Origin of the sequence: Brachybacterium sp. p3-SID1565 (assembly GCF_025143785.1) — a bacterium.
Taxonomy (GTDB): Bacteria; Actinomycetota; Actinomycetes; order Actinomycetales; family Dermabacteraceae; genus Brachybacterium; species Brachybacterium epidermidis.
In genome coordinates, this window is record NZ_JAMBDS010000001.1 from 55,034 (window position 1) to 138,420 (window position 83,387).

At 69.3% G+C, this 83,387-nt stretch carries 69 protein-coding genes, 1 tRNA gene and 2 pseudogenes (1 of these 72 cut by a window edge); 26 read left to right on the forward strand and 46 right to left on the reverse strand.

Translation table 11 applies throughout. From position 1 onward, the window contains the following. From M4D54_RS00280 to M4D54_RS00290, 3 genes are all read left to right on the forward strand, one after another. Positions 1-537 carry the 3' portion of an HAD family hydrolase gene (locus tag M4D54_RS00280; RefSeq protein WP_259889366.1) on the forward strand. The gene continues 117 nt to the left of window position 1, outside the view, so only the last 537 of its 654 coding nucleotides appear in the window; the start codon falls outside the window, past its left edge; it ends in the stop codon at positions 535-537. A 277-nt stretch (positions 538-814) separates the two neighbouring features. Then, positions 815-2,641 carry a methionine--tRNA ligase gene (gene metG / locus M4D54_RS00285; protein ID WP_193865944.1) on the forward strand — a complete coding sequence of 609 codons (1,827 nt, stop codon included), beginning with the start codon at positions 815-817 and terminating at the stop codon, positions 2,639-2,641. 136 nt (positions 2,642-2,777) lie between these two features. After that, positions 2,778-4,022: a Fic family protein gene (locus M4D54_RS00290; RefSeq protein ID WP_193865945.1), complete on the forward strand. Its 1,245-nt coding sequence runs from the start codon at positions 2,778-2,780 to the stop codon at positions 4,020-4,022. 12 nt (positions 4,023-4,034) lie between these two features. Here the strand turns inward: M4D54_RS00290 and M4D54_RS00295 are convergent, their stop codons facing one another. The 4 genes from M4D54_RS00295 to M4D54_RS00310 all read right to left on the reverse strand — a co-directional run bounded on the left by M4D54_RS00295 (position 4,035) and on the right by M4D54_RS00310 (position 8,297). Then, a complete protein-coding gene (locus M4D54_RS00295) occupies positions 4,035-4,796 on the reverse strand; it encodes a PIG-L deacetylase family protein (RefSeq protein ID WP_193865946.1) in 762 nt (253 codons plus the stop codon). Positions 4,797-4,824: 28 nt separating this feature from the next. After that, positions 4,825-6,042 (reverse strand): FAD-dependent oxidoreductase, encoded by a 1,218-nt coding sequence (locus M4D54_RS00300; protein ID WP_396121457.1) that lies wholly within the window; start codon positions 6,040-6,042, stop codon positions 4,825-4,827. A 73-nt stretch (positions 6,043-6,115) separates the two neighbouring features. Continuing rightward, positions 6,116-7,501, reverse strand: coding sequence for an O-acetylhomoserine aminocarboxypropyltransferase/cysteine synthase family protein (locus tag M4D54_RS00305; protein ID WP_193865948.1), 1,386 nt, complete (start codon positions 7,499-7,501; stop codon positions 6,116-6,118). A gap of 142 nt (positions 7,502-7,643) precedes the next feature. Then, on the reverse strand, positions 7,644-8,297 hold the full coding sequence (locus tag M4D54_RS00310) for a DNA-3-methyladenine glycosylase I (protein ID WP_228019351.1): 654 nt from the start codon (positions 8,295-8,297) through the stop codon (positions 7,644-7,646). A 130-nt stretch (positions 8,298-8,427) separates the two neighbouring features. On the opposite strand from M4D54_RS00310, the gene M4D54_RS00315 reads away from it, so the two are divergent. After that, a complete protein-coding gene (locus M4D54_RS00315) occupies positions 8,428-9,726 on the forward strand; it encodes a cytochrome P450 (protein ID WP_193865950.1) in 1,299 nt (432 codons plus the stop codon). A gap of 73 nt (positions 9,727-9,799) precedes the next feature. On the opposite strand, the gene M4D54_RS00320 is transcribed toward M4D54_RS00315, so the two are convergent. Further along, positions 9,800-10,837, reverse strand: coding sequence for an alpha/beta hydrolase (locus M4D54_RS00320; RefSeq protein WP_193865951.1), 1,038 nt, complete (start codon positions 10,835-10,837; stop codon positions 9,800-9,802). 45 nt (positions 10,838-10,882) lie between these two features. Next, the gene (locus M4D54_RS00325) at positions 10,883-11,767 is read right to left on the reverse strand and encodes a siderophore-interacting protein (RefSeq protein WP_259889375.1); all 885 of its coding nucleotides are present in this window, start codon (positions 11,765-11,767) and stop codon (positions 10,883-10,885) included. A gap of 92 nt (positions 11,768-11,859) precedes the next feature. Between M4D54_RS00325 and M4D54_RS00330 the strand changes: the two genes are divergently transcribed. Both M4D54_RS00330 and M4D54_RS00335 read left to right on the forward strand, forming a co-directional pair. Continuing rightward, the gene (locus tag M4D54_RS00330; RefSeq protein WP_259889377.1) at positions 11,860-13,371 is read left to right on the forward strand and encodes an NAD(P)/FAD-dependent oxidoreductase; all 1,512 of its coding nucleotides are present in this window, start codon (positions 11,860-11,862) and stop codon (positions 13,369-13,371) included. 120 nt (positions 13,372-13,491) lie between these two features. Further along, entirely contained in the window at positions 13,492-13,992 is a 501-nt protein-coding gene (locus M4D54_RS00335; RefSeq protein WP_237738624.1) for a DUF3592 domain-containing protein, read from the forward strand. Between the two features lie 26 nt (positions 13,993-14,018). On the opposite strand, the gene M4D54_RS00340 is transcribed toward M4D54_RS00335, so the two are convergent. Further along, positions 14,019-15,230, reverse strand: a complete 1,212-nt coding sequence (locus M4D54_RS00340) for an alpha-amylase family glycosyl hydrolase (RefSeq protein WP_259889379.1) — start codon at positions 15,228-15,230, stop codon at positions 14,019-14,021. Between the two features lie 92 nt (positions 15,231-15,322). On the opposite strand from M4D54_RS00340, the gene M4D54_RS00345 reads away from it, so the two are divergent. Further along, entirely contained in the window at positions 15,323-15,931 is a 609-nt protein-coding gene (locus M4D54_RS00345) for a TetR/AcrR family transcriptional regulator (protein ID WP_259889381.1), read from the forward strand. Positions 15,932-15,936: 5 nt separating this feature from the next. Next, complete coding sequence (locus M4D54_RS00350) at positions 15,937-16,317, forward strand: MmcQ/YjbR family DNA-binding protein (protein WP_259889382.1); 381 nt, start codon at positions 15,937-15,939, stop codon at positions 16,315-16,317. Between the two features lie 37 nt (positions 16,318-16,354). On the opposite strand, the gene M4D54_RS00355 is transcribed toward M4D54_RS00350, so the two are convergent. From M4D54_RS00355 to M4D54_RS00380, 6 genes are all read right to left on the reverse strand, one after another. Next, positions 16,355-16,630, reverse strand: coding sequence for a hypothetical protein (locus tag M4D54_RS00355; protein ID WP_259889384.1), 276 nt, complete (start codon positions 16,628-16,630; stop codon positions 16,355-16,357). A 6-nt stretch (positions 16,631-16,636) separates the two neighbouring features. Beyond that, on the reverse strand, positions 16,637-16,882 hold the full coding sequence (locus M4D54_RS00360; protein WP_259889385.1) for a hypothetical protein: 246 nt from the start codon (positions 16,880-16,882) through the stop codon (positions 16,637-16,639). Between the two features lie 237 nt (positions 16,883-17,119). Then, positions 17,120-17,638, reverse strand: a complete 519-nt coding sequence (locus M4D54_RS00365) for a hypothetical protein (protein WP_259889386.1) — start codon at positions 17,636-17,638, stop codon at positions 17,120-17,122. A 122-nt stretch (positions 17,639-17,760) separates the two neighbouring features. After that, the gene (locus tag M4D54_RS00370; RefSeq protein ID WP_259889387.1) at positions 17,761-19,881 is read right to left on the reverse strand and encodes a prolyl oligopeptidase family serine peptidase; all 2,121 of its coding nucleotides are present in this window, start codon (positions 19,879-19,881) and stop codon (positions 17,761-17,763) included. Between the two features lie 54 nt (positions 19,882-19,935). Further along, entirely contained in the window at positions 19,936-20,826 is an 891-nt protein-coding gene (locus tag M4D54_RS00375; RefSeq protein ID WP_259889389.1) for a hypothetical protein, read from the reverse strand. Positions 20,827-20,982: 156 nt separating this feature from the next. Next, positions 20,983-22,122 carry a glycosyltransferase gene (locus M4D54_RS00380; protein ID WP_259889391.1) on the reverse strand — a complete coding sequence of 380 codons (1,140 nt, stop codon included), beginning with the start codon at positions 22,120-22,122 and terminating at the stop codon, positions 20,983-20,985. Positions 22,123-22,342: 220 nt separating this feature from the next. On the opposite strand from M4D54_RS00380, the pseudogene M4D54_RS00385 reads away from it, so the two are divergent. After that, a pseudogene (locus tag M4D54_RS00385) lies at positions 22,343-23,573 on the forward strand (IS3 family transposase). A 64-nt stretch (positions 23,574-23,637) separates the two neighbouring features. On the opposite strand, the gene M4D54_RS00390 reads toward M4D54_RS00385, so the two are convergent. From M4D54_RS00390 to M4D54_RS00455, 14 genes are all read right to left on the reverse strand, one after another. Next, positions 23,638-25,410 carry an ATP-dependent endonuclease gene (locus M4D54_RS00390; RefSeq protein WP_259889393.1) on the reverse strand — a complete coding sequence of 591 codons (1,773 nt, stop codon included), beginning with the start codon at positions 25,408-25,410 and terminating at the stop codon, positions 23,638-23,640. Between the two features lie 10 nt (positions 25,411-25,420). Then, positions 25,421-28,819 (reverse strand): DUF499 domain-containing protein, encoded by a 3,399-nt coding sequence (locus M4D54_RS00395; RefSeq protein ID WP_259889396.1) that lies wholly within the window; start codon positions 28,817-28,819, stop codon positions 25,421-25,423. A gap of 64 nt (positions 28,820-28,883) precedes the next feature. Continuing rightward, positions 28,884-29,999, reverse strand: a complete 1,116-nt coding sequence (locus M4D54_RS00400; protein ID WP_259889398.1) for a YhcG family protein — start codon at positions 29,997-29,999, stop codon at positions 28,884-28,886. Between the two features lie 3 nt (positions 30,000-30,002). Beyond that, entirely contained in the window at positions 30,003-32,837 is a 2,835-nt protein-coding gene (locus M4D54_RS00405) for a DUF1156 domain-containing protein (RefSeq protein WP_259889400.1), read from the reverse strand. Next, complete coding sequence (locus tag M4D54_RS00410; protein WP_259889401.1) at positions 32,834-36,403, reverse strand: helicase-related protein; 3,570 nt, start codon at positions 36,401-36,403, stop codon at positions 32,834-32,836. The genes M4D54_RS00405 and M4D54_RS00410 overlap by 4 nt, the downstream gene beginning before the upstream one ends. Before the next feature lie 89 nt (positions 36,404-36,492). Beyond that, positions 36,493-36,693, reverse strand: a complete 201-nt coding sequence (locus M4D54_RS00415; protein ID WP_259889404.1) for a helix-turn-helix domain-containing protein — start codon at positions 36,691-36,693, stop codon at positions 36,493-36,495. Positions 36,694-36,828: 135 nt separating this feature from the next. Beyond that, positions 36,829-37,026, reverse strand: coding sequence for a hypothetical protein (locus tag M4D54_RS00420; protein WP_259889406.1), 198 nt, complete (start codon positions 37,024-37,026; stop codon positions 36,829-36,831). A 130-nt stretch (positions 37,027-37,156) separates the two neighbouring features. Further along, positions 37,157-37,229 (reverse strand) — tRNA-Ala (locus M4D54_RS00425). Between the two features lie 83 nt (positions 37,230-37,312). Beyond that, positions 37,313-37,969, reverse strand: coding sequence for a histidine phosphatase family protein (locus M4D54_RS00430; RefSeq protein WP_259792800.1), 657 nt, complete (start codon positions 37,967-37,969; stop codon positions 37,313-37,315). After that, positions 37,966-38,364, reverse strand: a complete 399-nt coding sequence (rsfS, locus tag M4D54_RS00435; RefSeq protein WP_204409518.1) for a ribosome silencing factor — start codon at positions 38,362-38,364, stop codon at positions 37,966-37,968. Before rsfS ends, M4D54_RS00430 begins: the two co-directional genes overlap by 4 nt. Next, a complete protein-coding gene (locus M4D54_RS00440; RefSeq protein WP_259889413.1) occupies positions 38,361-39,101 on the reverse strand; it encodes a hypothetical protein in 741 nt (246 codons plus the stop codon). The genes rsfS and M4D54_RS00440 overlap by 4 nt, the downstream gene beginning before the upstream one ends. Further along, a complete protein-coding gene (nadD, locus tag M4D54_RS00445; RefSeq protein ID WP_193866829.1) occupies positions 39,094-39,702 on the reverse strand; it encodes a nicotinate-nucleotide adenylyltransferase in 609 nt (202 codons plus the stop codon). The genes M4D54_RS00440 and nadD overlap by 8 nt, the downstream gene beginning before the upstream one ends. 5 nt (positions 39,703-39,707) lie before the next feature. Further along, positions 39,708-39,917 (reverse strand): hypothetical protein, encoded by a 210-nt coding sequence (locus tag M4D54_RS00450; protein ID WP_193866830.1) that lies wholly within the window; start codon positions 39,915-39,917, stop codon positions 39,708-39,710. An 82-nt stretch (positions 39,918-39,999) separates the two neighbouring features. Next, a complete protein-coding gene (locus M4D54_RS00455) occupies positions 40,000-41,382 on the reverse strand; it encodes a glutamate-5-semialdehyde dehydrogenase (protein WP_259889421.1) in 1,383 nt (460 codons plus the stop codon). 190 nt (positions 41,383-41,572) lie between these two features. On the opposite strand from M4D54_RS00455, the gene M4D54_RS00460 reads away from it, so the two are divergent. From M4D54_RS00460 to rbsD, 6 genes are all read left to right on the forward strand, one after another. Further along, on the forward strand, positions 41,573-42,589 hold the full coding sequence (locus M4D54_RS00460; protein ID WP_259889424.1) for a LacI family DNA-binding transcriptional regulator: 1,017 nt from the start codon (positions 41,573-41,575) through the stop codon (positions 42,587-42,589). Beyond that, positions 42,586-44,112, forward strand: a complete 1,527-nt coding sequence (locus M4D54_RS00465) for a sugar ABC transporter ATP-binding protein (RefSeq protein WP_259889426.1) — start codon at positions 42,586-42,588, stop codon at positions 44,110-44,112. The genes M4D54_RS00460 and M4D54_RS00465 overlap by 4 nt, the downstream gene beginning before the upstream one ends. Beyond that, positions 44,109-45,089: an ABC transporter permease gene (locus tag M4D54_RS00470; protein ID WP_259889430.1), complete on the forward strand. Its 981-nt coding sequence runs from the start codon at positions 44,109-44,111 to the stop codon at positions 45,087-45,089. Before M4D54_RS00465 ends, M4D54_RS00470 begins: the two co-directional genes overlap by 4 nt. 69 nt (positions 45,090-45,158) lie before the next feature. After that, positions 45,159-46,118 carry a substrate-binding domain-containing protein gene (locus tag M4D54_RS00475; RefSeq protein WP_259889431.1) on the forward strand — a complete coding sequence of 320 codons (960 nt, stop codon included), beginning with the start codon at positions 45,159-45,161 and terminating at the stop codon, positions 46,116-46,118. Continuing rightward, a complete protein-coding gene (locus M4D54_RS00480) occupies positions 46,115-47,044 on the forward strand; it encodes a ribokinase (RefSeq protein WP_259889432.1) in 930 nt (309 codons plus the stop codon). The genes M4D54_RS00475 and M4D54_RS00480 overlap by 4 nt, the downstream gene beginning before the upstream one ends. Then, positions 47,041-47,424, forward strand: a complete 384-nt coding sequence (rbsD, locus tag M4D54_RS00485) for a D-ribose pyranase (RefSeq protein WP_259889433.1) — start codon at positions 47,041-47,043, stop codon at positions 47,422-47,424. Before M4D54_RS00480 ends, rbsD begins: the two co-directional genes overlap by 4 nt. A gap of 207 nt (positions 47,425-47,631) precedes the next feature. On the opposite strand, the gene proB is transcribed toward rbsD, so the two are convergent. The 5 genes from proB to M4D54_RS00510 all read right to left on the reverse strand — a co-directional run bounded on the left by proB (position 47,632) and on the right by M4D54_RS00510 (position 54,578). Beyond that, positions 47,632-48,786, reverse strand: coding sequence for a glutamate 5-kinase (proB, locus tag M4D54_RS00490; protein WP_259889434.1), 1,155 nt, complete (start codon positions 48,784-48,786; stop codon positions 47,632-47,634). A 13-nt stretch (positions 48,787-48,799) separates the two neighbouring features. Beyond that, positions 48,800-50,338 (reverse strand): GTPase ObgE, encoded by a 1,539-nt coding sequence (gene obgE / locus M4D54_RS00495; protein ID WP_259889452.1) that lies wholly within the window; start codon positions 50,336-50,338, stop codon positions 48,800-48,802. A 152-nt stretch (positions 50,339-50,490) separates the two neighbouring features. Beyond that, entirely contained in the window at positions 50,491-50,745 is a 255-nt protein-coding gene (rpmA, locus tag M4D54_RS00500; RefSeq protein WP_193866839.1) for a 50S ribosomal protein L27, read from the reverse strand. 36 nt (positions 50,746-50,781) lie between these two features. Next, the gene (gene rplU, locus M4D54_RS00505) at positions 50,782-51,090 is read right to left on the reverse strand and encodes a 50S ribosomal protein L21 (RefSeq protein WP_017824107.1); all 309 of its coding nucleotides are present in this window, start codon (positions 51,088-51,090) and stop codon (positions 50,782-50,784) included. A 278-nt stretch (positions 51,091-51,368) separates the two neighbouring features. Further along, positions 51,369-54,578: an Rne/Rng family ribonuclease gene (locus tag M4D54_RS00510; protein WP_193866840.1), complete on the reverse strand. Its 3,210-nt coding sequence runs from the start codon at positions 54,576-54,578 to the stop codon at positions 51,369-51,371. A 451-nt stretch (positions 54,579-55,029) separates the two neighbouring features. Between M4D54_RS00510 and M4D54_RS00515 the strand changes: the two genes are divergently transcribed. From M4D54_RS00515 to M4D54_RS00535, 5 genes are all read left to right on the forward strand, one after another. Next, entirely contained in the window at positions 55,030-56,586 is a 1,557-nt protein-coding gene (locus tag M4D54_RS00515; protein WP_193866841.1) for a cytochrome ubiquinol oxidase subunit I, read from the forward strand. Positions 56,587-56,604: 18 nt separating this feature from the next. Then, on the forward strand, positions 56,605-57,705 hold the full coding sequence (cydB, locus tag M4D54_RS00520) for a cytochrome d ubiquinol oxidase subunit II (protein ID WP_193866842.1): 1,101 nt from the start codon (positions 56,605-56,607) through the stop codon (positions 57,703-57,705). 68 nt (positions 57,706-57,773) lie between these two features. Further along, complete coding sequence (gene cydD / locus M4D54_RS00525; protein ID WP_193866843.1) at positions 57,774-59,555, forward strand: thiol reductant ABC exporter subunit CydD; 1,782 nt, start codon at positions 57,774-57,776, stop codon at positions 59,553-59,555. Then, the gene (gene cydC / locus M4D54_RS00530; RefSeq protein WP_259889457.1) at positions 59,552-61,363 is read left to right on the forward strand and encodes a thiol reductant ABC exporter subunit CydC; all 1,812 of its coding nucleotides are present in this window, start codon (positions 59,552-59,554) and stop codon (positions 61,361-61,363) included. Before cydD ends, cydC begins: the two co-directional genes overlap by 4 nt. Continuing rightward, complete coding sequence (locus M4D54_RS00535) at positions 61,360-62,508, forward strand: sensor histidine kinase (protein WP_259889459.1); 1,149 nt, start codon at positions 61,360-61,362, stop codon at positions 62,506-62,508. Before cydC ends, M4D54_RS00535 begins: the two co-directional genes overlap by 4 nt. Positions 62,509-62,565: 57 nt before the next feature. Here the strand turns inward: M4D54_RS00535 and M4D54_RS00540 are convergent, their stop codons facing one another. Genes M4D54_RS00540 through M4D54_RS00570 form a run of 7 tightly spaced genes read right to left on the reverse strand, consistent with a single transcriptional unit; the run spans position 62,566 to position 67,448 of the window. Beyond that, complete coding sequence (locus M4D54_RS00540; RefSeq protein ID WP_396121458.1) at positions 62,566-63,153, reverse strand: response regulator; 588 nt, start codon at positions 63,151-63,153, stop codon at positions 62,566-62,568. 32 nt (positions 63,154-63,185) lie between these two features. Further along, positions 63,186-64,208, reverse strand: a complete 1,023-nt coding sequence (gene mutM, locus M4D54_RS00545) for a bifunctional DNA-formamidopyrimidine glycosylase/DNA-(apurinic or apyrimidinic site) lyase (RefSeq protein ID WP_193866916.1) — start codon at positions 64,206-64,208, stop codon at positions 63,186-63,188. 3 nt (positions 64,209-64,211) lie between these two features. Continuing rightward, positions 64,212-64,964 (reverse strand): ribonuclease III, encoded by a 753-nt coding sequence (rnc, locus tag M4D54_RS00550; protein ID WP_193866917.1) that lies wholly within the window; start codon positions 64,962-64,964, stop codon positions 64,212-64,214. Next, complete coding sequence (locus M4D54_RS00555; RefSeq protein ID WP_259889465.1) at positions 64,964-65,590, reverse strand: DUF177 domain-containing protein; 627 nt, start codon at positions 65,588-65,590, stop codon at positions 64,964-64,966. The genes rnc and M4D54_RS00555 overlap by 1 nt, the downstream gene beginning before the upstream one ends. Before the next feature lie 41 nt (positions 65,591-65,631). After that, on the reverse strand, positions 65,632-66,123 hold the full coding sequence (coaD, locus tag M4D54_RS00560; RefSeq protein WP_259889468.1) for a pantetheine-phosphate adenylyltransferase: 492 nt from the start codon (positions 66,121-66,123) through the stop codon (positions 65,632-65,634). A gap of 19 nt (positions 66,124-66,142) precedes the next feature. Continuing rightward, entirely contained in the window at positions 66,143-66,739 is a 597-nt protein-coding gene (locus M4D54_RS00565; RefSeq protein WP_259889470.1) for a GNAT family N-acetyltransferase, read from the reverse strand. Further along, on the reverse strand, positions 66,729-67,448 hold the full coding sequence (locus M4D54_RS00570; RefSeq protein WP_259889472.1) for a hypothetical protein: 720 nt from the start codon (positions 67,446-67,448) through the stop codon (positions 66,729-66,731). The genes M4D54_RS00565 and M4D54_RS00570 overlap by 11 nt, the downstream gene beginning before the upstream one ends. Positions 67,449-67,563: 115 nt before the next feature. Here M4D54_RS00570 and M4D54_RS00575 point away from each other — a divergent pair, with 115 nt between their 5' ends. The 3 genes from M4D54_RS00575 (at position 67,564) to M4D54_RS00585 (ending at position 72,758) form a co-directional block, all read left to right on the forward strand. Then, positions 67,564-68,103 carry a GNAT family N-acetyltransferase gene (locus M4D54_RS00575; protein WP_259889473.1) on the forward strand — a complete coding sequence of 180 codons (540 nt, stop codon included), beginning with the start codon at positions 67,564-67,566 and terminating at the stop codon, positions 68,101-68,103. Between the two features lie 136 nt (positions 68,104-68,239). After that, positions 68,240-69,259, forward strand: coding sequence for a LacI family DNA-binding transcriptional regulator (locus M4D54_RS00580; protein ID WP_259889475.1), 1,020 nt, complete (start codon positions 68,240-68,242; stop codon positions 69,257-69,259). Positions 69,260-69,329: 70 nt separating this feature from the next. Beyond that, the gene (locus M4D54_RS00585; RefSeq protein ID WP_259889477.1) at positions 69,330-72,758 is read left to right on the forward strand and encodes a DEAD/DEAH box helicase; all 3,429 of its coding nucleotides are present in this window, start codon (positions 69,330-69,332) and stop codon (positions 72,756-72,758) included. 41 nt (positions 72,759-72,799) lie between these two features. On the opposite strand, the gene M4D54_RS00590 is transcribed toward M4D54_RS00585, so the two are convergent. Beyond that, the gene (locus M4D54_RS00590) at positions 72,800-73,408 is read right to left on the reverse strand and encodes an RsmD family RNA methyltransferase (protein ID WP_259889478.1); all 609 of its coding nucleotides are present in this window, start codon (positions 73,406-73,408) and stop codon (positions 72,800-72,802) included. 1 nt (position 73,409) lies between these two features. Beyond that, on the reverse strand, positions 73,410-75,677 hold the full coding sequence (locus M4D54_RS00595) for an ATP-dependent DNA helicase RecG (protein WP_259889479.1): 2,268 nt from the start codon (positions 75,675-75,677) through the stop codon (positions 73,410-73,412). Between the two features lie 289 nt (positions 75,678-75,966). Here M4D54_RS00595 and rpmB point away from each other — a divergent pair, with 289 nt between their 5' ends. Further along, complete coding sequence (gene rpmB, locus M4D54_RS00600) at positions 75,967-76,161, forward strand: 50S ribosomal protein L28 (protein WP_017824130.1); 195 nt, start codon at positions 75,967-75,969, stop codon at positions 76,159-76,161. Between the two features lie 162 nt (positions 76,162-76,323). On the opposite strand, the gene M4D54_RS00605 is transcribed toward rpmB, so the two are convergent. Genes M4D54_RS00605 through M4D54_RS00615 form a run of 3 tightly spaced genes read right to left on the reverse strand, consistent with a single transcriptional unit; the run spans position 76,324 to position 78,502 of the window. Beyond that, positions 76,324-77,106 (reverse strand): phosphotransferase family protein, encoded by a 783-nt coding sequence (locus M4D54_RS00605; protein WP_259889481.1) that lies wholly within the window; start codon positions 77,104-77,106, stop codon positions 76,324-76,326. Further along, positions 77,079-77,408, reverse strand: coding sequence for a hypothetical protein (locus M4D54_RS00610; RefSeq protein ID WP_259889483.1), 330 nt, complete (start codon positions 77,406-77,408; stop codon positions 77,079-77,081). Before M4D54_RS00610 ends, M4D54_RS00605 begins: the two co-directional genes overlap by 28 nt. After that, entirely contained in the window at positions 77,405-78,502 is a 1,098-nt protein-coding gene (locus M4D54_RS00615; protein WP_259889485.1) for an NAD(P)-dependent alcohol dehydrogenase, read from the reverse strand. The genes M4D54_RS00610 and M4D54_RS00615 overlap by 4 nt, the downstream gene beginning before the upstream one ends. 120 nt (positions 78,503-78,622) lie before the next feature. Here M4D54_RS00615 and M4D54_RS00620 point away from each other — a divergent pair, with 120 nt between their 5' ends. Next, complete coding sequence (locus M4D54_RS00620) at positions 78,623-80,812, forward strand: potassium transporter Kup (RefSeq protein ID WP_259889488.1); 2,190 nt, start codon at positions 78,623-78,625, stop codon at positions 80,810-80,812. 355 nt (positions 80,813-81,167) lie between these two features. On the opposite strand, the gene M4D54_RS00625 is transcribed toward M4D54_RS00620, so the two are convergent. After that, entirely contained in the window at positions 81,168-82,097 is a 930-nt protein-coding gene (locus M4D54_RS00625) for an IS3 family transposase (RefSeq protein ID WP_259889491.1), read from the reverse strand. A gap of 17 nt (positions 82,098-82,114) precedes the next feature. Further along, entirely contained in the window at positions 82,115-82,432 is a 318-nt protein-coding gene (locus tag M4D54_RS00630; RefSeq protein ID WP_010080477.1) for a helix-turn-helix domain-containing protein, read from the reverse strand. Positions 82,433-82,517: 85 nt separating this feature from the next. On the opposite strand from M4D54_RS00630, the pseudogene M4D54_RS00635 reads away from it, so the two are divergent. Next, positions 82,518-83,387, forward strand: a pseudogene (locus M4D54_RS00635) (HNH endonuclease); the annotation flags it as partial.

Below are 83,387 nucleotides of genomic sequence, written 5' to 3' on the forward strand. Positions count from 1 at the left end.
CCCTACCTTGATCAGGTCACCCGGGGCCGCGGCACCCATGCCCGGTGGCGGGAGCTGGCGGTGGAGCATCTGGTCGCCGCGGGTGCTGCTCCCGGCGCGGCCCGCCACAGCGTCGATCGGTGGGCCGATACCCCGGCGACGGTCGACGAGGACGTCCTCGCGTTGCTGGAAGACACCCGTGCAGCTGGAACGCCGGTGTTCGTGTTCACCAATGGCACCGATCGGGTCCCTGCCGAACTGGCGCAACTGGGTCTGGAGGCCGTGGTGGGAGCGCATGGTGAGCATCTGATCAACAGCGCCGATCTCGGTCACGCCAAACCTGACCTGGAGGCCTTCGGGCGGGCCCACAAGAAGATCGAGCATCACGTGGGGCAGGAGCGAGGAGAGCACGGGCGAGCAGATCGGGAGCGCGGAGAGCCTTTGCATCTGCGAACCGACGAGGTGCTGTTCCTGGACGATTCCCCCCGCCATGTAGCAGGTGCCCGCGCGTTCGGGTGGCAGGCCGTGTTGCACCCGAGCGGCACGACCGGCGACTGATGGAACCCCCGACAGAAAGCACATGCTCACCTCCGGTGAGGAGGCCGGCCCCGACGGAACGGCACCTCATCACCCGAGCCGCGACTCAGTTCGAGCTGCGGGAGCCCTTGGCGCGCATGAGGCCCAGGTCGGTGATCCTGCCGATCACGGCCGATCTCTCGCGGGGCGGCATGTCCGATTCAGCACGGCGGCGCAGCGGCTGCGCCCCAGCAGCCCCCGGCCGATGCCAAGGCCCGCCGGACGCATGCCTGCATCCGCCCCCGTAGAATCCACTCCCATGAGCACAGTCCTGTCCGCGGTCGCCTGGCCGTACGCCAACGGTCCCCGTCACATCGGTCACGTCGCCGGATTCGGCGTCCCCTCGGACGTCTTCTCCCGGTACATGCGGATGGCCGGGCACGACGTGCTGATGGTCTCCGGCACCGACGAGCACGGCACCCCGATCCTGGTGGAGGCCGACCAGCAGGGTGTCACCGCCCGTGAGCTGGCCGACCGCAACAACCGGATCATCGTCGAGGACCTGGTGGCGCTGGGGCTGAGCTACGACCTGTTCACCCGCACCACCACCCGCAACCACTACCGGGTGGTGCAGGAGATGTTCCTGGCCGTGCGGGACAACGGGTACATGATCGAGCAGGCCGCCTCCGGGGCGATCTCCCCGTCGACCGGCCGCACCCTGCCCGACCGCTACATCGAGGGCACCTGTCCCATCTGCAAGACCCCGGGTGCGCGCGGCGACCAGTGCGACGCGTGCGGCAACCAGCTGGACCCCACGGATCTGATCGATCCCGTCTCCCGCATCAACGGGGAGACCCCGCAGTTCGTGGAGACCACGCACTGGTTCCTGGACCTGCCGTCACTGGCGGCCGAGCTGGGCAGATGGCTGGACGAGCGCGAGAGCACCGGGCTGTGGCGGCCCAACGTGATCCGCTTCAGCCAGAACATCCTCCAGGACATCCGCCCCCGCGCGATGACCCGCGACATCGACTGGGGCATCCCGGTGCCGGGCTGGGAGGACCAGCCCAACAAGCGCCTGTACGTGTGGTTCGACGCCGTGATCGGCTATCTCTCGGCCTCCATCGAGTGGGCGCGCCGCAGCGGCGATCCCGAGGCGTGGCGCCAGTGGTGGAACGATCCCGAGGCCCTGGCCTACTACTTCATGGGCAAGGACAACATCGTCTTCCACTCGCAGATCTGGCCGGCGGAGATGCTGGCCCAGAACGGCAAGGGCGACAAGGGCGGCGAGCCCGGGAAGTTCGGCGAGCTGAACCTGCCCACGGAGGTGGTCTCCAGCGAGTTCCTCACCATGGAGGGCAAGAAGTTCTCCTCCTCCAAGCGCGTGGTGATCTACGTGCGCGACATGCTGGACCGCTATCAGCCCGATGCGCTGCGCTACTTCATCTCGGCCGCGGGCCCGGAGAACCAGGACGCGGACTTCACCTGGGTGGACTTCGTCTCCCGCACCAACAACGAGCTGGTGGCCGGCTGGGGCAACCTGGTCAACCGCACCGCGGCGATGATCGCCAAGAACGTCGGGGAGATCCCGGCCGCCGGTGAGCTGGAGCCGATCGACGAGAGGCTGCTGGGCGCCATCAGGGACGGCTTCGGCACCGTCGGGAAGCTGATCGAGACCCACCGTCAGCGCGCCGCCATCGCCGAGGTGATGCGCCTGGTGGGCGAGGCCAACCGGTACGTCTCCGAGACCCAGCCGTTCAAGCTGAAGGCCCCCGAGCAGCGCGATCGTCTGCTGACCATCCTGCACGTGCTGGCCCAGGCCGTCACCGATCTGAACACGATGATGGCGCCGTTCCTGCCGCACTCCGCCAACGAGGTGGAGAAGGCGCTGGGCGGCGACCGGGTGATCGCCCCGATGCCGCGGATCGAGGAGGTCGAGGACCTGGACGGCGGGCCCGGCTACCCGATCATCACCGGGGATTACGCGGGCGTGCCCGTCTGGGAGCACCGCCCCGTCACGGTGGGCGCCACGGTCTCCAAGCCCACGCCGATCTTCATCAAGCTTGATCCGACCACCGCTGAGGTGGAGCTGGAGCGTCTTGAGGAGCAGACGGCGACGAGCAGGACGACGGGCGAGGACGAGAGCTGAGGCTCACGCGGTCTCAGGCCGGCGAGGGTTGAGGGCGGCGAAAGCTGAGGCTCACGAGGGCTGAGCTTCGGGCCCGCGCGCAGCGAGGAGCCTCCCTTGCTAACAGTTTCTCCAAAAGTGTTAGTACAGTTGATCCATGATCACAGTTCCAGGGCCGGTCACCGTCCCTTCTGCGGGGGTACGGCCCGGGACCTGGTATGTGCCGGATGACGGTCTGTCCTCCCGTTCGGCGCGTGCCCGAGGGTCCGGTCCGTACGAGGCATCGCTTCCTGCACGTCTGGCCGGGCTGGAACTGGCGCTTCCAGGAGATCTTGCGGCCGACGTGGGCGATGCCGAGGCGGCATTGGCCGCTTTCGATGCGCATTCGACCTCTGCCCTCGGCACCGACAACCCTGCCTTGGGGCCCATGAGTGCTGTGCTGCTGCGTACCGAATCGGCCTCCTCCTCGCAGATCGAGGACCTGACGGTGGGCGCGAAGCAGCTGGCCCTGGCAGAGCTCCACCAGTCACGCAGTGCGAACGCGCGGGCCGTGGTGGCGAACGTGCGCACCATGGAAGCGGCCCTGCGCCTGGCCTCCGACCTGGACCTGGACGCGCTGCTGAGCATGCATCGCGAACTGATGACCGATGCCGCAGTCGGCTCCGGTCGCTCCGGGCCCACCGGGGATGCAGGTTCACTGCGCACCCGCCTGGTGTGGGTGGGGCGCAGCGGCTCCAGCCCACGAGGCGCTGTCCACGTAGCGCCCGAGGCCGAGGACGTTCCCCCGGCGATGGCGGACCTGATCCACTTCATCGCACGGGATGGCCTGCCTGTGCTGCTCCATGCGGCGCTGGCCCATGCCCAGTTCGAGACCATCCATCCCTTCACCGATGGCAACGGCCGTACCGGCCGCGCACTGGTCCACGCCATGCTGCGGGGAAAGGGTCTGCTGCGCAGCACCACCGCCCCGGTCTCAGCCGGCCTGCTCACCGACCTCGACGGGTACGTCTCCGCGCTCACCGCGTTCCGCACCGGCGATGCCCGCCCGATCATCGAGCAGTTCGCGCACGCCGCCCGCTACGCCGCCACCACCGGCAGCCGCCTCGTGGATGATCTCGCCGCAGTCCTGGCACACTCCCGTAACCTCATGTCCGGCATGAGACGGCAGGCCACAGGGTGGAAGGTGCTCCCCCTGCTGATCGCTCAGCCGATCGTGGACAGCGCCTTCGTGCGAGATCGGCTCGGGGTCAGCGCCATGACGGCCCAGAGGGCGCTCGATCAGCTCACCGATGCCGGCGTGCTGCGGGAGACCACGGGGTTCTCCCGCAACAGGGTGTGGCAGCAGGGCGAGATCCTCGCCGTGCTCGATGGGTATGCCGCAACCGTGCGGCGGGACGGCTGACCGGCGGGACGGTCAGCCTTGCTCCGCCTCCAGCCCACCCAGGTCGAACACTCTGAACGGCACCGCGTACTCGACGCCGAGGCCCTCTCCCCTGCCTCGCAGGATCTCGGGGATGAACTGGGCGGGCTCGGGGTGGTCGCCGATGTGCTCGAGGTAGGCGTCGTGAGCGCTGAGCGAATCGACCGCTGCCTGGACCTGCGCCTCGTCCACCTGCTTGACGTGGGTGGCATCCGGGTGACCGGCCACCAGGATCGCCCGGGCCTGCCAGGGCTCCAGTCCCTCGCTCTCGCCCAGGTCGCGGAACACCCAGGGGTTGGCGGCGTCGCGCACGGCGTCGATGACCGCCAGGCCCGCCACGCGGTGATCAGCCTGGTTCAGGCCGCCGTAGGCCTCGAAGTCGAAGTTCGCGGTGAGCACGAGGTCCGGGCGCACCTGGCGCACCACGCGGGCGATGTCGCGGCGCAGCGGGAGCCCGTACTCGAGCATCCCGTCAGGGTGATCGAGCATGCGCAGCTCGGAGACTCCCACGATCTCGCAGGCGCGCCGCTGCTCCTTCTCGCGCAGCGGCGCGACCTTCTCCGGGGCCTCGGCCATGCCGGCCTCGCCGCGGGTGAGCAGCAGGTAGGTGACCTCCACGCCGGCACCGGTCCAGGCGGCCACGGCCGCGGAGGTGCCGTACTCCATGTCGTCGGGATGGGCGACGACGCACAGAACGAGCCGCACTCCCGTCTCGGGCAGAGGCTGCAGGGCGGGCTCGGTGTCGTGGTCGGTCATCGGGGTCTCCTTCGACGGGTCGACGTCATCACGCCACTGTACGGGCGGAGATGCTCCGATCCTCATCTGCGGCCTCCAGCTCGTCGTCGGCCTCCAGCAGCCGTACCAGTTCGGCCACGGCCGCACGTCCGGCGCGGTTCGCTCCGATAGTGGAGGCGCTGGGGCCGTAGCCCAGCAGGTGGATGCGGGGGTCCTCGGCGACGGCGGTTCCGTCCATGGTGATGCCGCCGCGGTGGTTGTGCAGGCGCAGCGGGCGCAGGTGCGTGAGCTCGTGCCGGAACCCGGTGGCCCACAGCAGGACGTCCAGTTCAGTGGTGGTGCCGTCGGCCTCGATCACTCCGCCGGGCACGATGCGACCGAACATGGGGTGGCGCTCCAGGATCCCGCGTCGGTCGGCCTCGCGCAGGGTGGGGGTCCAGAACAGTCCGGTGGCGGAGACGACGCTCTGGACGGGAAGCCCTTGGGCAACGCGCTCGGCCACCCCGGCCACGGCGCGGCTCCCCCGTTCTGCCGTGAACGCCTCCTCGGTGAACACCGGTTCGCGGCGGGTGTACCAGTGGGTGGTGGCGCCGGCGTCGGCCAGCTCCATCAGATGCCCCAGGGCGCTGATGCCGCCGCCGATCACCGCGACGCGCTTGCCGGTGAAGTCGCCTGCGCGGGTGTAATCGGCTGTGTGCAGCTGCCGGCCGGTGAAGTCGGCGGCCCCGGGATAGGCGGGGAGGAAGGGGCGGGTCCAGGTGCCGGTGGCGTTGAGGATCGCGCGGGTGCGTATGAGCGGCAGCGAGGTGCCGTCGGGGCCGACGGAGTGGATCAACAGGCGGCGGCGCGGGAGCGGACCCTCGGGGTCGTCAGGAGCGTCGGGATCGTTCTCGACCCGGACCACGCGCACGGACCGTTCGATCGGCACCTGGTAGCGGGCTTCGAAGTCCGCGAAGTAGGCGGGGACGGCCTGGTTGGAGGGCTCGCTGGGGTCGGATACCACCTCGGGCATGCCGGGCAGTTCGCGGATACCGTTGACGGTGGCCATGGTGAGGCTGTCCCAGCGGTGCCGCCAGGCTCCACCCGGGCCCTGTTCGGCGTCCAGCAGGATCACGGTGCGGTCGGATGATTCAGAGATGTAGGTGGAGTCGGCGCGGTCGGAGGATTCTGAGGATTCGGTGGAGCGGAAGCCGCGTCGCCACAGGTGGTAGGCGGCCGAGAGTCCTGCCTGGCCTGCGCCGATCACCACCACGTCCGCTTCGCGCATATCCGTCCTCATGACCGGCTGAACACCGGCGCAGGAAGGAGTGTTCCCACCCGAGGTCGGGCTGACACCGAGGTCACACGATGTGGAGGCTGCGCTCCGAGTGCTCGGTTCCGGCGGGCGCTTGCCTCTTCCCCTGCACATCAGCCAGGGCGCGATCCGCAGTGGGCACGACGCGGGGAGGCTCAAGAGCAGCGACAGCGGCAAGCGCGCGATCCAGGTCCGCCTGCAGGTCCGTCAGGTCCTCCAGGCCGATGCTGATGCGCACGGTCCCGTCGGTCACCCCGCAGGCGGCGCGCTGCTCAGGCGTGAGGTGGGAATGAGTGGTCGTGGCGGGATGGCACACCAGGGAGCGGGCATCGCCGATGTTGACGGCGATGGTGAACAGCTCCAGTGCGTCGCAGAATGCCGCAGCGGCGTCCTCTCCCCCGGCCAGATCCACCGAGAACACGCCGGAAGTGCCGCGGGGGAAGTCCCGGGCGGCGATCGCGGCATCACGTCGGCCGGGGATCGCGGGATGGTTCACTCGCGCGACCCCGGGCCGCTCGTGCAGGCGGGAGGCGAGCTCCTTCGCAGTCGCGCTGATGCGGTCCATGCGCAGATCCAGCGTCTCGATGCCCACCAGGATCTGCTGGGCACTTGCCGCGGGGAGGGTGGCGCCGAAGTCGGTGACGTACTTGGCGCGGGCGTAGGAGAGCAACCCCGAGCAGCCGCGCTCGTAGTCATCGGCGAAGGTGACGCCGAACCGCCGGTTCGGGGTGGTCAGGCGCTGCCAGCGTTCGGGCCGACGGTGGGGGTCGAAGCGGCCGGTGTCCACGATGAGTCCCGCGATGGTGGTGCCGTGACCGCCCAGGTACTTGGTGGCGGAGTGGACGATGACGTCGGCCCCGTGGTCCCCGGGGCGGTACAGGGCAGGGCTTGCCAAAGTGGAGTCCACCACCACGGGCACGTCGTACCGGTGGGCGATCTCGGCGATCGCGGGCAGGTCCACCAGTTCCGCCCCGGGGTTGGCGATGGATTCGAGCAGCACCGCTCGGGTCTCGGGCCGGATCGCGGCCTCCCAGCCGTCCAGGTCCCAGGGATCCACGGTAGTGGAGGTGACGGCGAGGTCGGCCAGGGTGTCGTCCAGGAACTCGGTGGTCCCGCCGTACAGGCGGTTCGAGGCGACCACATGGCTACCCGGTTCCAGCAGTGCGCACAGGGCGATGGTGGTGGCCGCCTGCCCGCTGGCCACGGCGATCACCCCGATGCCGCCCTCGAGCAGGGCGATGCGCTCCTCGAGCACCGCGGTGGTGGGATTGCCGGAACGGGAGTACGCGAAGCCCTCGCAGCGACGCGCGAACAGCGCCTTCAGCGACTCGTGGCTGGGGTGGGCGTACGCACTGGTGGCATAGATGGGCGGCACCACGGCCCCGTGGGGGTCCCGTGCTCGCCATCCCCCGTGGATCGCTGCGGTGGACATGCTGCGCCTCCTTGAATCGCTGACGCCCTCAGCTTCGGGCAGGAGGCACGATGGGGCGCAGGAATGTGACGGTGTGTGGCGTGGGTGCGGAACCGGCGGCGGCGCGGGGCCAGTGCAGTCGCCCGTCGTACGACCTGACTCGTCAGTCGAGAGGCGTGCCGTCCTCGGCCCACAGCCCGGAGCAGCCGCGGCGGTGCGACCCCACCAGGTGGGTGTCCACGATGCCGATCGCCTCCATCAGCGCGAACATCGTCGTCGGCCCCACGAAGCGGAAGCCGCGCTTCTTCAGCTCCTTGGCCAGAGCCGTCGATTCGGCAGAGACGGTGGGGACCTCTGCTGCGGTGCGGGGCATCGGGGTGCGCTCGGGGCGGTAGGACCACACCAGGTCCGCCAGTGTGGCGCCGGGGCCCAGCTCCCCCCGTGCGCCGAGACCGTCGGCACCGCGCAGCGCGAGGGTGGCGCGGGCGTTGCTGATGGTGGCCTCGATCTTGCCGCGATGGCGGATGATGCCGGTGTCCTCCAGGAGCCGCTCCACGTCGGCCTCATCGAAGACCGCGACCGCATCGGGATCGAAACCGGCGAAAGCGTCCCGGAAGCCTTCGCGCCGGCGCAGGATCGTGGCCCAGCTCAGCCCCGACTGGAAGCCCTCCAGGGCGAGCCGTTCGAACACCCCGCGCTCATCGCGCACCGGCATGCCCCACTCGGTGTCGTAGTACTCCCGCAGGTCCTCGTGCCGCGAGGCCCACAGCGGACGGTGCAGTCCGTCCTCCCCCGCCAGCAGGTCCTCGTTCGTCATCGCCGCCATTTCCCCTGTCCGTGAACACCGCAGGAGTTCGCCTCCTGCTCGACCTGCCCGATGGGCCGGGCCAACCGGTCGGCTCCATCGTTCCCAAGCAATGCCACGGTAGTGCGCATAGGTTGGCCCGATGACAGCACCGCAGAAGACAGATGATCGCACCTGCCCCTTCCACGGCCTCACCGACAGTGTGGACCTGCTGAAGCAGGGCTACCTCTTCGCCGGGAAGCAGCGAGAGCAGCACAGCAACGCCGGCAGCGATAAACCACTGTGGGTGCGCCTGCTGGGCAAGCCCAGCCTCCTGGTGCGGGGCGATGAGGGCGTGCGCCTCTTCTACGACGACACCCGGATCAAGCGCGAGGGCGCGATGCCACTGGCGATCCGCGGTTCTCTGTTCGGCAAGGGCTCCGTGCACGGCATGGACGACGAGGCCCACCGGCATCGCAAGGCCACCTTCGTGAAGGTCTGCTACGACGACGCGCAGGTGGAGCGGATCGCCCCGATGGTGGAGGCGGAGCTGCGCGAGGCCGCCCAGCGCTGGCGGAAGCACCCCGACAGCGTGTACGACTCCGCCGTGATCGCCTACGGCCGCGCCGCCATGCGCTGGGCCGGCATCGAGGGCCGGGACGCCGAGCTGGACGTGCAGGCACGCCGCCTGGGAAGGATCGTGGAGGGCTTCGCCCACGTGGACCTGGACCACCTGCGCTCCTGGCGGGACCGCCGTCTGACCGACCGCTGGTGCGCCCAGGTGATCCGCGAGCAGCGCTCCGGCAAGCGCAACGCCGCGCCGGGCACCTCGCTGTACGAGTGGGCCAACCACCGGGAGCTGGACGGGCAGCTGCTGGATGCGAAGACCGCCGGCATCGAGATGCAGAACACCATCCGACCGCACATCGCGGTGGCCCGTTTCGCCGCCTTCGCCACCAAGGCGCTGTTCGAGCACCCCCAGTGGCGCGAACGGATCCAGGCCGAGACCGCCGAGCGCGGCACCCTGGTGGGCGGTCCGCTGGCCACGGCCTTCGCGCAGGAGGTGCGACGCTGCTACCCCTTCGTGCCGATGCTGCCGGCCTTCGCCCGCACGGACTTCGAGTTCGAGGGCGAGCACGTCAGCGAGGGCGACCGCATCCTCATCGACATCCTGAACACCAACGTGGACCCCAACTCCTGGGAGCGGGCCGACGAGTTCGACCCCGAGCGGTTCCTGGACGTGGACTTCGAGCAGATCACCTCATTCATCCCCCAGGGCGGCATGGATGTGGCGACGGGCCACCGCTGCCCGGGCGAGAAGATCGCGGTGGGCTCCCTCGCCTCCACGATCGCAGCGCTGTGCGAGCCGGAGGTGGAGATCCTGCCGGATGGTCTGGACTTCTCCTGGACGCAGATGCCGACCCGGCCCTCCAGCGGTGGCCTGGTGAGGGCCCACGGCTGAGGCGAGCCACTGCGGTCCGGCCCGGTTCTGACGGAGCCGCATCGCACCGCAGCATCAGTCCCGTTACTCACTGTTACTGAGGGTGCGAGCCGGCGAGGATGTCGAGGGTGGCCCCGACGATCTGATCCTGTGCATCCGTGCGGCTGATCCCCGGCGTACCGTCCCCGGACTGTTCCCCGTAGTCCCCGAAGAAGGCGTGAACGGCTCCGTCGATCACCACGTACGTGGTGTCGGCGGGAAGGTCGTCGCGGGAGGCCTCCACGTCCTGCGCGGTGGTGAGCCCGTCAGCCGTGCCGCTGATCGAGGTGACCGGCATGCCACCGGTGACCTCGATCGGGCCGGCGGGATAGGCGGCCCACAGCACCAGTGCGTCGATGTCCGGGTCCTCGGCGGCGAGCGACGCGACCACCCCGCCCAGGCTGTGGCCGGCGAGCACCCACTGGTCGATCTCTGGGTGCTGATCGATGATCGCGCGGTGGGCCCCGGTGGCCAGGAACCCTATCTGCAGTGGCTGCTTCACGATCACCACGGTGTACCCGGCCTCAGCTACGCGGCTCAGCATCGGGACGTAGGCGCGGGGGTCCACTCGCGCACCGGGCTGGAAGAGGAGGCCGGTCCGGGCCACCTTCTCGGTCTCGGAGGCGCCCGATGGGGCCGCCGTGGAACCGGCGGCGGGGTGCAGGGTGATCGTGGTGGCGGTGCTGGTCAGCTCTACCTTAGCCCGATCGAGAGTGCTCAGCGCCTCGGCGTCGGCCGGGAACGGTCGCAGCCATGTCGTTGCCGCCAGCAGGACGATCGAGAGCAGCACCATCGCAACGCGCCCTGTAACGGCGAGCACGCCACGACGCTTCCGTGAGGCTGCGTGGGAATCGTCGGCGTCGGTCGCAGCTCGACGCCGGGCAACGCCGGCGCCGCGCAGAGCGAGCGCGCCGTGCAGCAGCCCCAGGGCGATCACCACCAGAACCAGCACCAGCAGTGCGGGGTGCGCCGAGCGCAGCACCTCCCATCGGGTCAAGAGAATCCAACCGCCGATGGACAGGTGGGCCAGGGCCAAGGCGAGGCCCAGCAGTGGCAGGACGCGGCGGGCCGACGACGATGCGGGGTCAGCCACCGGTCATCACGGGGCGGCCGTACTCGCGCAGGACGACGGCGCGCATCAGTCGTCGATCTTCCCGATGTCCTCGCGCTTCTCGGCCTGGAACTGGTCCTCCACCCGCCCCAGCGCCCAGTAGGCGGAGATCAAGATCGCCTCGCGGGGGATCTGACGCTCCGCTACCAGCAGTCGGCGCAGCTGCTTGGTCAGGCCCCGCTCTGCGTGGCAGAACACCTGCAGCCCGGTCGGGTCGACGAGGTCCAGGGCAGCGACTTCCTCCAGCAACTGCTCGCGCTCGCCGATCACCCAGCGCACTTCCAGCCCGGCAGGATGCTCGAGCTGCAGGGCGTCCTCCGCGTGGTCCAGGTGGATCAGGGCGGTGCCCTGGGCGGCGGGGTCCATGGACTCCAGGGCTGCGGCGATCGCGGGCAGGGCCGCGTGGTCACCGATCAGCAGGTGGCGACTCGATGCCGGGTCGGGGCTGTACCCGCCGCCGGCGCCTGACAGGGCGATCTGGTCGCCGGGCTGGACTTCATCGGCCCAGCGCGCGGCGATGCCGTCGTCGTCGGCACCGTCGCCGTGGCCGTGCAGCACGAAGTCCAGGTCGATGGTGCCTGCCTCGTGGTCCCAGCGGCGCACCGTGTAGGTGCGACGGGAGGGGAGCTGCGCGGGATCCTGCTCGCGGATGGCGTCGAGGTCGTACGGGGGCCGCAGTCCGGATCCGGGGACGGCGATCAGCAGCTTCACGTATGCGTCGGTGTGGTCGTTGCGGCGCAGCACGGAGAACTGCTCCCCGCCCAGTCGTACCCGGAGCAGGCGAGGGGAGATGCGGGTCTTGGAGATGACCTCGAGCACGGCCTGCGCCCGTGGCTTGCGGGGACCGCGCCCCTCGGTGGTGCCGGCGTCCCTGGTGGGCGCGGGCTCGGATTGCGGGGTGTCGAAAGGCATGCCTGACAGATTACGCGACACGATCGTTTCCTAAATCAAGCTCGGGGATTGCTCACACGATCTGTCCCGCGTGAGGGCTCTACGCTGGGTCCATGAGCGCCATCCCGCCCTCCCCCGCCGGCGCGGGCACCGTCGACGCCGTCGTCGTCGGCTCCGGGCCCAACGGTCTCGCGGCAGCGGTGACCCTGGCGCGCGCCGGCCTGCGGGTGCAGGTGCTGGAAGCGCAGGATTCCGTCGGTGGCGGCTCCCGCACCCTGGACCTCGGTCTCGCCCCGGGCATCACCCATGACCTGTGCTCCGCCGTGCACCCGATGGCACTGGCCAGCCCCTTCTTCCGGGCCTTCGACCTGCCCGGGCGCGGCGTGGAACTGGCGGTGCCCGAGGCCTCCTACGCCCAGCCCCTGGACGACGAACCGGCCGCGATCGCGTGGCACGACCTGGACCGCACGGCGGACGGCCTCGGGGTGGACGGCCCCATGTGGCGGCGCACCCTCGGCACCCTTGCCGAGCACAGCGAACTGGTGGTGGACCTCGCCCTCGGTGACAAGCGCTCCGTGCCGCCCGCGCTGCTGCGCTCCCTCGATGGCCTGCCGGTGGCCGCCCTGTTCGGCGCGATGGTCGGCACCCAGGGCTCCCCCGCCTGGGACCTGCCCCTGCGCACCGAACGAGCCCGGGCGCTGCTGACGGGGGTGGCCGCCCACGCGATCGGCCCATTGCCGTCACTGGCGCCGGCCGCGACCGGGGTACTGCTGGGATCGCTCGCCCACGCGGGCGGCTGGCCGATCCCCGTGGGCGGTTCGCAGGCGCTCGTGGACGCAATGGTGACAGACCTCGAAGCCCATGGCGGGCAAGTGATCACCGGTCACCGGGTGCGCACCTGGCGGGATGTTCCCCCGGCGCGGGCCGTTCTGCTGGACACCACGGCCGGTGCGGCAGCGGACATCCTCGCGAACCGCCTTCCCGCCGGGCTGGAACGCCGGCTGCGGCGGTTCCGGCACGGCAACGCGGCGGCGAAGGTGGACTTCGTGCTCTCCGACCCGGTGCCGTGGCGCGATGCAGACGTGGGCCGTGCAGGCACCCAGCACCTGGGCGGGACCCGGGAGCAGATGGCCCGCGCCGAGGCGGACGTCACCGCAGGCCGCATGCCCGCACGCCCCCTCACCCTGGTGAGCGACCCGTCGGTGGCCGACCCTTCCCGCATACACGACGAGCTGCGGCCCCTGTGGGCCTACGCACATGTGCCGGCCGGGGACCCGACGGACCCCACGGAGGCGGTGACCGCGCAGATCGAGCGCTTCGCCCCCGGGTTCCAGGACCTGATCGTGGCCTCCCGCGGCGTCAGTGCGGCCGACATGTCGAAGCACAACCCGTCCCTCGTGGGCGGGGACATCGCGATGGGCCGGGTGACGATGTGGGACATGGTGGCCCGCCCCACCGCGCGATGGGACCCGTACCAGCTGGGTGGGACCGGCTGGTACCTGTGCTCGGCAGCCACCCCGCCCGGCCCCGGGGTGCACAGCATGAGCGGCTGGCATGCCGCCCGACGCGTACTGAGCCGAGAGTTCGGGATCCAGCAGGCCCCGCACCTCGGCATTGCCGGATGAACGGACCTGACGGGCCATCCCGCAGGTAAGGTGGCCGCGTCGGCGACGGGGGTCGTCGTCGATCAGGTCGGCGCGGAGCGTTCCAGCGCCGATGGCGACAGCCGCACCGAAGGAGGCCCGATGAGCACACCAGGCATGAGTGCCATGCCGATCCTGTTCGTGATCGTCCCGGCGCTGCTGGGCCTTGCTGGCCTGTGGCTCCTGATCGGCTCGGTGAGGGAGCTGCTGCGCAACAGCGCCCTGGCCCGCAACGGGCTGACCGTCGACGGCCGCGTGGTCTCCTCGAACCTCAAGATCACCAGCAGCGGCGGCCGCGACTCCAATGCCCGTTCACGGTTGGTCGAGACGATCGAGTTCACCACTGCCAACGGGCAGCGCGTGCGCGGCGTGCCCGTCCACAGCGATGTGGGCATGCTGGATCGGACCGGGGAGCAGGTGACGGTGCTGCACCACCGCGACCGCCCGGATCAGTTCATCGCCCCCAGGAACGGCCGGTCCATCTCCCCGGCCGGCCCCCTGCTGAAGATCGTGTTCAGCTTCGTGTTCCTGGGGTTCCTGGCGTTCTTCATCACGATGTCGCTGAGCATGTTCGGCCAAATGGGCCAGATCTTCGGCGGGTGACTGCTTGCCGATCGATCACAGCCAGATCAGCCTGCCCACTCCAGCACGGTCTCGCCGTTCAGCGTGACCACGGCACGAGGCTGCGGGGAAAGGGCGACCTCCACCTCCAGCCGGTCGTGCTCGGCGGTCACGGCGTAGCGCAGCAGCTCGTTCTCGGTGTGCTCCACCTCGACCACTGCCCGGGTGATCCAGGAGCAGCGCCGGCGCAGGGCGATCAACTCGCGGTACAGGTCGTGCAACCACCAGCCGTTCGGTGCCAGCTCCTCGGGTCCAGCGGGCAGCGCCGGGCGCAGGGGGTCGTCGGCGGCGTAGCCCTCGGCCTTCTCGCCGCGGAAGGCCTGCTCGTCGCCGTAGTAGACGCTGGGGATGCCGGGCAGGGTGAGCAGGATGGCCGCGGCGAGGGCGGCCCCGCCGTCGCCGACGGTGCTGGCGATGCGCGGCACGTCGTGGTTGCCGACGAAGGTCTGCATGGGTGCGGCCTGCGAGAACTCGACGTGGCGCCCCAGTGCGTGCTGGAGCTCCCACAGGTTCCGGTCCTTCAGCGAGCTCCAGACGGCCTTCCACAGCTCGTACTGGGTGATGGTGTCCAGGGTTCCCTCGCGTGCGATCGCGGCGTAGTCACCGTGGATCACCTCCCCCAGAAACATGGCGCCCGGGTGCTGCTGGCGCACCGCGGGCAGCACCTGTGCCCAGAACCGGCCGGGCACGGCATAGGCGACGTCGAGGCGCCAGCCGTCGGCACCGCGCTCCAGCCAGTGCAGCATCACGTCCCGCACCAGGTCGTGCACTTCGGGCCTGCTGTGGTCCAGCTTCGCCAGGCCGCCGTGGCCCTCCCAGGCCACGGGGTGGCCGTCCTCGGTGCGCTGCAGGCCGGGCCAGGCAGGATCCTGCGCGAGGGGGTGCTCCGCGCCGAGATGGTTGAACACGCCGTCGAGCATGATCGCCAGGCCGCGCCCGTGGGCGCGGTCCACGAAGGCCTCCCAGTCGTCCTGATCCCCGAGTCGAGGGTCGATCCGGAAGTGGTCCAGGGTGTCGTAGCCGTGGGAGGTGGACTCGAAGATCGGGCCCAGCAGCACGCCGGTGAAGCCGAGATCGGCCGCATAGTCCAACCAGGGCTCCAGCCGGCGGAGGCGATGCCCCTCCCAGGGCACATCGCCCTGCACCTCACGACGCGGCGGGGCACCGGCGGCGCCCAGCGGGTAGAGGTGCCACCAGATCCTGCTCTCGAGCTCGTGCATGCGTTCCTCCCGGAACTCTATTGATCGTAGGTCAACAGTGGTCCACGGTAGGGCACTGTTGATCGACACTCAACAGCGCTAGGGTGTGATCCATGCCCGCATCCTCTCCCTCCCCCCGCAGGCGTCTGGACGTGCAGCAGCGTCGCGCTGCAATCCTGCGCGCGGCCCAGCAGGTCTATGCCGAGACCCCGTACGTCGAGGTGCCCACCGCGCGGATCGCCCGGGCCTGCGACGCCTCCCCCTCACTGGTGTTCCACTACTTCGGCTCCAAGGCGGGCCTGTACGCGGAGGTGATCTCCGGCGCCCTGGAGGATCTGGCGGTCGCCCAGGAGCAGGCACTGTCCCACCTCTCCCCCGGCGTCCCGGTGCGCGACCGGGTCCGCGCCGCACTGGGGGTCTACCTCGACCGGATCGCGGAGCGGCCCATCTTCTGGGGCGTTCCTCTGCAGGGCGGTCAGGAGCCCCCCGAGGCACAGCAGGTGCGGATCGAGGCGCGCGCCCAGCACGTCGAGCGGCTGGGTGCCCTGCTAGGAGTGGGTTCGTTCCCCCGCCACCGGTACGCGATCACGGGATTCCTCGGGTTCGTCGATCAGTCCTGCGCTCTCTGGGTGCAGCAGGGCTGCCCCACGCAGGATCGCGACCTGCTACTGGAGGCCGCCCTCGGCGCCCTCGAGGGCGGCCTCGGCGACTGGAAGGTCTGAGACAGGTGGATGTGCCGCAGCTGCACGCGTGCGCACGTGATCGGGCCCAGGAGCTGCCTGCGTCGTCCGGCGGATTCCCCTTCGGGCCGGACCACGAGGTGTTCAAGGTCTGCGGGAAGGTGTTCCTGTTGATGACGGAGCTGTCCGGGGTGCCGGTCGCGACGCTCAAGGTGGATCCGGCCGATGCCGAACTCCTGCGCGGCGCCCACGAGGACATCACGCCCGGCTACCACATGAACAAGCGTCACTGGGTCACGGTGAGACCGGGTGGTCCCGTGGACGAGAGCCTGCTGCGGGACCTGGTCACCGAGTCCTACCTGCTGGTGGTCCAGAGGCTGCCGCGCGATCAGCAGCCGGTGGATCCGGAGTCCTTCGGTCGCGGCTGATCGCGGCCACCTCATCCGGTGCGGTGCGGGAGCGTGCTCACGGGGTGTCCGGGATCCGACGCACGGTGGCACCGCCGATGCGTGCGGCGCGGTCGAGCAGGAGCGCAGCCCCAGTATGCGGGGCATAGGTGAGATGCCGGGGGCCGACAGCACCAGGGCTCCCTCCGAACCTCGGCGTGCCTGCCGAGGTGGCAACTCCCCATTCCGAGAGCCGGTCGTTCATCCGGTTGCCCAGGTCCGGGTCGCGGAACCCGGGCGCATCGGCCGTGGCCACGAGCAGCACCTCGTGACCGCGCACTTCGAGCCGCTGCACGTGCTCTCAGCGGATGAGGCCCTGCTGGTGGGTGAGGTCATCCCATCCCTCGCGGGTGATCCGGGCCGGCTCGTCCCCCGACCGCGCGCAGCGGTGCAGTGCCCTGAGCAGTCGCTGGCCGAGGATCGCCACACCCAGGGCGGGCGCCCAGGCCAACAGCAGGATCCACCACGGTGGCGGGGCCGTGACCACCGCGTACACCAGCCCGGCCAGCAGCAGGGCGCACACCAGCAATGCCCATGAAAGCGCCACGATGACGAGAACACGTGCCTGCGGGCTCTCCTTCGACGCGCGGGGGTCGGAGGACCAGGCTGGGTCGAGGCCGAGGCGCCACACCTCCTCGGGCGTGGGATCGAAGCCCTCGATCGCCCACCGCTGCAGGGCCTGGCGGGCCCCAGTGCGCCACCGGACACCGGGGGCGAGGTGCTCACCTGCCCGGCCGGGCAGCGCCTCGGCGACCTGAACCTGGCCTCCCAGGTCCTCCAGCCGTCAGTACCGCAGTCGTCGAGTCCCCTTCTGGCGCGGGCTGCGGATATTTAGTCCGTGCCGCCGGGCGGAGACGGTTCCGCCGCGGATCACGTGCCATCGGCTGAGGCGGGGAAGCAGCGCGGCCACGGGCAGGCCGGCTGCTGCGATCGCGAGGAACGTGAGGATCACCTGGTCCGCGCTGCCGAGCACCCCTGCGGCGACTGCTCCGGGCACCCCGACGATCACAGCCCCCAGCGCCGTCCAGGAGAGCAGCACCGCGAGCCTGCGCGGCCGTGCCGCGATCACCACGGAGGTCTCCTCGGGGCCCGGCCAGGCGACATGGTTCCAGAAGCCGGCGAACGTCCAGGCCCAGATCGGAGTGCCCAGCAGCGCCGCGAACCCGGAGAAAGCGATCCGCTGTGCTGCCCCGCCCAGCTCCCCATCCAGCCCGATCGGCACCAGGGCCAGGAACAGCAGGGACAGTGCACCGCGCGCCGGCGGGAAGCTCAGCACCCTCATGGCGACGTTCGGGGAGATCACCGGGACATCATGCCGCGGGCGCCACGGTTCGTACCCCCGGGAGGCTAGTCGGGGGCATTGCGCTACTGATCGACAGTACAGCCTTCAGCAAGGATTCACTGCTGAACAGCTGTTACCTGCTGTCAGCCCAGCAGGCGGGGCATCTCGGTCTCGATCCCGCGCACGTGGCGGTCCACGAACGCGTACACCGTCTCGTACCAGATCACCGAGTTGTTGGGCGAGAGGATCCAGTGGTTCTCGTCCGGGAAGTACAGGAAGCGGTGGGGGTTGTCCTCGGGGTCCTGGTCAGCGGCGGTCAGCAGTTCGAACCACAGCCGCAGGCCCTCCCCGATGGGCACCCGGTAGTCCTTGTCGCCGTGGATGACGAGCATGGGGGCGGTGATCGCGTCGATGCCGTCGGCCGGGTTGTACTTCGCGTTGTGCTCATCGCTGAGGTGGGCGGCCCAGTGGGAGGCGGTGTCGGTGGTGCCACGGAACTGGTCCAGCGCCCACAGGGAGGCGTGGGTGACGATGCAGTCGAAGAAGTCGCCGGTACGGCCGGCGATCCAGTTGGCCATGTACCCGCCGTAGGAGCCACCCAGGGCGGCCTTGCGGGTCTCGTCGATGTCGTCACGCCCCAGGGTGGCGCGGGTCAGGAGCATGATGTCGTCGTAGGGGCTGCCGCCCAGCTGGTCCCAGCCGCGGTCGATCATCTGCTGGCCGTAGCCGGTGGAGATCGCCGGGTCCGGCAGCAGCACCGCGTAGCCGCGGGCGGTGGCGGTCCAGGGGTTCCAGCGCCAGGTCCAGGAGTTCCAGGATCCGAAGGGCCCGCCGTGGATCCACAGCAGCAGCGGGGCCGGCTCCTCCGCCCCGGCGCCCTCGGGCAGGCACAGCCAGGCGCGCAGCGGGGTGCCGTCCTCCGCGGCAGCGGTCACCTCGGTGAGCGACCCGGGCACGGGCGGCGCCTCGATCCCACAGGGGATGGGGCTGATCTCGCCGGTGGCGGGGTCGCAGCGCACCGGCAGCGGCGGGGCGTCAATGGCGTCGGCCAGCGCGATCAGCTGCCCGGAGCGCTCGTCGAGCGCGAGGGCGCTGTAGTGACGCACATCCTCGGTGAGCACGGTGACGGTGCCGGATCCGAGGTCCAGGCGGTGGATGGCGCCGTGGCCCTCGAGGTCGGCGGTGAAGTAGGCGGTGGTGTTGTCGGGGGCGATGCGCACATCGGAGGGCCAGTTGGTGAAGCCGGTGTAGGCGGGGGTGAGCTCACCGGTCTCCAGATCGGCCTTCACCAGCTCCACCGCGAGGGGCCGGGTGTCGCTGGCCACGGTGCTGCGGCTCAGCAGCAGCACGGAGCCATCGGGGCTGAGGGCCGCCAGGCCGAGGTTGTGATCGTCCTGCGCTGCGAGCGTGCGCACCTCACCGCTGTCCGCATCGATCGCGACGATGCGTGAGCGGGCCGTGGTGCCGTGCAAGGTGCGGCTGACGTCGGCGTACACGGTGCCGCCGTCGGGGCTGATGATCACCTCTCCCAGTCGTTCGGCGGGACCGAAGGAGGTCAGTCGGCGCAGGTCCAGTCGCGGATCAGGGTCTGTGGGATCCAGGGGCTCGGCGATCAGCACCTGGTCCCGGGCGGGGCCCAGGTCGTGGTCCCAGTACCGCACCGGGTGACCGGTGTGCAGGATGGCGGAGGTCTTGGTCTCACGCCGCTCGGAGGCCAGGGCACGATCGTCCTCGTCGTCGGCGGCGCGCGGGTGGATCGCGCTGGTCAGGGCGATGCGGCCGCTGTCGCGCGCGATGGACAGGGAGGCGAAGCCGCCGTGGCGGCGGGCGACCACGACGGCCTCGCCCCCGCCGCGGGGCAGCAGGAACAGGGTGGTCTCGTCCGTGTGCTCGTCATCGCCCGTGTCGCGCTTGGCGGTGAACAGCAGGTCGCCGTGGGCGGTGAACCCGGCGAGCGCCTCACCGTCCACGCCGCGGGTGAGGCGACGCGGGGACTGGCCGGCATCGGAGGCGGAGCGGTGCCCGCGGGAGCGGCGGGAGGAGTGCGGCAGCTCCCACAGTGCGGTCACGTACCCGTTCCTCTTCTTGTTCAGCTCGGTGCGGGCGGCGACCAGACGGTCCCCGGCGGGGGCCAGGAAAAGCCCGGTGATGCGCGGCTCGGCGACGAAGGCGTGCAGGTCGTGGAAGATCGTGGGGCTATCGGTGGCGGACTGGGCGGGCGAGGCGTCGGTGCTCGCAGCGGCGTCACGGGGGGTGTCGGTCATGGGCCCCATTGCATCACGCGGACGCGTGCCCGCTGCGCACTGCGCCCCGCTCGGTCACTCCGTGACCGAGAGCCCTTCCTTCATGTCCTCGAGGTCCTGCATCTGGTCACCATGCCCGGTGGCGGCACCGCCCACGAAAGCGCTGGGACCGCCGGGGGTCTCGACCACGATCGCGGCATAGTGCCAGGAGTCGGTGGATTCGAAGGTGGTCTCACCGGTGATGGCCACCGTGGCCTCGAACAGGTGCGCCGGGTGGCCGTCCACGGTCGTGGCCTCCTCGTGGATCTCGCTGATCTGCGGCTGGTCGGTGAACACCTCGGCGGAGTCGTCCCGGGTGATGGAGCACTCGAAGAGGTGGCGGGCGGCGGCCTCGGCACCGGGGTACCCGCCTGTCTCCTCCGGGTAGGCGACGCGGCCCACGATCACGTCGGTGTACCAGCCCTTCTCCACGGGGGTCCAGGCGCTCTCGGAATCCTCCAGGTGGGGCTGCTCCCCGGCGCTGCCGGAGAGTCGTTTCCAGCCGCTGGGAAGTGGGACAGAGAGGCCGCCTCCGCGCATCTCGCCCTCCGGCTGCTCCTGATCACTGCCCGGGGCGTAGAGCGTGCACTCGGTGGAGGGGGCCACGGTCATGGTGGGCCCCTGCTCCGGTTCGGGCTGGGTGGTCTCCTCCTCGCTGGGGATGTACTCGCCCCGCGTCCTCTCCTCGTCGTTGGTCTCCTCCTGCGTGGTGGAGGGGTCACCGCCGGTCGGCGGATCCTGGCCGCCGGGGAACACCGTCTGGGACAGCACCAGGCCCACCACCACCAGGATCACCAGCAGCAGGCCGGCACCCCCGAGGCCGAGGGCGAGCCAGAGGCCGCGGTGCGATCCCCCACCGCCCGGTCCTTGCGGCGCAGGGCCGGTGGGCCCCGACGGACCCGGACCACCTGCGGGTCCCCCGCTCACCCCGGAACTACCCGGGCTGCCGCCTCCGGAGAAGTCCGGAAGTGAGAAGTCTGCCGAGTCGTCCTGACGGTCCTGCATGCGGATCCCCCTGCTCGTGTCTCGCGTTCCGCTGGCGCACGGTCAGACTAGCCGTCGTCCTTCACTGCCTCATGGAGCTCAGAGGATCTCGGAGACGAGCTGTTCGAAGCGGCGGGCCATGGCCTCCAGGCTGTACCGGGCGGCATTGGAGCGCGCCGCGTCGGGGCTGATGTGCAGGGCCCGCCGGATGGCCTCGGCGAGGTCCGCGGGGTCTGCGGAGTCGGCGACCACTCCCCCGTCGCCGATCACCTCGGGCATCGCTCCGCGAGGGGTGGCGGCCACGGGCGTGCCGGTGGCCATCGCCTCGACGGGGGCCAAACCGAAGGGCTCGGCCCACAGCGGCGAGGCGATGAACACGTCGGCCGCGCTGAGCTGCTCGCGGATCTCGGCGTGGGAAAGGTGGCCCAGGTACGCCGGTGCGGTGGAGTCGTGCTCGCCCTCCTTCCGCAGGTGCGGAGCAATCTTCTCCTCGAAGTAGCCGGGATCTGAGCGCAAGCCGCTGATGCGCAGTTCGACCTCGGCCAGTCGGGCGGCTTCGATAGCGATGTGCAGGCCCTTCTGGTGGGTGATGCGGCCCGTCCACAGGGCGACGGGGCGCTCTCGTAGGCCGTCGTGGGGCCGGGAGGCGGGTCCGTCGGCCCGGGTGCTCGACTCACCGGTCGGGGTCGACGTCTCGGGGGCGGCCGACCAGTAGTCGATGTTGATGCCGTTGGGCATTACGCCGACCTCGGGGTAGTGCTCGCGCCAGGCCTTGGCGTTGGATTCGGAGACGGTCACGAAGCGGTGCTGTTCGGGAAGCTCGGAGGTGCGTGCGAAGAACTCCACGAAGGCGGGCACCGGCACGGGACTGTGCATGATGGTGAGCAGGCGGCATGAGCTCAGCAGCTGGTGCGGCAGGGGGCTGAGGGAGTTGTTGACCACCAGGTCGTCATCCGTGCTGGCGGCCATCTCGCATGCCCGGCGGATCGCCTCCTCGGAGCGCCGCGCCTGCAGCGCTCCCCGCTGCTGGTCCGGGTTCAGCTCGTACTGGTGTTCGCTGCTCTCGATCTGCGCGAACTTCGCACCGGCGGGGATCTCACTGCCTTCCTTGGCGTACAGCGTGACCTGGTGACCGCGCTCCAGCAGGGCCGCGGTGATCATCGAGGTGTGCATCTCCATGCCCCCGGCCCAGGGCTCCCGGATGGGGTGGTGGGGGTGGCAGATCAGCGCGATCCTCATGGCGAACACCTTTCGTCAGCGGAAGGGACCGGCGCAGGGAGCGCAGAAACCCCGCTTCGCACACTACCCACCCCCGGTATCAGGTGGGGGCGTCGACGCTGTGACCAGCAAGAACTCGCGCTCAGGCCCCCTACCGAGAGGAAGGCGGCGGGAACTGATGCGCGGGTAGGTGTCACATGATCTGTGGCGCTGAGCAGCGTGGCAGGGAAGGATGTGCCCCATGCCCGCTCCGTACCCCCAGGAGTTCCGTGACGGCGTCGTGCGTGTCGCGAGGAACCGTGAACCTGGCCAGAAGCTCTCCCAGATCGCGAAGGACTTCGGGATCTCGGAGTCCTGCCTGACGAACTGGATGCGCCAGGCCGATGTCGAGGACGGTGCCCGTCCCGGGACCACCCGCGAGGAGTCCTCCGAGCTGCGGGATCTGCGTCGTCGGAATCGGCTGCTGGAGCAAGAGAACGAGGTCCTGCGTCGCGCGGCCGCCTATCTCTCACAGGCGAACCTGCCGGGAAAACCCTCTACCCGCTCGTGAGCGAGCTCGCCGCCGATGGGGTCCCTGTCGCGGTGTCCTTGCGGGTGTTGAAGCTCTCCCGCCAGCCCTACTACCGCTGGCGGAAACAGCAGCTCACCGAGTCCGAGCTGGTCGAAGCCTATCGAGCCAATGCCCTGTTCGACGCCCACCGTGACGATCCCGAGTTCGGTTACCGATTCCTCGCCAGCGAAGCGGAAGCGGCTGGCCAGCGCATGTGTGAGAAGACCGCGTGGCGGATCTGCCGGGACAACCGGTGGTGGTCCGTGTTCGGGAAGAAGCGCGGGAATAACGGCAAGCGCCCCGGCCCGCCGGTCCACGACGACCTCGTGCAGCGAGACTTCACCGCCGATGACGTCAACGAACTGTGGCTGACTGACATTCCCCCGCTGCGCGCTCCGCGCATGATCGCAGCGGGAGGTGCCCCCTCCGAGCACCGGACCGATGAGGGGAAGCTCTACCTCTGCGCGATCAAGGACGTGTTCTCCGACCGGATCGTCGGCTACTCGATCAGCGACCGGATGAAGGCCCGTCTCGCGGTGAATGCCCTGGACAACGCGATGGCCAGGCGTCGCGACGCTGCTGGTTGCATCGACCGATTGAACCCAAGCAGTTCAGGTCACGGAAGTTCGTGCACACTGTGAACCGTCATCATCTCATCGGATCGATGGGCCAGGTCGGCGCTGCCGGTGACAACGCCGCGATGGAATCGTTCTTCTCGCTGCTGCAGAGGAACGTCCTGGACCGCAAACGTTGGCGGAGCCGAGTAGAGCTCCGCATCGCGATCATTCCCCCGCAAGCGGGAGGTGCCCCCACCTGGATCGAACGCACCTACCACCGACGTCGCCGGCAGGCCCGCCTGGGCCGTTTGACCCCCATCGAATACGAGACCATCATGAACCCGACCGTCAGCCTGGCGGCCTAACCCCAACTGACACCTGATCGCGCATCAGTCCCAGACGGCTCAAGTGCGTCTATCGCAAGGCCCATCAGTCGGTGTGAAGGTTGCGGCGAATCAAATCGACAAGACGATCGAGCAGAGTCTCGCACTCCGGTCGTAGGACGGTGTCACCTCTGTCGACTGCGGCAACGGCAGCCTGAGTAACTGCGTACTTGCTCGATTTCACCAGTTTCTCCGCGTCGGGCACTCCCGCACTCGTGAGCAGCTCCGACAACCGTTCGCTCCATGCCTTGTCTCGACCCTGATCCAGTTTGCGTTTCTGACGATCGTTTAGGCTGAACCCGATAGTCTGTTCGAGCGACTCAAGGTAGACGCTCTGAAGAATCAGGTCTTCCAGCTCGGAGCTCTTGCAATCCGGCCTGACAACTTGAACGACCGATTGCTGCTCAACCACTCCGTCCGCAAGAAGTCGCTCCACGTCCTTCTTTCCTGCGGGGTCGCTATCAAGCACAACAATCGGATGGGTGAGGATCGATCGTGCCGCGAGTACGCGCGCATAGATCTTGCTGCCGCTCCCTGCCGACTCCACGATTAGCCGACCGCCCGAGATCCAGTCTTCAACGTCCGACTCGCGTTGCACTAGAAGCGCTGGTAGAAGTACCTCATCGAGGTAGCCTTCGCCCACGACTGTCACCTCGGCCGCCGCGAGTGCATCAGACAGTCGCACGCCGAGGGCCTTGCGCAGTGCATCGAGGCTCTTTGCAGGAGTCGCACTACGCTCACTCACGATAACGTTCTGCTGAAGATTCCGGCGATTGACGAGCGCTTGGCTGTGAGTGGTCACGATGACCTGCTGTGATTCAGCAATGCTCTGGAGCACCTGACGCAACTCGTGGACAGCGCCTGGATGAAGGTGGGACTCTGGTTCCTCGACAGCGATAATCAGTTGTTTATCTGGATGATTCGTTGATTGAGTCCACTCCATCGTCAGCGCGAGTGCAACCAGACTCTGGATTCCATCACCCTTCGCCGAAATCGGCGTGAGCACCCCATCATCGATGAAAATGTCTTCGAGGCCAGAAGCGCGAGAGAATGATCTGGCTTCCAGTTGGACGGAGTCAGTGCCGGGTATGAATCGCGTAAGCGTTCTCTGGAGAACAGACTCGACATCTGCCACCACGGTCTGATCTAGCTGCTCCAGTTGTTGGAGCACCTCGGCATACTCTGGTGAACGCAACAGTTGCCTTCTACGTGAAGCTAGAATCTCTTCGGCAATGCCCAAGGCGGTAGCACCGGTGCGAACTGCTGGAATATGCAGAAGGGTGACGCGATCCGTCAAGAACTTTGCGATCTCTCTCGCCTTCTCCTTGTGCGGACCTCGACCCTGTTTCGGGATGGCGAGTGTGACCGTGCGCTCCTTCAGCGACACTTCCAGCGGAAGCTTCTGGTTGATGGACACTCCAGTCTCGTCGCGAAACGCAAGTTGTTCGTCTGCGTCCAGCTCGAAGTCGAGATGAACCACGGTGCTCCGCTGGCTACCGCGTCGTTCTCTGGCGAACAGGGGGAAATCCTGCTCCCAGTTGTACCCGACATCTCTGCCACCGCCACCTCGTCGATGACGCCATCCAGCGCGACTGCTCCCGCGCAAGACTATCTCGATTGGCACTTCGTGTCCGGCCTGCACTCCGCGCGGAAGAGCCGACCATCCCTCAATGACCTCCATTGCGAGAACGGCAGCCCGCAGCAGATTTGACTTTCCTTGGTTGTTCGGACCGACCAGCACCGTAAAGTCGCCCACGCTGAAGTCGGCGGCCTTGTCAATGCTGCGATATTTACGGACGGAGACTCTGCTGAGGCGCACTGGTCTTGCCTCAGCTCTTCTCGAAGCCGGAGCTGGGATCGAACTTGAGGACGCGAGCGTTCTCGCTGATGGTGCGGACCTCTGCCTCGTCGAAGCCCTCCGGCTTGGTGGCCTGGATGTCGATGGTGATTTCCAAGCGCGCACCTGCTCCGGAGAGTCGGTCGATGACTTCCCGGGTAACGTTGCCGATGTCGCGGGAGTAGCGGTCAGGGTCGATCTTGACCGAGCCGAAGAAGCGCGCCAGCGCCGCTTCGAGCGCAGACTCGGCCGGAGACAGCGCGTCGCTGTCGGACGCGGGCTGATGGGCTCCTGTCAATGCGAAGTCCACCGGGCCGACACCCTCGGCACCGTCTTCTGTCTGCCGGGCTGCGGCTTCTCGGGCTGCTGCGCGGTCAGAATCGACCTGTTCCTGGGCCCTGTCGGCGTCGATGAGCAGGGTGCTGTTCGTGACCTGGATGCTTGCGTTCGGATCAGGCGGCACAACGAGCCCGCGGTAGCGGCCGGTGTCGGTGTCCTTGCCTGCCGCGATACCGAAACGTTCGCTGTCAACGAGGACAGTGGTCAGTGCTTGCTGGATCGCACCGTCGAGCACCTCGCGTCGAACAAGACGAGGCAGGTAGGTGTACCGGGTGAAGTATCCCCACAGCTCACCAACGCTGATCTCTCCTGCGTCACGCCAGAGCGCACCGAGTTCGTTGTGCAGGGTGGCGCCGAGAATCGGCGCGCCGAAGTCGGTGACGAGCTGGTCTTCACGTCCCAGTTTGGTGCCGACCCGCTCGGCGAGCGATCGGCCACCGGAGTCCGGCACGCGGTCGGCGATCAGCTCGAACGGCTTGGTCGGGTCGAACTGCTCGGGGTAGACGGCCCAGACGAAGGTATCGCGGATGCGATCCGAGACCGTCTGATCGAGCCGCCCCACCCAGTCGTCGGTCTGCTTGCGCTGCTGTGCCGAGAGGTTCAGGTTGTCGCTGGTTGCCTGCACACGCTTCCAGCCGAGGTAGCTGCGGGTGGCGGCTTCGAGGTTTTCCAGTTCGCTCTTGTCTGCGAGCAGGAAGACCAGCGTGTTGCGGTGGATGCGCTGGCTCGCTCCCTTGCTCTCGATAGCATCGCGGACCCAGGCGTGCGCCGCCGAGTCGGCGCCGTCTTGTTTGCGGCGCGCATGCCGCGGGTGAGCGATCACTAGGCGCGTGTCCTCAAGATCGGGGATGTCTCCCGAGGACGACGGGGCGATATGCACGCGGTCGAACAACCCCCGCACCTTCTCCTCACCGTGGAGGCGGCGACTGATCTCGTTCCACACGGTCTCGACATCTTCGCGGAGCCGCTCGGCGTAGTCGTTCGCGGTCTTCGTGACCGACGGCTGGGTGTCGAACCAGTAGTGGCCCTGCTCTTCGTAGAAGTACGTCGAGCGCTGGGCGAGCAGCTCGACGGCGCTGCCGAAGTTCCCGAGCGTGTCACCGGGAATCGCGGTGCCGAGCCAGAGGTACTGCTTGTCGAGTCCCTTGCGGCTGCTCTTGATGCGGGGGGCTGCGCCCATGAAGATCGAGCGCGCGATGCGTTGAGTGACGAACCGCTGGCCCAGGTTGGGGCGGTCAAGGTCGATCTGCTGCGCGGTCGATCCGGGGCCGTCGATGTCGGAGTCGATGATCGGCTTCCACTGATCTTCGAGGTACTGCGTCAGGTCGGTGTTCACGGTCGTGGCATCGAGCGGCACGTTGCCCGGCAGGATCAGCGGCGAGGTGTCGTTGGACGCCCACAGCTCGTGCACGATCGACGAGACAAGCTTCAGCACACCGCGGGTGCGCTGAAACCTCTCCAAAGTCGACCAGTCCTCATACAACCGGTCGAGCAGCTCCGGGTGCAGCGGGTAGGAGGCACGGATGCGCTTCTCGTAGTCATCGTTCGGCGACGCCGCGTCCCGCGAGAACAGTGCGGTGTTGTTCCGGTACAGGTTCGTGAAGCTGCGCGCCACAGCCGAAATGGTGGTGAGCCCCTCGGCATTCGGTGCCTGGAACAGGCGACGGCGCACGATCTCGAACGACTCGTCCTTGCTCGATGGCCGCCACTGGTCCGCGACACGACGGATCACGTTCTGAAGACGCTCCAGCGCCAGCTGACCGTTCGCGCCACCGATCTCAATGTCGCTCCCACGTCCCTCAGAGCCCGTATCGGACGCCGGGATCGACACCACGAGCATCACACCCGGCACGGAACGCACGATCTCTGTCAGGGACTGGGCGAAGGTGAACTGGGTCTCGAACGACCCCGACGGGAGTTCCTTGTCGGTGACGAGCTGACGGGCGTAGGCGACCCATTCGTCGATCAGGATCAGCGACGGCGAATACCGCACGATCAGGGTGCGCAGCGCCTCGCCAGGGTTGGTGCCGGCGCGGTCGTCCTCGGCGATCAGGTCGTACGCTTCGCGGCCACCCAACTGCCAGGCCAACTCGCCCCACAAGGTGCGAACCTCGGTGCCGTCCTCCTTGATGATCGGCGATCCGGCCTTCAAGTACGTACCGACCAGCGCCACCCGTTTCACGTCGAGCGCGCCAAGGTCGGGGTTGCCGTTCGCCGCGATCAGTTCTTGAAGTTCCTGCGGGAAGTCCTTCGCCGGGGTACCGCTGAACAAGTGATACAGGGCGAGCATCGAGTGGGTCTTGCCGCCACCGAAGTTGGTCTGAAGGTTCACCACGGGGCTCGCCCCAGCCTCACCGTTCACCCGCCGCAGCGCGCGCGACAGCAGATCACGCAGACCCTCGGTGAGGTAGGTGCGGGTGAAGAACTCGACCGGGTCGCCATACTCAGGGCTGGTCGCCTGCCCGGTGTGGACCAGGTGAAGATCGGCCGCGAACTCCGACGCGGTGAACGCGCCGCGGGCCACGTCATCGTGAGGCCGGATCACCTCACGCCACGGCCGAAGCCCGGACCCTGGATCGAGGGACACCTTGGTGCGCTTGACCTGCTTGCGGGTCTGATCCTCGAACACCGTGCGCTGCAGATCGACACGGAGCTTCCGAACGTCCTCGGCGGAATCGACCGCGCCGACGGCGTGGAGCAGACGCTCAATCGTGTCCAGCGCGCGGGCGGCATCGTCGGAGCTGAAGGGCTCGTTGTGAGCCCACAGGTTCCGGGTCTCCCGCAGCTCGGACGCGAAGCCCTGCTGGGCACGGGAGAGCACATCCTTGAAGTGGTACCCCTGCTCGGTGATCGCGCGGAGCTGCACCTGAACGTCGTGCTTCGTCATCGTGCGCAGCGGCCCTCCCCGACGCTGCGCATCTTCCGCCGCCCACGCATCCGGCCAGTCGACTGTTTTATAGGCGCGTGTCATGACCTCATCGACCTCGTCGAGCAGCCCTTCGGAGAGCAGGTCGAACGCTCTGCCCACTCGATCTCGGTTGTTCATCGCCATCGCTGTCTCCTATGACCTACTACTTACGACCATCGTGGGAACTCCCCACAGCGGCCAATCTCTGCTACTCATCGCCGTCGTCTCCGCCTGCTGCGATCTGTCTACGAGCGAGCCGCTCCTGGGCCTCTCGGTAGATTTCCCTGATCTTGGCCTCAAGCTCGGCCTTTGGCGGCAGTGCCGTCCAGTACTCCGCGACGACAATCCCGTCCTTGTGCATCTCCAACAGCTCGATCTGGTCCCGGCTCGCCTCGGTACACAGGATCAGACCGATCGGTGGGTTCTCATCCGCCTGGCGCTCGTGCCGATCCAGCCACTTGAGATAGAAGTTCATCTGCCCCTGGTAGCTCGGCTTGAACTTGCCGACCTTCAGCTCCACGGCGATCAACCGGCGTAGCGGGCGTGAGTAGAACAGCAGGTCGAGGTAGTAGTCGTCGCCGTCGAACGTCATGCGCTTTTGACGCTCGACGAACGCCCACCCGCGCCCCACCTCCAACAGGAAGGACTCCATGTCACGGCGGAGCGCGGCTTCGAGGTCCCGCTCCAAGAAGGTGTCGGCGAGCCCCAGCATGTCCAACAGCATCGGATCGCGGAAGGCATCGAGTGGCACCGCCGATCCTTCTGGAATCTGCGAGTCAGCGATCTCCCGGCGCTCGAAGGCTTTGCGCTCGATGGCCCGGCGTAGATCACGAACACCGAGTCGGCGCTCGATGGTCTCCTTCACATAGAACGCTCTCGCCTCGGGACTCGACACTGGCAACAGTGTCTTGAAGTGGGTCCAGCTCACTTGTCGCCCCAGTGAGGCGACAAGTTCGACGTCCGGGAAGACCTGCGAGAACTGAACCATCCGGTAGAGGTTGGCCCGCTCGAAACCTCGACCGTACCGAGCGGTCAGTTGTCGCCCCAGTGAGGCGACAACTTCCTGGTCGTGCCCTGCACGGCCCTCGTGAAGCACGGCCACATCGATCATCCGCCCGATGTACCAGTTACGCAGCGTCAAGGTCGCGTTCACCTGCGCGGCCGCGAACGACTGCGCCTGATCGATCAACGCAGACACCCGCTCCACGAGATCGCCACCTTCAGCGCTGACAGACTCCGCGATGGCACGGAACGGAGAAAGACCATCGTCAGATTGGCGCCTCACCGCGGCACCAATCTGAGCTCCGTCCGAGTTCCGAGCCATGGCCTAATCTTCGTCCTCGTCGAAGTCGAACTCCTGCTGCGAGGATCGCGGCGTCGAAACGAACTTGCGCGCCTGCTCGTTCACGTCGCCCCAGGCGCTCACCAAACCGTTGAACAGGATCGCGTCCTTCGTCTCCTTCTTCTTCTCCGCCTCGTGGAACAGCAGGAAGCCCAACTCCTTGACCGCATCCAGGTTCACGCGCGTCTGCACCGACGGCAGCAGCTCCGCCACCTTGTCGGCACCGTCCTTCGCCATCACAGCAGCGAGACGAACAGTCGCCTCCCACACGCTGACACGATCGTCAGAGGCCGCATCCCAATCACCATCGAGCTGCGCCGGTGGCAGGAGCCGTGCCTTGCCGCCCTTCGCTTCGAAGATGCCGCCGCGTTCAAGTGCCCCGATTGAGGTGTCGGAGGAGCGCGCCAACTGGTCGGCAATCCCCGAGCTCTCCTGTGTCCACCCGTACTGCCGGTACCACTTGACCGCGAAACGAGTGTCCGGGTCGAAGTCGGACTCCTGCTCGCCGAGCACTTCGTCGAGAGTTGAATTGATCAGCAGCAGTGCGTCTTTCACGCTCATATCGGAGCCGTCTGCCTCGCGCACCCGTGTATAGCGAGAAAACACCGAAATGCCGGGGCCGATAGCTGCCTGTGCCAAGTCAACCGGAGCGATCGATCCCTGAATCAGGGTGTGCAACGCTCTCGGGAGTTCAGACTTCAATGCTGCGACGAAGGCGCGACGGGTCGTAGCAGGAGCGTCAATCGCCCGCGGTCGGCAAGCGAGGACGATAGAGGAAGCAAGCGCGTTTGTTCCCACACTAATCATTCGGCCACCACGCTCACTACGCATCGGCCAAGTCGCAGTGATCTCCCATCCGCTCTCGATCAGTCCGTCGAGGAGTGTGTGCCAGCCCGTCGAGGACGTTCCGGTATCTCGGGTGTCCTGCTGCTTGTATGCGTAGTAAACGGTGAGTGGAACGTGCGGGTGCGCCGTCTCGCGAATCCGCTCAAACACCGAGTTGAAACCATCGACAAAGAATTTCGCGGCACCAGCCTTCCCGTTGTGCCGGTATGGGTTAGCGACCAGCTCCTCCGACTTGGGCGTCAGCAATGTGCCCAAAGCCTGAGAGTGAACACTTCCCAGCGATCGTCGCAACCAGACGTAGAAATAGTCCGAAAGATCTGAGTAGCCGATGTTGTCGTAGTAGGGCGGGTCGGTAGAGACAACAACCTGCCCATAGCTTCGCGACGCGGCATCTAGTTGCTCTACATGGCCAGGTTGCGATGCGCGCGGCAAGCCTTCAATACCAGACGCAACCCATTCCACATGAGTGAAGAAGTGACCCACAGAATTGGAGAAGGGGTTGATCTCGGCGTAGTCCCAGACCATCGGTATGGCTTGACGCGCGAACGTGTCGCGGACACCTTCGATCTGGGGAATCCAGCTGCAAATCGACGATGACCAGTCAGCAAGCTTGCTGATAGCAAACGCGAGATACGTGGCGATCGCATCCGCATACGCTTCAGCGCCACGACCTCCATCCTGCAACGGCACATCGTTCGGCATGCCAGCCGCGATGGCGTCAGCCAGCGCCCGTGCGCGCGCTTCGCTGACAAGATCGCTCAACGTTGTCAGTGCGAGGAGTTGACGGTTGGTAAACAGGTCCGTGAACTTAGCGAGGCCATAAGCGGGCGGTGAGAACCATCGCGGGTTCGTTGGCACGTCGGCATCGACCTCAGCGTCAACCCGATCAACGATCGCGGCATCTATTTGATCTCCAGTGGGCGAGACATAGATACGCCCCTTCTTGCCTTCGGCTACTACGGCAATCAAGTGAGCTCCAATCTCACCTCGTTTGCCTGCTTCCCGAATGTAGTCATAGGTGAAGGGCGTCCCATCGACCACGGACCAGGCCCCTTTTCCGTGCTTGATGGTGCCGTCGTGGTCGCTCTTGGGCCCATTGGGGTCGTGCCGCACCTCGTAGCGAACCTGCCCGTCAACGACTGACGGCTGAACCCATGCTTCCTTCCCCTTCTTCTTGCAGAGCCACCATGATCGGACCAATGGCACTTCAATTGGGTTCGCCGGGTTAGGACTCTTGACCGTGCGCGCCCATATCCATGCGATGACCGTGTGCTCGGTACCTCCTGGGGCTTTGACCTTCGGGTAGTTCGCTCCGATACGACGGAGAGCCTCCTCGCGCATCCACTCGCCGTATCGTCGGACATCCTCTGCGAGCCCTTCGGCACGCTGCCACCCGGTGCGGGTTTCAGCAGACCCAGGAGCTACAGGCGCAGAGTCTGCGAAGATTGGTGGGAACTCGATTAGGGCTTTGTTGATTAGAACGGCAAGCGGATTGAGGTCGCTCGCTTCTGCATGGAGGCCGAGTCGCTGGGCCTCGACCGGAATCGCACCGCCGCCTGCAAAGGGGTCGAGAATGGTAGGAAGGCCCCCACTGTTGCTGCGACGAATCTCTTTCTGAGCTTCGGCCAAGATCGCTTCGTCGTGACTGTTCTCCCAGACGACAAGCCGCTCCATCAGCGCATGCAGCCGGGCGCGTTCGGTGTCCTGCTCCTGCTCGGTCGGGAACTCCTCCGGGCGCGAACTCGGATCGTCGACAAGTTGGGCGAACAGCACTGCCCGAGCCGCCACCAATGGTCGGCGGGCCCAGTAGAGATGCATCGTCGCCGGATGTCCCTTTCGAGGCACCGACTTCTCATGTTGGGTCGCTGCGTTGATCGCTTCTAGCGGCACCGAGACTTCGATGAGCTTCTTCTTGGGTGCTGTCACGGTGCTTCTCTCGCTGGCGTTGGTCTGGTTGTCGGTGGTGTGGGTCATCGCGGTGGTCCTCCGCGTTCCCAGTAGTCGCGCCAGACCTCGTTGTAGGAGCGGGTGGTCGCGGATGGTTCGAGGTGGGCGAAGGAATGGCTCACGTAGCGCAGTTGATCCCGCTCCGGGCCGCTGGCAGACACCTCGACCAGGGCTAGCCGGTGCCGGTCTCCCTGGGTCTGGGCGAAGGTGATTTCGTTGGTGGTGATCGTGAAGGTGTCGGAGCCCTCGATCCGGCCTTTGACCTCGATGTAGTGGACGAAGCCTTGAGTGTCGGTGGACTGGATGTCGTAGCCGGGGTTGTTGCGAGGCATCTCGACCGGAGCGCGTCCGAGCGTACGTTCAGCGGCGAGCACGGCGTCAACGGCTCGGCGTTCGACTTCTTCGGTCTGGCGGGCGAAGGTCTGCGGTGCGGGTGCTTCGTCGGTGGCGAGGATGTCGCTGGGGATGACGAGCGCTGCGCCTCGAATCACGGCGGGCACGGCGACAAGGTTGGTGGCCTCGTCGAGTTGTTCGAGCCGGTGGTTCAGCCGCTCGTCGAGCTGGCGGGCGCGGACGAGTGCGGTCTCGGCGCGGAGTCTGCCCACAGTTCCTGCGCGTTCGAGTGCTTCGAGGCGGTTGTGCTCGCGGTCCCAGTGGTTGATCTCGGCCAGCAGCCGATCCTTGACCTGCGCCCGGGTCCGTGCGGTTTCGATGTCGAGTCGGGTTTTGATCTCGTCCATGCGGGGCTGGAGCCCTTCACGGTAGGCCCAAGCGCGCACGAGTTTCTCGTGGTTCTGCCGCGCCCAGTCACTGCTGACGATCTCGGTGATGGCCTCGGCTTCGCCGGGTTCGGGGCGGTCGTAGTCGAGGTACGGCGGGGCTGCGGAGACGGTGACGGTGCCGTCTTGTTCGAGGAGGGGGTAGTCGAAGTGGTGGGAGACGGTGTCGGCGTCGGCTGCGGTGTTCTCGATGCGCTGTTCGACGCTGAACATCAGCATCGGCGCGTTGGTCTGTTTGGTGCGGCGGTCAACGAGCACGGTGCCTTGCTTGAGGGTGGGGCCGAGGTCGTCGATGGTGGCTTCGATCACGGCGTGCAGCAGCGGATGACCGGGTGCGATGAGGGAGGCGTCGGCGAGTCCGTCGGGGTGCATGCGCGCGAGCTCGAAGGTGATGCGCTCGTACTGTTCAGCGACGGGTGCCCAACGATTGAGGCGACGCGCGGTGTCGATCACGCGGGCGGGCACGCGGGTGATCTCGTAGCGGCCCTTCTCACGCTTGCGAATGCGTCCGCCGAGGCGTTCGAAGGCCGGGATGAAGAAGGCAGCGATGTAGCCCGGCTGGAGCCGGCGCTCACGGGCCTTCTCCATCCGTGCCCGGACCTCGTCGAGGTTGAGTGCGCTGAACATCTCGGGGTGGAGTGCGCGTTCGGCGAGCATCTCATCGAGTCCGTGGGAGACTCCGGCGTCGATGATGCGGTCGAGCTTGGCCTTGACCTGGGGCTGGTCGCCGTAACGGATCGCCTCGATCAGCAGGTCACGCAGTGAGCGTTCCTGGAAGGCATCGGCGTCGCCGAGCACGTTGAACAGGTTGCCGTTGTACGCGATCGACATCTGGTCGATCTTCGCCAGCAGTCGGGTGAATACGTCGCCCTCGCGGGTGTCGCGGGCGACCATGTTCCAAAGGTGGCAGACTTCGCGCTGGCCGATGCGGTGGATGCGTCCGAAGCGCTGCTCGATGCGGTTCGGGTTCCACGGCAGATCGTAGTTCACCATCAGGTGCGCGCGCTGGAGGTTCAGCCCTTCACCGGCGGCATCGGTGGCGAGCAGGACGACGGTGTCCGGGTTGTGGGTGAAGCGCTCGCGGGCAAGCTTGCGATCCTCGCGGCGGGTGCCGCCGTGGATCGTGATGACCGAGTCCGCGCGCCCGAACTGTGCGGTGATCTTGGCTTGCAGGTAGTCGAGCGTGTCGCGGTGCTCGGTGAAGATGATGATCTTGCGCGCGTCGCCGGAACCGTCGTGGGTCAGGAGTTGCTCGTCGAGGATGGTGCGTAGCTGCACCCACTTCTTATCGTCGTCCTGCAGCCTGACGCGACGGGCGACCTTGATGAGGTCTTCGAGGATCGCGATCTCAGCCCGCAACTCGGGGATCGTCTGCGCCGCGGTCGCGAGATCGACCACTTGGTCGGCTTGTTCCTCGAACTGGGCACGTTCTTCGTCGGTGGTCTCCCCGTCGAAGTCCTCGAAGTCTTCAATCGAGAACGCCGGGAGAGCCGCATCGTCCATCGGTAGCTGGGCGACGGCACCGGTCAGGCGGGCCGTCTCGGTGACGCACTGCATGTCCCGAAGTTTCGTGTCGAGACGCTGTTGGCGTCGTTCCAGCGATCGCAGGATCGCTTCCGGGCTGGATGCCAGACGGCGCTGGAGCACGGTGAGCGCGAAGCCGACGTTGTTGCCGCGCTTCTTGTCGCCCGCCTGAGCGATTCGCTCGGCGCGTCCCATCTCGGTGCGGACGTAGTCGGTGACCAGCTCGTAGAGTTCCCGCTCGGCGGGGCTGAGCTCATACTCGACGGTGTAGGCCCTGCGTTCGGGGAACAGCGGCTTGCCCTCGAAGGTGAGGAGGTCTTCCTTCACCATGCGGCGCATCAGACCGTGGGTGTCGGTGCGGTGTACGCCTTGGCGGTACTGGCCCTCGAAGCGGTCGCGATCCAGCAGCGACATGAACAGCTGGAAGTCCTCTTCCTTGCCCGCGTGCGGGGTCGCGGTCATCAAAAGGAAGTTGTGCGCAGTCTCCGACAGCAGGCGTCCGAGCTTGAACCGCTTGGTCTCATCGACCTCGCCCGCCCAGGACGAGTAGTGCGCCGACATGCGATGGGCCTCGTCCACGACCGCGACATCCCAGGTGACCTCGCCGAGCTGCTCGATCAGGTCTTCGCTGCGTGAGAGCTGGTCCATGCGGGCGATCAGGAAAGGGTGCTCCGCGAAGACGTTGCGGCCCTGGGCGTCATCGACCATCTGGCGGCCGAAAACCTCGAAGCGCAGGTCGAACTTCTGCGATAGCTCCTCACGCCACTGCTCAACCAGACCACCAGGGGCAACGATGATCGCTCGCTCGCAGTCCGAGCGCAGGATCAGCTCCTTCACGTACAGGCCGGCCATGATCGTTTTTCCCGCGCCGGGGTCGTCCGCGAGCAGGAACCGCAGCGGGATGCGCGGCAGCAGCTCTTCGTAGACCGCGCGAATCTGGTGCGGCAGCGGGTCAACGTCGGAACTGTTGACCGCGACCATCGGGTCATACAGTGCGGCGTACTTGATCCGCAGCGCCTCGGCCGCGAGCCGGAACTCGTCCGGGTCTGCATCGTAGGCCGGAGCAGAGTCGAAGTCGCCCGCGATCTCGAAGCGCGCCACGTCGGCGTCGGTGATCGCGCGAGCGCCGCTGCGGCCGGAATCGTCACGGTAGAAGACCTCGAACAGGCCAGCGTCGATGGGGTCGATGGCGATCAAGGTGACGGTCTGGCCCGGCACGAGGCCTCGGAGGCGCTGGCCCGCGCGCAGCGTCGCGAGCGTCAACGTCTCATCGGCTGTTGCTTCTGTCACGGGGTGCCTCCTTCCGGTTTTGGGCAGTGGGTCAGGATATGGGGTGCCACCGACAAAGCGTCAGCAGCGGCTCAAATCGAGCGGAACGATCACCCTGGCGGGGATGGGGCAGAGTCGGCGGCCGCGCCGCCTCGGCGCACCCAGTCGTCGATCTCGCTGGCTTGGAACTTCCAGAGGCGGCCGACCTTGTGGGCGGGCATGGCCTTCTCGGCGATCCAGGTGTAGACGGTGTCTTTGGTGACCCCGAGGTGGGCGGCGATGTCGTCTGCGGACAGCCACGGCTCAGCCACGTTGGTCCTCCCTCGCGCTCCGTGACCCGGGCGGGCCAACGTGCTCCATCGTATCGGAAGTTGTGCCGCTTGAACTGGGTTTGTCCGGGCGTGACCGAACGACATCGGTGCAGTTGAGCCGAAGCGATCAGGGCGTCAGCTGTGAATCGGCGCATCGACGCCCACTACGGCGACTACGCCGACGCCCGCGCGCACCTCGACGACGCGCTCGGGCTCCTCGCCTACTGCGCCGACATCTACGCCCGCTGCGACGACACGAACCGGCGTCTTTGCAACCAGGCGTTCTTCACCAAGGTCTTCATCGACGAGGACAACGAGCTGCGCGTCGAGCACAACCGACCCTTCGAAATGCTGCTCGACCCACAGGTCAACGCCAACGCACTGACCTGGGCCGCAGACACCAACAAGGCCCGAACCTCTACCAACATTGACGTTGGCAAGGGTTCGAGCCTTGTGCGTGGGGTGGAGCTAAGGGGATTCGAACCCCTGACCTCTTCCATGCCATGGAAGCGCGCTACCAACTGCGCCATAGCCCCGAGTGGGAGTCACCTGCCTCGTCGAGCCCCTGCGGGCCGTCCCGTCGGCGTGGCGACTCAGCGAGCTTACATCCTCGGCGGCCTCAGATGAAATCGGGGGCGATGTTGTGTGACACCAGCCTCATGCGCTCACCGGTGGGGTCGGAGTAGAGCGGCTCGAGCACGGATCGGTGGCAGTTCTGCAGGCCGCCGATGCCGCGGAAGGTGTCGGTGTCCAGGCCCAGCAGCTCGGTGATGCCCAGGGTGGTGGCGGCGCCGTGGCCCACCACCAGCACGGTCATGCCGGTGTTCTCGGCCATCAGCTGGTGGCAGCGGTCGGCCACGCGGCGGGCCACGTCCGGTCGGTCCTCGATGCCCAGGCCGGGCACGGAGCGGTGCTCGCGCCACAGGGCGTGCTCCTGGGGCCAGCGGCTGCGGATCTCCTCGCCGCGCAGTCCTTCCCACGGCCCGAAGCCGCGCTCCAGGAAGGCCTCGTCGACGACCACGTCGATGCCGCAGGCCTTCCCGACCTCGAGGGCCGTGTCGTGGGCACGCGCGAGCGGGGAGGAGACGATGACGTCCGGCTCCTGCTCGACCATCGCGGCGGCCAGAGCCCTGGCCTGCTTGCGGCCCACGGCGTTCAGGGGGATGTCGACCTGGCCCTGGAGGCGGGCCTCGCGGTTGTAGTCCGTCTGCCCGTGGCGGGCCAGGATCAGCCGTGTGCGCACGTGGCCGTTCATGCCGGCGGTGATCGAGCTCACTGGGGATCAGAGGTGCTCTCGACCGTGGCCGCCTGGTCCAGCTGCAGGTCGATCACGGGGGCGTCGCGCCACAGCCGCTCCAGCGCGTAGAAGGCGCGGTCCTCGGCGTGCTGCACGTGCACCACGATGTCCCCGTAGTCCAGCAGCACCCAGCGGGCATCGCGCTCGCCCTCGCGGCGCAGGGGCTTGCGGCGGCGCTCCTTCAGCAGTGCCTCCTCCACGCCGTCGACGATGGCGGACACCTGGCGCTCGGAGTCGCCGGAGCACACCAGGAACACGTCGGTGATGACGACCTGCTCGGAGACGTCCAGGCCGATCACTTCGTTGGCGAGCTTGTCGGCGGCGGCCCGGCCGGCCACGCGGGCGAGGTCGAGGGATTCGTCGGGGGCACTCACGCGGACGTGACCTCCAGGGGTGTCGGGTACGGGATGGATGCGAGATCGAGCACGTGCGGATCAGGCAGAGCTGCAAGGGCACCGAGTGCGCCGGTGTCGCCGGGGCCCAGCACCCCGGTGGCCAGCAGGATGATGAGGGCCAGCACGGCCAGGCCGATCAGCACCCACACCACCCACAGCAGGGATCGCCCGCCGGAGTCGTCGGCGCGCTGCAGCACCTTGCCCTCGAAGCGGGGTGCGGGGCGCGGATCGGGAGCCTCGCTCACCGACATCTCCCCCAGCTCCACGCCGTCGCTGTCGCGGTCCACGGGCACGGTCGAGGCGGCCGTCGCAGTGGCGGTCGCTGTGCCTGCCGCCGGGTCCGCCTGCTGTGGGGCCGAGGCGGCCGACGGGACCGCGGCAGCGTCGTGCCCGGCATCCCGGACGGCGTCGTCATCACGGCGCGCCTCCGGGGTGGGATGCGCGCTCGGGTCCGTGCTCGGCCCATCGGCGGGTGCTGCGACGACCTCGGCATCGACGGGATCGGCGAGCTCGATGATGCGAGCGCGCCGACCGAACTTGCGCAGGCGCGGGAGGGGCGCATCGGCACCGGGCGGGGCCACCGCGCCGCGGGCGGCGGGAGCCGCGGAGCCGTCGCCGATGGCGGAGGTGGCGCGCGCCTGCTGGGCGGCTTCCTCCTCCGGCGTCAGGCGGCGGGCCCGACGGCCGTGCCGGGTGGGGGCGTCGGAATCAGTCAACGCCGTCACCTCCTGTGTACAGGGCGTACTTGTTGATGTACTGCACCACGCCGTCCGGCACCAGGTACCACACGGGCTGGCCGGCGAAGACGCGGGCGCGGCAGTCGGTGGAGCTGATCGCCATGGCGGGCACCTCGATCAGGGTCACGCCGTCGGCCGGGAGACCGGCAGTATCCAGCTCGTGGCCGGGCCGGGTGACGCCCACGAAGTGCGCCAGCTCGAAGATCTCCTGGGTGTCCTTCCAGGTGAGGATGGACTGCAGGGCGTCGGCACCGGTGATGAAGAAGAGGTCCGCGTCCGGGTGCAGGTCCCGCAGGTCTCGCAGGGTGTCGATGGTGTAGGTGGCACCGGGCCGGTCCACGTCCACGCGGGACACGGTGAACACAGGGTTGGCGGCAGTGGCCACCACCGTCATCAGGTAGCGGTGCTCGGGATTCGAGATCTCCCGATCGGACTTCTGCCAGGGCCTGCCGGTGGGGACGAAGATCACCTCGTCCAGGCCAAACACGCTCTGGACCTCGCTGGCGGCCACGAGGTGACCATGATGGATCGGATCGAAGGTCCCGCCCATCACGCCGAGACGGCGCCGACGCTGCTCCATCGAGGTCAGTGGTCGCTCGCGCCGGTGTCGTGGTGACCGGTGGTGCGGGTCTCAGCGGGATGCCCCTTGCGCGGGGAACGGTTGCCGCCGCCGGCGAGGTACGTGATGGCCAGCAGGCCCAACAGGATGACGAGCATGCCGAGCCCCACCAGGTAGGCGGGGATGCCCTCGGCGCCGGCTCCGGACTCGGCGAGGATCATGAGCTGGTCGGTCATTGTTCAGGTGGCCTTTCGACGGGGTGACCGGCCCATCATCCCACAGCCCGCCCCGCGCACCGGGCGCGGACCCGCCGTGCGATCAGGCACGCACGTGCCCCTGACCCACCACCAGCCACTTGCCGCACGTCAGCTCCGGAAGGCCCATCGGACCGCGGGCGTGGAGCTTCTGGGTGGAGATGCCGATCTCGGCGCCGAAGCCGAACTCGCCGCCGTCGGAGAAGCGGGTGGAGGCATTGGCCATCACCACGGCGGAGTCCACCTCCGACAGGAAACGCTGCTGGCTGACCAGGTCACGGGTGAGGATCGACTCGGTGTGGCCGGTGGAGTGGGCGCGGATGTGCGCCAACGCCGCATCCAGGTCCTCCACCACGCGGATCGCGAGGTCCAGGGACAGGTACTCGGTGTCCCAGTCCTCCTCGGTGGCATCGACCACGTCGATGCCGTCGCCCGCGGTCCCTCCCTTGCCGATAGCCAGTGCGGCACGGGCCTGCTCGTCCACGTGCAGGGTCACGCCGGCCTCGGCCAGGGGCGCCGCCACCAGGGGAAGGGCGCGCTCGGCGATGTCGCGGTGCACCAGCAGGGTCTCCAGGGCGTTGCACACCCCGATCCGCTGGGTCTTGGCGTTGCTGATGATGTCCACGGCCTGCGCCAGGTCCGCGCTGGCGTCGAGGAACACGTGGGTGTTGCCGGTGCCGGTCTCGATCACGGGCACCACGGAGTGAGTCACCACGTGCTGGATCAGCCCCGCTCCCCCGCGCGGGATCAGCACGTCCACCAGGCCGCGGGCCCGCAGCAGGGCATCGACGCCCTCGCGCCCGTGCTGGTCGATCCCCACGATCAGGTCCTCGGGCAGCTCGTGCTCGGCGAGCACCGAGCGCAGCACCGCGATCAGGGCCGTGTTGGAGTGCAGGGCCGCGGAACCGCCGCGCAGCACCACCGCGTTGCCGGACTTCAGGGCCAGCCCAGCGGCGTCGACGGTCACGTTGGGGCGGGCCTCGTACACCATGCCGATCACGCCCAGCGGGACCCGGATCTGCCGCAGTTCGAGGCCGTTGCGCAGGATCGAGCCCTGCATCACCTCCCCCACGGGGTCCGGGAGGGCGGCCGCGTCGCGCAGCTGCTGGGCGATCGCCTCCACGCGCTGCGGGGTCAGGGCGAGCCGGTCGCGCAGGCCCGCCGCCATCCCGCTCGCATCGGCCGCCTCGAGGTCACGGGCGTTGGCATCGACGATCTGCCCGCTGTGCTCCACCAGGGCGTCAGCCATGGCCAGCAGCACGGCGTCCTTGCGGTCGCGGTGCAGGCGGGCCAGGGCCGGCTGGGCGTCCTTCGCCGCACGGGCGGCCACGCGCACAGCCCGCTCAACGGGGCTCAGGGCGTCCTCGCCCTCGGTGCCGGGGCTGCCGGGGGGCCCGGGGATCCCGTGAGCGCTGGAGGCACTGCTTGTCGTGGGGCTCGCGTTCATGGAGCAAGGGTAGGTCGCGCCGGGGAGCACCGGCAGGGGTGTCCAGAGACGCGTGCAGGATCCAGCTGTTGCGCACCACGCGCGCGCCGATTATGATCTAACCCACTCACTTTGGAAACGTTTCCACTCTGGGTGGCGCCGATCCTCCGGGCGGTGTCCCGTACACGACGACGTGTCGAAGGAGGAGCACGTGGCCAGACCGACCATTCGTGACGTCGCTACCCGTGCCGGGGTGTCCCTCGGCACCGCGTCTCGCGCCCTCACCGGGAACGGTTCCGTTCGCCCGGCCACACGCGAGGCCGTGCTCCAAGCCGCCAAGGACCTGGACTACAGGGTCAACTCCCTCGCTCGATCACTGCGTTCGAACCATACGGCAAGCATCGGCCTGCTGATCCCCGATGTGCGCAACCCCTACTTCTCCCAGCTGGCGCACGTGGTCGAGCAGAGCGCGCTCGAGCACGGTGTCACCACCCTGCTGTGCAACGCGGACGAGCGCCCGGAACAGATGGCCATGTACGTCGACGTGCTGCGCGAGCGCCGCGTGGACGGCGTCATCGTCTCTCCCTTCGCCGATGCAGAGCAGGCCCTGGCTGGCCTTGATGACGACGCGATCCCCACCGTCTTCATCGACAGGCGGATCCCCGGCTCCCCCACCCCATCGGTCACCAGCGATACCAGCTCGGCACTCGACGAGGCGATCGCCCTCATGTCCCGGCTGGGGCACCGCAGGGTCGGCTTCATCACCGGTCCTCGCACGACATCAACCGGTATCGAACGCATCGAACAGGTTGCCACCGCTGCGGATCACCACGGTGTGGAGGTCGAATGGCAGGAGGGAGACTTCCACCCCGAGTCCGGCCACCGCGCCGCCACCTCTCTACTCGGGAGCGGCGTGCGCGCGATCCTCGCCAGCGACGCCCAGACCACCGAAGGTGCTCTGAGCGCGATCGTCGAGCAGGGCATCGCTCTCGGTGAGGGCCTCCATTTCATCGGCTTCGACGGCACACCGGCCACAGCACTGATCCGTCCGTCGCTCACGTACGTGCGCCAGCAGGTCCAGGAGATGGCTGCGACCGCTGTCGATCTGCTCGTACGTCTGCGAGCAGGGGAGATCGTCACGTCGGTCCGGCTTCCCAGCACACTCGTCCTCGGCGGCTCCGCCCGGCCCGCCGCCGATCACCTCACAGAAGAGAGGTCCTGCGCATGACCGCCCCCTTGCTCCGACTGGACCACGTCACCAAGACGTTCGGGCCTGTCACCGTGATCGATGACGTGAGCGTCGATGTCCTCCCCGGCCGCGTGCAGGTGCTGCTCGGTGAGAACGGTGCAGGGAAGTCCACACTCATCAAGATGATGTCGGGCATCTACCAGCCCGATGGTGGGCGCATCCTGATCGACGGCAACGAGACCCATCTCCCCACGGTCAAGGCGGCCGAAGCCCACGGCATCGCCACGATCCACCAGGAGCTGAACCTGGTCCCTCAACTCAGCGTGGCCGAGAACATCATGCTCGGCAGGACCCCGCAGAAGCTCGGGCTCGTGGACCGCTCCTCTCTGCGTCGGCACGCCTCCGCTGCGCTTGAGCGCATCGGCCTGCGGGTCCCCCTGGACCGCCCGGTGGGAACCCTGGGGGTCGCCAAGCAGCAGCTCGTCGAAATCGCCAAGGCCCTCTCCCAGCAGGCCCGCATACTGATCCTCGACGAGCCCACCGCGGCCCTCACCGGAACGGAGATCGACCAGCTGTTCTCCGTGGTCGAGGATCTGCGGGCCGGCCAGGTGGGAATGGTGTTCATCTCCCACCACCTCGACGAGATCGCACGGATCGGCGACACCGTCACCGTGCTGCGCGACGGCCAGTTCGTGCAGCAGGTCCCCGCAGACACCCCGGAGAACGAGCTGATCCGACTGATGGTGGGCCGCGACATCGAGGACCAGTTCCCCCGCCGCGCACCAGAACAGCCCGGCGACGTGCTGCTCTCCGTGGAGGGTCTGAGCAGCGAAGGGCACTTCGAGGACGTCTCCTTCGAGGTGCGCGCCGGTGAGGTGCTGGGCATAGCCGGGCTGGTGGGCGCCGGCCGCACCGAGGTGCTGCGAGCCGTCTTCGGTGCTGACCGCTACGACCGCGGCACCGTCGCGGTTGCGGGCGATCAGCTGCCACCCGGGGACGTGGGTGCTGCGATCGAAGCGGGACTGGGCCTGGTCCCCGAGGACCGCAAGGCACAGGGCCTGGTGCTCGAGCACTCGGTGCAGGACAACACGGGCCTGGCGACATTCCGCCGTCACGCCCGCGCAGGGCTCGTGGATCGGGCCGGAGAGAAGCGACGGGCCGATGACGTCACCTCCCGGCTGAACGTGCGGATGGCCGGTCTCGGCCAGCCCATCCGCAACCTCTCGGGCGGCAACCAGCAGAAGGTCGTCTTCGGGCGCTGGGTACTGGCCGACACCCGCATCCTGCTGCTGGACGAGCCCACCCGCGGCGTCGACGTCGGCGCAAAGGTCGAGATCTACGAGCTGATCAACGCCATCACCGACAACGGCGGGGCAGTGCTCATGGTCTCGAGTGAACTGCCCGAGGCGCTGGGCATGAGCGATCGTCTCCTGGTGATGAGCGCTGGCCGCGCCACCGGCGTTCTCGAGTCCAACACCGCCTCGGAGGACGACGTCATGGCCCTGGCCGTCTCCAACATCGAACCCGCCCAGACCATCTCCTCGGAAGGAGAAGCGGCATGACCGCCACTGCCCAGACCACCTCGCCCACCCGGCGCTCGACCCTCTCGAAGGTCGGCCACTGGGCGATGAACAACGGTGCACTGGTGGGGCTGATCCTGCTGTGCATCGGTCTGTTCATCGCCACGCCGGCCTTCCTGACGATCCCGAACATCATCAACATCGGGATCCAGGCTGCCGTGGTCGCGATCCTCGCCTTCGGAATGACCTTCGTCATCGTCACCGCCGGGATCGACCTGTCCGTGGGGTCCGTCGCAGCTCTGGGTGCGATGGTCTCCGCCTACTCCTTCGCCTCTCTGAACCTTCCCGGGATCCTCACCGTGGTGGTCGGACTCGGGGTGGGCATGCTGGCCGGTTCGATCTCCGGTCTCGCGATCGCCTACGGCAAGCTGCCCGCCTTCATCGCCACACTCGCCATGATGTCCATCGCCCGCGGCCTGACCCTGGTGGTCTCCAACGGCACCCCCATCGATACGTCGGACACGGTCAACATCTTCGGGAGCCGCGTGGCCGGCATTCCCGTGCCGATCTTCGCGATGGTACTGGCGGGAGTGGTGTGCTGGTTCGTCCTCTCGCGGACCGTCCTGGGACGCTCCATGTACGCCGTGGGCGGGAACATCGAGGCCGCCCGACTCTCAGGCATCCCCGTCAAGCGCGTCCTGGTGTGGGTCTACGCCCTGTCCGGTCTGTTCGCAGGCCTCGCGGGACTGGTGCTTGCTGGGCGCCTGCGCTCTGCCGGGCCTCAGGCCGGCTCCGGCTACGAGCTCGACGCGATCGCTGCCGTGGTCATCGGCGGCGCCTCCCTGGCCGGCGGCTCCGGCAGGGCAACCGGCACCCTCATCGGCGCCATCCTTCTGGCAGTCATCCGCAACGGTCTGAACATCCTGAACGTCTCCTCGTTCTGGCAGCAGGTCGTGATCGGCTGCGTGATCGCACTAGCCGTCGGCTTCGACGTCTTCCGCCGCAAGACCGACTCCTGACCCCTGACAACGCCCTACCGCACCTACGCAACCAACCCATCGGGGCCGCGCCCCACGAAAGGAACAAAGATGTCCCCCGTCAACCCCACCCGACGTCAGACCCTCGGCCTCACCGCCGTCCTCGCCGGAGCCCTCAGCCTGGCCGCCTGCAACCGCGGCGGCGGGGAGGCCGGCGCCGAGGGAGGCGGCGGTGGAGGCACAGTCATGCTGTCGGTCTCCACCCAGACGAACCCGTTCTTCGTTCAGCTCGTCGACGGCGCGCGGAAGGCCGCAGAAGAGCTCGGGCTCACCCTCGAGGTGCAGGACGCCTCCGATGATGCCTCCACCCAGGCCAACCACCTGCAGAACGCCATCACCCAGGGGGTCGCCTGCGTCATCGTCAATCCCACCGACTCCGATGCAGTGTCCGCCTCGATCGAAGCGCTGAACGCCGCCGAGATCCCCGTGATCGCTGTGGACCGCAACGCCACCAGCGGTGAGCTGGTCTCCTACATCGCCTCCGACAACGTCGCAGGCGGCGCTCAGGCTGCCCAGGCCCTTGCCGAGGCCATCGAGGACACCGGCCAGATCCTCGTGCTCCAAGGCGTCCCCGGCGCGTCGGCCACCCGTGACCGCGGCCAGGGCTTCACCGAGGAGATCGCCAACCACGGTGACATCGAAGTGGTCGCGGAGCAGACCGCGAACTTCGACCGTGCCGAGGGTCTGAACGTCGCCACCAACCTCCTGCAGGCGAATCCGGACGTGGTCGGCATCTTCGCCCAGAACGACGAGATGGCGCTCGGTGCCATCGAGGCCCTCGGCCCGCGGGCGGGATCGGAGGTCTTCGTGGTCGGCTTCGACGGCACCGGCGACGGATTGGCCGCCGTCGAGGCCGGGACCATGCATGCCACCATCGCGCAGCAGCCCGGTGAACTTGGAGCCCAGGCCGTCGAACAGGCCCAGACCGTGGTCGAGGGCGGCAGCCCGGAGGCCGAGGTCCAGGTCGACGTGGTGGTGGTCACCGCCGAGAACGTGAGCGAGTACCTGTGACGGGCATCGTCGTCGTCGGCTCCATCAATGCCGACCTCAATCTGAGAGTCGAGCGCCATCCCGGTCCCGGGGAGACGCTGATCGGAGCAGATGGTTCGTTCACGCCCGGGGGGAAGGGCGCCAACCAGGCCGTTGCCGCCAGGAGGCTCGGTGCCGAGGTGCGGATCGTCGGAGCCGTCGGCGACGATGCCCATGCCGGAGCGGCACTGTCACTGCTGAAGGAGTGCGGCGTCGGTGTGGGCACCGTCTCCACCAGCCCCGGCACTCCCACGGGTCTGGCAGTGGTCACCGTCGACGAGCATGGGGAGAACACCATCGTCGTCGTCCCCGGGGCCAACACCACCGTCGATGCAGCCGCTGTCGGCGCCCATGCCGCTCTGCTCGAGGACGCCGATATCGTGGTCCTGCAGGGGGAGATCCCCCGCAGTGGCATCGAAGCGGCGGCCCGCCTCTGCGGTGGGCGGGTGATCCTCAATCCGGCCCCCGTTGTCGAGCTCGACGCGGAGGTGCTGCACCGAGCGGACCCCCTGGTCGTCAACGAGCACGAGGCAGGTCTGGTCCTCGGTTTGCTCGCACCAGGCAAAGACGTGCCCGAGGATGCGGGGGACATGCTGCAGGCACTGCGGCGCGCGGGGATCGGCTCGCTGGTCCTCACCCTCGGTGGGGAGGGTGCCCTCGTGCTCCCGGCCGGTGCAACCGAGGTCGTCCCAGTGCCCGCCTCACCAGTGGCGGCCGTGGACACCACGGGGGCGGGCGACGCCTTCATCGGGGCCCTCGCCGCCCACCTGCTGGGGTCCGACGACCTGGTAGAGGCCGCCCGCTTCGCCGCGCGGGTGGGTGCCTTCGCGGTGCGTTCGGAGGGTGCCCAGCCGAGCTACCCCTACATGACCGACGATCTGCCAGGTCCCACGGAGGCATCCCGATGAGGACGACCGGCATCCTTCACGCCCAGCTCGCCCTCCACATTGCACGTCTACGCCATACGGACACCTTCGTGGTGGGCGATGCAGGGCTACCGGTTCCTCCCGGGGTTCCCGAGGTCGACCTGGCCGTGGGCTTCGGCATCCCCCGCTTCGCGGACGTGCTCGATCTGATCCTCTCGGAGGTCGCGATCGAGGGTGCAGTCCGCGCCGTCGAGGCGGAGGGGCAGGATGCGGGTCGATGGCTGGCCGAGCGGTGCCCCGATGCTGAGGCGGTCCCCCACGAGGAGCTCAAGTCCCTCACTGCATCCGCGCGGTTCATCGTGCGCACGGGAGAGGCGTCCCCCTACGCCAACGTTCTCCTCCGTGCAGGCGTTCCTTTCTGACGATCGCGATCCACTCTGCAGCTGCGACCAGACTCTCATGAGCCGCCGGCCTGGGCGGCGACGACGCGGGTGCCAATCCGGTCGAGTTCGTGCTCGCCGCCCTGATGGGGTGCCTGAACGTGGTGATCCACACCGTTGCGAAGGAAAGGGCGTCGAGGTGCCCTCCCCGGCGCTGCCATCGAGACGGTCCTCACCGGCTCCTGAGACTCACAGCAGCACCATCTGGTCGCGGTGCACGGCCGGGCGGCGGAAGCGCTCCCCCAGCGACTCCCGCAGCTCGGCCGAGCCGTGGCCGCTCATCACCCGCAGCTCCTCGCTGCTGAAGCCCACCAGGCCGCGCGCGATCAGCTGCCCGTCCGGTGCGGCGATGTCCACCGGGACCCCGGCGGGGAAGGTGCCCTCGATCCGTGCCACGCCCACCGCCAGCAGAGAGCGGCGACGGCTGCGCAGCGCCTGGGCGGCACCTTCGTCCACGTGCAGGGTGCCCGCGCCGCGGGTGGCGAAGCGCAGCCACACCAGGCGTGAGCGGCGGCGCCCGTGGTGGGCGGGGAAGAACGTGCCCACGTCCTTCCCCGCGACGGCGCCGGCGAACTGCGCCGCCGAGGTCATCACGGTGGCGGTGCCGGTGGTGGAGGCGTGCTGAGCCGCGGAGAGCTTGGTGACCATCCCACCGGTGCCCACCTTGGAGCCCACCGAGCCGATGCTCACCCCGGCCAGGCGCGCCACGTCCTCCACCACGGAGATCCGCTGGGCGCCCGGCTCCCGCGGCGGCGCGGTGTACAGGGCGTCCACGTCCGTGAGCAGCACCAGGGCGTCCGCGCCCAGCAGCTGCGCCACCAGGGCTGCCAGGCGGTCGTTGTCGCCGAAGCGGATCTCATGGGTGGCGGTGGTGTCGTTCTCGTTGACCACCGGCACGGTGCCCAGGTCCAGCAGTGCCTCCAGGGCGGTGCGCACGTTGCGGTAGGTCTGCCTGCCGATCACGTCGGACTCGGTCAGCAGCACCTGACCGGTGATGCGCTCGTGCCGGGCGAAGGCCTCGGACCACGAGCGGGCCAGCAGGGCCTGGCCGACGCTCGCGGCGGCCTGTTGCAGGGCCACTTCCCGGGGCCGCTGCGGCAGTCCCAGCGGGGCCAGCGCCGCGGCGATCGCACCGGAGGAGACGATCACCACCTCGGTGCCGCGCTCCAGCAGCCCCGCCGCCGTGGCGGCGATCTCCTGCACCCGCGCATCGTCGAGCCGGCCGCTCCCATCGGTGAGGCTGGAGGAGCCGATCTTCACCACGATGCGACCGGCGCCGACCAGCTGGGCGCGGTCGGTGAGACGCGCGGGCTGCCGCGGTGCGCGGGCGAGGTCGGCGCTCACCGGGTGCTGCCGATCATGATGCGGTGCCGTCCTCGTCCACGGAGGGATCGGTCCAGAGCCCGGCCCGGCGCTCCTCCTCCATCGCTGCGAGTCGCCCCATGCGGGCGTCGGTGCGGGCGCGCTGCTCGGCGCGCTTCTCCTCGCGGGTGGGCCGGTGATGGTCCTCCAGGCGCCTGTCGGTGCCACGGGCGCCCAGCAGCTCGGCGCCGCCCATCATGGTGGGCTCCCAGTCGAACACCACAGCGTCGTCCCCCGGGCCGATCAGCACGGTGGAGCCGGCCACAGCGCCGGCGGCGTACAGCTCCTGCTCCACGCCCAGGCGGGCCAGGCGGTCCGCCAGGTAGCCCACGGCCTCGTCGTTGGCGAAGTCGGTCTGGCGCACCCAGCGCTCGGGCTTGTCACCCACCACGCGCCAGGCGGTCGCTCCCTCGAACTGCTCGGTGACCACGCAGAAGCCGGCCTCGTCCACCGCCTCGGGGGTGATCACGATGGGGGCGGCCGAGGGCTCGGGCAGGGCAGCACGGGCCTTCTCCACCAGCTCACCGAGCAGGAAGCTCAGCTCGCGCAGGCCCTTGTGGGACACGGCGGAGACATCCAGCACGGGCACCTCGCGCTCGGCGAGGCCGGCGCGGACCATGTCGGCCATGTCGGCGCCGTCGGGCACGTCGGTCTTGTTGAGCACCACCACGGTGGGTCGTTCCATCAGCGGGATCCGGCCCTCTCCGGGCTCATCGAGGCCTGCGGCGTACTGGGCCAGCTCGGACTCGATGGTCTCCAGGTCGCTGAGGGGGTCCCGATCGGATTCGAGTGCGGCGGCATCGAGCACGTGCACGATCACGTGGCAGCGTTCGATGTGGCGCAGGAAGTCCAGGCCCAGCCCTTTGCCCTGGCTGGCCCCGGGGATCAGGCCGGGCACGTCGGCGATGGTGTAGCGGTACTGGCCGGCCTCGACCACGCCCAGATTGGGCACCAGCGTGGTGAAGGGGTAGTCGGCGATCTTGGGGCGGGCTGCGCTCATCGCCGCGATCAGGGAGCTCTTGCCTGCGCTCGGGTAGCCCACCAGGGCCACGTCCGCCACGGACTTCAACTCCAGGATCAGGGTGCGCTCCTGGCCGGGCTCGCCCAGCAGGGCGAAGCCGGGTGCCTTGCGGTGCCGGGAGGCCAGGGCAGCGTTGCCCAGACCGCCGGAGCCCCCGCGGGCCGCCACGTAGCGGGTGCCGATGCCGGTCATGTCGGCCAGCACAGTGCCGTCCTCTGTGGCCACCACGGTGCCGTCCGGGACCGGCAGCACCAGGTCCTCGCCGCGGGCCCCGTGGCGCAGGTCGCCCTTGCCGAAGTCACCGGAGGAGGCCTTCTGGTGGGGCTTGTGGTGGTACGGCAGCAGGGTGGTGGTGGAGGCGTCCACCTCGAGGATCACGTCCCCGCCGCGGCCGCCGTTGGCACCGTCGGGCCCGGCCAGCGGCTTGAACTTCTCGCGACGGATCGAGGCGGCGCCGTGGCCCCCCGATCCGGCGACGACGTGCAGTCTCACGCGGTCGACGAACGTTGCCATGGGGCTCCTCCGATGCGGGGCGGGGTGGGTCCGTCACCGGGTGCGGTGCGGACGGTGGTGGGTACGCGTCGAGGGGCGGAGCTGTGGGCTCCGCCCCTCGAAGGCGAAAGTGGGAGTCCGGACGGGGCCGGACGGATCAGCGGTCGCTGCGCTCAGGCGCTGGCGACAACGCTGACCACGCGGCGGTCGCGCTTGCGCCCGAACTCGACGGTGCCCGCCGTGAGGGCGAACAGCGTGTCGTCGTTGCCGCGGCCCACGCCGTCACCGGGGTGGATCTTGGTACCGCGCTGACGCACGATGATCTCACCGGCGCCGACGACCTGGCCGCCGAAGCGCTTGACGCCGAGGCGCTGGGCGTTGGAGTCACGCCCGTTCTTGGAGGAGCTGACGCCCTTCTTCGATGCCATCTGGAATCAATCCTTCTCTCGTTACGAAGGGATCGCTCAGGCGATGCCCGTGATCTTCAGGCGGGTGAGCTCCTGGCGGTGGCCCTGGCGCTTCTTGTAGCCCGTCTTGTTCTTGTACTTGAGGATGCGGATCTTGGGACCGCGCAGCTCCTCGAGGATCTCAGCGGTCACCTTCACCTTGTCCAGATCGGACTTGGCGGAGGTCACCGAGTCGCCGTCGACCAGGAGGACGGGAGCGAGCTCGACGCTGTCGCCCGCCTCGCCGGACACGCGGTTGATCACGATGGTGTCACCGACCGACACCTTCTCCTGACGACCGCCTGCGCGGACGATTGCGTACACCACGTCACTGCTCCATCTTGGTTCGGGAATTGCTTGGTTCGGGACGTACCCGAGAGCCGGACTCGCGGACTCACCGCGCACCTGCGACCGTCGACCGGTCCTGCTGCGCCCTCGATCCACTCGAGAACACCCCAGGAGGGAGGTGCGGCCGCGCGACGCCCAGCGGGATCACGACTTCGGCGCGTTCTGCGCCAAGGGACAGCTTACGATCCCCGGGCGCGCCGGTCAACCATTCTTACCGGCGCGACCTGCGCAGATGCTGGCGGAAGCTGTGGAACTGGTCACCCTTCGGGGGTGACGGTCCCGCCGGGGCCGTCAGGGCTCGCCTGCTCGGGGTCAGTGCTGCCGGCCTCGGGGTCGATGCGGGTGACGGGCTCCGGGTCCCCGGTGCCGCTCGCATCGGCCGCGGGGGCCGACTGCTCGACGCGGTCGGCCTGCTCGGGCCGCTCGAGGGACCCGGCGTCGGCGGCGCGGGTGGCCTCGCCGGTGTCCTGCTGGGGCTGCTGGTCCGTCGGCACGGTTCCCTCCTGCTCTTCGGAGTGGCCGGGCTCGTCGTTCGCGGTGGGGGTCTGCTCCTGGCCCTGCACCGAGACGACCTTGCCGTCCACGGTCACCTCGGGGCTCGACTGGTGACCGGAGGCCGCCGCGATCGAGGCGATGGTGGCACGGGCCAGGGCCCGGGAGCTCTCGTCCTCCTGCAGGCGGTGCACGTCCGCCGACTGCGGGTCGATCAGCTCACCCACGGCCTCCCTGGCCTCCGCGGAGCGGGACTTGCGCCCGCCGCGGCGCCGACCGGAGCGGGAGGACTCCTCGCCGGAGCCGTTGCCGCCTCCGCTGCCGGAGTTCGAACCGTTCCCGTTGCCGCCGGTGTGGGAGTGGGAGCCGTCCATGTCCACGATCAGGCCGCGGCCGTTGCAGTGCTCGCAGGTGGCGGAGTACGTCTCCACCAGTCCCTGGCCCACGCGCTTGCGGGTCATCTGCACCAGGCCCAGCGAGGTCACCTCGGCGACCTGGTGCTTGGTGCGGTCGCGCCCCAGGCACTCGACGAGCCTGCGCAGCACCAGGTCGCGGTTGGACTCGAGCACCATGTCGATGAAGTCGATGACGATGATGCCGCCGATGTCCCGCAGCCGCAGCTGCCGCACGATCTCCTCGGCGGCCTCCAGGTTGTTACGCGTGACGGTCTCCTCGAGGGAGCCGCCGGAACCGGTGAACTTGCCGGTGTTGACGTCCACCACGGTCATCGCCTCAGTGCGGTCGATCACCAGGGAGCCCCCGGAGGGCAGGTACACCTTGCGGTCCATCGCCTTGAGCAGCTGCTCGTCGATGCGGTGCTTGGCGAACACATCCTCGGGGCCCACGTGGCGGGTGAGCCGCTCCAGCAGGTCCGGTGCCACGGAGGAGATGTACTCGTGCACGTCGTCGTGGACCTTGCCGCCCTCGACGATCAGGGAGGTGAAGTCCTCGTTGAAGACGTCGCGCACCACCTTGATGGCGATGTCGGGCTCCTGGGACAGAGCGGCCGGGGCCGACTTCGACTTCTGGGCCTTCTGGATCTTGTCCCACTGGGCGCGCAGGCGCTCGACGTCGCGGGTGAGCTCCTCCTCGCTGGCCCCCTCGGCGGCGGTGCGCACGATCACGCCCGCATCCTCGGGGATGATCTGGCGCATGATCTTCTTCAGCCGCGCGCGCTCGGTGTCCGGCAGCTTGCGGGAGATGCCGGTCATGGAGCCGCCGGGCACGAACACCAGGTAGCGGCCGGGCAGGGAGATCTGGCTGGTCAGGCGGGCGCCCTTGTGGCCGATCGGGTCCTTGGTGACCTGGACCAGCACGGAGTCGCCGCTCTTGAGGGCCAGCTCGATGCGACGCGGCTGCCCCTCCAGGCCCGCGGCGTCCCAGTTGACCTCGCCAGCGTACAGCACGGCGTTGCGGCCCTTGCCGATGTCCACGAAGGAGGCCTCCATGGAGGGCAGCACGTTCTGCACCTTGCCCAGGTACACGTTGCCCACCATCGAGGTCTGCGACTTCTGGGCCACGTAGTGCTCCACCAGGACGTCGTCCTCGAGGACGGCGATCTGGGTGCGGCCCTTCTGCTCCCGCACCACCATGGAGCGCTTGACGGATTCGCGACGGGCCAGGAACTCGGCCTCGGTGATGACGCTGCGGCGGCGACCGGCGTCGCGGCCCTCTCGGCGACGCTGGCGCTTGGCCTCCAGGCGGGTGGAGCCCTTGACGGACTTCACCTCGTCGCGGCCCTCGCGCACCTTGACCACGGTGTTGGGGGGATCGTCCGGGGAGCTGACGTCACCGTCGCTGGATCCGGAGCGCCGCCGGCGCCGGCGCCGGCGCGAGCTCGAGGAGCCGGAGCTGCCGTCCCCGGAGTCCTTCTCGCCGTCGGAGTCCTCGCTCGAGGGATCCTCGGACTCGCCGTCCTGGTCGTCGCTGCCGCCACGGGAGCTGTCGGTGCCGGAGTCCTGGTCGTCGCCGCTGACGCGGTCCTCGTCCCCACGGCCACGGCCACGCCGCCCACGGCCGCCCCGGCGACGTCGACGCCGGGAGCTGCCGGAGCCCTCGCGGCCCTCATCGTCCTTGCTGTCGCCGGAGTCGTCGCCGTCCTCGGAGGAGCTGTCGTCACCGGTGCTCTCCTCGTCGGTGCCGCCGTCCTTCCGGGCCTCGCCCGCGGTGGCGTCCGAGCCCTGCTCCCCCACCGAGCCGCTGCGACGGCGCGAGCGGGTGCGGCGGTGGGGTGCGTCCTCGGCGTCCTCGGAGGAGGCGTCCTCGGCACCGTCCGTGTCCTGCCCGGAGTCGGAGCCTGCGTCGAAGGAGAGGTCGGCGCTGCCGACGGGGGCGTCCTTCGGGCCCACCGTCGTGCGCGGCTGCGCGGGCGCGGGCGCCTGGAACAGAAGCGAGGCGAAGTCCTGCTGGGCCTGCTCACGGCGCGCCCTGTCGTCATCGGCCTGACCGGCAGCCTGCTCAACGGCCCCACCGCGGGTGCGGGTGCTGGCCAGGGCGCGCAGGTCATCGGCGACGGGATTGGCGTCCTGCTCGTCGCCGTCCAGCTCGTCCTCGTCCTCCTCCTGCGCAGTGGCGGGAGAGGAGGCGACGGCATCGGTGCGCGGCTCGGGCTGGGCGGCCGCCGGTGCGGTGCGCGGTGCGTCCTGCTGCGCAACAGACCCCTGCGGGAGGCCCTCGGAGCCCTCCGCGGCCTCGCCCGTCTCCGGATCCTGGGCGGCCGGCGCAGGAACGATCGGGGCTCCTGCAGGCGCACCCGCGCGGCGGCGGGGACGCTTGGTGATGGTCGGCTCCGCCGCGGCGGCGGTCTGCTCGGGCACCACCGTGCGGAACACGGGGGTGTCCGTCGGGGTCTCCGGGGTGAGGACGGGGGCCGGGGCCCCCGCTGGCGCTCCCGCGGCGCGGCGGCGCCTGCGCGTGGGGGTGGTGCCGGTCGAATCCTCGTCGATCGATGCGCGGTCGTCGGTGCTGTCAGCCATGTGGCCGTCTCCTTCTGGAGGATCCAGCGCACCCTGGGTCCCATGTGGTCATCGTCCCTGGGGACGGAAGTCTCTGGCCCTCGCCGCCGCGCTGCTCCTCAGAGGGAGCGCTGCGATGCTGATCGCGGGAGCCGACTCGGTCGCGTGAACTCGCGTTCCCGGAGCTCCGACGCAACAACGCCGGGAGGTTCCCCCACCCGGTACGGGGCAGGAGAGCGCCGCGGTCAGTATGGCACAGGGAGCTGGTCCGGGACATCGCGACATGCGGCGCGACACACGCCGCCGCCGGGCCGACACACCCCGCCGCACGCTCGTCGATCCCGACCCGGGGATCCTCGCGGTGGGAGACTGGCTACTGCCGGACCGGCGCGCATCCCGGGACGATGGTCCCTTCCTGCAACCCTGCCCGGTCGTACTTTCGTGACAGCGTGTCGTTCCCCTGGGAGGATCCATGGAAGCCCTCGACCTGGCACGGTGGCAGTTCGGCATCACCACCGTGTACCACTTCATCTTCGTACCACTCACGATCGGCCTGTCGCTGCTGGTCGCGATCATGCAGACCATCGCCGTGCGATCCAAGGACCCAGTCAGGAAGGACGCCTGGACGCGCCTGACGAAGTTCTTCGGATCGATGCTGATCGTGAACTTCGGCATCGGCATCGCCACCGGCATCGTCCAGGAGTTCCAGTTCGGCATGAACTGGTCGGAGTACTCCCGCTACGTGGGCGACGTGTTCGGCGCCCCGCTGGCCCTGGAGGGCCTGCTGGCCTTCTTCCTGGAGTCGGTGTTCCTGGGGCTGTGGATCTTCGGCTGGAACAAGCTGCCGGAGAAGATCCACCTGCTCACCATCTGGATGGTGGCGATCGGCACCATGCTCTCGGCGTACTTCATCATCGCCGCGAACTCCTTCATGCAGCACCCCGTCGGCGCCGTGCTGAACCCGGAGACCGGGCGGGCGGAGCTCGATCCCTCCCAGGGCTCCATCCTCTCGGTGCTCACCAACGTCACCACCCTGGCGGCGTTCCCCCACGTGATCTCCGGCGCCTGGCTGGTGGCCTCCGCCTTCGTCACCGGCGTGGCCGGCTGGCACATGGTGCGCCACCACAACAAGGCCCGCGAGCTCGGCATGGAGACCACCGACGGTGCCGAGCACCACCTGATGAGCCGCGACGTGTTCCGGCCCGCCGTCCGCTTCGGCGTGGTGGCCATGTTCGTCTCCGCCCTGGTGCTGGTGATCTCCGGCGACTTCCAGGCCAAGATCATGTTCGAGCAGCAGCCGATGAAGATGGCCTCGGCCGAGGCGCTGTGCGAGACCCAGTCCGGTGCGCCGTTCTCCATCCTCACCGTGGGCGGCCCGGACGCGTTCGCGGCCGACTGCGACAGCGTGACCCACCTGATCGAGGTCCCCTACGTCACCGCGATCCTGGCCACCTATGATCCGAACGCCACCCTGCAGGGCGTGGACGACCTGAACGCGCAGTACAAGGAGCAGTTCGGCGAGACCACCACGGACATCTTCGGCAACGAGGTCGAGGCCGACTACCGGCCCAACCTGTTCGTCACCTACTGGTCCTTCCGCCTGATGATCGGCCTGGCGGTGTTCAGCGCCATCGTCGCCTTCTGGGCACTGTGGGTGACGCGCGGGAAGGGCGACCAGGCCCGCACCACCGGCTCCAAGGCCTTCGCCTGGTTCACCGTGCTGGCGATCCCCATGCCGTTCCTGGCCAACTCCGCCGGCTGGGTGTTCACCGAGATGGGCCGCCAGCCCTGGGTGGTCCACCCCAACCCGCTGGACCCGACGGTGCGCCTGATGACCATCCAGGGCGTCTCCTCCAACCCCGGCTGGATGGTGCTCACCTCCATGGTGACCTTCACCCTGCTGTACGGGGTGCTCGCCGTGGTGTGGTTCTACCTGATGCGCAAGGCCGCCCTCAAGGGCATCCCCATCCCGCAGCGTGACGAGCAGACCGACGAGCTCGACACCCCGGCCATCTCCTTCGGGTACTGAGAAGGGACAAGGACTGTCATGGACATGATCGATCCGACCTTGCTGCAGACGCTGTGGTTCGCGCTGATCGCCTTCTTCTTCCTGGGTTACTTCCTGCTGGAGGGTTTCGACTTCGGGGTGGAGATGAACGTCCTCGCCCTGGGCAAGGGGGACACCGAACGTCGCGGCACCATCATCTCGACCATCGCCCCGATCTGGGACGGCAACCAGGTGTGGCTGCTGGTGGGCGGCGCCTCGATCTTCGCGGCGTTCCCCGAGTGGTACGCCACCCTGTTCTCCGGCTTCTACCTGGCACTGCTGCTGCTCCTGGTGATGCTGATCGTGCGGGTGTGCGCCTTCAAGTACCGCGCCAAGCACGACACCCCCACCTGGACGAAGACCTGGGACTGGGTCCACATCCTCTCCGGCTTCCTGCCGGCGCTGCTGTGGGGCGTGGCCTTCGCCAACATCGTCAGGGGCGTGGCCATCGACGGCAACAGCTGGGTGACCACCTCCCTGCTGGGCCTGCTGAACCCCTTCGGCCTGCTGGGCGGCATCGTGTTCGTGCTGCTGTTCTGGCTGCACGGCACCTTGTACCTCACTCTGCGCACGGTGGGTGAGCTGCGCGAGGACGCCAACCGCCTGGCCGGCATCCTGATCCTGCCCACCATCATCGCCGGTGCGGCCTTCCTGATCTGGTACCAGCTGGCCTACTCCAACTCTGCCCTCACCTGGCTGCCCTTGCTGGTGGCGGCGGTGGCCCTGGTGGCGGTGGCAGTGCTGAACCGGATGCGCCGGGAGGGCGCGGCCTTCATGGCCTCCCTGACGGCGATCGGAGGGGCGGGTGTGACGCTGTTCGGTGGGCTGTTCCCCTACGTGCTGCCGGCCACCAACGACGCCGCCAACTCGCTCACGGTGGCCGGAGCCTCCTCCAGCGAGCACACGCTGCTGGTGATGACCATCGCCGTGGTGGTGTTCATGCCGATCGTGCTGGCCTACGAGATCTGGTCCTTCTGGGTGTTCCGCCACCGCATCGCCGGCCCAGACGACCCCCAGCCGCCCGGCCTGGTGGAGCGTGCTCGCGGCGCCTACCGCGAGGCCTTCGACCAGGACGGCGGTCGCCGCCACGCCGAGAGCTGAGAGCCTGACGGTGCCGCGGGGACCCTCGGCACGCCGAGCAGTCCCTCCGCCCTGTCAGACTGTCCACGATGACAACCTCGATCTCGCGCCCGCCTGCCCCGCCGCCCGCGGGGACGGCGGGCGCGTCCGCCCCCACCCCGAAGCGGGCCTCCCGCGCCCCGCTGGACCCGCGCCTGGTCCGCGAGGTCAGGGCCGCCCGCAGCCACGTGGCCCGCACCACCGTGCTGGGCCTGGTGCAGGCCGGCTGCGTGATCACCACGGCCCTGGTGATCGGCCGTCTCGGCGCCTCACTGCTGGTGGACCGTGAGCTCCCCCAGGCCGCCCCGGCACTACTGGGAGTGCTCGCGCTGGCTCTGGCGATCCGGGCGCTCGCGGTGCTGGTGGAGCAGCGCACCGCCCATCGGGCCGCCACCGACGCCATCGCCCAGCTGCGCTCCCGCATCGTGTCCCACGCCGCCCAACTGGGCCCGCGCAGCTCTGCCGGTCGCGGAGCGGACCTCACGGCCCTGGCCACCACCGGCGTGGAGAACCTGCGCCCCTACCTGGTGGGGTACGTGCCGCAGCTGCTGCTGAGCCTCACCGTGACCCCGCTGTGCCTGCTGACCATCGGCCTGCTGGACCTCACCAGTGCTCTGATCGCCCTGTTCACCCTGCCCCTGGTGCCGCTGTTCATGATCCTGGTGGGCAAGCTGACGGTGGGCCGCTCCGAGCGCCTGCTGGCAGACATGCGCACCATGTGGGCCCAGATGCTGGACCTGGTCGACGGGCTGCCCACCCTGCGCGCCCTGGGCCGGGAGAAGGGCCCCGAGAAGGTGGTGCGCAGTCTCGGCGACCGCCACCGCGCCTCCACCATGGGCTCGCTGAAGTACGCGTTCCTCTCCGGGATGGTGCTGGAGCTGCTGGCCACGCTGTGCGTGGCGCTGATCGCGGTGAGCATCGGCATGCGCCTGGTGTACGGGCACATGGACCTGGCCCCGGCGCTGGCCGTGCTGGTGCTGGCGCCCGAGGTGTACCAGCCGCTGCGCAACGTCGGCTCCCAGTACCACTCCTCGACCGACGGCCTGGCCGCCGTCACCGCGGCCTTCGAGGTGCTCGACGAGCCCGTCACGGCCGACGGCCGCACGGAGGCTCCCGACCTGCGCACCGCCACCCTGGCATTGCGCGGGGTCACCGTCGCCTCCCGCGACGGCCTGGCCCCCTACCGCGCCGAGGTCACCGTGCGCCCTGGTCGGGTGCTGGCCCTCACCGGCCCCTCGGGGTCCGGGAAGACCACGGCCGTGCACGTCATGCTGGGGCTGCTGGAGCCCGCGGAGGGCCGCGCTGAGGTGATCGCCGCCGACGGCACCGCCGTGGACGTGCGCGAGCTGCGCCGACGCTCCCTGTGGGACCAGGTGGCGCTGCTGCCCCAGCGTCCCGTGCTGCCCGCGGGCACCATCCGCTCCGTGCTGCTGTCGGCCCGCCCCGGTACGAGCGAGGGCGAGGTCGCCCGTGCCGCCGCGGCAACCGGCCTGGACGCCGTGGTGGCCGAGCGCGGCTGGGATGCGGATCTGGGCCGCGCCGGCGCCGGCATCTCCCTGGGAGAGCGGCAGCGCCTGGCCCTGGCCCGCGCCATGCTCTCCCCCGCACCGCTGGTGGTGCTCGACGAACCCACCGCCCACCTGGACGGGGCCACCGAGCAGGTGGTGCTGGACCTCATCGCGGACCTGCGCCGTCAGGGACGCACCGTGGTGGTGATCGCCCACCGCTCCCGCCTGGTCGACATCGCGGACGACGTCGCCGAGGTGCAGGCCCGCCACACCCGCGATGCCGAGCACCCGGCCGGGCACGAGCACCAGGAGGTCGCCCCGTGACCACCTCCCCCGATCTGGCCCTGCGCCGCGCCGAGAGAGCGCTGGAGATCCCCCGCGCCCGACTGGCCGCCGCGGTGCTCTCCGCCTGCGCCACCCTCGCGGCTGCCTTCGCCCTCGCCGCGGTCTCCGCCTACCTGGTCACCCGCGCCTGGACGATGCCCCCGGTGCTGGACCTCACCGTGGCCGTGGTGATGGTGCGCGCCCTGGGCGTGGCCCGCGGCGTGTTCCGCTGGCTGGACCGCATGACCACCCACGCGGTCGCGCTGCGCGGCGTGGTCTCCCTGCGCACCAACCTGTTCACCGCCCTGGCCGCCCGCACCGACGACACCCTGACCCGGCTGCGCCGCGGTGACCTGCTGGCCCGCATCGGCGACGACGCCCAGGAGCTCGCCGACCACGTGATCAAGGCGATCGTGCCGGGCATCGTCTCGGTGGTCATGTTCGTGGTGGTGCTGGCCACGATCATGCCGATGTCGATGCTGGCGGGCCTGACCATGGCCGCATCGCTGGTGCTGGCCTCGTTGATCGCTCCGCTGGCGGCCTACCGCGCCTCACGCATCTCCCAGGACGCGGTGGTGACCACCCGTTCCCAGGTCTCCGCCAGCGCGCTGGAGATCCTGGACGACGCCACCAGCCTGCGCGTGGACGGCCGCCTCGACGCCGCCCTGGGCACGCTCGCCGCGGAGCAGTCAGCGCACGACGCCGCGATCGACCGCGCGGCCCTGCCCAGTGCGGTGGCCTCCGCCGCCGTTCCCGCCTCGATGGTGCTGGCGGTGCTCGGCTCACTGCTGGCCGCCGGTGCCGCCTGGCTGGACGGCGGTGCCTCCGCCGGGCAGATCGGCGTGCTGCTCCTGCTGCCGCTGTCCTCCTTCGAAGCCGCCTCAGCGCTCCCGGCGGCCGCCTCCCAGTACGCCCGCTCCCGCGCCGCTGCCGCCCGGCTCGACGCCGTGGTCCGGCCGGACGCGGCCCTTGCGTCGCTGGAGGCGCGCACCGAGAGCGCGGCGTCGACCGAGCTCCCCGCAGACAACGAGCCGGCCGTCGCGCCGTCCGCTGCAGTCCCGTCCCTCGCCCCCACCGCGCATCTGCGCGCCGTGGGCCTCACCGCCGGTTGGAGCCCCGAGGCCCCGCGCGTGGCGGGCCTGGACCTCGACCTGCCCCCGGGCTCCCGCCTCGCGGTCGTCGGCGCCTCCGGCAGCGGGAAATCCACCCTGCTGGCCACGCTCGCCGGTCTGCTGTCCCCGCTGGCCGGCGCCGTCCAGCTGGACGGCACCGACATCGCCTCCCTGCCGCCGCATGCCGTACGGCAGAAGGTGGTGATGTTCGCCGAGGACGCCCACGTGTTCGCCACCAGCGTGCGGGAGAACCTGCGGGTGGTGCGCGGCGACCTGGACGACGACACCGCCCATGCCGCCCTGCGTGCCGTGGGCCTGGAGGACTGGGTGGCACAGCTCCCCCGCGGACTGGACACCATGCTGGGCCCGGACGGCACCACCGTTTCCGGAGGCGAGCGTCGACGGCTGCTGCTGGCCCGAGCCGTGATCCGAGGCAACGGGATCCTGCTGCTGGACGAACCCACCGAGCACCTCGATCCCGCCCGCGGCGATGCCCTGCTGCGCTCGCTGCTCACCCCCGCCGACGACACCCTGGTGCCCTCCGGCACCACCGTGGTGGTGGTCACGCACCGCGCCGAGGCGATCCCCCCGGCCACCCCCGTGCTCCACATCGGACCCGGCGCACGTGCTGAGCTGCATGCTGCCCGCACCGCCCGCCCCACCCGCTCCGGTTCCGCATCCCAGGAGGATCGATGAGTCAGGACCTGCTGCCCCCCGCCCGCGCCGACCGACCCCGCGTGCAGGACCTGGCCGAGGCCGTGCTGGCCGGCGGCGACACGGAGGACCTGCTGCAGCTGCTGGTCGCCTCCGCCCGCACCGACCTGGCACCCGGCGACTCCGTGCTGGTGATGCCGCTCGAGCCCGGGACCTGGACCGTGGAGATGGCCGAGGGGCCCAGCGCCACGGATCTGCTGGGACAGCTGCTGGACCCGCAGTCACCGGCGTTCCTGGCCCTCGCAGCTGCCGACAACGACGCACTGGAGGCGATCGGCGCCCTCGCCCTGGACCCGGATGCCCCCGCCCCCTCCCGCGCCCTGCTCGCGGTGGTCGACGCTGCCGAGCACGGGCGTGGGTTCCTCGCCGTGCTGCGCGACCGGGATCAGCAGCACATCGCCTTCACGGCGGCGGACAGGGAGCGACTGGACTCCCTGGCCGGACTGATCGCACTGACCCTGCGCGGCCCCTCCCTCGGTTCCGGCGAGGTGGACGACGAGCGCAGCCGGATCGCCCGCGACCTGCACGACCTGGCCATCCAGGAACTGTTCGCCGTGGGCATGGAGCTGGAGGCCCTCACCGAGGCGCTGTCCTCCCCCGGGGAGGAGCCCACCAACTCCCGGATCCGCAGCTCGGTGGCGACCTCCGTGCAGGGCGTGGAGAACGCGGTGGCCCAGATCCGGCAGATCGTCCAGTCGCTCCGGCGTGAGCGCACGGAGGCGACGCTCACCGAGCGGCTGCGTCACGAGACAGGGCTGGCCACCGCCGGCCTGGGCTTCGTCCCCACCCTGCGCCTGCCCACCCGCCCGGCCGAGCTGGACTCGGAGCTGCCCGGGGAGATCGCCGAGGACGTCGTGGCGGTGGTGCGGGAGTGCCTGGCCAATGCCGCGAGGCATGCGCATGCGACCGCTGTGGCGGTGTCGGTGAGCGTGTTCAGCGAGGGTGTGGACCGCGTGGTGCAGGTGAACGTCTCGGACAACGGGCGCGGCATCGATCCCACGGTGACCCGCCGCAGCGGTCTGGCGAACATGTCCAGCCGGGCGCGCCGTCACGCGGGTTGGGTGGACGCGTTCAACCTGGAGCCGGGCACGATGATCTCGTGGAGGGTGACGCTGCCGCCGCAGTGAGCGGGGCATCGGTCACCTCTGGCCCAGACGGCCCAGACGCCCACTACCGCCTGGCGCTCACTTCCAGCCGGCGCGGCGGCGGGCCGCCACCATGGCGGCCACCTGGGTGCGGCGCTGCATGCCGAGGGCCTGCAGGATCACGGTGACCCGGTTCTTGACCGTCTTCTCCGCGATGCCGATGCGCTCGGCGATCTCCCGGTTGGAGTGGCCGTCCCCGATCAGCTCGACGATGCGGCGATCGGACTCGGACAGCTCGGGCTCGTCGTCCGCATGGCCGTTCGGCCACACCGTGCCGCCGCCGTGCACCGTCTCGATGGCGCTGACGATGTCCTTGGAGCGGGCGGACTTGAGGATCAGCCCCGCGGCACCGGCGGCGCGGGACTCGCGCAGCGCCGCGTCGTCGTCGAAGCTGGTGAGCACCAGCATGTTCTGCTCGGGGTTCAGCTCACGCGCGGCGCGCATCACGTCGATGCCGGTGCCGTCGGGCAGCTGGAGATCCACCACCAGCACGTCGGGGCGGATCGCCGGAAGTCGGCGCGTCGCCTCCGCCACGGAGGAGGCCTCACCCACCACGGTGAGGGACGCGCTCGAATCGATCGCGGTGACGATGCCGCGGCGCACGACCTCGTGGTCGTCCACCAGCATCACGCGGATCGGGCCTCGCTCATCGCTCGATGTCACTGAGGGTCCTTCCTGGCTCGTGCCGTCGCTGGGGGACGGCCGACTGCTGTGGGCGGGCGCTGGCATCCGGGACAGTAATGGCTCGATCGCCCTTGATGCATGGTCCGCCGGATCAACCTACCGCACCTGGGGCAGGGATTTCCTGCACGACCGTAGGCGTTCAGCGATCGGGCGAAGTAGCCGCTGCGCCCGTCGACGTTGACGTAGAGGGCGTCGAAGCTGGTCCCGCCGTGGTCCAGGGCCCGTTCCATGACCGCCGCCGCGGCCCGCAGGATCGACAGCGCCCGCCGCTGGGACAGGGCGTTGCCGGGGGTGTCGTAACGGGTGCGAGCCGCCCACAGCGCCTCGTCGGCGTAGATGTTGCCGATGCCGCTGACCACGTCCTGGCTCAGCAGCAGGGACTTCACGGCGCTGCGGCGCGAGCGGAGGGTGCGTGCGATGGCGGGCAGGTCGGCCGCCGGGTCCAGCAAGTCCCGGGCGATGTCGCGGGCGTCGGCCGGCAGCAGGTGGTCGGGGCTGCCCGCCCCGGCGATGGCGCCGTCGGGCGACTCGGTCAGGGGGCTGGTCCACAGGCCGCCGAAGATGCGCTGGTCGATGAGGTCGATCGCGGTGCCGGTGTCCAGGTGCAGGGTGAGGCGGCGGTGACGCAGCGGGTCAGGAGCCGGGCCCTCCGATCCCGGAGCGGAGGCGAGCGCGGGTACCGCGGCGTCGGCGGCGGGATGTGCGCCGCGCACCCGCCACTGGCCGCTCATGCCCAGGTGGCTCATCAGGGCCTGCCCCACGTCGCTGCCGCCGCTGTTCGAGGCGCCCGGCTCCTCGAGCCTCCACCACAGGAACTTGCCACGCCGCGCCAGGGCGCTCAACCGGTTCCCCTCGACGGCCTCGCGCAGGCGGTCCGCGCCGCCCACCTGGCGGCGCAGGATGCGCGCATCGAGCACCTCGACCCTGACGACGGTCCGGCCGACGGTGTGGGGCAGCAGCCCGCGCCGCACCACCTCCACCTCGGGCAGCTCGGGCACGGCTCAGCCTCGCGGGATCAGGGTCTCGCCGCGCTCGGCGAGCACGGCCCGCACGGCGTGCTGGGCGGCCACCAGTTCGGCGTCCTTCTTGGAGGGGCCGTCCCCGCTGGCGGTGACCACCTCGGGCACGGTGACGGTGGCGGTGAAGACCTTCTGGTGCTCGGGCCCGGTCTCGGTGATGCGGTACACGGGAACCGTGGCGGTCTCCGCGGCGATCTCCTGCAGGCGGGTCTTGAAGTCGTACCCGGCCTCGAGGAACTCGTCGGAGTCCAGCAGGGGGCGCAACAGGTCCAGCACGAAGCGGCGGGACACGTCCTGCCCACAGGCCAGGTGCACGGCACCGATCACGGCCTCGGTCGTGTCGGCGAGGATCGAGGCCTTGGAGCGGCCGCCGGAGAGGTCCTCACCGCGGCCCAGCTTCACATACGCCCCCAGGTCCACCCGGGAGGCGACCATCGCCAGGGCCCGGGTGTTGACGGTGGCGGCGCGACGGCGGGCCAGGTCACCCTCGGGCAGCCCGGGGTGGGCGGCGTAGAGCTCCTCGGTGACCGCGAGCTGCAGCACCGCATCACCCAGGAACTCGAGGCGTTCGTTGTGGGTGGTCAGCGCGTTCTCGTAGGCGTAGGAGCGGTGCACGAGAGCCAGGTCCAGCAGGCCGGACTCGGCGAGGTCAGCACTCTGGGCGCCGTCCAGCGGCAGGGCGCGCAGCAGGCCGCTCGGATCCGCGGCCGGGGTGGTGCGGCGGGATCGCGCCATCAGGCCCGGTCCTCCGGGCCGCCGTCCCGGCCGGTGGCATCCGCGGCGGTGGTGCCGGCGGATCCCTCGTCGCTGCCCTCCTCGAGCAGGCCCTGCAGGGCGGCCCAGCGGTCGTCGATCACCACGTGCTCGTGGTCCGGGTCCTCCTCCATGCGGAAGCCGCACTGGGGGCACAGGCCCGGGCAGTCGGGGCGGCACAGGGGCCGGTCGTCGGCCTCCAGGGCGAGGGCGTCGCGCGCCAGCGGCCCGAGGTCCACCTCGTCCCCGTCGAGCATCACGGTGTCCTCGCGCTCGTCGGGCTTGACCTTCTCGGGGTACATGAACAGCTCGTCGATGCGGGCCTCGATGTGGTCTTCGACGGGGTCCAGGCAGCGCGAGCACTCCCCCGCCAGATGGGCGGTGACGGTGCCGTGCACGTAGATCCCCTCGACCACGGACTCGAGCTCGGCCTGCACGGCGACGGGCTCCCCCTCGGGCACCTGCATGGCGGGCCCGCCGGCGTCACGGGCGGCCGCGGCGACGGTGCGCTCCACGTGGCGGTGGGAGCCGGTGCGGCCGATCAGGTCCACCGCGTCGAATCGGAGGTCGCTGTCGAAGGGCGAGCCGGCGGTGTCGGTCGAGGACATGGCGGAGCACTCCTTTTCTGGTGGGGGCGGGAAGGGACTGTTCAGGATACGTTCCCGGCGGCGGCGAGCGCGTCCAGGGAGGGCGCAGGGAGCATGTCGGTCACGTCACCGCCCAGCTTGTGCACCTCCCGCACCAGGGACGAGGAGATGTGGGCGTAGCGCGAGTCGGTGAGCAGGAAGATCGTGTCCACACCGGCCAGGTGGCGGTTCATGCGGGCCATGGGCTCCTCGTAGGCGAGGTCCAGCTGGGAGCGCAGCCCCCGCACCACGGCACCGGCCCCCACCTCGCGGCAGAAGCCCACCAGCAGCCCGCTGCCCAGGGTGCGCACCTCCACGGCGGAGTCGAGGCCTTCGTTCGCGAGGCAGGCGGTGATGGCGCGGGTGCGGGCCTCCACATCCAGCAGGCCCTTCTTGGAGGGGTTGTGGGTGACGGCGATGACCACCCGTTCGGCGATCGCGGCGGCCCGCCGGGTCAGGTCGTGGTGCCCCAGCGTGTAGGGGTCGAAGGAGCCGGGCAGGACGACGGTGCGCATGGTGGCAACTCTAGTGCTCTCACGTGCTCGGTCTCGGCGAGCGGTACTCGCTCGCCAACAGGGCGAAGCTCATGCCGTCCAGCCAGCGACCGCTGCGGTGCAGGGATTCCTCACGGAAGTGCCCTTCCAGGCGCATCCCGATCTTCTCCATGATGCGGCGGGAGGCGAGGTTCTCGGCGAAGCAGTTGCCCTCCACCCGGCGCACGCCCAGTCCCTTGAACGCGATCTCGACCAGCCCGGCCGCGAACTCGGTGCCGTAGCCCCGGCCGTGGCTCGCCGGGTCCAGCACCCAGCCCAGCTCTGCCTGCTGCCCGCGTGCCTGCTCGGCCATGTCGGCCTGGGACCAGGCGTCCTGCCGGTCCACCTTGCCCACCGCGATGATGCGGCTGCCCAGCAGGCCCACCACCGACGAGGGCAGCTTCGCGGACCACCGCTCGCGGTGCTCCTCGAGGCTGCGGGACAGGGCGGTGGTCCACTGCTGCACCTCGGGCAGCCCGTACCAGGGCCAGATCGCATCGGCGTCCTCTGCGCGGCCGGGCCTCAGCTCGAGGCGCTCGGTGCGCAGCGGCCAGTCGAGGTCCGCCAGGACTGGGTGGGTGCCGTGATCAGCGGTCACGGTGATCGGCGGTGCTGCCGGACCCGTCGGCGGGGGTGCGGTCGCTGGGCTGTGGGCGGTCCGTATCACGTGCGGTGCTCTGCTCGGCGCGGGTGCCATCGACGGGACGGCGCTCGCCGGTCGGACGAGGCGCTTCAGCGGAATGGGGGTAGCGAGGGTCGTCCGTGCGGCCGGTCTGCTCGGCGACCGGCAGCCGCTTGGGGGCGATCAGCACGAGGCCGAGCAGCCCCAGAAGGGTGAGCAGGAGAGCGGGCACCATCGCGTACCAGTGCAGGTTCAGCAGGATCTCGCCCAGCTGCCCGTCGAGCCGGGCACCGAAGAACGTCAGTCTCGTGTACACCCCGGCAGAGGAGAGCGAGTAGTGGACGACCGGCAGCACCAGCCGCAGGAAGGCTCCGAGGAACAGCAGCAGCGCGGCGAGCTTGACAAGCGCCCGGTACCGCCCGATGCAAGCGCCGGCGAGCAGCATCGTGAGCCCGCCCAGCACCAGTGCCACTGCGCTCCCGATCATCGCCATCATCTGGGCGTCCGCATCGGCGGGCGGCTTCCAGATGCTCACCGCGGTCGCCGTGGATCCGAGCACCAGCAGTGCCGTCTCCACCAGGAGCAGCACGAAGAGCAGGAAGCCCACCACGACGGTCATCCACTGGAGCTTTCGGCTGGGCCGACGGTAGGCCGTGGGGTGGGAGTCGGCGACGGCGCGGCTCATGGCAGTCCTCCTGACAGGCTGTGGTCACAGGAAAGTAGCACCGCACCAGGAGATCGGGAGGAAGGCGCTCCACGCCCCGCCCGGCTGGTCGTGGCCGATCCTCTACGGTGAGTCCATGCCGATCCCCCTCCCCCTGACGACCGACCGTCTCTGCCTGCGCACCTACCTGCCGGACGATGTCGATGCGCTGCTGGCCTACTACTCGGACCCTGCTGTGGCCCGCTACCTGCTGGACGAGCCGTGGGTCGAGGAGTATGCGCGCCAGGAGGTCGAACGGCGCCTCGTGCGCACCGGCCTGCGCAGCGACGCGCGGTCCCTGGCCCTGGTGGTCGAGCACCAGGGCCAGGTGATCGGGGACCTCGCGATCTGGCTGAATGACTCCACCGGGCGCAAGGCCGAGATCGGCTGGGTGTTCTCCGCGCAGGCGGCGGGGAAGGGCTACGCCACCGAGGCCGCCACCGCGCTGATCGACGCCGCTTTCACCCACCACAACCTGCACCGGATCGAGGCCCAGATGGATGCCCGCAACAGCGCCTCCGCACAGCTGTGCGAGCGGCTGGGCATGCAGCGCGAGGCACACCTCCGCCAGAACTGGTGGATGAAGGGTGAGTGGACCAGCACCCTGGTGTACGGCGTGCTGGCCTCGGAGCGCTGACGCCGGTCCAGCAGCGCCTCCCTGTGGCCGAACTGGCCGGTCAGTCGGTGACCTGCCCTTGATTGCTCTGTTTTTCGTGCTGCAGCGATACTGGCAGGTGGACCTGGCAGCAGGAGCGACGAAGGGGTGAGCGAGCGTGAAACGTCCTACGATCGCGGAGGTCGCTAGGCGAGCAGGTGTGTCGACAGGAACCGTCTCGCGCTACCTCAACGGCGGGCATTGGGTCTCCCCTGCTTCCTCCGAGTCGGTTCGTCGAGCAATCGAGGAGACCGGGTACGTCGCCAACACCACCGCTCGCCAGCTGCGCACCGGGCGCAGCGGGACGGTCGCGTTCCTCATCGACGAACGTCCCGCGAAGTTCTTCGACGACCCGAACTTCGAGACGCTCGTCGCCGGTGTCAGCGATGCACTCTCGGCTGTGGACATGTCGATGGTGATGCTGCTCGCCGGCGATGCCGAGAACGTGCGGCGAGTGGAGAAGTTCCTGCGAACCAGCGGCGTGGACGGCGCCGTGACGATCTCGGTTCATCCTCGGCATCACCTGCTCGAGCGGGTACTGGACACGCGGGTCCCCCTGGTCAACTGCGGGTTCCCTCGCTCCTTGGAGACACGCGTCTCCTACGTCGCCGCTGATGAAGCACAGGGAGCGACCCTGATGGCGCACCATCTGCTCGAACAGGGCGCCACCCACGTAGGGGTCATCGCCGGCCCAGAGGACTCGCCCGGCGGGAGCCTCCGGCGTGACGCCTTCCAGAGGATCATCGATGAGAGCGGACAGTCGGAGATCGTCACGGTTCTGCACGGTGAGTACACGCGCAGCTCCGGGCGCCGGCTAGGAACCGAAGCTCTTACTGCCTCCCCGCACATCGATGCCATCTTCGCTGGTAGCGATGCGATGGCTGCGGGGGTGCTCGACGCTGCGCGGGATCTTGGTCGCCCCGTTCCTGACTCGCTCATCGTCGGAGGCTTCGACGATTCGGCGTTCGCGACCGGGGCCGACGTACCACTGACGACGATCCATCAGCCCTTCGATCAGATCAGCACCGAGTTGGTATCCGTTCTGCAACGAGAGATCTCCGATGGCTACCGGTCCGCTGTGACAGTTCCGGTCAAGCTCGTCGAGCGGTTGTCGACCAAGCGCCCCGTCACCCACTGAGGTCCGACTCCGCCATGTCGCTGGGACCCGGCGCAACGCAAGAGTCACCCCCAGGTGGCACCATGAACGCATGACCGAACGGCTCGCGACCCCCTACATCAGCGAGCAGTCGATCATTCAGCTGGTAGGGGCGGCGAGTGCACAGCGCGGGAAGGCCTACGCCCGCTCGGGCGCGGCCTCCATCGTGGAGTGGGAGCACCCGGATGCCGGCGGGGACCGCGGCACCCTGATCGGCACTGTGCACGGCACGGAGCCCCGCCCGTACACCACCGTCGTGGATCTCAAGGTCGGCACCCATGTGCGCAGCCTCGGGGTCGACGCCTGGGAGCCCTACCGCGCCACCTGCACCTGCCCGGTCAGCCAGGACTGCAAGCACGCCGCCGCCCTACTGTACACGGCCACCACCCAGGCGATGCGGGAGCGCCTGGCCACATCGCCTCCCCGCGCCGGCTCGAACGCTCCTGCGCAGGCCCACCACACTCGTCCCGCCCCGGTGCCACCCACGTGGAAGCAGCTGCTGAACCCACTGGTGCACGACACCGCCGCCGATGCCGCAGCGCCGCTCGCCCTCGGGGTGGAGCTGCGCACCGAGTTCGGCGGCTTCGGCTTCTCCCGCTTCGGTGCCCAGCCTGCGTCGGCCGAAGCGATCCGCGAAGGCGCCGCGGTGTTCGCGAGCCTGCGGGTGCTGCGCCGCGGCAGCCGGGAGAACTGGATCAAGGGCGGGCTAACATGGAAGAAGTTCCAGTACAGCAGCCCAGTGCTGGGAATCCGCGAGGATCACGCCGACCTGGTGGCCCGCCTGGTGCGGCTGCACATGGCCGAGAATGTCTACGGCATCGATCCGGGGGAGCTGCTGCGCCTGGACTCCTTCCGCAGCGCCGAGGCGTGGAGCCTGCTGGAGGAGGCCCGCCGCCTCGGCATCGAGATGGTGGGGCAAGGCGTGCTGGAGAGCGTGGAGTGGATCGAGCCGGTCACCGCCGCACTGAACGTGGAGCGCGCGGCCGAAGGACTGGAGCTGAGCACGCTCACCCTCTCCTCCGCGGGTGAGCCCCGCACCGATCTGCGGCCCGCCGGTGCCGGCGGATTCATCGCGGTGCAGCTGGACGACAGCACCACCGGCAGCGCGCCTGCGGTGCGCCTGCAGCTGGCAATGGCGGCCGAGCCCGTTCCCGAGGCCCTGCGCAGCCTGTTCCGCTCTCGTGACTCGGTCACTGTTCCCGCGGCGGAGGTTCGGGATTTCCTGGAGGACTACACGCCGCAGCTGCGGGCCGTGGTGGCGCTCCACAGCCTGGATAGCTCGGTCACCTTCCCCGAGCCGCCGGCGCCGCGGCTGCAGCTGACCGTGCACCACCGCCGCGGGGATTTTACCGAGCTGGTGTGGCGGTGGCAGTACCGGGCGCCCCTGCGCACCCTGCCGCTGCGACACGTGCATGGCATCACCCGCTCTGCCATCGGCCGCGACGTGGACCACGAGGAGCGGGTGCTGGCGGAAGTGGTGGCGCTGTGGCCCCGGGCCTTCGACGCCGAGGAGGCCACGCTGCACGAGGTGGAGAGCGCGGCGTTCGTGGAGCACCTGCTGCCCCGGCTGGCGTCCCTGGCCGATGTGGACGTGATCGAGCACGGCACGCGCCCCGGGTACCAGGAGCTCACCGGGACACCGCACCTGCGCATCACCCAGGTGGAGAACGCGCGCTCGGACCGCACCGACTGGTTCGACCTCGGATTCGAGATCACCATCGGCGAGCACCAGGTGCCGTTCACCGCGATCTTCACCGCCCTGTCCCAGGGCAAGAAGTCCGTGCTGCTGCCGGACAAGACCTACGCCAGATTGGACCACCCCACCTTCGACAGGCTGCGCGAGCTGCTGGCGGAGGCGGAGGCCATGCCGGAGTGGGAGCCGGGAGCCCCCGGCATCGGCCGCCACCAGGTCACCTTCTGGGAGGACTTCGAGGATCTCGCCGACGAGTCCACCACCGCCGTTTCCTGGCGGCGCAGCGTGGGCGCACTGTCCGACCTGCAGGAGATCCCCTCCCCCGCCCCTCCCTCCGGGCTGCAGGCCACCCTGCGGCCGTACCAGCGCGAGGGCTTCGCGTGGCTCGCCTTCCTGCACCAGCACGGCCTCGGCGGGATCCTCGCCGACGACATGGGCCTGGGCAAGACGCTGCAGACCCTCGCGCTGATCCTCCACGCCCGCGAGGCCGGCGCTGGGACCCCGCCCGGGGCCGACACGGCCGGCCGGCCCTTCCTGGTCGTGGCGCCGTCCTCGGTGCTGTCGGTGTGGGAGTCCGAGGCAGCCCGCTTCGCTCCCTCCCTGGACCTGCGGGTGCTGGCCACCACCTCGGCCAAGCGCGGCACTCCCCTTGCCAGCGCGATCGACGGAGCCGACGTGGTGGTCACAAGCTACGCGCTGCTGCGCCTGGACCAGGAGGAGTACACGGCCCTGGACTGGCAGGGCCTGGTGCTGGACGAGGCCCAGTTCGTGAAGAACCGCACCGCGAAGGCGCACCGGGCGGCGGCCGAGGTGCGGGCACCGTTCCGGCTGGCGATTACCGGCACGCCGATGGAGAACTCGCTGACGGACCTGTGGTCTCTGCTGTCGCTGACCGCTCCCGGCCTGTTCCCGTCGATGCCGCGCTTCCGCGAGGAGTACGTCAAGCCCATCGAGAAGCACGACGGCTCCCAGGACTCCCGCGCCAGGGCCGATCAGCGCATGGCCCGGCTGCGCCGTCGGATCCGGCCCTTCGTGCTGCGCCGCACCAAGGACGTGGTGGCCACGGACCTCCCGGAGAAGCAGGAGCAGGTGGTGCGGGTCCCGCTGGAGCCCCAGCACCGCCGGCTCTACGAGCAGGTGCTGCAGCGGGAGCGGCAGAAGCTGCTGGGCCTGGTGGAGGACCTGGACCGCAACCGCTTCATCGTCTTCCGCTCCCTCACGCTGCTGCGGATGCTGGCATTGGATCCTGCGATCGTGGACCAGGAGCACGCCGCGGTGCCCTCCTCGAAGCTCGAGGCGCTGATGGGCAAGCTGGAGGAGGTGCTCGCCGAAGGGCACCGAGTGATCGTCTTCAGCCAGTTCACCTCGTTCCTGACCCGGGTCGCCGAACGGCTGGAGCAGCAGCAGGTGCCGTTCTCCTACCTCGACGGCTCCACCGACGACCGCGCCGGGGCCATCGCCTCGTTCCGCGAGGGCGAGCTGCCGGTGTTCCTGATCAGCCTCAAGGCCGGCGGGTTCGGCCTCACCCTCACCGAGGCCGACTACGTGTTCCTGCTGGACCCCTGGTGGAACCCGGCGGCGGAGGCCCAGGCCGTGGACCGCGCCCACCGCATCGGCCAGCAGCGCAGCGTGATGGTGTACCGGATGGTCGCCGAGGGCACGATCGAGGAGAAGGTGGTGGCGCTGCAGCAGCGCAAATCAGCCCTGTTCAGCTCGCTCACCGACGGTGACGCCGCCTTCCAGAACGTGCTGAGCGCCGAGGACGTGCGGGACCTGCTGCGCGAGTGAGTGGCCCTGGCCTCTGCGCACCACGGGCTGTGCCGCCCGCCTCAGGCCGGCCCGCCGTACTGCAGCGCCGTCTCGCCGTAGCTCTTGGTGCCGTCGTCGACGTAGCCATCGGGCCAGGAGATCGGCCTGGTGCGCGAGGACCGCTCCACCACCACTACCGCCTCGGGGGCCAGCGCCGGCAGCAGAGTGACCAGCAGCGACTCGACAGCCTCGGTGCTGACCTCGTAGGGCGGGTCGATGAAGACCAGGCCCCAGCCGGTACCGGCATCGGTCCCCGCCCGTCCAGTAGGCGCATCATCGCTATCGACTCGTGCGGCGGCGAGGCCATCGACCACTGTCTCTGCCCGTGCTGCCCTCACCTCGGTGCGGTCCCCGAGCCCGAGCGCCTTCGCGGAGCGACGCAGCTGCTGGGCGCTCGCACCGTGCGTCTCCACCAGCAGTGCGCTGCGCGCCCCACGGGACAGCGCCTCGAAGGCCAGCGCCCCGGTGCCGGCGTACAGGTCGAGCACGCGCGCCCCGTCGATCGCGTCCCAGCCGGCCAGGCGGGAGAACAGCGCCTCCCGCACCCGGTCGGTGGTGGGGCGAGTTCCCTTGCCGGCGCTGCCGGGGATGGGGCGGCCTCCCAGCTCGCCCGCGATGATGCGTGGCATCTCAGCTCCTCTCCACCTCGGGGTCGGCATCCCGCAGCCGTCGTTCGATGGCGGCCACCAGGTCGGGGTGAGTGAGCAGGTCCGGGTCCACGCCCACCACGGCCAGGGCGTCCTTGCGCGCACGCTCGATCGCGTCCACGTCCCGCAGCACGTCCAGGTACCGCAGGGTACGCCCCAGCCCGGACTGCTCATCGCCCACCAGGTCCCCGGCCCCGCGGTGCTGAAGGTCCAGTTCGGCCAGGGCGAAGCCGTCGGCCGCGCCCGCGATCTGCTCGAGCCGCCGGGAGGTCTCCGAGCCGGGTGCGGCGCGGGTGTCGAGGAAGGCGATGCCCGGGTGGGCACCGCGGCCCACGCGACCGCGCAGCTGGTGCAGCTGGGAGACGCCGAAGCGCTCGGCGTCCAGCACGATCATCGCCGAGGCGTTGGGGACGTCCACCCCCACCTCGATCACGGTGGTGGCCACCAGCACGTCCACCTCGCCGGCGACCACCCTCTCCATCACCGCCTGCTTCTCCTCGGTGCTGAGCCGGCCGTGGAGCACTGCGATGCGCGCCCCGGCGAGCTCGGACCGCGTGCGCAGCCGTTCGGCGGTCTCGGTGACCCCGCGGGCGGGCAGGGCGGGCTGCTGCTGGGTGGACCCGAGGGTCTCCGGGTCGAGCACCGGTTGGCGCTGCTGTGCCGCCCGAGCGCCGACTGCGGCGGCGGGGCTGTCGGCGCCGTCGCCCTCCGTGCCGGTCTCGTCGATGCGCGCGCAGACGACGAACACCTGGCGGCCGGCCGCGATCTCCTCCCCGGCGCGCTGCCACATGCGCTGCTCCCACGCCGGATGATCCTCGTGCACCACGAAGCTCTCCACCCCGGCGCGCATGCCGGGGCTGTCCCGCAGGGTGATCACGTCGAGGTCGCCCACGGTGGCCAGGGCGGCGGTCCGCGGGATCGGGGTGGCGGTCATGACCATCATGTGAGGGCTGATGCCGCCGGGTCCCTTGGTGCGCAGTCGCCGGCGGTGGTCCACCCCGAAGCGGTGCTGCTCGTCGATCACCACCAGGCCCAGGGAGGCGAAGTCCACCCCTTCGGTGAGCAGCGCATGGGTGCCGATCACGATGCCTGCCTCACCGGAGGTGACGTCCAGCAGGGTGCGGCGGCGCTGCGCGGTGCGCTGGGACCCGGTGAGCAGTCGCACGGCGGTGGCATCGGGGTGCGCATCCAGCTGACCGGCTCGGGCCAGGTCCCCCATCAGCTCGGTGATGGTGCGGTGGTGCTGCTCGGCCAGCACCTCGGTCGGGGCCAGCAGCGCGGCCTGGTGGCCGGAGTCCACGGCGCGCAGCATGGCGCGCAGCGCGATCACCGTCTTGCCGGATCCCACGTCGCCCTGGAGCAGCACGCTGGTGGGATGGTCCCGCTCGAGCCGCTCGGCGATCTCCGCCCCCACGTACTGCTGCCCCTCGGTCAGTGCGAAGGGCAGCCGCTCCTCGAAGGCGGGCTGGAGGGGCCCGTCGGCCCGCAGTGCGGGGGCGGGGGTGCGGGCGTCGGCCACGCGGCGCTGCGCGAAGATCGTCTGCAGCACGAAAGCTTCCTCGAACACCAGGTGGCGCTTGCCGCGGTCCACGTCCTCCCAGGTGAGCGGCTGGTGCAGCAGGCGCATGGCCTCCGGCAGGCGGTCGATGCCGCGACGGTCCAGCAGCTCCCGGGGCACGGGCTGCTCGAGCTTCTCCACGTGGTTCAGGGCCTTGACCATCGCGCCCCGCACGGTGTTCAGGGGGATGTTCTGCTTGAGGGGGTACACGGGCCGGGGGCGCCGTGCACGGATCCGGCCGGCCTCGGTGTCCTCGAACGCCTCGTACTGCGGGTGGCTGAGCTGGGGGCGCTCGGCGACCTTGTCCCACCCCACGGTGCCCCACAACAGGATCAGGTTCCCGGGCACCAGGGTGCGTCGATGCCAGGAGACCAGCCCGGGGTTGGTGAGGAAGAAGGTCAGGGTGATCTCGTCGGTCTCGTCGGTGACGCGGGCCTCGAGGATGTGCCCCTTGCGGCTGCGCATGCGGCGGTCCTTCACCGAGACCACCCGCACCTCGGCGCTGACGTGCATGCCCACGTGCAGATCCCGCAGCTGCTCCAGCGGAGCGGGGGTGACGTAGCGGCGGGGTGCCTGGCGCAGCATCGTGTCCAGGTCGGTGAGGCCCAGCGTCCTCATCGCCTTGGCCTCCTTGTCCGTCAGGAACGAGGTGAGCAGGGGCGAGAGCTCGGGAAGCTTCCGCTTGCTGCTCATCGGGTTCCTCCTGGACGGGGAGACGTGGGAGGATGGACCCACGAACCCGACCATCGTGCCACCTCGGCGGCACCTTGTGTCGGAATCCACAGCCCGGTGCGCCGCCCCTCCCCTTCAACTGGGGTCACCGGGTGGGATACACTTCCCAGGTTGCCCTGACCTCACGGGTGCCTCGTGCGCTCACGATCTCAGGTCACTGCTTCCGAGCGAAGCTCCCGTGCCAGCGGCCGGTGAGCGGACACGGCGGCGGGGGCACCCGAACAGATTTCTATTCCTCAGGAGACTGACAGTGGCTTCCACGTGTGACATCTGCGCCAAGGGCCCGAGCTTCGGCAAGAGCGTGTCCCACTCGCACCGCCGCACCTCGCGCCGCTGGAACCCGAACATCCAGAGTGTGCGCACCCTGATCAACGGCACCAGCAAGCGCCTGAACGTCTGCACCTCGTGCCTCAAGGCCGGCAAGGTGCAGAAGCTCGGCGCCTGAGTTCTCGGCGGGGCTCGCACCCCGTACCGCTCGAAGGCCCCCCGCCCCCCCGGACGGGGGCCGTCGACTGTTCACGGCGGGCGGATCCGCTGGCCCGTCGACGACCGTCCGGCCGTGCACATCGCGGCGTGCCTGCCGGGCCGCGCATGACGGACCGCGAGCTCAGCTGAGCCAGTCGCGGATCTGCTGCTGCACCGACGCGCTGGTTCGGGCGTAGAAGTCCGCCTCGGCCCCGCCCCGCGCGGCGACCATCGCGAAGTGGGCCGAGGAGAAGAACACCTCGTGCAGCAGGTGCGCGTCACGCCGCTGCAGCATCGCGTTCTGCACCCGGGCTGCGCCTTCCGTCCCGCTCCCTGCCACGGGAGCGCCGAGCTGCGCACGCGCCTCGAGGTACACGCCGACCTGTTCCTGGATCTGCTGCGCATCGAGCTGCGCGAACCAGGGATCGGCATGGATCTGACCGCCGATGAAGGCCAGGTCCCGTGCCGGGTCGCCGCGATGGCTCCACTCCCAGTCCACCAGCCGAGGCACTCCCTGCTCGTCGACCAGCACGTTGGCGGCGCTCGCATCACCGTGGACCAGCAGCTGCTCGGCGAGCTCGAAGGAGGGCCGGGTCGACTCGAGGCGCTGCAGGACCAGCGGCCAGAGACCGTCGAGGGTGCGGGCTGCCTCGGGTTCGTTGGTGCGCCACCACTCCATCGCCTGCTGCGCGCTCGCCATGGGGTCCGTGATCGCGACCTTCGACGCGGCGTCCGTGCCGCCGTGCACGTGCAGGCGTGCCAGTTGCCGGGTGAGTGCCGCGACCAGGTCGCTCCCCCACTGCGCGGCGGGAACACGTCGCCCGGGCACCCGGGTGGTGACGACGAAGGCCAGCGGCTCATCGATGGTCGGCTCGTGGGAGCCGATCGGGGTGGCGGTCAGGCCGGGAGGAGCGGTGGCGAGCACCCGCAGCTCCTCGCCCAGGGGGTGGCTGGGCTGAGCTGTGCGACGGGGCGGGTGGGGATCTTCACCACCAGCTCCAGCGCGGGATCTCCCCCGCGGACCACACCCCACGCGATGAACGACTCCCCACTGCCGATCCGAGAAGCGCACACCTCACCCGGGGCAGGCAGCGGGGCATCGTCCGTCTCGTGCTCCGGCCGCGGCGCCGGCGTGGCCGATCGCCACCAGTGGTGGTGGGCGGAGGCCAGGGCCGCCACCTGATCGGCATCGAGCTGAGGAGGGAGCGTGGTGCGTGGATCGGTCACGCGCTGTGCTCCACCTCGGCGTCCTCGAAGGTGGCGGTGTCGATCACGGCCCGGAAGTACACCTCGCCGGCGACAACCTTGTCGTACATCGCGTCCACCTCGGTCACGCCGATGGTCTCGATGTGGGCGGCGATGTCGTGCTCGGCGCAGAAGTCCAGCATCTCCTGGGTCTCCTTGATGCCGCCGATGTTGGACCCGGCCAGCACCTTCGATCCGCCGATGAGGGCGCCGAAGCCGACCGGCTGCTTCTGCGGGGGCAGGCCCACCACGGCCATCACCCCGCGCGGGGTGAGCAGGGAGAGGTACTTGTCCACGGGGATGTCGGCACTGATGGTGTTGAGGATCAGGTCGAACTCACCGCGGTGCTTGCGGAAGAAGTCGTCCTCGGTGGTGGCCAGCATGCGCGTGGCGCCCAGGTCGATGGCCAGCTGCTCCTTCTTCAGGCTGCGCGAGAGCACGGTGACCTCGGCCCCCATCTTGGCGGCGATCTGCACGCCCATGTGGCCCAGCCCGCCCAGGCCCAGCACGGCCACGCGCTTGGCGCGCTCGCCGTCCTCGGTGGCGACCTGCTCGCCGGCGCCCCAGCGGGCAAGGGGCGAGTACGTGGTGATGCCGGCGCACAGCAGCGGCGCGGCCACGTCGAAGCCCAGGGAGTCGGGGATGCTCAGCACGAAGCGCTCGTCGACCACCACCTTCTGGCTGTACCCACCCTGGGTGATGGTGCCGTCGACGTCCTTCGCGCCGTAGGTGCCCACAGAGCCGTTCAGGCAGCTCTGCTCCTGGTCGATGGCGCACTGCTCGCACTCACCGCAGGAGTCGACCAGGCAGCCCACCCCCACGCGGTCCCCCACCTGGTGGCGGGTGACGCCGTCGCCGACAGCCTCGACGACGCCCGCGATCTCATGGCCCACGCACAGCGGGAAGGGTGCCTCGCCCCACTCGTTGCGGATGGTGTGGATGTCGCTGTGGCAGATGCCGGCGGCTTTGATGGCGATCACCACATCGTTGGGGCGCGGGTCGCGCCGCTCGATCTCGGTGACGCGGAACGGCTGGTCAGGGCCGGTCTTCTGCAGTGCCTTGACGGTGAACGGCATGGTGGTTCGCTCCTGGGCTGCGCTGTTGGGAGTCCTACGGTACGCCCTGCTGGTGTGGGCTCGGAGACAGTCGCCCCCGGGGCCTGGACAGCGCCTGCGCACGTGGCATGATTCTCGCTCGTGATCACCCCTCGCGGTGACGGGCCCGGCGAGACGGCCCGCCGAACGAACTCGGATTCTCGCCCCGGCGGTCAGGATGTCGACAGCATCCGCGCCGAGGACTCTTCCACATCGGGCAGCGGCTGGGATGCTCGCCCGGCCCCCCACGCGGAGACAGCCTCCACCATCCTCGACGACGGGGAGCCGACGGCCGCGCCCCCGCAGCACCCGCCGCTCACGGAGCTCGGGCTTCCGCCCCTGCCGGTGGGCCCTGACGTCCGCACCGATCACGACGGGAAGGCTCTGGTGGGGGAGGACGGCCGGGCGCGTCGCCGACTGCCGATGTCGGCCCTGGTGCTGGGGTCGATCGGTGTGGTGTTCGGTGACATAGGCACCAGCCCCCTGTACGCCCTGCAGACCGTCTTCAGCGTGCACCGCGGCGCGGTGGCCCCCACGGAGCAGGACGTGCTCGGCGTGGTGTCGATGGTGCTGTGGTGCCTGATGCTCATCGTGTCGCTGACCTACGTGGGCCTGATCCTGCGCGCCCAAAACCAGGGGGAGGGCGGCATCCTCTCGCTGGCAGCGCTCATACGTCGCAAGCTCGGGGGTGGTTCGCGGCAGGCCGCGCTGGCCCTCGTGCTGGCCGTGATCGGGGCAGCCCTGTTCTACGGCGATTCCCTCATCACACCTGCGATCTCGGTGCTCTCGGCCTTCGAAGGACTCGAGGTGGTCAGCTCCTCGCTGCACTCCTGGGTGGTCCCGGCTGCGGTGACCGTCCTGGCACTGCTGTTCATGGTGCAGCGCTGGGGGACGGGGGCCATCGGACGAGCATTCGGCCCGGTGATGGTCGTGTGGTTCGTGGTGCTCATCGTCATGGGAACGCCGCAGATCATCGCCAATCCCTCCGTGCTTCGTGCTCTGTCGCCCACCTATGCGGTCGGCTTCGCTGTGGACAGGCCCGTCGTCGCGTTCATCGCGATGGGCGCCGTGGTCCTCGCGGTCACGGGTGCCGAGGCCCTCTATGCGGACATGGGCCACTTCGGGCGTCGGCCCATCGCCCTGGCATGGTTCGGCCTGGTCCTGCCGGCGCTGCTGATCAACTACGTCGGACAGGGCGCCATGATCCTCTCCGACCCGGCGACGATCGACAGCCCGTTCTTCCACATGGCCCCGGAAGGGGCGCGGGTACCCCTGGTCGTGCTAGCGACCTGCGCGACGGTGATCGCCTCCCAGGCAGTGATATCCGGCGCGTTCTCCGTCTCGCGCCAGGCCACCAGGGCGTCCCTGCTGCCCCGTCTCAGGGTCATGCAGACCTCTGCCCTGCATGGGGGACAGATCTACGTGCCCGTGGTGAACCTGATCCTGTTCCTGGGCGTGCTGACGCTGGTGCTCGTGTTCCGCTCCTCGGAAGCACTCGCCTCCGCGTACGGTCTGTCGGTCACCGGCACCCTGCTGCTCGAGCTGTCCCTCTTCCTGCTGCTCGCCCTTCGCGTCTGGGCGTGGCCCCTGTGGCGGGTGGTGGCCGTGGCCATCACCGTGGGAGGGCTGGAACTGCTCCTGTTCGCCGCCAATCTTGCGAAGATCGCATCCGGAGGATGGCTTCCCCTGGTCGTCGCAACGATCTGCGTGCTGGTGATGCTCACCTGGCGCAGGGGCTCGCGCATCATGTTCGGCCGTCGCAGCGACATGGAGGGCCCGATCCAGGACTTCGTCGCCCGTGTGCGGACGGACGGCGTACGTCGCGTCCCCGGTTTGGCGGTCTACCCGCACGGAGACCCCGCCACCGTTCCTCTCGCGCTGCGGTCGAACGTCGAGTTCAACCATGCGCTGCACGAACAGGTCGTGATCATCACGGTGAAGAACATCGGGGTGCCCCATGTGCCGCACGACGCCCGTGTGAGTATCTCGGACCTCGGCGATCCGCACGACGGGATCGTCCACGTCCTGTACCGCGTGGGGTTCAACGACTCGCAGGACGTCCCCCAGGCACTGCGCCTTGCGGCCGGCAAGGGCCCTGAGCTCGACGTGGACCCGGATGCCGCGATGTACATGCTCTCGGTGTTCCGCATCGAGCCCGGTTCCGACGGATGCATGCCTCGGTGGCAGAAGTCCCTGTTCAGATCCTTGGAGAAGCTCTCGGCCAACCGCACCCAGGTGCTCCATCTGCCGCCGGCGAGGACGGTGGTGATGGGAGCCGAGGCGGAGCTCTGAGGCGCGCCCGGCCCGGAGCTCGTTCGCCGTGTCCGCCGGCGCCGGCGCCGGCGCGCGACGTGACTGCCGAGACCTCGTCTGCGGCGATCGGTGGGTGGCTGAGCTCGAGGTCCCCCTCGTGGCGTCATCGGCGCTCGTCCCCAGGACTCAGCGAAGCTCCCCCTCAGGGCGTCGTCGCGGTTCCTCCCCGGGGGGTGGTTGTCCCCATTGCGGGGGCCCGGGCTTGGTTTGTCAGTAGGGGTCCATAGAGTAGGTGCCAGACCAAAAGGCCAGGTCACCGGCCGATCGAAGCCAGTAGCAGGACCCACGAGATGCCAGGAGAGAAAGGGGGTGGGTGTGGTGCCATTGTCCCGCGTCAAGTAGTTGGCAGGATTTCCTTGGTTTTGAATGTCGGGGTGGTGGGGTCGGCCAGGCCCAGGTGCACCTCCTTGGGCCGGTTCCATGAGATGGCCTCGTGGGGCCGGAGCTCGTTGTACTCGATCCGGTAGTCCTCGGCCCGCTCGGCGAGCACGATCGCGTCGTCGATCTCGTCCAGGTAGAGCCGTTCGTACTTCAGCGTGCCGAAGCCGCGTTCACGGGACCCGTTCTGCCCCGGGGTCTTCACTCGGGTGCGCACGTGGTGTAGCTCGGGGTGGGCGGCGATGAAGGACTCGAAGCGGAAGGACCGGAACGGCCCGCCGTTGTCCGTCACGATGGTCACCACGGGCAACAGCTCACCGGTCTCGGGATCGACCGGGCAGGCCTCGACCAGCGGGTGACCGAACATGGCCTCGTAGTCGGCCAGGGCCAACTCGATCGCGTCGATCGCGTCGTGCTGGTTCCCGGTGGGCGAAACGTGGAAGGGGTGCTCGTACTTGGACCAGTAGTCCCGGCACCCGGCCAGCCGCCAGGTCCCTCCGGTGGTGGTCTCGAACTCGCTGAAGTCCAGCTGCCAGACTTGGTTCGGACCGGTCGGCTCGGTGGCGAACGCGGCCTTGCGCCGCTCGGCCAGCTTCCGTCGCTCCCGTTGGTACTGCGCGGGCAGAATCAGCCCCTCGTCGCGCAGGATTCGCAGCACGGTCGCCTCGGAAACCACATGCCCGTCGTGGCGGACCATCGCCCAGATCTTCCGATGCCCCCACGCCGGATGGGCCAACGCGTGCTTGACCACCAGTTCCCTGGCGGCCTGCCGTGCCGGTTGCGGCCACGGTCCCTTCACCGCCGTCCCGGTGCGGGCCTTGGCCTGCCAGCGGCGCCAGGTCCGCTCGGGCATGTCGAAGAGCTGGCAGAACCTCGCGGTCGACATGCCCGCTTCCACGCGGATCACCTCGAGGTCCTCGAAGGGCCCAGCCGGCCCTCCGCGGACTTCTTCCACACCCTGGCTTCCAGGTGTGCCTCGCCCAAGGCCTGGGTCAGCTCGGCGACCTCGGCCTCCAGCTGTTCCTCTCGGGAGGATGGTCCGGACCTGCCGGCCACCAGGGCGGTCTTGCCGGCTTCCAGGAACTCGGCCTTCCACCGTCCGATGGACTGCTCACTGACTTTCTCCTTGCGTGCCGCTTCGGCGATGGACATCTCGCCGGCCAGCACGCTCAGCACTATCCGGGTCTTCTTCTCCGCCGGAATCGAGGGTGGTCTACCCATGTCTGACTCTCCTTCAGGACCTACATAACGGCCCTGCCACTAAGTCTGACGCGCGACACCATCGTTCCGGTTCGAGAACGGGGAGTTGATCGAGGAGCCCCCACGCGCCCCGCGCCCCCGCTACGCCCCGATCACCTCCCCCAAGCCCCCGGCCCCGCCCGCGGACCAGGTCCGGGCCCGTCACCCCCTGACCCCGCAGAGCGTGGCTGAGCGGGGCGGTGCGGTGCCGGGCACAGTAGAGGCAGATGCCGCGGTCAGGTTGCTGGGCCTGCAGCGTGAGCAGTCCCGTGAGCATGCCCGGATGCTGCGGGAGCTGGCGCCCTTGTGGATCGCGCCCGCGAACGACGAGGAAGCAGCCGATGACCGGGCCGAATCCGCTGTGGTGGCCGCGGTCGCCCTGCGCACCACCACCAGCCACGCTTCGACCTTGATCCGCCAGGCACACACTGCTGTGCATCATCTGCCGGCCCTGTTCGCCCGGCTCGAGGTCGGGGACCTGCCGGTGGAGTGGCACCAGCGGATCCTCCGCACCACCCGGGAGTTCACTCCCGCCCAGCTGGCGGAGGTGGATCAGCGGGTTTCGGCCTGGGATCTGGCCTCGATCCCCGTCCAGCGGTTCCGTCGTGAACTGCGTGTCCTGGTGGCCTGGCTCCACCAGGCAGGTGAGACCACCCCGCGGCCGGAGGATCAGCGCGAGGTCGCTCTGGAGGGCTCCCCTGTCGATGACGGCACCGCCACCGTCCGCATCACCGGGCCCGTCCCGGAGATCCTCTCCCTGTCACGGCGCCTGGATGCCAGCGCCCGCGCGATCCAGGACCAGCAGCGCCATGCCCTTGCCGACGGCGCCCCGGTCCCCTTCGACCCCGACGGGCAGGCCGCCGCCACCGGTGCGCCGCTGACTCTGGCGGCGCTGCGCTACCTGGTTCTGACCCGCAGTGTGCTGGAGACCGGGGGC

What these genes read in the sequence shown, in the direction of transcription:
- M4D54_RS00570 (WP_259889472.1), bottom strand. Translation starts at nt 67,448, where the DNA reads ATGAGCCGCGCCGTCGCCGACTCCCACCCCACGGCCTACCGTCGGCCC.
- cydD (WP_193866843.1), top strand. Translation starts at nt 57,774, where the DNA reads ATGACAACCTCGATCTCGCGCCCGCCTGCCCCGCCGCCCGCGGGGACG.
- M4D54_RS00330 (WP_259889377.1), top strand. Translation starts at nt 11,860, where the DNA reads ATGAGCGCCATCCCGCCCTCCCCCGCCGGCGCGGGCACCGTCGACGCC.
- M4D54_RS00470 (WP_259889430.1), top strand. Translation starts at nt 44,109, where the DNA reads ATGACCGCCACTGCCCAGACCACCTCGCCCACCCGGCGCTCGACCCTC.
- M4D54_RS00615 (WP_259889485.1), bottom strand. Translation starts at nt 78,502, where the DNA reads ATGCCGTTCACCGTCAAGGCACTGCAGAAGACCGGCCCTGACCAGCCG.
- rnc (WP_193866917.1), bottom strand. Translation starts at nt 64,964, where the DNA reads ATGGCGCGATCCCGCCGCACCACCCCGGCCGCGGATCCGAGCGGCCTG.
- metG (WP_193865944.1), top strand. Translation starts at nt 815, where the DNA reads ATGAGCACAGTCCTGTCCGCGGTCGCCTGGCCGTACGCCAACGGTCCC.
- M4D54_RS00535 (WP_259889459.1), top strand. Translation starts at nt 61,360, where the DNA reads ATGAGTCAGGACCTGCTGCCCCCCGCCCGCGCCGACCGACCCCGCGTG.
- M4D54_RS00305 (WP_193865948.1), bottom strand. Translation starts at nt 7,501, where the DNA reads ATGTCCACCGCAGCGATCCACGGGGGATGGCGAGCACGGGACCCCCAC.
- M4D54_RS00510 (WP_193866840.1), bottom strand. Translation starts at nt 54,578, where the DNA reads ATGGCTGACAGCACCGACGACCGCGCATCGATCGACGAGGATTCGACC.
- M4D54_RS00325 (WP_259889375.1), bottom strand. Translation starts at nt 11,767, where the DNA reads ATGCCTTTCGACACCCCGCAATCCGAGCCCGCGCCCACCAGGGACGCC.
- M4D54_RS00575 (WP_259889473.1), top strand. Translation starts at nt 67,564, where the DNA reads ATGCCGATCCCCCTCCCCCTGACGACCGACCGTCTCTGCCTGCGCACC.
- M4D54_RS00290 (WP_193865945.1), top strand. Translation starts at nt 2,778, where the DNA reads ATGATCACAGTTCCAGGGCCGGTCACCGTCCCTTCTGCGGGGGTACGG.
- M4D54_RS00400 (WP_259889398.1), bottom strand. Translation starts at nt 29,999, where the DNA reads ATGGCTCGGAACTCGGACGGAGCTCAGATTGGTGCCGCGGTGAGGCGC.
- M4D54_RS00590 (WP_259889478.1), bottom strand. Translation starts at nt 73,408, where the DNA reads ATGCCACGCATCATCGCGGGCGAGCTGGGAGGCCGCCCCATCCCCGGC.
- M4D54_RS00310 (WP_228019351.1), bottom strand. Translation starts at nt 8,297, where the DNA reads ATGACGAACGAGGACCTGCTGGCGGGGGAGGACGGACTGCACCGTCCG.
- M4D54_RS00295 (WP_193865946.1), bottom strand. Translation starts at nt 4,796, where the DNA reads ATGACCGACCACGACACCGAGCCCGCCCTGCAGCCTCTGCCCGAGACG.
- M4D54_RS00555 (WP_259889465.1), bottom strand. Translation starts at nt 65,590, where the DNA reads ATGTCCTCGACCGACACCGCCGGCTCGCCCTTCGACAGCGACCTCCGA.
- M4D54_RS00475 (WP_259889431.1), top strand. Translation starts at nt 45,159, where the DNA reads ATGTCCCCCGTCAACCCCACCCGACGTCAGACCCTCGGCCTCACCGCC.
- M4D54_RS00595 (WP_259889479.1), bottom strand. Translation starts at nt 75,677, where the DNA reads ATGAGCAGCAAGCGGAAGCTTCCCGAGCTCTCGCCCCTGCTCACCTCG.
- M4D54_RS00625 (WP_259889491.1), bottom strand. Translation starts at nt 82,097, where the DNA reads ATGTCGACCGCGAGGTTCTGCCAGCTCTTCGACATGCCCGAGCGGACC.
- M4D54_RS00395 (WP_259889396.1), bottom strand. Translation starts at nt 28,819, where the DNA reads ATGGCGATGAACAACCGAGATCGAGTGGGCAGAGCGTTCGACCTGCTC.
- M4D54_RS00450 (WP_193866830.1), bottom strand. Translation starts at nt 39,917, where the DNA reads ATGACCGACCAGCTCATGATCCTCGCCGAGTCCGGAGCCGGCGCCGAG.
- M4D54_RS00540 (WP_396121458.1), bottom strand. Translation starts at nt 63,153, where the DNA reads ATGCTGGTGGACGACCACGAGGTCGTGCGCCGCGGCATCGTCACCGCG.
- coaD (WP_259889468.1), bottom strand. Translation starts at nt 66,123, where the DNA reads ATGCGCACCGTCGTCCTGCCCGGCTCCTTCGACCCCTACACGCTGGGG.
- M4D54_RS00300 (WP_396121457.1), bottom strand. Translation starts at nt 6,042, where the DNA reads ATGCGCGAAGCGGACGTGGTGGTGATCGGCGCAGGCCAGGCAGGACTC.
- M4D54_RS00335 (WP_237738624.1), top strand. Translation starts at nt 13,492, where the DNA reads ATGAGCACACCAGGCATGAGTGCCATGCCGATCCTGTTCGTGATCGTC.
- nadD (WP_193866829.1), bottom strand. Translation starts at nt 39,702, where the DNA reads ATGGAGCAGCGTCGGCGCCGTCTCGGCGTGATGGGCGGGACCTTCGAT.
- rbsD (WP_259889433.1), top strand. Translation starts at nt 47,041, where the DNA reads ATGAGGACGACCGGCATCCTTCACGCCCAGCTCGCCCTCCACATTGCA.
- M4D54_RS00405 (WP_259889400.1), bottom strand. Translation starts at nt 32,837, where the DNA reads ATGACCCACACCACCGACAACCAGACCAACGCCAGCGAGAGAAGCACC.
- M4D54_RS00340 (WP_259889379.1), bottom strand. Translation starts at nt 15,230, where the DNA reads ATGCACGAGCTCGAGAGCAGGATCTGGTGGCACCTCTACCCGCTGGGC.
- M4D54_RS00630 (WP_010080477.1), bottom strand. Translation starts at nt 82,432, where the DNA reads ATGGGTAGACCACCCTCGATTCCGGCGGAGAAGAAGACCCGGATAGTG.
- obgE (WP_259889452.1), bottom strand. Translation starts at nt 50,338, where the DNA reads ATGGCAACGTTCGTCGACCGCGTGAGACTGCACGTCGTCGCCGGATCG.
- M4D54_RS00515 (WP_193866841.1), top strand. Translation starts at nt 55,030, where the DNA reads ATGGAAGCCCTCGACCTGGCACGGTGGCAGTTCGGCATCACCACCGTG.
- cydB (WP_193866842.1), top strand. Translation starts at nt 56,605, where the DNA reads ATGGACATGATCGATCCGACCTTGCTGCAGACGCTGTGGTTCGCGCTG.
- M4D54_RS00455 (WP_259889421.1), bottom strand. Translation starts at nt 41,382, where the DNA reads ATGAACGCGAGCCCCACGACAAGCAGTGCCTCCAGCGCTCACGGGATC.
- M4D54_RS00315 (WP_193865950.1), top strand. Translation starts at nt 8,428, where the DNA reads ATGACAGCACCGCAGAAGACAGATGATCGCACCTGCCCCTTCCACGGC.
- M4D54_RS00370 (WP_259889387.1), bottom strand. Translation starts at nt 19,881, where the DNA reads ATGACCGACACCCCCCGTGACGCCGCTGCGAGCACCGACGCCTCGCCC.
- rpmA (WP_193866839.1), bottom strand. Translation starts at nt 50,745, where the DNA reads ATGGCATCGAAGAAGGGCGTCAGCTCCTCCAAGAACGGGCGTGACTCC.
- M4D54_RS00345 (WP_259889381.1), top strand. Translation starts at nt 15,323, where the DNA reads ATGCCCGCATCCTCTCCCTCCCCCCGCAGGCGTCTGGACGTGCAGCAG.
- M4D54_RS00380 (WP_259889391.1), bottom strand. Translation starts at nt 22,122, where the DNA reads ATGAGGATCGCGCTGATCTGCCACCCCCACCACCCCATCCGGGAGCCC.
- M4D54_RS00465 (WP_259889426.1), top strand. Translation starts at nt 42,586, where the DNA reads ATGACCGCCCCCTTGCTCCGACTGGACCACGTCACCAAGACGTTCGGG.
- M4D54_RS00585 (WP_259889477.1), top strand. Translation starts at nt 69,330, where the DNA reads ATGACCGAACGGCTCGCGACCCCCTACATCAGCGAGCAGTCGATCATT.